The 115,343-nt window shown below is 54.4% G+C and carries 106 protein-coding genes, 1 tRNA gene and 4 pseudogenes (2 of these 111 only partly in view); 67 read left to right on the forward strand and 44 right to left on the reverse strand.

Features of this window, described 5'->3' with window-relative positions; translation table 11 throughout:
* The 3 genes in view from pcaF to pcaDC are tightly spaced (at most 3 nt apart) and all read left to right on the forward strand, a layout consistent with a single transcriptional unit that may run on beyond the window.
* A protein-coding gene (gene pcaF, locus AAIE03_RS00275) for a 3-oxoadipyl-CoA thiolase (protein WP_014594623.1) crosses the window boundary here: on the forward strand, positions 1-802 show its 3' portion. Its footprint begins 401 nt before the window's first position; only the last 802 of its 1,203 coding nucleotides appear in the window; the start codon falls outside the window, past its left edge; its stop codon occupies positions 800-802.
* A gap of 3 nt (positions 803-805) precedes the next feature.
* Positions 806-2,146 carry a 3-carboxy-cis,cis-muconate cycloisomerase gene (locus AAIE03_RS00280; protein ID WP_200286791.1) on the forward strand — a complete coding sequence of 447 codons (1,341 nt, stop codon included), beginning with the start codon at positions 806-808 and terminating at the stop codon, positions 2,144-2,146.
* A complete protein-coding gene (pcaDC, locus tag AAIE03_RS00285) occupies positions 2,146-3,285 on the forward strand; it encodes a bifunctional 3-oxoadipate enol-lactonase/4-carboxymuconolactone decarboxylase PcaDC (protein WP_444850749.1) in 1,140 nt (379 codons plus the stop codon). The genes AAIE03_RS00280 and pcaDC overlap by 1 nt, the downstream gene beginning before the upstream one ends.
* A 9-nt stretch (positions 3,286-3,294) precedes the next feature.
* On the opposite strand, the gene AAIE03_RS00290 is transcribed toward pcaDC, so the two are convergent.
* From AAIE03_RS00290 to pcaH, 3 genes are read right to left on the reverse strand one after another with little or no spacing between them, the layout of a single operon-like run.
* Positions 3,295-4,227 carry a LysR substrate-binding domain-containing protein gene (locus AAIE03_RS00290; RefSeq protein WP_013027215.1) on the reverse strand — a complete coding sequence of 311 codons (933 nt, stop codon included), beginning with the start codon at positions 4,225-4,227 and terminating at the stop codon, positions 3,295-3,297.
* Positions 4,228-4,287: 60 nt separating this feature from the next.
* Positions 4,288-4,908 (reverse strand): protocatechuate 3,4-dioxygenase subunit alpha, encoded by a 621-nt coding sequence (gene pcaG, locus AAIE03_RS00295; RefSeq protein ID WP_013027214.1) that lies wholly within the window; start codon positions 4,906-4,908, stop codon positions 4,288-4,290.
* Positions 4,905-5,645, reverse strand: a complete 741-nt coding sequence (gene pcaH, locus AAIE03_RS00300; RefSeq protein ID WP_024471045.1) for a protocatechuate 3,4-dioxygenase subunit beta — start codon at positions 5,643-5,645, stop codon at positions 4,905-4,907. The genes pcaG and pcaH overlap by 4 nt, the downstream gene beginning before the upstream one ends.
* 228 nt (positions 5,646-5,873) lie before the next feature.
* Between pcaH and AAIE03_RS00305 the strand changes: the two genes are divergently transcribed.
* Positions 5,874-7,766 (forward strand): bifunctional sugar phosphate isomerase/epimerase/4-hydroxyphenylpyruvate dioxygenase family protein, encoded by a 1,893-nt coding sequence (locus AAIE03_RS00305; RefSeq protein ID WP_072139051.1) that lies wholly within the window; start codon positions 5,874-5,876, stop codon positions 7,764-7,766.
* 284 nt (positions 7,767-8,050) lie between these two features.
* Entirely contained in the window at positions 8,051-9,427 is a 1,377-nt protein-coding gene (locus AAIE03_RS00310; protein WP_019104836.1) for an MFS transporter, read from the forward strand.
* Between the two features lie 41 nt (positions 9,428-9,468).
* On the opposite strand, the gene AAIE03_RS00315 is transcribed toward AAIE03_RS00310, so the two are convergent.
* The 3 genes from AAIE03_RS00315 to AAIE03_RS00325 form a co-directional block, all read right to left on the reverse strand.
* Positions 9,469-10,086: a hypothetical protein gene (locus AAIE03_RS00315; protein WP_234033840.1), complete on the reverse strand. Its 618-nt coding sequence runs from the start codon at positions 10,084-10,086 to the stop codon at positions 9,469-9,471.
* A 244-nt stretch (positions 10,087-10,330) separates the two neighbouring features.
* Positions 10,331-11,347, reverse strand: coding sequence for a Mal regulon transcriptional regulator MalI (gene malI, locus AAIE03_RS00320; protein ID WP_013027209.1), 1,017 nt, complete (start codon positions 11,345-11,347; stop codon positions 10,331-10,333).
* A 72-nt stretch (positions 11,348-11,419) separates the two neighbouring features.
* On the reverse strand, positions 11,420-12,916 hold the full coding sequence (locus tag AAIE03_RS00325; protein WP_498562684.1) for a PTS transporter subunit EIIC: 1,497 nt from the start codon (positions 12,914-12,916) through the stop codon (positions 11,420-11,422).
* 415 nt (positions 12,917-13,331) lie between these two features.
* On the opposite strand from AAIE03_RS00325, the gene exbB reads away from it, so the two are divergent.
* From exbB to AAIE03_RS00340, 3 genes are all read left to right on the forward strand, one after another.
* Positions 13,332-14,057: a tol-pal system-associated acyl-CoA thioesterase gene (gene exbB / locus AAIE03_RS00330; RefSeq protein WP_014594615.1), complete on the forward strand. Its 726-nt coding sequence runs from the start codon at positions 13,332-13,334 to the stop codon at positions 14,055-14,057.
* 5 nt (positions 14,058-14,062) lie between these two features.
* Positions 14,063-14,485 carry a TonB system transport protein ExbD gene (gene exbD / locus AAIE03_RS00335; protein ID WP_013027206.1) on the forward strand — a complete coding sequence of 141 codons (423 nt, stop codon included), beginning with the start codon at positions 14,063-14,065 and terminating at the stop codon, positions 14,483-14,485.
* Positions 14,486-14,804: 319 nt separating this feature from the next.
* Positions 14,805-16,127 carry an MFS transporter gene (locus AAIE03_RS00340; RefSeq protein WP_014594614.1) on the forward strand — a complete coding sequence of 441 codons (1,323 nt, stop codon included), beginning with the start codon at positions 14,805-14,807 and terminating at the stop codon, positions 16,125-16,127.
* Here AAIE03_RS00340 and AAIE03_RS00345 read toward each other — a convergent pair.
* Genes AAIE03_RS00345 through AAIE03_RS00365 form a run of 5 tightly spaced genes read right to left on the reverse strand, consistent with a single transcriptional unit; the run spans position 16,124 to position 21,377 of the window.
* Positions 16,124-17,095: a Csu type fimbrial protein gene (locus tag AAIE03_RS00345; protein WP_022623171.1), complete on the reverse strand. Its 972-nt coding sequence runs from the start codon at positions 17,093-17,095 to the stop codon at positions 16,124-16,126. The two genes, AAIE03_RS00340 and AAIE03_RS00345, sit on opposite strands and share 4 nt — an antisense overlap.
* Positions 17,092-19,536 (reverse strand): fimbria/pilus outer membrane usher protein, encoded by a 2,445-nt coding sequence (locus AAIE03_RS00350; RefSeq protein WP_483630171.1) that lies wholly within the window; start codon positions 19,534-19,536, stop codon positions 17,092-17,094. The genes AAIE03_RS00345 and AAIE03_RS00350 overlap by 4 nt, the downstream gene beginning before the upstream one ends.
* 6 nt (positions 19,537-19,542) lie before the next feature.
* Positions 19,543-20,241 carry a fimbrial biogenesis chaperone gene (locus AAIE03_RS00355; RefSeq protein WP_014594611.1) on the reverse strand — a complete coding sequence of 233 codons (699 nt, stop codon included), beginning with the start codon at positions 20,239-20,241 and terminating at the stop codon, positions 19,543-19,545.
* Positions 20,242-20,264: 23 nt separating this feature from the next.
* Complete coding sequence (locus tag AAIE03_RS00360; RefSeq protein ID WP_013027201.1) at positions 20,265-20,786, reverse strand: Csu type fimbrial protein; 522 nt, start codon at positions 20,784-20,786, stop codon at positions 20,265-20,267.
* A gap of 24 nt (positions 20,787-20,810) precedes the next feature.
* Complete coding sequence (locus AAIE03_RS00365) at positions 20,811-21,377, reverse strand: spore coat protein U domain-containing protein (protein ID WP_014594610.1); 567 nt, start codon at positions 21,375-21,377, stop codon at positions 20,811-20,813.
* A 695-nt stretch (positions 21,378-22,072) separates the two neighbouring features.
* Between AAIE03_RS00365 and AAIE03_RS00370 the strand changes: the two genes are divergently transcribed.
* Positions 22,073-24,169, forward strand: coding sequence for a putative bifunctional diguanylate cyclase/phosphodiesterase (locus tag AAIE03_RS00370; protein ID WP_022623167.1), 2,097 nt, complete (start codon positions 22,073-22,075; stop codon positions 24,167-24,169).
* Positions 24,170-24,239: 70 nt separating this feature from the next.
* Positions 24,240-25,643, forward strand: a complete 1,404-nt coding sequence (locus tag AAIE03_RS00375; RefSeq protein ID WP_014605049.1) for an aminotransferase-like domain-containing protein — start codon at positions 24,240-24,242, stop codon at positions 25,641-25,643.
* Here the strand turns inward: AAIE03_RS00375 and AAIE03_RS00380 are convergent.
* From AAIE03_RS00380 to AAIE03_RS00390, 3 genes are all read right to left on the reverse strand, one after another.
* Positions 25,640-26,122 (reverse strand): YlaC family protein, encoded by a 483-nt coding sequence (locus tag AAIE03_RS00380; RefSeq protein ID WP_064372760.1) that lies wholly within the window; start codon positions 26,120-26,122, stop codon positions 25,640-25,642. The genes AAIE03_RS00375 and AAIE03_RS00380 overlap by 4 nt on opposite strands.
* A gap of 76 nt (positions 26,123-26,198) precedes the next feature.
* Complete coding sequence (locus AAIE03_RS00385) at positions 26,199-27,365, reverse strand: amidohydrolase (RefSeq protein ID WP_013027197.1); 1,167 nt, start codon at positions 27,363-27,365, stop codon at positions 26,199-26,201.
* 53 nt (positions 27,366-27,418) lie between these two features.
* Positions 27,419-27,658, reverse strand: a complete 240-nt coding sequence (locus AAIE03_RS00390) for a hypothetical protein (protein ID WP_022623165.1) — start codon at positions 27,656-27,658, stop codon at positions 27,419-27,421.
* A gap of 295 nt (positions 27,659-27,953) precedes the next feature.
* On the opposite strand from AAIE03_RS00390, the gene AAIE03_RS00395 reads away from it, so the two are divergent.
* From AAIE03_RS00395 to AAIE03_RS00460, 14 genes and pseudogenes are all read left to right on the forward strand, one after another.
* Positions 27,954-28,955 carry an LLM class flavin-dependent oxidoreductase gene (locus AAIE03_RS00395; RefSeq protein ID WP_498562685.1) on the forward strand — a complete coding sequence of 334 codons (1,002 nt, stop codon included), beginning with the start codon at positions 27,954-27,956 and terminating at the stop codon, positions 28,953-28,955.
* Positions 28,956-28,981: 26 nt separating this feature from the next.
* Positions 28,982-30,136, forward strand: a complete 1,155-nt coding sequence (locus AAIE03_RS00400; protein ID WP_014605053.1) for an amidohydrolase — start codon at positions 28,982-28,984, stop codon at positions 30,134-30,136.
* 76 nt (positions 30,137-30,212) lie between these two features.
* Positions 30,213-31,526, forward strand: a complete 1,314-nt coding sequence (locus tag AAIE03_RS00405) for an LLM class flavin-dependent oxidoreductase (protein ID WP_498562686.1) — start codon at positions 30,213-30,215, stop codon at positions 31,524-31,526.
* Positions 31,527-31,537: 11 nt separating this feature from the next.
* Entirely contained in the window at positions 31,538-32,476 is a 939-nt protein-coding gene (locus AAIE03_RS00410) for an ABC transporter substrate-binding protein (RefSeq protein ID WP_014594604.1), read from the forward strand.
* 10 nt (positions 32,477-32,486) lie between these two features.
* Entirely contained in the window at positions 32,487-32,999 is a 513-nt protein-coding gene (locus tag AAIE03_RS00415) for a GNAT family N-acetyltransferase (protein ID WP_019104821.1), read from the forward strand.
* 9 nt (positions 33,000-33,008) lie between these two features.
* Positions 33,009-33,935 (forward strand): amino acid ABC transporter permease, encoded by a 927-nt coding sequence (locus AAIE03_RS00420; RefSeq protein WP_019104820.1) that lies wholly within the window; start codon positions 33,009-33,011, stop codon positions 33,933-33,935.
* Positions 33,919-34,713, forward strand: coding sequence for an amino acid ABC transporter ATP-binding protein (locus tag AAIE03_RS00425; protein ID WP_015699521.1), 795 nt, complete (start codon positions 33,919-33,921; stop codon positions 34,711-34,713). The genes AAIE03_RS00420 and AAIE03_RS00425 overlap by 17 nt, the downstream gene beginning before the upstream one ends.
* A 9-nt stretch (positions 34,714-34,722) precedes the next feature.
* A pseudogene (locus AAIE03_RS00430) lies at positions 34,723-35,618 on the forward strand (ABC transporter substrate-binding protein).
* Positions 35,619-36,002: 384 nt separating this feature from the next.
* On the forward strand, positions 36,003-36,605 hold the full coding sequence (locus AAIE03_RS00435; RefSeq protein WP_013027187.1) for a cupin domain-containing protein: 603 nt from the start codon (positions 36,003-36,005) through the stop codon (positions 36,603-36,605).
* 335 nt (positions 36,606-36,940) lie between these two features.
* Positions 36,941-38,647, forward strand: a complete 1,707-nt coding sequence (gene olsF, locus AAIE03_RS00440) for a bifunctional ornithine lipid synthase OlsF (protein WP_013027186.1) — start codon at positions 36,941-36,943, stop codon at positions 38,645-38,647.
* Positions 38,648-38,721: 74 nt separating this feature from the next.
* Positions 38,722-39,789 carry an ABC transporter ATP-binding protein gene (locus AAIE03_RS00445; protein WP_498562687.1) on the forward strand — a complete coding sequence of 356 codons (1,068 nt, stop codon included), beginning with the start codon at positions 38,722-38,724 and terminating at the stop codon, positions 39,787-39,789.
* Positions 39,790-39,804: 15 nt separating this feature from the next.
* On the forward strand, positions 39,805-40,806 hold the full coding sequence (locus tag AAIE03_RS00450; RefSeq protein ID WP_014594596.1) for an ABC transporter substrate-binding protein: 1,002 nt from the start codon (positions 39,805-39,807) through the stop codon (positions 40,804-40,806).
* Positions 40,807-40,808: 2 nt separating this feature from the next.
* Positions 40,809-42,551 (forward strand): ABC transporter permease, encoded by a 1,743-nt coding sequence (locus AAIE03_RS00455; protein WP_498562688.1) that lies wholly within the window; start codon positions 40,809-40,811, stop codon positions 42,549-42,551.
* The gene (locus AAIE03_RS00460; protein ID WP_498562689.1) at positions 42,539-43,627 is read left to right on the forward strand and encodes an MBL fold metallo-hydrolase; all 1,089 of its coding nucleotides are present in this window, start codon (positions 42,539-42,541) and stop codon (positions 43,625-43,627) included. Before AAIE03_RS00455 ends, AAIE03_RS00460 begins: the two co-directional genes overlap by 13 nt.
* Positions 43,628-43,632: 5 nt before the next feature.
* On the opposite strand, the gene AAIE03_RS00465 is transcribed toward AAIE03_RS00460, so the two are convergent.
* On the reverse strand, positions 43,633-44,697 hold the full coding sequence (locus AAIE03_RS00465) for a LacI family DNA-binding transcriptional regulator (protein WP_498562690.1): 1,065 nt from the start codon (positions 44,695-44,697) through the stop codon (positions 43,633-43,635).
* A 220-nt stretch (positions 44,698-44,917) separates the two neighbouring features.
* Here AAIE03_RS00465 and AAIE03_RS00470 point away from each other — a divergent pair, with 220 nt between their 5' ends.
* Positions 44,918-46,228, forward strand: coding sequence for an MFS transporter (locus AAIE03_RS00470; RefSeq protein WP_013027180.1), 1,311 nt, complete (start codon positions 44,918-44,920; stop codon positions 46,226-46,228).
* Positions 46,229-46,238: 10 nt separating this feature from the next.
* Complete coding sequence (locus AAIE03_RS00475) at positions 46,239-48,602, forward strand: glycoside hydrolase family 31 protein (RefSeq protein ID WP_498562691.1); 2,364 nt, start codon at positions 46,239-46,241, stop codon at positions 48,600-48,602.
* Positions 48,603-48,651: 49 nt separating this feature from the next.
* Here AAIE03_RS00475 and ftnA read toward each other — a convergent pair whose 3' ends face one another.
* On the reverse strand, positions 48,652-49,158 hold the full coding sequence (gene ftnA, locus AAIE03_RS00480) for a non-heme ferritin (protein ID WP_013027178.1): 507 nt from the start codon (positions 49,156-49,158) through the stop codon (positions 48,652-48,654).
* 414 nt (positions 49,159-49,572) lie between these two features.
* Here ftnA and AAIE03_RS00485 point away from each other — a divergent pair, with 414 nt between their 5' ends.
* The 11 genes from AAIE03_RS00485 (at position 49,573) to mrdA (ending at position 61,857) form a co-directional block, all read left to right on the forward strand.
* Entirely contained in the window at positions 49,573-50,172 is a 600-nt protein-coding gene (locus tag AAIE03_RS00485) for a pentapeptide repeat-containing protein (RefSeq protein WP_014605062.1), read from the forward strand.
* Positions 50,173-50,517: 345 nt separating this feature from the next.
* Positions 50,518-52,104 carry a peptide chain release factor 3 gene (prfC, locus tag AAIE03_RS00490; RefSeq protein ID WP_014594591.1) on the forward strand — a complete coding sequence of 529 codons (1,587 nt, stop codon included), beginning with the start codon at positions 50,518-50,520 and terminating at the stop codon, positions 52,102-52,104.
* Between the two features lie 255 nt (positions 52,105-52,359).
* Positions 52,360-52,974: a molecular chaperone OsmY gene (gene osmY / locus AAIE03_RS00495; protein ID WP_014605063.1), complete on the forward strand. Its 615-nt coding sequence runs from the start codon at positions 52,360-52,362 to the stop codon at positions 52,972-52,974.
* A gap of 99 nt (positions 52,975-53,073) precedes the next feature.
* Positions 53,074-53,235, forward strand: coding sequence for a DUF1328 domain-containing protein (locus tag AAIE03_RS00500; RefSeq protein WP_003848537.1), 162 nt, complete (start codon positions 53,074-53,076; stop codon positions 53,233-53,235).
* Between the two features lie 239 nt (positions 53,236-53,474).
* A complete protein-coding gene (locus AAIE03_RS00505; RefSeq protein WP_498562692.1) occupies positions 53,475-54,524 on the forward strand; it encodes a patatin-like phospholipase family protein in 1,050 nt (349 codons plus the stop codon).
* Positions 54,521-55,294 (forward strand): metal-dependent hydrolase, encoded by a 774-nt coding sequence (locus AAIE03_RS00510; protein WP_014594588.1) that lies wholly within the window; start codon positions 54,521-54,523, stop codon positions 55,292-55,294. Before AAIE03_RS00505 ends, AAIE03_RS00510 begins: the two co-directional genes overlap by 4 nt.
* A 229-nt stretch (positions 55,295-55,523) precedes the next feature.
* Positions 55,524-56,303 (forward strand): deoxyribose-phosphate aldolase, encoded by a 780-nt coding sequence (gene deoC, locus AAIE03_RS00515; RefSeq protein WP_014605066.1) that lies wholly within the window; start codon positions 55,524-55,526, stop codon positions 56,301-56,303.
* 59 nt (positions 56,304-56,362) lie between these two features.
* Positions 56,363-57,691, forward strand: coding sequence for a thymidine phosphorylase (deoA, locus tag AAIE03_RS00520; RefSeq protein WP_015699531.1), 1,329 nt, complete (start codon positions 56,363-56,365; stop codon positions 57,689-57,691).
* 94 nt (positions 57,692-57,785) lie between these two features.
* The gene (gene deoB, locus AAIE03_RS00525; protein ID WP_019104810.1) at positions 57,786-59,009 is read left to right on the forward strand and encodes a phosphopentomutase; all 1,224 of its coding nucleotides are present in this window, start codon (positions 57,786-57,788) and stop codon (positions 59,007-59,009) included.
* Positions 59,010-59,042: 33 nt separating this feature from the next.
* On the forward strand, positions 59,043-59,756 hold the full coding sequence (deoD, locus tag AAIE03_RS00530; RefSeq protein ID WP_014594584.1) for a purine-nucleoside phosphorylase: 714 nt from the start codon (positions 59,043-59,045) through the stop codon (positions 59,754-59,756).
* A gap of 217 nt (positions 59,757-59,973) precedes the next feature.
* On the forward strand, positions 59,974-61,857 hold the full coding sequence (gene mrdA, locus AAIE03_RS00535) for a penicillin-binding protein 2 (RefSeq protein ID WP_014605069.1): 1,884 nt from the start codon (positions 59,974-59,976) through the stop codon (positions 61,855-61,857).
* On the opposite strand, the gene AAIE03_RS00540 is transcribed toward mrdA, so the two are convergent.
* Genes AAIE03_RS00540 through AAIE03_RS00555 form a run of 4 tightly spaced genes read right to left on the reverse strand, consistent with a single transcriptional unit; the run spans position 61,854 to position 64,770 of the window.
* Positions 61,854-62,564: a GGDEF domain-containing protein gene (locus AAIE03_RS00540; protein ID WP_013027166.1), complete on the reverse strand. Its 711-nt coding sequence runs from the start codon at positions 62,562-62,564 to the stop codon at positions 61,854-61,856. The genes mrdA and AAIE03_RS00540 overlap by 4 nt on opposite strands.
* The gene (locus AAIE03_RS00545; protein ID WP_202631168.1) at positions 62,561-62,947 is read right to left on the reverse strand and encodes a DUF1987 domain-containing protein; all 387 of its coding nucleotides are present in this window, start codon (positions 62,945-62,947) and stop codon (positions 62,561-62,563) included. Before AAIE03_RS00545 ends, AAIE03_RS00540 begins: the two co-directional genes overlap by 4 nt.
* A gap of 10 nt (positions 62,948-62,957) precedes the next feature.
* Positions 62,958-63,524, reverse strand: coding sequence for a SiaB family protein kinase (locus tag AAIE03_RS00550; RefSeq protein ID WP_019106825.1), 567 nt, complete (start codon positions 63,522-63,524; stop codon positions 62,958-62,960).
* A gap of 16 nt (positions 63,525-63,540) precedes the next feature.
* Positions 63,541-64,770, reverse strand: coding sequence for a SpoIIE family protein phosphatase (locus tag AAIE03_RS00555; RefSeq protein ID WP_013027163.1), 1,230 nt, complete (start codon positions 64,768-64,770; stop codon positions 63,541-63,543).
* Between the two features lie 294 nt (positions 64,771-65,064).
* Here AAIE03_RS00555 and AAIE03_RS00560 point away from each other — a divergent pair.
* Both AAIE03_RS00560 and AAIE03_RS00565 read left to right on the forward strand, forming a co-directional pair.
* A tRNA-Phe gene (locus AAIE03_RS00560) sits at positions 65,065-65,140 on the forward strand.
* A gap of 567 nt (positions 65,141-65,707) precedes the next feature.
* A protein-coding gene (locus AAIE03_RS00565; protein WP_085980262.1) for an IS3 family transposase occupies positions 65,708-66,818 on the forward strand; the annotation gives its coding sequence in 2 pieces (ribosomal slippage) (positions 65,708-65,961 and positions 65,960-66,818; 1,113 coding nt in all).
* A 246-nt stretch (positions 66,819-67,064) separates the two neighbouring features.
* Here AAIE03_RS00565 and AAIE03_RS00570 read toward each other — a convergent pair.
* Genes AAIE03_RS00570 through thcB4 form a run of 3 tightly spaced genes read right to left on the reverse strand, consistent with a single transcriptional unit; the run spans position 67,065 to position 69,464 of the window.
* Positions 67,065-67,646: a TIR domain-containing protein gene (locus AAIE03_RS00570; protein ID WP_071988940.1), complete on the reverse strand. Its 582-nt coding sequence runs from the start codon at positions 67,644-67,646 to the stop codon at positions 67,065-67,067.
* Between the two features lie 30 nt (positions 67,647-67,676).
* A complete protein-coding gene (thcA, locus tag AAIE03_RS00575) occupies positions 67,677-68,267 on the reverse strand; it encodes a Thoeris type III anti-phage system protein ThcA (protein WP_498562693.1) in 591 nt (196 codons plus the stop codon).
* A complete protein-coding gene (gene thcB4 / locus AAIE03_RS00580) occupies positions 68,268-69,464 on the reverse strand; it encodes a Thoeris type III anti-phage system protein ThcB4 (RefSeq protein ID WP_498562694.1) in 1,197 nt (398 codons plus the stop codon).
* A 667-nt stretch (positions 69,465-70,131) separates the two neighbouring features.
* Here thcB4 and AAIE03_RS00585 point away from each other — a divergent pair.
* The 6 genes from AAIE03_RS00585 (at position 70,132) to AAIE03_RS00610 (ending at position 75,452) form a co-directional block, all read left to right on the forward strand.
* Positions 70,132-70,323, forward strand: coding sequence for an FRG domain-containing protein (locus AAIE03_RS00585; RefSeq protein WP_080588458.1), 192 nt, complete (start codon positions 70,132-70,134; stop codon positions 70,321-70,323).
* Between the two features lie 36 nt (positions 70,324-70,359).
* Positions 70,360-70,632 carry a hypothetical protein gene (locus AAIE03_RS00590; RefSeq protein WP_157179216.1) on the forward strand — a complete coding sequence of 91 codons (273 nt, stop codon included), beginning with the start codon at positions 70,360-70,362 and terminating at the stop codon, positions 70,630-70,632.
* A 505-nt stretch (positions 70,633-71,137) separates the two neighbouring features.
* Positions 71,138-72,361 (forward strand): ABC-three component system protein, encoded by a 1,224-nt coding sequence (locus tag AAIE03_RS00595; RefSeq protein WP_019104800.1) that lies wholly within the window; start codon positions 71,138-71,140, stop codon positions 72,359-72,361.
* Complete coding sequence (locus AAIE03_RS00600) at positions 72,358-72,846, forward strand: three component ABC system middle component (RefSeq protein ID WP_019104799.1); 489 nt, start codon at positions 72,358-72,360, stop codon at positions 72,844-72,846. Before AAIE03_RS00595 ends, AAIE03_RS00600 begins: the two co-directional genes overlap by 4 nt.
* Complete coding sequence (locus tag AAIE03_RS00605) at positions 72,843-74,804, forward strand: DUF3732 domain-containing protein (protein WP_019104798.1); 1,962 nt, start codon at positions 72,843-72,845, stop codon at positions 74,802-74,804. The genes AAIE03_RS00600 and AAIE03_RS00605 overlap by 4 nt, the downstream gene beginning before the upstream one ends.
* Positions 74,805-75,149: 345 nt before the next feature.
* Positions 75,150-75,452, forward strand: coding sequence for a hypothetical protein (locus tag AAIE03_RS00610; protein WP_014605073.1), 303 nt, complete (start codon positions 75,150-75,152; stop codon positions 75,450-75,452).
* Between the two features lie 88 nt (positions 75,453-75,540).
* Here AAIE03_RS00610 and AAIE03_RS00615 read toward each other — a convergent pair whose 3' ends face one another.
* Positions 75,541-75,690 carry a hypothetical protein gene (locus tag AAIE03_RS00615; RefSeq protein WP_019104797.1) on the reverse strand — a complete coding sequence of 50 codons (150 nt, stop codon included), beginning with the start codon at positions 75,688-75,690 and terminating at the stop codon, positions 75,541-75,543.
* Between the two features lie 149 nt (positions 75,691-75,839).
* On the opposite strand from AAIE03_RS00615, the gene AAIE03_RS00620 reads away from it, so the two are divergent.
* From AAIE03_RS00620 to AAIE03_RS00630, 3 genes are read left to right on the forward strand one after another with little or no spacing between them, the layout of a single operon-like run.
* Positions 75,840-76,283 (forward strand): STM2901 family protein, encoded by a 444-nt coding sequence (locus AAIE03_RS00620; RefSeq protein WP_491652915.1) that lies wholly within the window; start codon positions 75,840-75,842, stop codon positions 76,281-76,283.
* A gap of 4 nt (positions 76,284-76,287) precedes the next feature.
* Positions 76,288-76,602 (forward strand): DUF1493 family protein, encoded by a 315-nt coding sequence (locus AAIE03_RS00625; protein ID WP_019104795.1) that lies wholly within the window; start codon positions 76,288-76,290, stop codon positions 76,600-76,602.
* Between the two features lie 35 nt (positions 76,603-76,637).
* The gene (locus tag AAIE03_RS00630) at positions 76,638-77,150 is read left to right on the forward strand and encodes a GNAT family N-acetyltransferase (RefSeq protein WP_498562695.1); all 513 of its coding nucleotides are present in this window, start codon (positions 76,638-76,640) and stop codon (positions 77,148-77,150) included.
* Positions 77,151-77,223: 73 nt separating this feature from the next.
* Here the strand turns inward: AAIE03_RS00630 and AAIE03_RS00635 are convergent.
* From AAIE03_RS00635 to AAIE03_RS00645, 3 genes and pseudogenes are all read right to left on the reverse strand, one after another.
* Positions 77,224-77,955: pseudogene (locus tag AAIE03_RS00635) on the reverse strand (TIGR03747 family integrating conjugative element membrane protein); the annotation flags it as partial.
* A 128-nt stretch (positions 77,956-78,083) separates the two neighbouring features.
* Positions 78,084-79,358, reverse strand: a complete 1,275-nt coding sequence (locus AAIE03_RS00640; protein ID WP_019104792.1) for an MFS transporter — start codon at positions 79,356-79,358, stop codon at positions 78,084-78,086.
* Positions 79,355-80,776 carry a M20 family metallopeptidase gene (locus tag AAIE03_RS00645; protein WP_019104791.1) on the reverse strand — a complete coding sequence of 474 codons (1,422 nt, stop codon included), beginning with the start codon at positions 80,774-80,776 and terminating at the stop codon, positions 79,355-79,357. The genes AAIE03_RS00640 and AAIE03_RS00645 overlap by 4 nt, the downstream gene beginning before the upstream one ends.
* Before the next feature lie 147 nt (positions 80,777-80,923).
* Between AAIE03_RS00645 and AAIE03_RS00650 the strand changes: the two genes are divergently transcribed.
* Complete coding sequence (locus AAIE03_RS00650; protein ID WP_019104790.1) at positions 80,924-81,832, forward strand: LysR family transcriptional regulator; 909 nt, start codon at positions 80,924-80,926, stop codon at positions 81,830-81,832.
* Between the two features lie 465 nt (positions 81,833-82,297).
* Positions 82,298-82,660, forward strand: coding sequence for a hypothetical protein (locus tag AAIE03_RS00655; RefSeq protein ID WP_019104789.1), 363 nt, complete (start codon positions 82,298-82,300; stop codon positions 82,658-82,660).
* A gap of 303 nt (positions 82,661-82,963) precedes the next feature.
* Here AAIE03_RS00655 and AAIE03_RS00660 read toward each other — a convergent pair.
* Positions 82,964-83,626 (reverse strand): annotated as a pseudogene (locus tag AAIE03_RS00660) (MFS transporter); the annotation flags it as partial.
* 363 nt (positions 83,627-83,989) lie between these two features.
* Between AAIE03_RS00660 and AAIE03_RS00665 the strand changes: the two are divergent.
* Entirely contained in the window at positions 83,990-84,811 is an 822-nt protein-coding gene (locus tag AAIE03_RS00665) for a TIM barrel protein (RefSeq protein ID WP_498562696.1), read from the forward strand.
* 218 nt (positions 84,812-85,029) lie between these two features.
* On the opposite strand, the pseudogene AAIE03_RS00670 reads toward AAIE03_RS00665, so the two are convergent.
* The 6 genes and pseudogenes from AAIE03_RS00670 to AAIE03_RS00695 all read right to left on the reverse strand — a co-directional run bounded on the left by AAIE03_RS00670 (position 85,030) and on the right by AAIE03_RS00695 (position 91,931).
* Positions 85,030-86,237, reverse strand: a pseudogene (locus AAIE03_RS00670) (aldose 1-epimerase family protein).
* 296 nt (positions 86,238-86,533) lie between these two features.
* The gene (locus tag AAIE03_RS00675) at positions 86,534-87,307 is read right to left on the reverse strand and encodes a DUF1868 domain-containing protein (protein WP_498562697.1); all 774 of its coding nucleotides are present in this window, start codon (positions 87,305-87,307) and stop codon (positions 86,534-86,536) included.
* Between the two features lie 431 nt (positions 87,308-87,738).
* Positions 87,739-89,025 (reverse strand): methyl-accepting chemotaxis protein, encoded by a 1,287-nt coding sequence (locus AAIE03_RS00680; protein WP_014605089.1) that lies wholly within the window; start codon positions 89,023-89,025, stop codon positions 87,739-87,741.
* Positions 89,026-89,164: 139 nt separating this feature from the next.
* Complete coding sequence (locus AAIE03_RS00685; RefSeq protein ID WP_235193334.1) at positions 89,165-89,440, reverse strand: hypothetical protein; 276 nt, start codon at positions 89,438-89,440, stop codon at positions 89,165-89,167.
* 513 nt (positions 89,441-89,953) lie between these two features.
* A complete protein-coding gene (locus AAIE03_RS00690) occupies positions 89,954-91,240 on the reverse strand; it encodes a methyl-accepting chemotaxis protein (RefSeq protein WP_019104783.1) in 1,287 nt (428 codons plus the stop codon).
* Positions 91,241-91,535: 295 nt separating this feature from the next.
* Entirely contained in the window at positions 91,536-91,931 is a 396-nt protein-coding gene (locus AAIE03_RS00695) for an acyl-CoA thioesterase (protein ID WP_019104782.1), read from the reverse strand.
* Position 91,932: 1 nt separating this feature from the next.
* On the opposite strand from AAIE03_RS00695, the gene AAIE03_RS00700 reads away from it, so the two are divergent.
* On the forward strand, positions 91,933-91,989 hold the full coding sequence (locus AAIE03_RS00700) for a hypothetical protein (RefSeq protein WP_353938860.1): 57 nt from the start codon (positions 91,933-91,935) through the stop codon (positions 91,987-91,989).
* Between the two features lie 128 nt (positions 91,990-92,117).
* Here the strand turns inward: AAIE03_RS00700 and AAIE03_RS00705 are convergent, their stop codons facing one another.
* From AAIE03_RS00705 to AAIE03_RS00715, 3 genes are all read right to left on the reverse strand, one after another.
* A complete protein-coding gene (locus tag AAIE03_RS00705) occupies positions 92,118-93,701 on the reverse strand; it encodes a methyl-accepting chemotaxis protein (RefSeq protein WP_072138288.1) in 1,584 nt (527 codons plus the stop codon).
* Between the two features lie 417 nt (positions 93,702-94,118).
* Positions 94,119-94,781 (reverse strand): YfdX family protein, encoded by a 663-nt coding sequence (locus AAIE03_RS00710; RefSeq protein WP_013027130.1) that lies wholly within the window; start codon positions 94,779-94,781, stop codon positions 94,119-94,121.
* Between the two features lie 112 nt (positions 94,782-94,893).
* Complete coding sequence (locus AAIE03_RS00715) at positions 94,894-95,136, reverse strand: hypothetical protein (protein ID WP_014605094.1); 243 nt, start codon at positions 95,134-95,136, stop codon at positions 94,894-94,896.
* Positions 95,137-95,576: 440 nt separating this feature from the next.
* On the opposite strand from AAIE03_RS00715, the gene AAIE03_RS00720 reads away from it, so the two are divergent.
* The 5 genes from AAIE03_RS00720 to AAIE03_RS00740 all read left to right on the forward strand — a co-directional run bounded on the left by AAIE03_RS00720 (position 95,577) and on the right by AAIE03_RS00740 (position 99,773).
* Positions 95,577-96,536 (forward strand): sensor domain-containing diguanylate cyclase, encoded by a 960-nt coding sequence (locus tag AAIE03_RS00720; RefSeq protein WP_019104780.1) that lies wholly within the window; start codon positions 95,577-95,579, stop codon positions 96,534-96,536.
* A 135-nt stretch (positions 96,537-96,671) separates the two neighbouring features.
* Complete coding sequence (locus AAIE03_RS00725) at positions 96,672-97,490, forward strand: alpha/beta fold hydrolase (protein WP_014605095.1); 819 nt, start codon at positions 96,672-96,674, stop codon at positions 97,488-97,490.
* A 612-nt stretch (positions 97,491-98,102) separates the two neighbouring features.
* Positions 98,103-98,267 carry a con-10 family general stress protein gene (locus AAIE03_RS00730; RefSeq protein WP_006118264.1) on the forward strand — a complete coding sequence of 55 codons (165 nt, stop codon included), beginning with the start codon at positions 98,103-98,105 and terminating at the stop codon, positions 98,265-98,267.
* A 502-nt stretch (positions 98,268-98,769) separates the two neighbouring features.
* Positions 98,770-99,267, forward strand: a complete 498-nt coding sequence (locus AAIE03_RS00735) for a YciE/YciF ferroxidase family protein (protein WP_019104778.1) — start codon at positions 98,770-98,772, stop codon at positions 99,265-99,267.
* Positions 99,264-99,773, forward strand: a complete 510-nt coding sequence (locus AAIE03_RS00740) for a ferritin-like domain-containing protein (RefSeq protein ID WP_210453348.1) — start codon at positions 99,264-99,266, stop codon at positions 99,771-99,773. The genes AAIE03_RS00735 and AAIE03_RS00740 overlap by 4 nt, the downstream gene beginning before the upstream one ends.
* 71 nt (positions 99,774-99,844) lie before the next feature.
* Here AAIE03_RS00740 and AAIE03_RS00745 read toward each other — a convergent pair whose 3' ends face one another.
* Entirely contained in the window at positions 99,845-101,503 is a 1,659-nt protein-coding gene (locus AAIE03_RS00745) for an alpha,alpha-trehalase (protein WP_071785178.1), read from the reverse strand.
* A gap of 316 nt (positions 101,504-101,819) precedes the next feature.
* Between AAIE03_RS00745 and AAIE03_RS00750 the strand changes: the two genes are divergently transcribed.
* The gene (locus tag AAIE03_RS00750; protein WP_498562698.1) at positions 101,820-102,326 is read left to right on the forward strand and encodes a GNAT family N-acetyltransferase; all 507 of its coding nucleotides are present in this window, start codon (positions 101,820-101,822) and stop codon (positions 102,324-102,326) included.
* Between the two features lie 58 nt (positions 102,327-102,384).
* On the opposite strand, the gene AAIE03_RS00755 is transcribed toward AAIE03_RS00750, so the two are convergent.
* The 4 genes from AAIE03_RS00755 to AAIE03_RS00770 all read right to left on the reverse strand — a co-directional run bounded on the left by AAIE03_RS00755 (position 102,385) and on the right by AAIE03_RS00770 (position 104,892).
* Positions 102,385-103,113, reverse strand: a complete 729-nt coding sequence (locus AAIE03_RS00755; RefSeq protein ID WP_019104776.1) for an ArsR/SmtB family transcription factor — start codon at positions 103,111-103,113, stop codon at positions 102,385-102,387.
* Positions 103,092-103,484 (reverse strand): amino acid-binding protein, encoded by a 393-nt coding sequence (locus AAIE03_RS00760; RefSeq protein ID WP_014605098.1) that lies wholly within the window; start codon positions 103,482-103,484, stop codon positions 103,092-103,094. Before AAIE03_RS00760 ends, AAIE03_RS00755 begins: the two co-directional genes overlap by 22 nt.
* Positions 103,477-103,797 (reverse strand): antibiotic biosynthesis monooxygenase family protein, encoded by a 321-nt coding sequence (locus tag AAIE03_RS00765; protein ID WP_015699568.1) that lies wholly within the window; start codon positions 103,795-103,797, stop codon positions 103,477-103,479. The genes AAIE03_RS00760 and AAIE03_RS00765 overlap by 8 nt, the downstream gene beginning before the upstream one ends.
* 237 nt (positions 103,798-104,034) lie before the next feature.
* The gene (locus tag AAIE03_RS00770; protein ID WP_014594532.1) at positions 104,035-104,892 is read right to left on the reverse strand and encodes an SDR family oxidoreductase; all 858 of its coding nucleotides are present in this window, start codon (positions 104,890-104,892) and stop codon (positions 104,035-104,037) included.
* A gap of 102 nt (positions 104,893-104,994) precedes the next feature.
* Here AAIE03_RS00770 and AAIE03_RS00775 point away from each other — a divergent pair, with 102 nt between their 5' ends.
* The 8 genes from AAIE03_RS00775 (at position 104,995) to AAIE03_RS00810 (ending at position 111,849) form a co-directional block, all read left to right on the forward strand.
* Complete coding sequence (locus tag AAIE03_RS00775) at positions 104,995-105,378, forward strand: winged helix-turn-helix transcriptional regulator (RefSeq protein WP_014594531.1); 384 nt, start codon at positions 104,995-104,997, stop codon at positions 105,376-105,378.
* A gap of 784 nt (positions 105,379-106,162) precedes the next feature.
* Positions 106,163-107,575, forward strand: a complete 1,413-nt coding sequence (locus AAIE03_RS00780; RefSeq protein ID WP_014594530.1) for a cytochrome ubiquinol oxidase subunit I — start codon at positions 106,163-106,165, stop codon at positions 107,573-107,575.
* A 1-nt stretch (position 107,576) separates the two neighbouring features.
* Positions 107,577-108,581, forward strand: coding sequence for a cytochrome d ubiquinol oxidase subunit II (gene cydB / locus AAIE03_RS00785; protein WP_014605101.1), 1,005 nt, complete (start codon positions 107,577-107,579; stop codon positions 108,579-108,581).
* A gap of 1 nt (position 108,582) precedes the next feature.
* Complete coding sequence (locus tag AAIE03_RS00790) at positions 108,583-108,750, forward strand: DUF2474 domain-containing protein (protein WP_013027115.1); 168 nt, start codon at positions 108,583-108,585, stop codon at positions 108,748-108,750.
* 231 nt (positions 108,751-108,981) lie between these two features.
* Complete coding sequence (locus tag AAIE03_RS00795; protein ID WP_014594528.1) at positions 108,982-109,848, forward strand: helix-turn-helix domain-containing protein; 867 nt, start codon at positions 108,982-108,984, stop codon at positions 109,846-109,848.
* A gap of 168 nt (positions 109,849-110,016) precedes the next feature.
* Positions 110,017-110,211, forward strand: a complete 195-nt coding sequence (locus AAIE03_RS00800) for a hypothetical protein (protein ID WP_015699569.1) — start codon at positions 110,017-110,019, stop codon at positions 110,209-110,211.
* A gap of 199 nt (positions 110,212-110,410) precedes the next feature.
* On the forward strand, positions 110,411-111,235 hold the full coding sequence (locus AAIE03_RS00805; RefSeq protein ID WP_013027113.1) for a siderophore-interacting protein: 825 nt from the start codon (positions 110,411-110,413) through the stop codon (positions 111,233-111,235).
* Positions 111,236-111,318: 83 nt separating this feature from the next.
* Entirely contained in the window at positions 111,319-111,849 is a 531-nt protein-coding gene (locus tag AAIE03_RS00810; RefSeq protein ID WP_014594527.1) for a PadR family transcriptional regulator, read from the forward strand.
* Positions 111,850-111,863: 14 nt separating this feature from the next.
* Here the strand turns inward: AAIE03_RS00810 and AAIE03_RS00815 are convergent, their stop codons facing one another.
* Positions 111,864-112,157: an Rdx family protein gene (locus AAIE03_RS00815; protein WP_013027111.1), complete on the reverse strand. Its 294-nt coding sequence runs from the start codon at positions 112,155-112,157 to the stop codon at positions 111,864-111,866.
* Between the two features lie 704 nt (positions 112,158-112,861).
* Positions 112,862-113,845 carry an acrylyl-CoA reductase (NADPH) gene (gene acuI, locus AAIE03_RS00820; RefSeq protein ID WP_019104774.1) on the reverse strand — a complete coding sequence of 328 codons (984 nt, stop codon included), beginning with the start codon at positions 113,843-113,845 and terminating at the stop codon, positions 112,862-112,864.
* A 612-nt stretch (positions 113,846-114,457) separates the two neighbouring features.
* Here acuI and AAIE03_RS00825 point away from each other — a divergent pair.
* On the forward strand, positions 114,458-115,343 hold the 5' end (the start) of the coding sequence (locus AAIE03_RS00825) for an ornithine decarboxylase (RefSeq protein ID WP_498562699.1). Its footprint extends 1,265 nt past the window's final position; the window shows 886 of its 2,151 coding nt (coding positions 1-886); its start codon is at positions 114,458-114,460; the stop codon falls past the right edge of the window.

The raw sequence follows: 115,343 nt of genomic DNA on the forward strand, positions 1-115,343 counted from the left end.
TAGCCGTTCCCTGAAAATGGAAGACACGACGATGGGATGGCGCTTCATCAACCCGCAGATGCGCGCTCGCTTTGGTGTCGAAACCATGCCGGAAACGGCAGAAAACGTAGCGCGTGATTTCGCTATCAGCCGCGCCGATCAGGATGCTTTTGCCCTACGTAGTCAGTTGCGTACCGCCCGGGCGCAGGAAATGGGGCTGTTTAGTGACGAACTGATGGCGGTGAGCATCCCGCAGCGCAAAGGCGAAGCCCTGAACGTCACCTGTGACGAGCATCCGCGCAGCACCTCGCTCGCGGCGCTGGCAGGCCTGAAAGGCGTGGTAAGCCCGGACGGCAGCGTGACGGCGGGTAACGCATCGGGCATTAACGATGGGGCCTGCGCCTTGCTGCTGGCAAGCGAGCGCGCGGCGGCAGAACATGGACTGACACCGCTGGTGCGGATTGTGGCGATGGCGGCCTGTGGCGTGGAGCCGCGTATTATGGGCTATGGTCCGGTGCCTGCCGTGCGTAAAGTGCTGGCTCAGAGTGGCCTGACGCTGGCGCAAATGGACGTGATCGAATTAAATGAGGCTTTCGCTGCCCAGGCGCTGGCGGTGACGCGCGCACTGGGACTGGCCGATGATGCTGCCCATGTGAATCCCAACGGCGGCGCGATTGCGCTGGGACATCCGCTGGGCGCGTCAGGCGGCAGGCTGGCCATGACCGCAGCGTATCAGCTGCGGCGCACGGGCGGCCGTTACGCGCTGTGCACCATGTGCGTGGGCGTGGGGCAAGGCATCGCACTCATTCTGGAACGGGTATAACCAATGTCTCTTTACCGCGCCATGTTTATGGCCTCTCCCCTTGACGACTGCTTTAGCGATACGGCGTTGTTACAGGGAATGCTGGATTTCGAAGCCGGGCTGGCACAGGCGCTGGCCACGGCAGGCGTGATCGATCACGCCGCCGCTCACTGTATTCAGGCCTGTTGCCAGGCGCAGGCGATCGATACGGCGGCGCTGACGCAGGCGGCGGGCCTGGCGGGCAACCTGGCGATTCCGCTGGTTAAACAGCTCACTGCCGTGGTTGCGGCGACGTCGCCCGAGGCCGCGCGCTATGTGCACTGGGGCGCAACCAGTCAGGATGCCATCGACAGCGGACTGATGCTGCAACTGCGCACTGCGCTTAACGACACGGCTTCGCTGCTGGATCGGCTGATTGCCGCCCTGACGATTCAGTGCGAGCGGCACAGCACGACGCTGATGGTCGGCCGGACCTGGCTGCAGCACGCGCTGCCGGTGACGTTAGGCCTGAAGCTGGCGGGCACGCTGGATGCGCTGGTGCGTTTTCGTGCGCGACTGACGGCCATGCGACCGCGGGTGCTGGCGCTGCAGTTTGGCGGGGCGGCGGGCACGCTGGCGTCCCTGGGGGAAAAGGGCGAACGCGTCGAGCAGGCGTTGTCTGATGTGCTGGCGCTGCCGCGAAGCGCTACGCCCTGGCATGCACAGCGCGACAGAATCACCGAGCTGGCGGGCTGGTATGCCGGTCTTACCGGTACGCTGGGCAAGCTGGCCCGGGACATGTCGCTTCTGATGCAGAGCGAAGTCGGCGAAGTCAGTGAACCCCTGGCGCCGGGGCGCGGGGGATCTTCTACCATGCCGCACAAACGGAATCCGGTACTCTGCGCGGCGATTCTCAGCGCGGCCAACCGGGTGCCGGCCCTGATGTCAGGTCTGTATGCCGGTCAGGTTCAGGAGCACGAGCGTGCGCTGGGCGGCTGGCAGGCCGAGTGGCAGAGCCTGCCGCAGCTGATTATGCTCAGCGGCGCGGCGCTGGTGCACAGCACAGAACTGATCGACGGACTGGAAGTCCATGAAGAAGCCATGCAACGCAATCTCGGCCTGACACAGGGGCTCATCATGGCGGAAGCGGTCACGCTGGCGCTGGCAGACGCGCTGGGACGGCAGCAGGCCCATCATCATATTGAACAGTGCTGCCGTCGGGCGCTGGCGACGCAGCAGCGTTTGCTGACCGTCCTGTGCGCGGATGAAACCGTTGCCGCGCACCTGGGTCGGCCCGAACTGGAGAGGCTGCTCGATCCGGCGAACGCCACGGGCAGCGCGTCACGCTTTATTCACCAGGTTTTAGCGGCTGCGAGGGCCACATGATGCTGCATTACGTACTTGAGGGGCCAGACGATGCCCCGGTGATTTTATTCAGTAACTCCTTAGGCACAACGTCCGAGATGTGGCAGCCGCAGCGTGATGCGCTGATAGGGACGTATCGCCTTTTGCGTTACGACGTTCCCGGCCACGGTGCTTCGGCACCGAACGGACAAACCCGCTCGCTGGAACAGCTGGGGATGGCGGTCCTGTCGCTGCTGGACCAACTGGGCATCGACAGGGTGCACTTCTGCGGCATTTCAATGGGCGGGCTGACCGGACTCTGGCTGGCGCGTTTTCATCCGCAACGCCTGATCACGCTCACGATCGCCAACAGCGCGGCAAAGATCGGCGAGTCGGCCGCCTGGCGAGAGCGGGCCGCGCAGGCTCGTCAGTTCGGCATGGCCGCCATTGCAGAGGGCGCGGCGGCACGCTGGTTTACCCCGGCCTTCTGTGAACGTGCGCCTGCGACGGTAAACCATCTGGTATCCCAGCTCAGCGCCTGTGACGCCGACAGCTACGCTGACTGTTGTGAAGCCCTGGCGACAGCCGATTTGCGCCACGAACTGGCGGCGATTTCATTACCCGTGCTGGTGATTGCCGGGCGTGACGACAGGGTTACGACCCTGGCCGATGCAGACAGCATGGCTGAACAGATCCCAGGCGCGCAGCGTGTCGTGCTGCCCGCCTCGCACTTGTCCAGCGTCGAGGTCTGGCTGGCGTTTAACCGCGCGCTGCAGCCTTTTATTGACGCACAGCTGACCCAGCAGCAGCGCTACCAGCAGGGCATGACCGTACGCCGGGCGGTGCTCGGCGACGCCCACGTTGAGCGTACGCTCGAAAACCTGTCGCCGCTGAATGACGAATTCCAGAACTTTATCAGCCGCTACGCCTGGGGCGAGATCTGGACCCGTCCCGGCCTGACTCGCCACACGCGCAGCCTGATCACCATCGGCATGCTGATTGCGCTCAACCGCGAAGCGGAGCTGAAGATGCACCTGCGGGCCGCGTTCAATAACGGCGTCAGCCGGGATGAAATCAAAGAGTTGCTGATGCACGCTGCGCTCTACTGCGGCCTGCCAGCATCCAACGCCGCGTTCCATCTGGCGCAGAGCGTTTTCGATGAGCAGGACAGCGCCCAGTAAACTGCGCTGTCAGACAGGCACGTCCAGCACCCGTTGCCGCAAGGCCGCCACCAGCTGCAGCTGCTCGGGTGGTGGCGCGTGCTGCTGGCGGGTCAGGATGCCGACCGCCTCAGCCATCCCCTGGCTGGGAAGCGGCAACGTGCGTAGCTGGTTGCTGGTCAGGTCGTCGCGCACCGCGCCGTAGGGCACCAGCCAGACGTAGCCGTGACTCAGCGTCAGACGGCGCGCCAGCGTGGTTGACAGGGTTTCCACTGCGCCATCCGGTAATCTCAGGCCATGGCTTGTCATCAGCGATTCGGCATTCTGGCGCGGCACCGTGCCGCGTGGAGACAGGATCAGCGGCCAGCTCAGGGCTTCAGCCAGCGTTACGCCAGCATGCAGCAGAGGATGATGTGGGGCCACAACCAGACGCAGGGTTTCCAGATACAGCAGCTCGAAGTTCAGGCCATCCATCAATACGGGTTCGGCCATGCGCCCAATCCCCAGCGCCATCTGCCCTGATTTTATCCCCATCAGCAACGCATCATTCGCCAGCGTGCTGACCTGAATGCGCCAGCCCGGATAGTGCTGCTGCAGGCCAGCTAGTACCGGCGCCACCACGCTGACAATGGCGGTAGGCAGTGCGCCAATGTGCATCGGTCCGGGCTGCGGCGCACTGCCGGGACGCATCACCTGGTCCACAATATTCAGCGCATCAAGAATACGGATGGCATCGTGCAGGAATCGCGTGCCGCTGGCGGTGAGTTCCGTCCCCTGGCGGCTGCGCAGCAACAGCGGCTCACCGGCAAGGTATTCGAGTTCGTTGAGGGTCTTGGACAGGGCGGGCTGGGTAATCCCCAGATGGAGCGCGGCGCGCCCCAGCGTCCCCTGCTGTGCAGTGGCCACAAAAGCGTGAAGATGGCGCACGCGCACGCGCTGACTAAACCGGGAAACCCTATCCATGACTCATGTTATGAATTTGCCGCCGAAGCGGCAAGGACATTGTCGTGGGCAGATTAAGGTTCAGACATCAAAGAACACGGTTTCGTTTTCACCCTGCAGCCAGATATCGAACCGGTAGACCGTCTCGTCGCCGCGCTGTTCACGCCGCGCCAGCAAGGTGCGACGTCGCTTCTCCCATTCGATCACATTCAGCACCGGATCGGCGTCATTTGCCGCCTGTTCATCGGCGAAGTAGAGCCGGGTGTTCAGTCCGATGTTAATGCCGCGCGCCACAATCCACAGGTTAAGATGCGGCGCCATGGGGCGACCGTCGCGCCCGGTCACGCTACCGGGTTTGATCGTTTTGATACGCCAGATCCCGCTGTCGAAGTCGGAGCAGGTCCGTCCCCAGCCACGAAACGCCGGGTCCAGCGGCTTATCGTGCTGCCGATCGGCGGGATGGTTGTAACGCCCTTCGGCATTCGCCTGCCACACTTCAATCAGCACGTCGCGCACCGGCGTGCCGGAACCGTCGTAAACGCAGCCTTCTACCACAATGCGCTCGCCGCGCGTTTCCGGCTGGGTCAGCACCTCACTGAAGTTGTTTTCAAAAATGTCGAAGCCCGCCGCATGGGGCGCCAGACCAATGTGCACATAAGGTCCGGCGGTTTGTGACGCCGTTTCGGCAAGATAGCGTTTCATGATGCCGCCCCCTGAGTGCGGTTTTCGAACCAGGTTGCGCGGTGCCCGCGCAGGACCAGGTCAAAGCGGTAGGCCAGGCAGTCCAGTGGCACGGCAGAGTGGGTATCCAGCTCGGCAATCAGCGTGCGCACGGCCGCTTCGCTGCCGACTGACTGAACAATGGGACAGCGGCCGATCAGCGGATCGCCCTCGAAATACATCTGGGTAATCAGGCGCTGGGCAAAGGCTTCGCCAGAGAGTGAGAAATGAATATGCGCCGGACGCCAGTCACTCACCTGATTCCGCCACGGGTAGGGACCGGGCTTAATGGTGCGGAAGCAGTAGTAGCCGTTATCGTCGGTCAGCATGCGACCGCACCCGCCAAAATTTGGATCGATGGGCGCAAGATACTGATCTTTTTTGTGACGATAGCGCCCCCCGGCATTGGCCTGCCATACCTCAACCAGCGCGTTGCGCACCGGCTGACCAAATGCATCCCGCACGTAGCCATGCACAATAATCCGTTCGCCGATGGGTAAACCCTCTTTGGCGTAATTGAGGATAAGGTCACTGTCTCGTGGTCCGAGCTCCTGCTGGGTGAACACCGGTGCCGTGATTTCGGATAGCGAATTCTGCAAAGAAATCAGCGCGTTGCGTGGCGAGCGCAGCAGACTTGTTTTATACAAAGGCGCAAGCGCCGGTGGGTGATCACGATAGTCACGATGAACCAGTTCGCGGGCGGGCCAGTCATTTTTCATCCAGGCATCCTTATTATTTTCGGTACAGAGCGGGAAGTGTAGGAAGTGCAACTTGTAAAAGAAAAGTGAAAAATCGTCGGCTTTGTCATAACCAAAAATCATGACCAGTTACACATTGACGAAATGTTCCAACTGGTTCATAACAATTGCCAATCTCCGTTAGCAGAATGCCTCGCTGCTGACCGGCTGCTTTAAGGTCACCCCGTGACCGCTTATCAGGAGGCAACAATGAAACGTTCTGTCGCTACGGTCTCGGTATCGGGCACGCTGCCGGAAAAACTGCGAGCAATTGCCGCCGCAGGCTTCGATGGCGTTGAAATTTTCGATAACGATCTGGTCTATTATCCCGGCTCACCCGTGGAAATCCGCCAGCTGTGTGAAGCGCTCGGGCTGGAAATCTTGCTGTTTCAACCTTTCCGCGACTTCGAAGGCGGCCCCCGTGACAGGCTGGCGCAAAACCTGGCGCGCGCGGCGCGCAAGTTTGAGGTCATGCAACAGTTGGGCTGTCAGCGGATGCTGGTCTGCAGCAATGTCTCACCCGACTGCAGTGACGACTTCGCCACACAGGTCAGCGATCTCACCGCTCTGGCAGAGCTGGCGGCTGAGCACGGTATTACTCTCGGTTATGAGGCGCTGGCCTGGGGACGACACGTCAGCCTGTGGCGCGACGCCTGGGCCCGCGTCAAGGCCGTCAACCATCCCGCGCTGGGGATCGTGCTCGACAGTTTTCATATTCTGTCGCGCGGCGACAGCCTGGACGGGCTGGAAGCGGTCCCGACGGAGAAAATTGTGTTCGTACAGCTGGCGGATGCACCGCTGCTAAAAATGGATGTGCTGTCGTGGAGTCGCCACTTCCGCTGTTTTCCCGGCCAGGGCGAATTTAATCTGACTCAGTTTATGACGCAACTGTCGGCGCATGGCTACCGGGATGCCTGGTCGCTGGAAATTTTCAACGATGGATTCCGCGCCTCGCCGGTGGTGCCTACCGCGCAGGATGGTTACCGATCGCTGCTGTGGCTGGAGGAGCAAACCCGTGACTGGCTGGTCGGACAGCCGCTGCTGCCGAGCGCGCTGGCCTCCCTGGCCGGGGAAGGGCTGTTCCACTCTGCGCCCCAGCCGCCGCTGTTGTCGCTGGAGTTCATTGAGTTTGCCGTCAGCCACAACGACGCTTTGGCACTCGGACAGTGGCTGACGCAGCTTGGCCTGGTTCATGCGGGCGATCATCGCTCCAAGCAGGTGTCGCTGTATCGTAACGGCAAGGTGCATGTGATTCTGAATGCGCAGCCGGAGAGCCAGGCCAGCGGGTATTATCATCAGCACGGTATTTCGCTGTGTGCGGTGGCCTGGCGGGTTCGCGGGGTCGATAAGCTGATCGCGCGCGCGCAGGATTACGGTTACGCCATCTGGCAGGGGGAAACCGGCCCCAATGAACGCCAGATCCCGGCGTTATGTGCGCCTGACGGCAGCCTGATTTATCTGGTGGAAGATGAGCCTGCCGGTCAGGACGGCTACCACAGCGACTTCCACTTAACGCACCGCGCCGCGCCCCAGCCTGCGATGCAGACCATCGACCATCTGGCGATTGCCCTGCCGGATGATACGCGCGATAACTGGATTATGTTCCTGCGTAGCGTGCCGGGTTTTGTGCAGGATACCGAGTGGGAACTGCCCGATCCGCTGGGGCTGGTACGTAGCCGCGTGTTGCGAAGCCCCAACGATGCGATTCGCCTGCCGCTAAACATGTCTGTCAGTCGGGAAACCCAGATAGCCCGCGCTTTAACGACCTATCAGGGCGCAGGTTTGCAGCACGTCGCCTTTGGCTGTGACGATCTGTTCAGTGCGGTAAAGGCCGCGCGCGAACGTGGGCTGAAAACCTTGCACATTCCCGATAACTATTATCAGGACCTGATGGCGCGTTTCGATCTCGACGCCGATTTTCTGGCGCAGCTGCAGCGTTACGATGTGCTGTACGATCGGGACGAACAGGGCGGGGAGCTGCTGCACGTCTATACGCTTCCCTATGAAAAGGGCCGCTTCTTCTTTGAGCTGCTGGAACGACGTGGCGGCTATCGTGGCTTTGGCGCGGCCAATGCTCCCGTGCGGCTGACCGCCATGCGGTAAGACGTTAATGGGCCAGTTTCGCTGGCCCGCTATCCTGCTCAGACCGCTTTTCTGCCTGTTCTCGCCCGCTCAAATCCGCCCGATCCCGCTCACAATCCTTTGCCGATAACGGAACCCATGCTGCCAGAAAAATTGTCTTTTTTAACAATCTATTAACGCAGGGTTGGCGTTTAATTCGCGCATAATCGTGCGATAAACGCACAAAATTTCGATTATCGCCGTTTAACGCATTACAGCGCCTGCATATAGTAACCCCACATTACCTATTTCACCGGAGAGTCACCGTGGCGGAAAGCAAAGCAATTGATGTTCGGGCGTTAATCGACAGCCGCCCGCTGGGGATGTGGCAAAAAATGGTGGTGCTGTTTGGCTTCTGCATCATCGCTCTCGATGGGTTTGATATTGCCATCATGGGGTTCATTGCACCTGAACTGAAAGCGGACTGGGGCATCACCAATCGCGAACTGGGGCTGATCATCAGCGCTGCCCTGGTGGGGCTGGCGCTGGGCGCAATGCTCTCCGGCCCGCTGTCAGACAGGCTGGGTCGCAAAGTCGTGATTATTAACAGCGTGTTCTTTTTTGGCGCCTGGACGCTGATAACCGCCTTTTCGCAAAATATGGAACAGATGATCCTGTTCCGTTTTCTGACCGGTCTGGGGTTAGGCGCGGCGATGCCCAACGTGGGCACGCTGGTGGCCGAGTTTGCTCCTGCCAGACGACGGGCATTCCTTATCACCGTGGTGTTTTGTGGCTTCACGTTTGGCGCAGCGCTGGGTGGCTTTGCCGCCTCCTGGCTGATGCCGCACTTCGGCTGGCATTCTGTCCTGATGCTGGGCGGGATCCTGCCAATGCTGTTCGTGCCGTTACTGCTCTGGGCGCTGCCGGAATCGGTGTGCTTTTTAGTGGTAAGGCGTGCCGCCAGCAAAAAAATTCACCGTATTCTGGCTAAGCTGGCACCGGATCTGGATCTGCAGCAGTGCAGCGTCGAACTGCCGCCGGTCAGCAAGGCCAGGGCGCAGCCGGTAAAAGTCGTACTTAACGACCAGTACCGGTTTGGCAGCCTGATGCTGTGGGGCGCCTATTTTACCGCACTGTTTTTATTCTATACCCTGGGCAGCTGGCTCCCCATGCTGATCAAGGATAACGGTTTTGACGTGGTGCAGGCCGCCATTATCACGGCTCTGTTCCAGGCGGGCGGAACCTGCGGTTCGCTGTTTTCGGGCTGGCTGATGGACAGGATTGAATCGCACCGGGCGCTGTCGATGATTTACGGCGCGGGCGCGCTGTTCACGGTGGGGATGGGATTTTCGCTGGCGCACCCGGTGCTGCTGGGCGGTTGCGCCATGATGATCGGCTTCTGCATCGGTGGCGCTAACACGGGAATGAATGCGCTTTCGGCCAGCTTTTATCCCACCGAGGCGCGTGCAACGGGCTCCAGCTGGATGCACGGCGTAGGGCGCATTGGGGCCATTCTCAGCGCGCTGGTGGGGGCAGAGATGCTGGCGCTGGGCTGGGGGTTCGCCACTATTTTCGCCGTGCTGGCCATCCCGGCCCTGTTAACGGTGGCGATGATAACGGCCAAGGGGCGCAGTCAGCAGCGCCAGGCGGGCGAAAGAAGCACGCCTTCCCGCTGGGGGATAAGCCCTGGCGATATCCGCTAATCACCCGCCACTGGGCCAGGCTTTGTGGACGTGTCGCCTGCTCAGGGCTGACAGCCCGGGGATGCCGCCAGCGGGTTCTGCGGCGGCGTGATCAACGCAGGAGCGGCGTTGTAGCGCGGAGTGGTACAGGGCGGTAACGATTGCGCCTGCGGCGACCTGAGCAAGGCATCCGGTGAAAACAGAGAGGGCTCTGCCGGGCTGACATGGATGGCTGAGTCCGATTCGGGAGCCGCACGGAACGGCGGGCGCACGTTGCGCCTTCGCGTTTTATCCGACTGATGACCGTAGTGAAAACGCTTTAGTCTGCCCGGCGGTGCCGCATTGCGTGAGGCGTGGATAAAACGAATCAGGGCCACGCTGCGCAACTGGCGACTGAAACACTTCACGATGCCGGATGAGGGTTTATCTGACTCATAACAGCGCCTGAAAAAGTGCAGGGTGATCAGCGTGTTGGTCGCCGCATAACAGGCACCAGAGCAGGATGAAATCATGTTTGAACCCGGCAGCAGTAGCGACACAAATAACAGGCAGCGGGATAGCCACAGCAGCATCGTCCGGTCTGGCGTCGTGATGGGAAGCGGTGACGAGCCGTCTGCAGAACGGGCGGGCGCAGTAAGCGGCCCTGTGGCGTCAGCGCGATGGCCGTCAGGACCAGGCAATATCGAAGCGTGCGCTGCGCGTGATGCGTGATCTTGCGCGCGTGCACGGTTAAAGCCTATACGGCGATCCCGTAATAAGCGCTGCTGTCGTTTCCGACGTAAAAGTGACGTTAGGCTGGTTATGATTGTGTTGCTCATAGGCTGTTTATCGTTATGTTTGCGCACCCACCGTTCGCAGAGGCTAACCGCTGCGCCCGAAAGCGATTTTTCACATACTCGCTTCTCTGACAATCAAAATGCCGATTTATGCCGACTCTCGTGTAATTAATTGGCCCGATAATAAAATACGCTGCCTTGGGCGCTCAGGGTCTTGTAGCTGACGCAGGATAAGCTCAGCCGCCTGGCGGCCGGTTTCTTCACTGGCGGAGGAAACATAGGTAAAAGAGGGCGAGGTGAGGTTCACGTGCAGCATGTCCTCAAAGCCCATCAGAGCGACCTGTTGGGTCAGAAACACGTCTTTACCCACGGTGCGACCGGTGTGATGAATACCGGACATCGCCCCGATTATCGCATCCGGAGAGTGACAGAGCAGCGCGGTAATGGTGTTGTTTTGCTCCAGTAACTGACGCGTGGCAAAGGCGGCTGAGTGGGTATCGTCACGGCAGGATGGCGTAAATCCTTCCCTTACGGCCAGCCCGTGTTGAGTCAGGGCGCTGCGAAACCCCAGTAAGCGCTGCTGACGGATCAGGTCCCCTTCAATTCCCCCAATATAGGCAATATTGCGGTGACCGCGTTCAATCAGATAGCGGGTCGCCAGGTGGGCGGCCTGGTGGTTGTCACGCATGACCAGATTACACTTCTCCGCCAGCAGCGACTGGGACACCACCACCAGGGGTAAAGGGCAGTGGAGAAGCTGCGACGGCAGGCTGGCATTTCGCCTGTCTGACGCCAGACAGACAACGCCAGCGACGCCCTGCTGTTTAAAGGAGAGCAGGCAGCGCGTCAGCGATTCGCCGTCGTCAGTGGGCTGCCCCAAAAACACCATATAGCCCTGCTTTTCCAGCTGCTGCACAAGGCTTGCCATAACCTTCACGGAGAAACTGTCGCTGAAATCACGCAGAATCAGACCGATAAGGTTAGAGGTGCTGGCGCGCAGGTTGGCGGCTGCCACATTCTGAACGTAGTCGAGCGCATCAATGGCGGCGTGAACTTTCCTGATGGTGGCATCGGATATTTTTCCTTTTTGACGCAGCACCAACGAGACGGTCGAAACCGACACGCCGGCGTGTTTAGCCACATCAGTAATGCTGACTCTCTTCAAACCTGCTCCCTGAAATTCACCTGCTCAGCCTGCTATCGCCTTGCCCGCCATCGTCAGAAAGCCAGGCCTGCATCAGCCTGTCATCCCGGACAGCGTCTGGGCAATAAATTGCGCTCTGGCGCCAAAAATAATTTGTATACCGTTATCGCCGACAAAAACCACGCCGCGTGCGCCAAGATTATTCAGCCCTTCACGGTCAACGTCATGGCTGTTGACGACTTCAAGCCGTAAGCGCGTGATACAGGCGCCCACCGAGCGGATGTTTTTCTCACCTCCCAGCAGGACGATGATTTCGCTAGCCAGCTCTGCATCGGTTTTGTCATCGGTCGTCGCCGTGACGTCCGTTCGTCCCGGTGTTTTTACATTAAACCGACGAATAACGAAGCGGAAGGTGAAATAGTAAATCAATGCCATCGGTACGCCCACGATAACCGCGCTGAGATAGTGAGTCTGGTAACCGTTGAGCGAGGGCACAATGCCAAAGCTAATGTAGTCAATCAATCCGGCGGAAAAAGATTTAGCGATATGGGCATGCAGTAAATACATGGTCATATAGGCCAGGCCCGCCATGATGGCATTAAAGATATAAAGCAGGGGTGCGACAAAGATAAAGGTAAACTCCACTGGCTCGGTGATGCCGGTCAAAAAGCAGGTCAACGCCGCTGAAAACAGGATACCGAACGCGATCTTTTTATTCCTGGTATGGGCTTCGTGGTACATCGCCAGACAGGCGGCAGGCAGGGCGAAAAGCATAAGCGGATACTCACCTTGCATAAACTTGCCCGCATTTTGGTAGCCGTTGCTGCTAAAGGATTTCACGCCTTCCTCCAGCATTTTGAACCAGATGGTTTGATCGCCATGAATCACCTGGCCGGTTTTGGTGACGTAATCACCGAAGGAGTACCAGAACGAGGGATACCAGATGTGGTGCAGGCCAAGCGGGATCAGGGCGCGCTCCACCAGCCCAAAAATAAAGGTGGAGGCCGCCTGATTATCGCCGTTGACGATCACCGAAAGCGCATCGATGCCCGCCTGAATATGTTGCCAGACATAGGGCATCAGCAGGCCGAGCAGAAAGGATAAAAATGCCGTCGCAATGGCAACAAAACGCTTACCCGAGAAGAAACCCAGGAACTCAGGGAGCTGCAGGGTATGGAAGCGGTTGTAGCACCAGGCGGCGAGAATGCCGCAGATAAGGCCGCCGAATACGCCCATCTGTAGAGTCGGAATGCCGACGACCATGGCATATTTTCCTCCCTGGGCCGCCATTTCCGGAGTGATATGCAGCATGGTGCCAATGGTGATGTTGGTGACAAAGACGGAAACCGCGGCGGAAAGTGCGGCTATCCCGGATTCGGCGGCCAGTCCCACAGCCGAGCCAATCGCAAACAGCATCGGCAGGTTATCAAAAATCACCCCTCCGGCGTTCATCATCAGCGGTAACTCGAACTTATTACCAAATGCCAGGAGTAAGCCAGCGGCAGGCAGCAACGAAATAGGCAGCATGAGCGCCCGACCAATCATTGATAACTTCGATAACGATTTAACCAAACCTGATAGCAGTGTCATACCGAGTTTTCCCGATGTTGCGCCCCTATTGGCGTTTTTATTGTAAGTAGAACGTTTTAGTAGAACGTTCTACTTATCCTGCTGTAGGCGGTTTTTAGCTGCAACATAATTTTCACATTCATCGAAACGAAAAAGTTATTTTATGAGAGCGATCGCTAATTAACCGTTTTGGGGCAGGATGCCGCCAACAGGGGCGAAACGATCAACGCCAGGCATCCCGACAGGATTGGACTAAAGAAACGGCAGGGCAGACGCGGCGTATTCAGGTGCTGGCTCACCGTCATCAGTGGCTGCAAGATTGTAAATACTAATGAGAACCACTATCAATTCGATTGTTTTTTGCTATCATCGGCACTTCATTCCGCACCCATGTAGTAGATGAAGTTGGAGAAGCAGCGTGGTAGCCAGTGACTTAATGCAAGCAGACCTTTCCGTATGGGGCATGTACCAGCATGCCGATATCGTGGTAAAGGTGGTCATGATTGGTCTGTTATTGGCCTCGGTCGTGACCTGGGCAATTTTCTTCGGTAAATATGCTGAGCTGAGCGCGGCCAAACGTCGCCTCAAGCGCGAGCAGCTGGCGTTAGGTGAAGCCCGCAACCTGAATGATGCCGCGCGCGCTGCCCAGCAGTTCAAAACCGCCAGCCACAGCGCGGTACTTCTTAACGATGCGCAAAATGAGCTGGAACTTTCTGCTGGCGTTGAAGATACCGCCGGGATCAAAGAGCGTACCGCTTTCCGTCTTGAACGTCGGGTGGCTGCCTTCTGCCGTCACGCAGGCCGCGGTAACGGTTTCCTGGCCACGATTGGTTCGGTCGCGCCGTTTGTCGGCCTGTTCGGAACCGTCTGGGGCATCATGAACAGCTTCATTGGTATCGCCAAAACGCAAACCACGAATCTTGCCGTGGTTGCCCCCGGCATTGCCGAAGCCTTGCTGGCTACCGCTATTGGCCTGGTCGCCGCCATTCCGGCCGTGGTGATCTACAACGTGTTTGCCCGCATGATCGCCAACTACAAAGCCTCGCTGGGCGATGTGGCCGCGCAAATCATGCTGCTGCAAAGCCGCGATATCGACCTGGGAAACCTGGCCCAGCCTGACGTTAACCGCCCGGCAGCCGCACAAAAACTGCGTCTGGGGTAAGCGTTATGGCGATGCGATTAAACGACCAGGCCGAAACAGATGGCGAAATGCACGAAATCAACGTCACGCCGTTTATCGACGTGATGCTGGTGTTGTTGATCATCTTTATGGTTGCAGCGCCGCTGGCGACCGTTGATGTCCGTGTTAACCTTCCGGCTTCCACCAGTGCGCCCCAACCGCGTCCGGAAAAACCGGTTTACCTTTCGATCAAAGCCGACAAGCAGTTGTACGTGGGTAACGAGGTGGTGAATAAAGCGTCGTTGATCAACGTGCTGACCCAGCAGACGGAAGGCAACAAGGACACTACGATCTTCTTCCAGGCGGACAAGTCTGTCGATTATGAAACCCTGATGAGCGTGATGGACGAACTGCGCACGGCCGGGTATTTAAAAATTGGCTTGATGGGAATGGAAACGGTCAAGAAATAGCGATTGGAGCCGGTCGGGCTTTCCCGCTCAACGCTCAACGCATTCAGCCAACATTCGGGGCCTTCAGGCGTGGTAAACGCGCCTCGTCAATACGCTATCACGGCTAAAAAGCGCGCATTCCGCCGCGCTTTTTTTATGTCTGTTTTCACAGAATCTTCTTCTGCTCATTCCGCCTGATAACAGGCAAAGATGCTGCCGTAACTCTCCTGTTAATTTCTTGTTACGGAAACTTATAGACTTGTAAACTGCAATGGTGATCGGTGTCACATTAATCTGGCTTGTCGCAGGCTAAAACGGATAAAAAACCAAGGAAGCCGTGATGAACCCGAGTGAAACTTTACAAAAGCCGCCTGCCAGCGCGGCCAGAACCATTTTCAACGTTACCAGTGGTAACTTCCTTGAGATGTACGATTTCATGGTGTTTGGCTACTACGCCACGGCCATCGCCAAAACCTTCTTTCCCGGTGACGATCCGTTCTCTTCCCTGATGCTGACGTTGATGACCTTCGGTGCGGGCTTCCTGATGCGTCCGCTGGGGGCCATTATTCTGGGGGCTTACATCGACCACCATGGTCGTCGCAAAGGGCTGCTGTTAACGCTTGGCCTGATGGCGCTGGGCACGCTCACGATTGCACTGGTACCGGGTTATGCCACGCTGGGCGCGGCGGCACCGGTTCTGATTCTGCTGGGGCGTTTGCTGCAGGGCTTTTCAGCCGGTGTGGAACTGGGTGGCGTGTCGGTCTATCTGGCCGAAGTCGCACCGAAAGGTCGCAAAGGCTTCTTTGTCAGCTGGCAATCCGGAAGTCAGCAGATTGCGGTGATATTCGCTGCGCTGCTGGGACTGGGCCTGAACCATCTGCTTTCTCATGATGACGTCACCGAGTGGGGCTGGCGCATTCCCTTCGTGGTGGGCTGCCTGATCGTGCCCTTCCTGTTTTATATCCGCCGTATGCTGGAAGAAACCGAAGCCTTCAGTCAGCGTAAACACCACCCGGCCATGACCGAAATTATGCGTTCGGTGGCCAGCAACTGGGCGCTGGTGCTGGCAGGTATGCTGATGGTCGTCACTACCACCGTGATGTTCTATATGATTACCGCCTTTACGCCCACCTTCGGCAAAACGGTGTTGATGATGAGCGACACCCAGGCGTTTATGGTGACGCTGTTTGTCGGGATTTCGAACCTGTTCTGGCTACCGGTGATGGGCGCGCTCTCCGATCGCATTGGTCGTCGCCCGCTGCTGCTGACGTTTACCGTGCTGATGATTGCCACCGCCTGGCCGGTGCTGCACTGGATGGTGGGCTCGCCCAGCTTCGCGCATCTGGTCGAGGCGGAATTATGGCTCTCCTTTCTCTACGCAAGCTATAACGGCGCCATGGTGGTTTATCTGGCGGAAATTATGCCAGCGGAAGTGCGCGCCGCGGGCTTCTCTATGGCCTACAGCCTGGCAACGGCGCTGTTTGGCGGCTTTACGCCAGCAGTATCCAGCTATCTGATTCACGCCACAGGTGACAAGGCGATGCCGGGCGTGTGGCTGACCTTTGCGGCCGTCTGTGGCCTGTTTGGTACGCTGCTCATTGGTCGCATGGTTAAGCAGTATCGCGCTCGTCACGGCAGCACGCCGGTCAGCACATCCCTTTAAAACGCAATATCCACCACCACGCTGTCGCTGTAGTTTCCCGCAGGCGGCGTGTTTTGTGTGGTGAGGACGCGCGCAGTGTAGTTATAGCTGCGCGACAGTCCATCGGTGCTGACGGTATTGGCCGCCGCACTGCCTACCCGTTCTGTGCCACTCGGCCCCCAGCGATCGCTACTGGTTCCTTTGTAGATTTCGTAACTCAAACGGTTGGTTCCGCTCGCCATATTCCGCACGCTGCCTGATGCGTTGTTGCCATTGCTTAAGCCCACGGTATAGGTACTGCCTTTACTGCATAACACACTGATTGTTTGCGAAATTGCCCCAAAGCTGGCGACCAGCGGCGCGCTGCCAAAGCTAATGTTGGGGGCGGTAATCGCTGTACAGTCATTGCTCAGAACGACGGTCACGGTAATGGGGATCACGCCGCTGCCGGTCTGCGGGGTCAGACAAGCGCCCAGGGCGGAAACAGAGGTGCAGATGTTATAGGTGACGGTCATGTTCAGGGTGAGCGTATAGCTGCCCGCCGCCACGGTTTGCCCGGCGACGGTGCGTAAATACACCGGAATCGCGAAGTTCAGGCTGCCGAGTAATCCCGCCAGGTTGATCAATGTGGCCGAGTTATACACAAAAGCCGATCCGCCAATGGTCAGCTCATTTGCGCAGGCGCTGTCGGTACACAGCCGCACCGGAATATTGTCGCTACCGGTATCGCCGCTTCGCTTGAGCGTGCCGCGCGTGCCGTTGGTGTTGCTGGCGCTGGTCAGCTGAAACGTAATCTGATTATTACTCAGCAGAGTCAGGGCCGTGCCTGATCCGCAGTTAACGTTAGCGTTGGTGGAGGTCGTGCTGACGCTGTTATTAGCAACAAACGTGGTTTGTGTGCCAAAGCTGGCGCTGGACGCGGGAAGGGTACAGGCGGCATAGCCCAGCGAGGGTAGCAGCAGCAGGCAAAGCAGCATCAGGTTTTTCATGGTGTTATTCCGGCTGTCGCGTTTTCGGGGTTGGGTACCGGTGCGCCGTCGGGCAGCGGCGGCAGGGGACAGGTCAGCGGACCGTAGGTTTTCAATGCCTGCGGCTGGCCACCCGCCAGGGTCAGTTCGGTTTTACAGGTTCGGCCGTCAGGCGCGATGACCTTAATTGGGTTGTGTTCGCTGAGATCGTCCAGCCAGGCGATACCGTCCCAGCCAACGTAGCCCGTTGCCTGGCCGGGACGGATCACCTGGCTGGATACCGGCAACGGCTGGTTATGGCTGTCATACAGAATCACGCTGGCGGCGCGTAAACGCTCAACCGGAAAATTCAGCAAAAATCCACTCTGGCGCTTCACGGCAAAACGCTGCTCGACTTTGGGCGTGGTCATGTCGGCGGGCAGGTCGAGCGTATCGATATCGTATTTGGCCGCGTAATAGCTGCTGATGGAGGGCACCAGCAGATAGCCCTTGCTGTCGGTACGTCCCATCGACTGGTTTTCATAGCGGACATTGACGTCCGGGTAGTTGGTTTTCACCACCACAAAGGCATCATTGATCGTGTTTGCGGCAAAGACCTGGTTATCCATTAACACCAGCGCGCCAGATAAATCTGCCCACTGCGTAGTGTTGTCATCATCCCCGTAGAATCCGCCAGACGTATCGATTTTATTGTTACGGTAGCGCAGGCTGCCCTGCCGGTAATCACCGCTATTCCCGCCCTGGTTCGCCCAGGAGGCGTCCCAGGCAAAACCGCCGTCGCTGGGCATGGCGCGGGACAGATAAGCCCGTTGATTGTGTCGACCTTGCTGATCGCGCTCAACGCTCAGTGAGGCATTGCTGTTTTCACCAAACGGAATCACCAGCGAGACGGCGCCGCTCCATTCGCCCTGTTGCCTGTCACGGCTGGCGGAAACGTACAGGCTGGCATTGCCCCACAGGTTTTTACTCCAGGAGAGGTTCCACAGGCTGGTGCGCTGGTTATCGCCGCCGGAAATATCAATATAGGCTGCACCCAGGCTGCCATAACGGTTGAGCGATATGCTGGCGCTGTACTGCGCCGTTCGCCGCGCCAGGCTGTAACGGTAATCCGAACCGCCGTTGCGCTGGTTGCTCAGCAGGGCCAGATTACCAAAGCCGGCATTGCGCACCTGGTGCTGCGTACCCAGGCTAAAGCGACTGTTGTTGTACTGATAGCCCCAGCTGTACTGCGCGCCAGACTGCCCGTCCATTTGACTCTGCGCGGCTGCGCCGTTGATCACGCCCCAACTGCCCACTTTAAACTGCGCGCCTGCTCCGCCCATGCCCAGGTGGTTACTGCCCTCCCCATGGGTTTCCAGGGTGAGCCAGTCTGTCATGCCATAGCGCCATGAGCCGCTCATCGCCGCCGCACCGTAATCCGCGTTTTTAATGCCGTAGTTTTGTCGCATCGCACCGGCGGAAAAGGCGTAATCGGACAGGCCAGGCTTAAGCAGATTACTGGAAACATAAAACGGCAGCGTGGTGACCACCTGACGCCCGACGGCATCCGTGGTGGTAATCACCGCGTTGCCCGCGCCGTTTACAAAGGGCACGTTCGTGAGCGACCAGGGACCGGGCTGAACGTTGGCCTGAGTGGAGCGGTAGCCGTTAACAAACAGATCGACCGTTGAGGGCACCGCCGCCTGACCGGAAAACGCGGGCAGGGGATAGGTCACCAGATCCGGACGTACGCTGAAGTCCCGCGCAACCTGAATGCCGCCAAGCCGGACGCTGCTGGTCCATGCCAGCGCATCGGTCGTGAGGTCGCCGACCCGCCAGCTCAGGATGGCGTTTTCGTTTTCATTGCTCCACCAGGTGTCGTAGCGGATATAGCCATCATCCTGGTAGCGATTTTGTCCTTCCAGCTGCTGTTGCCAGACGCCGTTGCTGGAGATGTGTCCGGCATCACCAAACAGGCGCAGTTCGTTCCAGGCCGCCAGACGTGTACCCGCAACGTCGGTGCGCGTGGCGTAGAGATCGTAATTTATCAGCGCCCCAGGGCTGACGCGTCCGGGAAAGCGCGGTCCGGTGTTGCTCTCACCAATCGTCTGTTCGGGCAGCCAGCCGGGCGGTACCGTCAGCAGCAGACGCTGGCGACGATCGTCATAGTCCACTTTCACCTCTGCGAGCTGATTGACATCAACCTGTTGTTGTCCCTGATACTTTTCCGGCGGGATCCCCGCACGCTGCAGATCGCCAGCCCGCACCAGAAAGTGACCGTTTTGTTGCTCTACCGGCACGATATCGCCCCGTGCCTGCTGATTCACCACCAGCTCTAACATGTAGCGCTGACCGGCGGCGCTGTTGTCCACGGCGGGCGGCGGCGGGAGCGACGTAAAGGTTTCAGCCCAGACAGAACCGGGTGTCAGGCAGCACAGCCCCGCGATAGCCAGCGCAGCGGGATGCGGCGAAAACGACATCATTACACTTTACTGAGCCGCAGCGCTGCGCCACTGCCCGTGGTTGGTTTCTGCGCGCAGTTCACCGCTGACCGCGGCTCTCAGAGGAAAACGCTGGGTGCTGTTAGCCAGCACATAACCGTAAAGTCCGTTTCCGAGTCGCTGACCGCCCACGGTGACATTACTGAGACGTGCGTGGCCGTTACCGCGATTAGTCAGCTCCAGATAACGCTGACCGCCAGTGTTGACCTGGCGCCAGCTCAGTACAGACCTGGCGTCATCGCGAACCAGTCCGTTGCCGTAGACAAACAGGGGAACCGAATAGCGCATCTGAAAATTCAGTCCGGCCTGATTATCGCCGACCGACCGTGGGGTGGGGATCTCATCCAGCACGACGCGGTAGGCCATCTCTTTACCTGCCACGGGCGGGACTTGTTTAATCAGGCGAACGAGCTGCTTTTGCCCGGGTTCGATGCGTATCAGCGGCGGGCTGGCGACAACCTGCTGCTGGGTCTGATACTGCTCCTGATTGTGCGTCTGCTGCCAGGCGAAGATGCGCACCTGCATCAGGGTGGTGCTGCTGCCACGGTTTTCCAGCCACAGCTCGCTGGCTTTTTCCTCCGGGTTAATCGCCGGATCGATAGGCCAAATCATGACGGAGTTAGCGCCCTGAGCCTGAGGCAACAGCAGGAATGTGAACAGAAAAAACAGGGCGCGCAGGGATGGCATGGTAAAGCTCCTTTGTCCTTTTATCACCAGGTCAGCGTGACGCTGAGGGTGTCCGAATAAACCCCGGCGCGCGTCGGGCCGGGTAACTGCAGCGAGCCATATATCGGTAACGTGATGTTATTCGCATTGCTGTAGCTCAACGGCACTGCCGTGTTCACCGGAATCGGCGTGGTACGTGCAGCATTGCTGTAGAGGTAATAGGGAACCGTGTTGGTGTTGTTAGCCAGCTTCAAATTACGGGTCGAGGTATAGTTACTGCCGCCATTGATGGTCATGCTCAGCGTGGTGCCCGGTGTGCAGGCAAGGTTAATCGTGGAACTTTGTACATAGCTGGCGCTAACGCTGTTCGTGGCCAGCCCCGACTGGGTACCAAAATTAAGCGTGCCAAAGATCCCCGTATTCGTGCCTGAGACCACGCAACCCGCAACGATTGACGCTGACACCTGGAATGTGGTGGAGCTGGTCGTGATGCCCCACCCATTACCACTCACCCACAGCAGCAGCCCGCCAACGGTGACCGAAACAGGTGACCACTTTGCCGTCATCTGTCGCTACTCAAACACGAGCACTCAATAGTTCACGGCGACGTTAATCGTATCGGTGTAAGTCCCGGCCGGTATCACAGGGTTAAAGCCGCCGCCCACGACGCGCCCGTAGATGGCGTAATTGGTACCAAGCGTCGGATCGGTGGTGCCGCTGGGCGCAATATTGGTGTTATTTGCGATGGCGGTGCTAAAGGAGGCGTCGCTATAGAGGGTATAAGCGATGCCCTGGGTATTATCCGCCCCCAGCACCAGGTAGCGTGGAGCGGATGACACGGTGCCGTAGACGGTTCCCGGTGCCGCATTGCTGCTGGTCACCTGGACGTTAAAGGTTTGACCGGTTGTGCAGCGCACGTAGATACCGTTACCCGCCGCGCCCACTAAGGTGGCATTCAGGGTATCGAAGGTCGCGGCACTGCTGCCAAAGTTTAACGAACCGAAATTTACGCCAGTGGTGGCGGACTGCCCGTTCACCAGACAACCCGTGGTTAATGTTAGCGTCGCGTTAATCGCACCCGTGGTGGTGGCAGCAAACGTCGCGGAAGGCAGCGCCGTAGTCAACCCGACAACGAACAGAAAAAGCTTGAATTTCATAACCATTCCTTACCGATTATTGAGGATCAGTGCTTTTTCACCTGATGGCGTAATACAAAAAAACCAGAAAAATTAGAATCTTGCTGTAAGTTATTAGCATCCTGCCAGCGTTTTTGACGATGACCGCGTCATCGGATTGAACGTTTTATATTAGTTTTTTTTACTATACATCAGCTTATGCGCTGTGGCGAAACTCCGCGTAAAAATTTTTATTATTTTGTTACATTAGCCCCCTTCATCTGCCTCGCCCGTTAATGCATGAAAATAAAAAAGGCGAAACTGCCGGCCCTCTATCCCACTTTCGGTTTCGATGATATGTTTTCGCACCGGTCTGAAACGCTCACCGAAACGCTTCGGTTACGGGCGAACGTCAAGGAAAGTATTGGGGTGTTTTCGCCTGTTAAGTTCTTGAAAAAGTCTCGTTTTTAGGTGGCTCTATGTCACTGAGACGCATGGGCGGATAGCGGAGAAGGGAAAGCGGCACCCCAGCCGTCCGGGCAAAATCGCGCTGCATGACTATCATGTATTTTGCCTGTAATGAGGATTGATTGATCCTGACGCTCGGAAGCATCGATATCTTCTATTAAAAAAGCCTAAGTTAGTATTTTTCTGCGCCGATAAACGGTAAACAAGGCAAAAGATCTTTTTCAACTCCATTATTACAGCTGCGTATTCGGCGCTGTTCGGAAAACCCTATGTTAGTGGCCTCTTATAACGCATTTATTGTCGTCATTTCGGTATTGGTGGCGATGCTGGCTTCATTTACTGCGCTGGATATGGCGGGACGCGTGGCGACCTCAACCGGTAAAGTGGCGCTCGTATGGCTGCTTGGCGGCGGCTTTGCCATGGGCATCGGCATTTGGGCAATGCACTTCATCGGCATGCTGTCTATGGATCTGGACATGATGATGAGTTACGACGCCCGGCTGACGGCGCTGTCTGCCGGTATTGCGGTGTGCGCCTCAATATTCGCGCTGTGGCTGGTCTGTCATGGGGAGTTGCCCCTGCCGCGCTTAGCCGGCGGAGCCATCGTGCTGGGCTCGGGCATTGTAGCCATGCACTATACCGGCATGGCCGCGCTGATGCTGTCGCAGGGGATCGTCTGGAACTGGGGCTGGGTGCTGATATCGGTGATCATTGCGCTGGCTGCCTCCGTTGCCGCACTGTGGCTGGCATTTAAACTACGGGAAGGGCATGAGGGACGCGTCGCGACTCTGCGAGTGTGCGCCTCGGTGGTGATGGGCGCCGCGATTGCCGGCATGCACTACACCGGCATGATGGCGGCTGAATTCCCTGCGGGCAGCCATAGCATGGACGCTGGCGTTAACAGCAACTGGTTAGCCATGGTTGTGACCGTGGTGACCCTTGCCATTCTCGGCATTACGCTACTGGTTTCCATGCTGGATGCGCGTATGCAGGCCCGAACGTCGATCCTGGCCAGTTCGCTGGCGGAAGCCAATCGTGAGCTGGCACAGCTGGCGCTGCACGATAACCTGACCCGACTGCCCAACCGTATCCTGTTGGAAGATCGTCTTGAACAGGCCATTAACAAAGCCAACCGGGAGTGCAGTCAGTTTGCCCTGATGTTCATGGATCTTGATGGGTTTAAAGCGGTAAACGATGCTTTTGGTCACCATATTGGCGACAGTCTGCTGATCAGCGTGACGGAAAGGATGAGTGAGCAGATGAAAGGCTACTACACCCTGGCGCGGCTGGGTGGCGATGAGTTTGTTCTGCTGATTGAAATTACCGAACCGAACGATGCGGCAGCGGTGGCCGATCAACTGGTGAAAGCCATCGATCGCCCGTTCTCCATTTCCCGTTACGATCTGGTGGTGTCGTTAAGCATTGGTATCGTGGTGTATCCCGGCGATGGCGAGGATGAACGCGAGCTAATGTTTAATGCCGATGCTGCGATGTATCACACTAAAAACAACGGTCGAAACGGTTACACCTTCTTCCAGCCGTCCATGAATATCCTGGCGCAGAGCCAGCTACAGCTTAATAACGACCTGTGGCATGCGCTGGATAACGATGAGCTGCGCCTGTATTACCAGCCAAAATTCTGTGCCCCGCATGGCCCGATTCTGGGCTTCGAGGCGCTGCTGCGCTGGCAGCATCCAAGGCACGGCTTACTGTCGCCGGACTGCTTTCTGCCGATGGCGGAAAAAACCGGCATGATAGTCAATATTGGTAACTGGGTAATTAATGAGGCCTGCCGCCAACTGCACCAGTGGCACCTGCAGGGCCATCCTGAGTGGTCGGTGGCGGTAAACCTGTCGGCGATGCAGTTTGAGCAGAGTAACCTGGTCGATACCGTTAAGCAGGCGCTGGCGCTGCACCATATTCCGGCCGCGCAGTTAACGCTGGAGGTGACCGAAACCACGGCCATGCGCAATCCTGACGATAGTGTGCGCATTCTGACCGAACTCACCGAACTGGGCGTCAAAGCGTCTATCGATGACTTTGGTACTGGCTATTCCAGCCTGCTGTATCTCAAACGTCTGCCGGCCAGCGAGCTGAAAATCGATCGGGCCTTCGTGAACGAACTTCAGCATCAGTCAGAAGATGCCACCATTGTGTCGGCGATCGTTGCGCTGGCGCAGTCACTGCATTTAAAAGTGGTAGCCGAAGGCGTCGAAACGCCTGAACAGCAGGCGTTTCTTACCGATCTTGGCTGCAACACTCTGCAGGGATATCTGCTCGGTCGCCCCCTTCCACCGGAGCGGATTGAAGAGATGGACGTGTTTGCCCGCGCAGAAACAGACAAACCCGCTGAACTGGAGTGTTAGCGCCACGGCTTTTTTTGTTACAGATGTTCAACATGCTAAAGTGACGCCTCAGCATCAGGAGCAACATGCCGTGGCGAAATATCAGCGATTAATGGACGACATTCAGCAGCAAATAGAAGCCGGTATCTGGCCCCCAGGCACCCGACTGCCTTCGCTGCGCCAGCAGGTCGCCCGGCAGGGGGTGAGCCTGATGACCGTGCTGCATGCCTATGAATTGCTGGAAAGTCAGGGATGGATCGTCTCGCGTCCGCAGTCCGGCTATTACGTGGCGCCGCGGGCGCTGGCGGCCGCGCCGCTCAGCGTGGCCATTAGCGAGCGGGTAGATATCAACGACTTTGTCTTCGACATCCTGCAGGCCACGCGCGATCCGGCCATCGTGCCCTTTGGTTCAGCGTTTCCCGATCCGGCTTTGTTTCCCCAGCGCCAGCTTATGCGCTCGCTGGCGAACGTTTCCCATCAGCTGACGCCTACCGATGCGTTACATAACCTGCCGCCTGGCAATGCGACGCTGCGCCAGCTGCTGGCCCAGCGCTACGCCCGCCAGGGCATGACCTTATCGCCCGATGAAATCGTCATCACCAGCGGTGCGCTGGAGGCGCTGAACCTCAGTCTGCAGTCCCTGACCGAACCCGGCGACTATGTCGTGATTGAGCAGCCCAGCTTTTATGGCGCACTCCAGGCGATTGAACGGCTTAAGCTCAAGGCGCTGGCTATTCCGAGCGATGCCCAGAACGGCATTGATTTACAGCAGCTTGAGGATGCGCTTCAGCGCTGGCCGGTGAAGGCCTGCTGGCTGATGACGACCTTGCAAAATCCGTTAGGCGTTACCTTGACGCCCGCGCGTAAACAGCAGCTGGTGGCGTTACTGGCCCGTCATCAGGTGCCGCTTATTGAAGACGATGTGTACGCAGAGCTGTGGGACGAACGCGCACCGCCCCTGCCGGCCAAAGCCTGGGACCGCGAGGGCAACGTGCTGCACTGTGGATCATTTTCAAAATCACTGGTGGCGGGATTTCGGGTGGGTTGGGTGGCGGCAGGTCAGCATGCACAGCGCATCCAACGTCTTCAGCTGATGAGCACGCTTTCTACCAGCGCACCGATGCAGCTGGCGCTGGCCGATTTTCTGGCAACCCGCCGCTACGATAACCATCTGAAACGGCTGCGGCAAAGCCTGGTCAAACGCCAGCAGCTGGCCCGCCAGGCACTGATAAAGGTTCTGCCTGCGCAGTCAACGGTAAGTGAGGCGGCGGGGGGATATTTTTTGTGGGTCACGCTGCCGGACAGCATCAACACCACGCAGCTTTACCAGCGGGCGCTGGCGAAAGGCATCAGTATTGCGCCGGGGCAGATGTTTGCTGCAGGTGAACAGTTCAGCCACTGTTTCCGGCTCAACACCGCCTGGCCCTGGGATTCACGGGCCGAGGCGGCAGTCGTTACGCTGGGTGAAATCATGGCGGAAATGGCCGGCGATTAAACCTGCGCGGCCTGGCGATGTCCCCATGTCAGGTAGTAAACGTCGTAAAAGTCCACTTCGCCTTTCTGTTTCAGCAAACGATCAATCCCTGTTTTCACGCGCTCTGGCGCATCTGGTAAAGACATAATGCGCGAGATCGCCTGTTCAGGCACCGGCTGCACGTAATACCATTCGCCGTTGTAGCAAACCCGCAGGTCCAGCGCATCGATATCTTCGAAGCGGTATTTGGGATTGATGTCCAGCAACATCAGAAAGCTCATCACCAGCACAAAAGCGGTGGCAAACCAAAACGCCGGCCAGCCCAGCATCTCAGTGGAAAAAATCAAAGCCACGCACAGGCCGTAGCACAGGTACATCACCGCCCACAGCCCGGGATGCTTTTTCAAAAAAGAGAAGCTGAAACGCGGCAGGTTATCGCGGCGTTCTTCACGGTTGAGCGTATTAATTTCATCGATCAAGATCTGTTTAATGGCGTCCATCGTTCCCCTCACTTTCAACTGATAGCAATTAGAACAGATAACAGTCAAGCCGTTCAGACACAGATGACGCCATTTTTTATATAACAGTTTCGCTTTCACGCACGGACTGTGCCGCCACGATGTTCAGGGCGCGCGGTGCCAACTGGGTGAAATAGTCGACAGCAGGCCGCAACAGTGCCTCATCGGGATTAAAGGCTGGATGATGCAGGCCAAACGCGCTGGCACTGCCGATATTCACAAAGGCGCCCGGTACCTGCTGCAGATAAAAAGCAAAATCTTCCCCGCCCATCAGTGGCGTTGCAGCCTCTTCCGCGCAATAGCCGCTTTGGGCGGCCTGGTCCAGCGCAACCTCTGCCCATTCTGGCGTATTGATCAGGGCAGGCGGCCCTGCTATCCACTCCAGTTCTGCCCGCGCGCCGAAGCCTGCTGCGAGGCCCTGAATCAGCGTGGTCATACGCTCAGGTATCTGCTGACGTAGCGCTGCATTATGGGTGCGGACCGTGCCTTCCAGCTCTACCTGCTGCGGGAGGACATTCCAGGTGTTCCCCGCCGTAAAACGCGTGACGCTCAAAACGACTGTGTCCAGAGCGCTAAACACCCGCGCAGGCAGCGTCTGTAGGGCGGTGACGATGTGGCTTGCAATGACGATAGCGTCAATCCCCTCCTGAGGCCGTGCGGCATGGGCGCCCTTGCCGTGCACCCGAATCGTAAAGCGGTCAACGTTGGCGTAAAACGCGCCTGGCCGGGTTCGCAGCGTGCCCAGCGGCAAATCGGGCGCGTTATGCATGCCGAAGATGGCCTTTACGCCGTTCAGCGCGCCTGCGGCAAGCAGCTGGCTGGCCCCTTCAAACGTCTCTTCTGCGGGCTGAAAAAGAAGCCGCACGCGGCCCGGCAGCGTGGCTTCGCGTTGCTTAAGCTGATGTGCCACGCCGAGCATCACCGCGGTATGAATATCGTGCCCGCAGGCGTGCATTACGCCTGACCGCTGGGATTGCCAGGGTACGTTCACCCCTTCATCGATGGGAAGGGCATCAATGTCGGCGCGAAAGGCGATCAACGGTTCTCCCTGGCCGATTTCCGCCACCACGCCGGTCTTCAACGGCAGGGGCAGCAAACGAATGTCACCCTGCTTTAACCAGCGTGTAATACGTTCCGTGGTGGCAAACTCCTGATGAGAGAGTTCGGGATGCTGGTGCAATTCCCGACGCCACTGCACCAGCTGTTCCGTTAATAATGACGTCATGAGTCTCCTTATTTAAACAGGCCAACGCCTTATCTGAGGCTGCTGACGGGTGATTAAAGATGATTCGGTTGCCAGGGGTAATCGCGTAATAACGTCGGGGCGTTTTCATGGGTAAATAAAACCGGCACACCGGCAGGTTGATTATTATCTCGCGACACATGATGGCGGGGGGATAACGCGCTGTCAGAGGCTGAGCCCGCCCGCGCCGTCTGCGCTTTTACTGCGCTGTGCTGGCAGTCTGAACCCTGTTTACCTGAAAAGAGACGGTGTAATAACATGCTGAATTTTGCCATGCTTTTTTTGCCCTGAGATCGTGAGTTTGATGAATCATCATCAGGCGAGATCTTTCGCGGATAAAATAAGGAATTAATCAAAGCTTAGTTAAAATACGCAAATGGTGATTGAGCGATTTTTTACTCTTCTCCGCGATCATGTTTTACGCGCGGAAATAATAATCTCCTCGGTTGATTACTTTATTATTTAAATTCTATTGCCGTTTTTTAACTTCATATTCTCATATTTATTGTTTTACGAAATATATCCTCATCGCCACACTGGCCCATAACGGAAATGAGTGAGGACAGGTGAATGGCATATCAGTTAAGTCTGTTAGACAAAGCCCCCGTAGCGGAAGGTGAAACACCGGCGGCGTCGCTCCAGCGCACGTTGCAGCTGGCGAAACAGGCTGAAAAATGGGGCTATCACCGCTTTTGGCTGGCTGAACACCACAATATTGAGCAGCTGGCGAGCCCGTCACCTGAGGTGTTGATCGCCTGGCTGGTGGCGCAAACTCAACATATTCGTATCGGCTCTGGCGGGGTGATGCTGCAGCACTACAGCCCCTACAAAGTGGCAGAAAACTTTAATTTACTGGCGTCGCTGGCGCCGGGAAGGATCGATCTGGGCATCGGTAAAGCACCGGGAGGCCTGCCGCTTTCAACTCGGGCACTGCAGCTTGGGGTCCATCAGGACGAAAAGGGCAGTTTTGACGAACAGCTTACGCAACTGGACAGCTGGCTGAAGCCTGAGACAGGACCGCGGGACGAGGACGAAGCCGTGCGCGCGACGCCGTTACCGGCCCTTCCGGCACAGCGTTTTCTGTTAGGCGGGAGCGAAGAGAGTGCACGGCTGGCGGCCCGGCTGGGCTGGCAGTTCGTGTTTGCCGCGCATATCAACGGCGATCGTCAGCTTCTGGCGCGATCTCTGCGGGCCTATTCACAACAGGCTCAGGGCAAACGGGCGCTGGTGGCGGTGCAGGTGGTCGTAGCTGACTCGCCCGCCGAGGCCGAGCTGCTGGTGGCCGATCTCAGGCATTTTCACGTGCAGGTCAAAAACGGGCCAGGCGTGAACGTCGCCAGCCTGGAACAGGCGGAGCGTTATGTTCGTCAGGGCGGCTTTACGGACTACCTGATTGAGCCTCGTACGCCGTCCCTGTTGAAAGGCACCGCTTCACAGGTCCACGCCCAACTGGAGGCCCTGCAGCGCAACTTCAGCATTGACGAGTTTGTTATCGACACGCCGATTGCCGATCCCCGCGCGCGTTACCGATCGCTGGAGCTACTGGCCACCCATCAGTGGGTCGCCGCCTGAGCACGATGTGTTAGCCGAGGTAAACCATGAGTCTGAACGAAGCACAGTTAATTGAATGGCGACGTGAATTACATACCTGGCCTGAACTCTCCGGCCAGGAGTTTGCGACGACCGCGCGGTTACGCCAGTGGCTTCAGAATGCCGGCATTCGCTTGCTGGATTATCCACTGGAAACCGGCGTGGTCGCGGAAATCGGCAGCGGTGAAAACCTGATTGCACTGCGTGCCGATATTGATGCGCTGCCTATCCACGAGGCCAGCGGCGTCAGTTTTCACTCTCGCCAGCCGGGAGTCATGCACGCCTGCGGCCACGATTTACACAGTGCCGTGATGCTTGGGGCGGCGCTCGAACTGCAGGCTCAGCAACATCAGCTTCGTGGACGGGTGCGTATTTTATTTCAGCCAGCCGAAGAGATTGCGTGCGGTGCCAGGCAGTTTATTCAGGCTGGCGTGCTGGATCAGGTACAGGCCATTTTTGGCATGCATAACGAGCCAGGCTTGCCGAGCGGGACCTTCGCCACGCGTGGCGGGGCGTTTTATGCCAATGCCGACAAGTTTGTTATCCACGTGACAGGTAAGGGCGCGCACGCTGCGCATCCCGAGCAGGGCGTTGATGCCATCGTGGTCGCCAGCCAGATCATTCAGGCACTGCAGGCGCTGACCAGTCGCAGCTTTAATGCGCTCGATAGCCTGGTACTCAGTATCACCCGCGTTGACGGCGGCAAGACCTGGAACGTGCTGCCGGAAACGGTGGAGTTTGGCGGTACGGCCCGCACCCACGATCTGCAACTACGGGCGGAACTGGAAAAACGTGTTCGCACGCTGGTGGAGAACATCGCCCTGGCGAATGGCGCTCAGGCCAGTCTGCACTGGCATGCCGGACCGCCCGTACTGGTTAACGACGCGAACTGGGCGCAGTTCAGCAGTGAGGTGGCTCGCCAGGTAGGCTATCAGGTTCAGACTGCCGATCTACACCTGGGTGGGGAAGATTTCGCCTTCTACCTCCAGCAGGTGCCGGGCGCGTTTGTCAGCATTGGCAGCGCCAGCGACTTTGGCCTGCATCATGCCGGTTTCACCCCCGACGAATCTTCGATAGCGCCTGCCGCTCACTATTTTGCGCAACTCGCCCGGCAGGCATTGCACCATCTTCACGACCGATGTCGTGAACCCGCCCTGAATTGATTTCAACCGCCTGAAGTGCCTGTGTGGCTGTCCCGGACAGCTGCCTGGCATCCTGATGCACAAAAGAGAGCACATCATGACCACAAGACAGCTTCGACTGGGTACCATTCTGCATGGCGCCTCTGGAAACATGTCGGCCTGGCGCCACCCGGCAGCCCAGGCAGATGCCAGCATTAACCTTGACTACGCGAAAAAAATCGCGCGTAAAGCGGAGCAGGGCAAACTGGATTTTCTGTTTGTCGCCGACGGCTTATTTATCAACGAAAAATCGATTCCCCACTTTCTGAACCGGTTCGAACCCTTAACGCTGCTGTCGGCTCTGGCTGGCGTCACCGAACATCTGGGGCTGGTAGGCACCGTCTCCACCTCATATAGCGAGCCCTTTACCGTGGCGCGCCAGTTCGCCAGCCTGGATCACCTGAGCGGCGGACGTGCGGGCTGGAACGTGGTCACTTCTCCGCTGGAAGGGTCGGCGAAGAACTTTTCTCGCCAGCAGCACCTTGAACATGCCTTGCGTTACCGTATTGCCGACGAATATCTGCAGGTGGTGAAAGGGCTGTGGGATTCATGGGAACAGGATGCCTTTGTTCGCAATAAAGAGAGTGGTCAGTTTTTCGATCCCGCGAAGCTGCACACGCTTAACCATCACGGCGACTTCTTTCAGGTGCAGGGACCGCTCAATATTTCCCGCACGCCGCAGGGCCGACCGGTCATTTTTCAGGCAGGTGCCTCGGAGGACGGCAAAAAGCTGGCGGCGCGTCATGCCGATGCCATTTTTACGCATCAGCCAACGCGAGAAGAAGCCCAGGCTTTTTACCGGGATGTTAAAGCGCAATTGGTGAAAAACGGCCGTCAGCCACAGGATCTGCATATTTTTCAGGGCGTAAGCGTGATTGTCGGCAGAGATGCAGAGGAGGTGGAGCAGCAATATCAAACCACCGCCGCGCTGGTTTCCATCCAGGATGCGCTCAACTATCTCGGTCGCTTCTTCGACCATCACGATTTTTCACAGTATCCACTCGATGCGCCTTTTCCCGATCTCGGTGATATTGGCCAGAACAGTTTCCGCAGTACCACCGACGAGATTAAACGCAAAGCCCGCGAGCAGGGGCACACGCTGCGTCAGGCGGCGCTGGAAGCGGCCACGCCACGTCCGCTGTTTCATGGCACGCCGGAGCAGGTCGCCGACGGCCTGCAACTGTGGTTTGAAAGCCAGGCGGCAGACGGTTTCATCATCAACGGCGGTACGCCTGATACCTTTGAGCGTTTTGTTGACCAGGTGGTGCCCGTCTTGCAGGCGCGCGGGTTAGCGCGACGTGACTACCCGGGCCGAACGCTGCGTGACAGCTTTGCGTTGCCACAGCCGGTTAATCAATTCACCTCACAATAAGAGCCTTTGCTATGCATAAAACGAGTTTTATCGCCTTGCTGATGCTTAGCGTCAGCGGTGGCAGCCTGGCGGAAAGCACCAGCGTCGCCGTAAATGGCCAGCGCGTCAGTCTTGAGGCCAACAAAGCCCCGATCCACACGCCGAAAAATGCCAGCGCGGTGGCGCAGCTGCCCGCCAACTATCATTTTGCCGTACCGGGCGCGTTGACCGTGGCGGTAGCGGCGCTGAATTCCCCGCCGCTCACTGTTTTTTCGGATGACAATAAAACGCTGCTGGGTAGCGAAGTCGATATCGCCAGGCTGGTGGCCGACAGCCTGGGGCTGAGGCTCAACGTGGTGCCGGCCTCCTGGGAAGACTGGCCGCTCGGCGTGGCCTCGGGAAAATATGATGCCGCCATTACCAACATCACCGTGACGAAGGCGCGCAAAGAGAAGTTTGATTTTGCGACCTACCGTAAAGACTCGCTGGGGTTTTACGTCAAAACCAGCAGCCCAATCCAGTCGCTGACTAAAGCCGAGGATATTGCCGGACTGCGCATCATTGTGGGTTCTGGAACCAATCAGGAGGCGATTTTACTCGCCTGGGATAAAGAAAATCAGGCCAGGGGCCTTAAGCCTTTCACGCCGATTTACACCAAAGATGACGCCGCCCAGACGCTGGCGCTGCAGGCCGGACGAGCGGATGCGTACTTTGGCCCTAACGTGATCGGTGCCTGGAAAGCCGCGCTCAACGGCAAAACCCGCCTGGTCGGCAGCGTTGATGGGGGCTGGCCGAAAGCCGCGCACATTGCCGTCACGGTAAAAAAAGGCAGTGGGTTAGCTGAACCGATCAGCACCGCCCTGAACGGCGTCATTCAAAATGGTGACTATCAGAAGGTGCTGGATCGCTGGGGCGAGGGCGTTGAACGCATCGACCATTCCGAGATTAATCCACCGGGTCTGGGTGACTAAGGAGCGCATGATGAGTGAACTGCAATTCCGCGAGCTGTCACCGGATGCGCCCGAGCTGGTGCCCATCCTGACCGGTTTATTCGGTGAATATGCGGCCCGCTATGGCGATTATTTCAGCCGCCATCAGGAACAGGAGCAGGCCGAATGGTATCTGCCGCCGCACGGCTTATTTATTGTGCTGGAGCGCGACGGCGAGATTATCGCCATGGGCGCGTACAAACCTTACGACGCGCACACGGCAGAGCTGAAGCGCATCTGGACGCGTGGCGACCTGCGTCGTCAGGGGCTGGCGCTGGTGGTGCTAAAAGAGCTGGAGCGACGGGCGCTGCGCGCCGGTTATCAGCGCCTGTTTCTGACCACCGGTTTCCGCCAGCCCGAGGCGGTGCGCTTATATACCGGCCACGGCTATGAGCCGCAGTTCGATCTGAGTGGCGATCTGGAGCGTTTCGGACAGCCACCGCACGATGGACGCTTGCGCTTCATCAAAGTCATCGACGTGCCCAGCGTTGCGCAGGCAAGTTAAGGAGCGAGCATGCGTCATCAACAACAACTTCATGTGGTGCCTGCCCGCTATCCCGCCCGCACCCTGGGCGCTGTGGTAGCGCTGTTTATCCTGGCGGGCGTGGTGCAGTCGGTAGCGTTTAATCCACGCTGGGAATGGGGCGTGTTTGCCCGCTGGTTCTTTGATCCGGTAATTTTACATGGCCTGGGGCAAACGCTGCTGTTGACCCTGCTGGGCACGGTGTTCAGCCTGCTGTTCGGTGGCGTACTGGCGCTGGCGCGGCTCTCGTCGTCCTGGCTGTTAAGCAGCCTGGCATGGGGATACATCTGGCTGTTTCGATCGCTGCCGCTGATCGTGGTGCTGATCATTCTCTACAACTTCTCCTATCTCTATGACACGCTCTCTCTTGGCGTGCCTTTTACCTCGCTGTCATGGGGCCATTTTCAGACCATCAACGTGCTGGGCCAGTTTCCCGCGGCGGTGATTGGTCTGACGCTGGTACAGGCAGCCTACAGTGCAGAGATCATTCGCGGCGGCTTTCTGGGTGTCGATCATGGTCAGGTGGAAGCGGCTTCCGCCCTCGGGCTGTCCGCGTCGCGTCGCACCTTTCGCATCATTCTGCCTCAGGCGTTACGCGCCATTATTCCGACTGCATTTAACGAGATTATCAGCCTCGCGAAGGGCACGGCGATGGTCTATGTACTGGCGATGCCGGAACTGTTTTACACCATCCAGATGATCTACAACCGCAACCAGGAAGTGATCCCGTTACTGATGGTCGGCGCGGCCTGGTATCTGATTATCACCACCGTCCTGTCAGTGATTCAGCACAGCGTTGAGCGCTGGCTGGCTCGCAGCGTCAGCCGTGAACCCAAACCGTCGCGCTGGCGACAATGGCGCACTCGCGTCGCACCGCTTAATCCTGTTGAGGAGATCGGCCATGTCCGAAGCCATTGATTACCGCTTATCCCCTACCACCGGAGCCATCAGCATTACCGGCGTCAGCAAACGTTTCGGCAGGCTCAAGGCGCTGGACAACGTCTCGCTGGATCTGGCACCCGGTTCCGTTACGGTGATTCTGGGGCCATCAGGATCGGGAAAATCGACGCTGCTGCGCACCATTAACCACCTGGAACGCGTGGATGAAGGGTTTATCCAGATTGACGGCGATTACATTGGTTATCAGCGTCGGGGTGACAGGCTATATGAGCTGAAGGAGCGGGCGATTCTGCGTCAGCGCATTAACGTGGGCTATGTCTTTCAGAACTTCAATCTGTTTCCCCATCTTACGGTACTGCAAAATTTAATCGAAGCGCCCATCGCGCACCGTCAGCTCTCGAAGCGTGAAGCGATAATCCGTGCCGGTGAGCTACTGGATATCGTCGGCCTGCGTCATAAGGCCGATGCGTGGCCCCGGCATCTCTCTGGCGGGCAGCAGCAGCGCATTGCCATTGCCCGGGCTTTGATGCTGCAACCCCGGGTGATGCTGTTTGATGAGCCAACCTCGGCGCTGGATCCGGAACTGGTCGGCGAAGTGCTGGACGTGATTAAAAAGCTGGCCCGATCGGGCACCACGCTGGTCATCGTGACACACGAAGTGGGATTTGCCCGCGAGGTAGCTGACAACGTGGTGTTTATGGTGGACGGAAAAATTGTCGAGCAGGGCAGCAGTAGCCAGGTGTTAAACCACCCACGACATGAGAGAACGCGCCGCTTTCTGGCGCGCGTACTCTAAGGGGCCAGAATGAGATATGCCTGTGTGACGCTGTGCGCGCTGCTGGTGAGCGGCGCGGTTTTTGCCGAGGAAAAACCGGATGTCGCCCGAAATGAACAGCCGATTCACGCGTCGGTGAACCCTGAGGCGGTTAAAAAAATTCCGGCGGATTTTCATTTTGTTGAGCCTGGCACCTTAACGGTAGCGACTTCAGCCACTCACTCACCGCCGCTGGCGCTGCTGGCGGCGGATAACGTGACCCGCATTGGCAGCGATCCGGATATTGCCCGCCTGCTGGCGGACAGCCTCGGGCTGAAACTTAAACTGGTACCGGCTTCCTGGGAGGACTGGCCGCTGGGGATCAGTGCCGGGCGCTATGACGTGGCCATGTTTAATATCGCGGTGACCGAAGAGCGGAAAAAGAAGTTTGATTTTGCGACCTATCGGGCCGATAACCACGCCTTTGCCGTCAAGGCGGACAGTCCGATCAGCGCGATAACTTCTCCGCCAGACGTGGCGGGCAAACGCATCATCGTGGCCTCCGGCACCAATCAGGAACGTATTTTACTCAGTTGGGACGCACAGAACCGGGCGAAAGGATTGCCACCGGTCACGCCTACCTGACCGACGATGCCTCGGCCACGCTGTATCTGCTTTCAGGGCGGGCAGATGCGATGTTTGGTCCGCACGCCGTGGCGGCCTGGAAGGTGGCGTCACGCGGCCAGACGAAATTAGTCGGCGAGGGGCCCTACCGCGCCTGGGTAGCGGTGACCACGAAAAAAGGCAATGGCCTGGCCGCGGCGCTGCAAACCGCGCTGGATGGCACTATTGCCGGCGGGCAGTATCGCCAGGTGTTACAACGCTGGGGCGAGCAGGATGAGGCGATTACCCATTCGATGGTTAATCCACCCGGGATTATTTACTGAGTAAAACGAGCCAGCCAGGCGCTTCCGTTAAGGCCCATGAACGTGCACCGACCCGTCAGCTCTGGCGGGTTTTTTTATTTCCTTGCAACAGCCCGCGCAGCAGATCGGGGCGGTGTCATCGGCCCGTCATTTTCTGGCGGTATTGGTCTTCATCTTCGCGCTGACGGCGGCAAAAAAGCGGGCGGTTCAGCGGGCAACGGTGGCCGCCGCACCGTTTACAGATTAATCCTACCAGATAAAAAAGACTTAGCGGGTTAAGGAGATATTGTTAACAACTAATTTGGCTTTGGTTAGCGAGTTAGAGTGATTATGTAAATTGTGATGTATAGCGCACATTCCAACCCTGCGACCTTTGTCACACTAAAGAAAAAAAGGAGACATTGTATGACTGCCCAAACTTCCAGTCTGATGTTGCTGATGTCTTTCGCAGCAGGCACATTTTCAGCTGGGGCATCAAATAACCCACAACATTTAATGTTCGCCAGCCCGTCTGCCGGTGTACCAAACAATCCGCTGCCGCTCATTATCTGGCCACGCGTGGTGCCGGAGGACGAAGAGAATATCGCCACCTGGTTCGAGGAAACCTTTGAAAAAAATGGCTGGCCGCCTGACTGGCGCGATCAGTTGTTTCCCTATATGCACTACCATCCCAATACGCATGAGCTTCTTGGCGTCGCTGAAGGCTGGGCGGAAGTGCTGTTTGGGGGCGACAGTGGCCGCATGATTACCCTGCGGGCAGGGGATGCCGTGCTGATCCCTGCGGGTGTCGGGCATCGACAGGTTTCCGCCAGCGAAGATTTCCTGGCGGTAGGTGCCTATCCTGAAGGGCTGAAGCCTGAAATTCTGCGCGATGAAATCGGCCAGCTCAAACTGTCCCAGGAAAAAGTGAAAAAAGTCCCGTTGCCAAAACGGGATCCCTTTACGGGTAAAGCGGGCGCGATGACCGAGATCTGGACCCCGGTTGCCGCCATGATGCACAACCCGTAGCGCGCACAGGGACCGGCTGCCCAAAAGGGATGAAGACGTGGCTGCAGAGGTTTGGCAGCGGCAACCGGCCCCGCTGCCTCCTACTGAGAGGCGGCCAGGAGACGTTAGCGCCTTTATAGCAACCAGTATTAAGATTTTTCATATCCCGGCGCCGCGCCGAGCCGGCGAAATATCCTGTCTTATCTTGCTGTTTTTCCTGATGAAAACCTGTTTAGGCGCTCATGTGCCGCTGACCGCGCCAACAAATTTGCCTGCCGACCTGCCGTAATTCATAAAAGTGCAAACAATGCGACTTACTTTCGCTGTATCTCCGGGACAGGCACGAAAGGTTAACTATGTTTTCAGTCGATCAGGTCATTGAACGTTTCTGGCCGAACCAGCGTCCTGCCAACTGGCAGAAACGGATATTGAAGTGGATTCTACGTGAAGATGAATTCCAGCGCTTTGCCGCGCGCTATCCCCACCTGAAAGGGCTGGATATGGTCGAGCAGGTACTGGAACATCTTGACGTCCGTTGCGAACTTAGCGAGCGCGATCTGGAGCAGATCCCATCGCACGGACCGGTGGTGATCGTGGCGAACCATCCACTGGGTACCATCGACGGCATGGCGTTACTGCATGCGATATCTCAGGTTCGCCGCGACGTGAAAATCGTGGCGAACCGGCTAATTATGCTGCTGGAACCGCTCAACAGCCTGATGTTACCCGTCGACAATATCGGTAACCGCACCAACCGCCAGCAGCTGCAGCACATGCAACAGCACCTGAGCAATCAGGGCGTCCTGATTATCTTCCCGGCGGGCGAAGTGTCCCGCCTGACCAGCGCCGGCGTGCGCGATCGCGAATGGCATCACAGCTTTCTGCGCCTGGCCGCGAAAGCGCGCGCGCCGCTGGTACCGGTGCATGTCGAAGGTCGAAACAGCTCACTGTTCTATGCCACCGCGAAAGTCGCACCGTCCGTGGCGATGCTGATGCTGGTGCGTGAAATGTTTAAACAACGCGGGATGCGCATCAAACTGCGTATCGGCGCGCAGATCCCCTTCGCGCACTGGCACGATGGCCATACGCCCGGCAAAGAGCTGGCAAAGCGCGTGCGAAAACATGTTTACCGCCTGGGGCAGGGCAAAAAAGGGCTCTTCCAGACAGAATCCGCCATCGCGCTGGCGGAAGATCGTGCCGAACTGAAAAAGGCTCTGCTGCAAAGCGAGTTGCTGGGCAATACGCCTGACGGCAAGAAGATCTATCTGTGGCGGCGTAACGGGGCGACCTGGGTGCCGATACTGCGTGAACTGGGACGGCTGCGTGAGATTGCCTTTCGTGCCGTCGGTGAGGGCAGCGGTCGCCGACGGGATCTCGACAGCTACGATGATGACTACTATCACCTGATTCTGTGGGACGACGCAGAGCTGGAAATCGTCGGGGCTTACCGGTTTATCCCCGGTGGCGAACAGCTGGAACGACGCGGCATGGAAGGCCTCTATAGTCACAGCCTGTTCCATTACGACGAACGCATGATCCCTATTCTTCGTCAGGGCATTGAACTGGGCCGCAGCTTTATTCAGCCCGCCTACTGGGGTAAACGCGGGCTGGACTATCTCTGGCTTGGCATCGGGGCTTACGTGGCCAGATATCCCGAGGTGCGCTATCTGTTCGGACCGGTTTCCATCTCTGGCACTATGCCGCTGGCGGCGCGCGATTTGCTGGTCGCGTTCTATCGGATCTATTTCCCAACGGACTTTCCGCTGGCGACCTCGCGCTGTCCTTATCCGGCCTCTCTGCCTGCCGTACTGGCCCAGTTTAGCGGCAATGATTACAAAGAGGATCTTCAGCGGCTGAAGCAGCTGCTCAGTAACCTCGGCGTCGCCATCCCCACGCTCTACAAACAGTATTGCGAAGTCTATGAGCCAGGCGGGGTGCAGTTTATTGATTTCGGCAGCGACCCGGACTTTAACAACTGTATTGATGGGCTGGTTCTGGCGGATTTAACCAAAATCAAGCCATCGCGCTACGAGCGCTACGTGGCGGTCCATCTGCCGAAGTAGCCCGGTGTCACGGTCCTGTCATCAAACTGTCGTAACGTCTTGCACAAAACGTACACGGCAAAGGCGACATCAACATGGCCGCAATTTCACTCTCCGGGCTGAATAAAGCCTTCGCGGCGCAGCCGGTCCTTGAGGCGGTATCGCTGGAGATCCAGCAGGGTGAGTTTATCGCCGTGCTGGGCCCCTCCGGCTGCGGCAAAACGACCTTACTCAGGTTAATCGCCGGATTTGAAACGCTGGATCGCGGCGAGATCTGGGTGGACGACACGTTGTTTGCCTCCCCGGATTTTCATCTGCCTCCCGAAAACCGCGATCTTGGCGTGGTGTTTCAAAACTACGCGCTGTGGCCGCATATGACGGTGGCTGAAAACGTAGGCTATAGCCTGAAAGTCAGCGGCGTAAACCGTGCCGATCGGGAAGAACGTATCCCGCAGGCCCTGGCGCTGGTCGACCTGCTGGCCTTTGCCGATCGCCGCCCGGCCGATCTGTCCGGCGGTCAGCGTCAACGCGTAGCCCTGGCCCGCTGCCTGGTGGCAAAGCCCCGGCTGGTCCTGCTTGACGAACCTCTGGCTAACCTTGACGTGCATTTGCGTGCCGCCATGGAAGAGGAGTTTCGCCGTTTTCACCGTCACAGCGGGGCCACCTTAATTTATATCACCCACGATCAGCGCGAAGCGATGGCGCTGGCCGATCGCGTTGTGGTGCTGAATGCGGGGCAGGTCATGCAGTTTGCTTCACCACAAACCCTGTGGCGTGAGCCCGCCAATGAGATGGTCGCCACCTTTATTGATGAGGGGCGCGTGCTGCCGGTAAAAGAGATTGAACCGACAGGCCAGGGGCAGGCATCGGTGATGCTGTTTGGTACACGGATGCGGTTGCGCTGTGCCGCGCATCAGACAGCCTTGCCGCAGGGTAAAGCCAGCTTTCATCGGGCCAGTTTCCGCCTGGCGGCTGACGAAACCGGCCATTTCACCGCCAGGGTTGAACGCCTGATTTACCGCGGCGGCCATTACGACATCCATCTGTCTCCACAGGCAGAGCCTGAGGTTTCCATCACGCTGGCCCTTGACGATGTCTCTGCTCTCAGGGTTAACGACACCGTAAATATTGCCGTGACTGACGGCTGGATTCTTCCCGCATAAAGGACTTCAGACAGTATGAAAAAACTCATGCTTACCTCGGTTACATCTCTGCTCTTCACGGCTGCGCTGGCAGGCCCCACGCTGGCGCTGGCGGCAGACAAGCCTGCCGGCAAGCTGGTGGTCTACACCTCGCAGGCACCGGAAATTGCGCAGCAAACCATGGACGCGTTCAAAGCGGCCTATCCCGGTATTCAGGTGGAATGGACGCGCAACGGCACCACGCAGTTAATGAACGTGCTGCACACGGAAATGATGAGCGGCAAGGTGAAGCCCGACGTGCTGTTGGTTGCCGACGCCATCAACCTTGGCGCACTGAAGAAAGAGAAGCAGCTCTATGCGTATCAGGATGCGCCCGTCGATCACTTGAAACCCGCCTTTTATGACCGGGATAAAACCTTTTTTGGCACCAAAATTATCGCCACCGTGATTGCCTACAACACGCAGCGCGCTAAACCCGTTAACAGCTGGAAAGCCCTGCTAAACGCGGACAACAAAGGGCAAATTGCCATGCCCAGTCCGCTTTACTCCGGGGCTGCCTTGTATAAGCTGCACACGGATATCACGACGCCTGACATCGGCTGGAACTTCTATAAACAGCTGGCGGCGCTGGGCATCGCGCCGCAGGGCGGTAACGGACCTGCGTTAAAAGCCGTAGCGAGTGGACTGGATAAATATGGTGTGATTACCGATGCCGACATTATCCGGGCCAAAAAGCAGGGATCGCCCATCGACCTGGTCTATCCCGAAGAGGGCGTGTCTTACGTCACGGAACCCGTCGCCATTATGAAATCGGTGCATAACCTGCCTGCCGCGAAAGCCTTTGTGGATTTCCTGCTGTCAGAGCCGGGACAGAAACTGGTGGTTCAGCAGGGTAACCGGCCGGTCGATGACCGCATTGCCGCGCCTGAAGGCTTTGTTCCGGTAGACCAGATCAAACTGCTGACCCCGGACGTGGAGAAGGCGGTGGCCGATGATGCGCAGGTGCGGGAACAGTTTACCGCGCTGTTCGGTGGCTGAGAATGAGCGTGCTGAGTAACGACTGTCAGCCTCGCCGGGTGCATCGCACGCGCTGGCGTTTTCGCGCTGAACCCTGGGTGCTAGGGCTGCTGGTGCTGACGATCGGGCTGCTGTCCGTGGCGCCTTTTACCCGGCTGATCTGGACAGCGATAGCCCCGCAGGGCGTACCGGATTTGACACGGCTGACGCAGCTGTTGATCAGCCGCCGGGTACTCAGCGCCACGTTAACGACCTTAAGCATCGGGCTGAGCGCCACCCTGTTGTCGCTGTTGCTTGGCACGCTCGCCGCCTGGCTGGTTGCGCTGAGCGATATGCGCGCTAAAGCAGCCTGGGTCTTCGCCTTTATCTTACCCTTGATGATTCCGCCACAGGTGACGGCACTTGCCTGGCTGCAGGCGCTGGCGCCAGGCAGCCTGCTGGCATCGCTGTTTCAGCTGCTGGGTTTACCCTGGTTCGCGCCGGGTGAACAACCGCTCTATTCATGGGGCGGAATCGTGCTGCTGCTGGGCCTGCACAATGCGCCGCTGGTGTTCCTGACGGTGCGTGCCGGGCTTCGCCGTTTACCGGCAGAACTGGTGGAAGCCGCGCAGATTAGCGGCGCTTCGCACGGGCAAATCCTGCGCACCATTATTTTACCGCTGGCGCGTCCCGCCATCTTCGCGGGCGCAGCGCTGGCATTTGTGGCAAGCGTGGGTAATTTTGGTATTCAGGCGATGCTGGGCATTCCGGCACGCCTGTCGACCTTAATTACGCTTGTCTATCAGCAACTTAACGCCATTGGCCCCGGTGCGCTGCCGGATACGGCCGTCTATTCTTTGCTGATTGCGCTGATCACCTTAACCGGCATGATGTTGAGCGGCTGGCTGGGCGGACGGCGTGATGTTCGCGTGAGTGGCTCGCCGCGCCCGTTTCAGCAACCGCTTAACCGCGGGCGGCTGCCCACGGAGGTGATGGCCTGGCTGTGGATGGCGGCTACGCTCATCATGCCGGTCAGCGCGCTGCTGACCAGTGCGCTGACGCGCGGCTTTGGTCAGGCCTTGACGTGGCAGACCCTGACGCTGGAAAACTTTTACCAGGCGCTGTGGGGCTATCCCGCAATACGCCATGCTTTCGCGACCAGCCTGTGGCTCACCTCGCTGGCGACGCTGATGCTCACGGTCATGGCGCTGTTTCTGGCTTTCTTCCTGAGCTGGCGACGCACGCGACTGGTGCGCGGCCTGTGGTTTGCCAGCGAGCTGACTTATGCGCTGCCCGGTATCGTGACAGGCGTGGCGGCAATCCTGTTTTTTCTGCCGCCGCTTCCTGTGCTGGCGGTCTCGATTTACGGCACGGTCTGGATCATTCTCGCCGCCTATCTGTCCAACTTCCTGGCCTTAGTCTTGCGCCCCACGCTGGCGGGCTTCGCACAAATTGACCCCTCGCTGGATGAGGCCGCGCGTCTGTGTGGGGCGGGGTTTCTGCGCCGCATGGGCGATATTTTACTGCCGCTGGCGGCGCCGTCTGCGCTGGCGGGAAGCCTGTTGGTCTTTCTGACCGCGCTGAACGAAATTCAGGTCTCGGTGCTGCTGGTGACCTCCGATACGCAAACCCTTGGGCCAACCATTATCTTTCTTGATGAGGGCGGCTCTGCACCGCTGGCTGTCGCCGTAGGATGCCTGATGATTCTGGTTGTTCTGACCTTGATGTTGCTGGCGACGCGCCTGACGCGCGCGCTGCCGCAGGGAGTATTGCCATGGCAAGCCTGACCGTGGTGAGCGGCGTGGGGGGAAAGTTGCCCGCCGCTTTCCTGCTTGAGATTCAGGGATACCGCCTGTTGTGGGATCTGGGCGCGGGGCCGGAGCCCGGCGTAAGGCCGGATTTAGCGGTCACGGGGCACGTCGATGCCATCTGTCTGACCCATTCTCATGGCGACCATACAGGTGCACTCGACAGCTGGCAGGCGTTGGGATCGCCGCCGGTTTACGCCACGGAACTGACCTGGCAGCAGTTGGGAGAGTGCCCAGTACCTGCGCGATCGCGGCACGCATTGCCCTTACGCGGGCAGTGCGCGGTTGGCCCGCTTAATCTGTTTACCGGCCGGAGCGGCCACTCACCGGGATCCGTCTGGTTTCACCTGCCGGTCGCGGGCGGCATCACCTATATGGGCGACTGGAGTCGCGAATCACTGCTGCTGCCTTTTGACCGCCCACCACGGGCGCGCTGGTTGATTACCGATGCCTCTTACGGCGACCGTCATCAGCGGCTTAATCAGCAGGTTGACGCGCTGGTACAGGCTGCCCGCCACGGGGCGGTGGTCACGGCGCCGTTGCACGGCAGAGGCCCGGAGATGGCACTGCGGCTACGAGCAAAAGGGTTGCCGGTGGTGCTGTGCCCGCAGGTGCGGGAAGACGTGTCACAGCTGCTGGCGCAAAATGCGCTGCCGGCCGCCACGGCGCTGGCGTTGCTGCCGTTGCTGCGTGAGCCGACGCCTGCGCAATGGCGACCTGACAGCGTTATCGTCGCGGCCGATGCGGTGGCGAACAGCGGCCTGGCCGCCTTGCTGAGCCAGCGGCCCGAGTTCAACCTGATTTTTAGCAGTCATGTCGCTCGCGGCACGCGGGCCTTCGCGATGCTACAAAACGGCTCAGCGCAGTGGTTGCCCTGGAATGTCCATCCCCCGCTGGACGATCAACTGGCGTTGATCAAACACAGCGGAGCGGAACAGGTCATTCCCGCTTTTGTCGAGCCGGCATTGTGCCAGCAGTTAATCGCCCGCGCGTCTGCCACGCTCAGCTGGCAGCGTCACTTTACGCTGTCATCCCGCTGGGAAAGCTTTGCCTGATCGCATTAGCTGTAAAGCCCGTGCTGCTGCACCGGCGCACGACCCGGATTATCCCGGATGCGGCGTACCGAGTCGCGTACCACCAGCTTGCCGTTCAGCAGCAGATTACCGGGCGGCAGGTTTGGATCTAAACGCAGCGCCTGAAGCATTTTGACGGCGGCCTCGCCCAGCTCGTCTCGCGGAACCTGAACCGAGGTTAACGGGATCTCCTGCACGGTGGCCAGGTTGAAACCATCCATGCTCATCACGGACACATCTTCCGGCACCCGCAGGCCCGCTTGCTGTAACGCCTGCACCGTTCCGGCGGCAATATAATCGCCACTCGCCAGAATCGCCGTAGGGCGCTGCGCCTGCGGGCAGCGACGCAAATAGTCGCCCAGACAGGCGCTGGCTTCGCTGCTGCTAAAACTGTTGAGCGTAATCAGGTGCTGGCGGCTGTCGAAGCGCAGATTCATGGCATGCCAGGCATCGCGTACACCCTGAAGCCGCTGCTCCATGGTGTAACGCCGAAGGCAGTGCAGCGACAGAATTTGCCGATGGCCTTGTTCAAACAGATAGCGCGCGGAAAACTCGCCAATAAGCTGATGATCCGGCGACACCGAGGGCAGGCGCATTCGGCGGTCGCGGGCGTTGATCAGCACGCAGGGTTTGTTCATTTCGGCCGCCAACTGATGAATGTGTTCATCGTCGATACCGATCAACAGCGCGGCTTCCGTCTGCTGCATCTTGTCGATAAACAGCGCGGCATCGCTTTCCACTTCTTCCAGCGGGCAGTAGCGCAACCGCACATCGTGCGGTTTAACGGCTTCGCTGATCCCCTGGATCACCTTGTAATAAAAGATATCCGTGCGGATATCGAATGCCCGCGGTGGCGCAAATACCATCAGGTCATTAAGCAACAGCCGACCATGCTGAAGATTATCCAGCACGCCTTGCTGTTGGGCGATGCGTAACACTTTGTCGCGCGTGGCGGCGCGAATATTGGCTTTCCCGGCAAGGACGCGCGAAACCGTGCTGATCGACACGCCGCTCAGGGCAGCAATTTCGCTCACTTTTAAGCTTTGCTTCATTCTGTGATCGCCCTCAAATCTGCAAATGAAAAAATTTTCATAAGGTGCTGAATCGTGTCCCTGCTGGTCTGCAAGGGCATTTTTGTTATTTCCCGATAGTGCCATGAAAAGGGTTGCAAAAAATGGGCTGTACCCACGTTTTCGGCTTTTTTAAGGTCGGATCAGATAAACAGGCTCGCTGCGCGGCAACGCGTCAATCACTGGCTACAGGAGTTTCATCATGAGTCTCGACTCGACCACCCGCACTCACGCGTCGTCGCGCCCGCTGCGGATGATTAAAAATTTGCGCTGGTGGATGCTGGGCATGTTCCTGCTGGGCGTCACGGTGAATTACATCACCCGTAACTCCCTGGGGATTCTGGCACCGGAACTGAAAAGCACCCTGAATATGACCACGGAGCAGTATTCCTGGGTCGTGGCGGCTTTCCAACTGGCCTATACGCTGTTTCAGCCTGTGTGCGGCTGGTTAATCGATGTTATCGGTCTGAAAGTGGGCTTTTTGATCTGCGCCGTTATCTGGTCTGTCACCTGTCTGCTGCACGCCGGGGCAGGAAGCTGGCTGCATCTGGCGCTGTTACGTTTTGTGATGGGTGCATCAGAGGCGGCAGCCACGCCCGCGAATGCCAAGGCCATCGGGGAGTGGTTTCCAAAAAAGGAGCGGCCGGTAGCGGCAGGCTGGGCGGGCGTTGGCTTTTCCGTCGGCGCGATGCTGGCTCCGCCCATTATTTATATTGCGCATATCTCGTTTGGCTGGCAGGGCGCATTCCTGCTCACCGGCGGGCTGGGTTTGATCTGGGTGGCGCTCTGGTGGTGGGGTTATCACTCGCCTGAGCGCCATCCGCGCCTCTCGGATGAGGAGCGGGCATTTATTACCCAGGACAACGAAGTCATCGGCGAAAAGCTGCCGTTTTTCACTGCGATGAAAGTGATTGGGAAAGAGAAGAAGTTTTACGGAATCGCTATTCCGGCTTTTTTAGCCGAGCCCGCCTGGGCGGTCCTGAGCTTCTGGGTGCCGCTCTACCTGGCCAATGAACGCGGCATGGATCTGAAGCAGATCGTGATGTTCGCCTGGCTGCCGTTCCTGGCCGCTGACTTCGGCAGCGTCGCCAGCGGTTACCTGACAAAACTCTACGTGCGCTGGTTTGGCTGCTCCCGCGTGAACTCCATCGTCGCCAGTTCCGTCACCGGGGCCGCGCTGATGATCTCGCTGGCACTGATGACGCTGGTTAAAGATCCCTATCTTGCCATTGCCCTGATCTCCATCGGCGGTTTCGGCCACCAGGTGATTTCCTGCATGTTGAGCGCGCTGGTGGTTGAGCGTTTTGATCGCCGCCAGATGGCGACGGTCAACGGCATGCGCGGGTCCTGCGCCTGGATAGCCAGCTTTATTTTTTCACTGATTATCGGCGTTACCGCCGACACCATTGGCTTCAATCCCTTGTTTATTGCCATGGGCTTTTTTGATCTGATTGGCGCGGTTTTTCTGGTGATGTTTATTGCCGAACGCCGCCAACGTACTGCTAAACAGTGAGGGTAATCTCATGAAAACACTTAAGACATGGACGCTACATCAACAAACGCCGCATTTTGTCGAACTGAAAGTCGAGCAGCGTCACTTTTTACGGATTTACGTATTAGAAAACGGCCTGATGCGCGTGCTGCTGAAACGCGACGGGGAACTGGCGCTGAACCGCACCTGGAGCATTGCCCCGCAGGAGGATGTGCCCTGGGAGGGGCGCGACCGTGAATCGCTGGAAGGTTTTACGCTGCCCGCCTTTACCCTGCAACAGGAGGCGCAACAAATCCGTCTGGCCACGGACCGACTGCGGGTTACCGTGCATTATCCCCTTTGCCTCAGTTGGGAACATTTTGACGGCACCGACTGGCAGCCGCTGGCGGTCGATCGCCATACCGGGGCTTACCTGCTGAACATGCATGGCGATGGCGTGGAACATTATCAGCGTCGTCAGCCGCAGGATCGGGTTTACGGCCTGGGTGAAAAGAGCGGCGATCTCAACCGGGTCAATCGCCGTTTCGAAATGCGCAATCTGGATGCGATGGGCTATAACGCTGCCAGTACCGATCCGCTCTACAAACATATTCCTTTCACGCTGACCCAGCGTGACGGCGTCAGCTTCGGGCTGTTTTACGATAACCTCACCAGCAGCTGGCTGGACCTGGGGAATGAGTTAGATAATTATCATCTGCCTTATCGCCGTTACCGCGCAGAGGCGGGCGATCTGGATTACTACATGATGCTGGGCCCGACGCTGCTGGAGGTGACCAAAGCATTTGTTCGCCTCACCGGCCGGACGCTCTTTCAACCGAAGTGGAGCCTGGGCTACAGCGGTTCCACCATGCACTACACGGATGCGCCTGATGCGCAGCAACAGCTCCTGTCTTTTATTCAACTGTGCCGCGAGCATGAGATTCCCTGCGATTCGTTTCAACTGTCGTCGGGCTACACCTCCATCAATAACAAGCGCTACGTGTTCAACTGGAACTATGACAAGGTGCCGAATCCCAATGCCATGAGCGCCGCTTTCCATCAGGCCGGGATGAAGCTGGCGGCCAACATCAAGCCTTGCCTGTTACAGGATCATCCACGTTATAAAGAAGTGGCGGATCAGGGGCTGTTTATCCGCGATTCGGAACAGGATCGGCCTGAGCGTTCCGTATTCTGGGATGATGAAGGCTCGCATCTGGATTTCACCCATCCCCAAACGGTGGCGTGGTGGCAGCAAAACGTCACTGAGCAGTTGCTGAAAAAAGGGATCGATTCGACCTGGAACGATAATAACGAATATGAAGTCTGGGACGGCGAAGCACGCTGCTATGGCTTTGGCCAGCCCATTGCGATTAAGCACATCCGGCCGGTGATGCCGCTGCTGATGATGCGCGCCTCGATGGAGGCTCAGCAGCGCTTTGCCCCGGAAAAAAGGCCGTACCTGATTTCCCGTTCAGGCTGCGCAGGCATGCAGCGCTATGTGCAGACGTGGAGCGGGGATAACCGGACAAACTGGCAAACCCTGCGCTACAACATCCGTATGGGGTTGGGAATGAGTCTGTCAGGCCTGTTTAACGTCGGGCACGATGTGGGCGGGTTTGCCGGCGATAAACCGGATGCGGAGCTGTTTGTGCGCTGGGTACAGAATGGCGTGATGCACCCCCGTTTTACCATTCACTCATGGAATGACGATCACACTGTCAACGAGCCCTGGATGTATCCGGAAGCCACATCAATGATTCGTGAGGCTATTCGCCTGCGTTATCGCCTGATGCCGTATCTGTATACGCTGGCCTGGCAGGCCAGCGAGCAGGATGAGCCAATGCTGCGGCCAACCTTCCTCGATCACGAGCACGATCCGCGCACCTATGACGAGTGCGATGATTTCATGCTGGGGCGAGATTTGCTGGTGGCAAGCGTGGTTGAGCAGGGCGCCCGTCAGCGGCAGGTCTATCTGCCAGATAACGCCCACGGCTGGTATGACTGGCACAGCGGTAGCTGGCTGGCGGGTGGCCAGTCGGTAATGCTGGATGCGCCGCTGGATCGTCTGCCGTTACTGGTCCGTGCCGGTGCTGCCATTCCACTGGGAGAGTGTGAAAGTACCACCGATGCGCAGCGTGATAACGTACGGGAACTGCAGCTGTGGCCTGCGCCGGGCAATGCGACCACCTCCGGCGAACTGTTTGACGACGACGGAGAAACGCATGGCTGGCAGAAGGGCAATGCGCTTTGGCTGAGCTGGACGTTAACCAGCAGCGCGTCACGGTTGGAGCTGATCATTGAAAAGCGGGGAGATTATCAGCCAGCGTGGCGTGATATGGCGATTAGCTTACCGCCGGGCGAGAAGCGTCCGCTGTGGGTCAACGGGGAAATGACAACCTGTTACCGACTGGCGTAACCCAGAGCGCAAATCACACTACCGGCCCACCTGCGTGGGCCGGTTTATTTTAGGCGGAGTGGGTTTCGGTGCTCATGCGTCCAAGGTCTTTATCGACCAGGAACAGACCGTTACCGCTATCGCCAACCATCGCCAGTTTATCCAGCACGGTTTTAAACAGCTTCTCTTCTTCATGCTGTTCTGCAACATACCACTGCAGGAAGTTGAAGGTTGAATAGTCCTGCGTTGTCATCGCTGAGTGCGCCAGTTCATTGATTTTACTGGTAATCAGCTTCTCGTGATCCAGCGCCTGAATCAGCACTTCGTTCAGTGAATTGTAGGCAACGGGCGGTGCAGCAATGCTGCCCAGCACCGGCATAGCACCGGTATCGCTCAGATAGTCGAACAGGCGCTGCATGTGTTCCATCTCTTCACGCGAATGCATTTTCAGGAAGGACGCTGCGCCCTCATAGCCTTTATCGCTGCACCACGCACTCATTTGTAAATAGAGATTGGCGGAGAAAAATTCGAGGTTCAGCTGGTCGTTTAAACGTCCAGTCATTTCAGCAGTCAGCATGGCCGCGTCCTTTGAGTGTTAATAAATTAGTGGTGAATTATGCAACAGGCTGGTAACGAATGGGAAGCCTTTTATTGAAAAATTTTCAATTTATCTGGTTGATTTAAAAAGAATTATTTCAACTGTTGAATGCGAGCGATTATCATTGTGGTCAGCTTTTCGGGTCGCCAGTTGTCACTCCCTAAGCCGGTGCGCCTGGCTTCCGTGCGGCTTCCTTTACCGGCAGGTCAGGCTGGATGCGGCCTGGCAGGAAGGCAAGGGTGACCCGGCGATGAACTGGCTGCAGCGCATGCGCAAGAAATGCCTGACCAGAGATTTGTGAGGCAAGGCGTGAAGGTGAATCTTATGCGGGTTCATCGCGAAGAAATCGCATAAACTTTTCGTGAAATGCCACCGTTAACCCTCAGGGTGAATATGCAATCTGTCAAAAGCCATGCTGAATTTTACGACGTCCAGTTTTCAAAAGAAGATTTCACCGGTCTGACGATCGCTGAAACGCATTTTGAAGACTGCGAATTCAATAACGCCAACTTTACCTCTGCGGTGTTTTCGGCCTGCAAGTTCATCAACTGTGTGTTTAATCACTGCAATATGAGCCTGCTGAACCCATCCAATAGCCGCTTCTTTGGCGTTCACTTCAATGAGTGCAAGCTGACCGGCATTGACTGGACGACAGCCTACTGGCCCGATTTTTATCTGGATCACGAACTGCATTTTCAGAAATGTATTCTGGCCAGCGGCTCTTTTTTTGGGCTGCGGTTGCAGGGCTTAAAAATGGAGGCATGCAAACTGACAGAGGTGGATTTCAGGGAGTGCGATTTAACCGGCGCAACGCTCACCGAATCGGACCTGACGGGCAGTTTATTCAATCACACCGTGCTACGTGGCGCAGATCTCACAGAATCCTGGAATTACGCCATCAATATCTTCCATAACACGGTCGATAAAGCCAAATTTTCTCGCCTGGAAGCGGTTTGTTTGCTGGAAAGTCTGGGCATCGAACTCGTCGATTAGTCGAGGCCTGAGGAGTAGCCGCCCCCGCGAATACGCTTTATGGGGCAGGTTTCGTTCGGGGTAACGCCTGGCCACCCTGACGCGCTACCGGTGCGGCGGCCTGCCGTTTCTGACTGACGCCACTTTCTCTTCCGTACGCTGTAGGCCAATAGCACAAAATATTGTATGCTATGCCGCCTTAAAGTTGACCAGGTAACCGGAAGCACGCCAATGTAACTTTGCGCTCACCCCGCGACGACATAAAGTCGCATTTGGCACCGTTTATCCGCCGGTAAGGTTCTGCCGGCCACCGTGATTTATCTGCCGCGCCTGTTAGCGCGTGGCTACGTTGAGAAGAATTCACTCATGTCTAATCCCTTTTTAGAAGAGGTGGCACGCCGCCGCACCTTCGCGATTATCTCGCACCCGGATGCCGGTAAAACCACAATTACCGAAAAAGTCCTGCTGTTCGGACAGGCGATCCAGACCGCCGGTACGGTAAAAGGCCGCGGCTCCAACCAGCATGCGAAGTCTGACTGGATGGAGATGGAAAAGCAGCGTGGTATTTCAATCACGACGTCAGTTATGCAGTTTCCCTATCGTGACAGCCTGGTAAACCTGCTGGATACGCCGGGGCACGAAGACTTCTCTGAAGATACCTATCGTACGCTGACCGCCGTTGACTGCTGCCTGATGGTGATCGACGCAGCGAAAGGCGTTGAAGATCGTACCCGTAAGCTGATGGAAGTGACGCGCCTGCGCGATACGCCGATCCTGACCTTTATGAACAAACTCGACCGTGACATCCGCGATCCGATGGAACTGCTGGATGAAGTGGAAAGCGAGTTAAAAATCGCCTGTGCGCCCATCACATGGCCAATAGGCTGCGGTAAGTTGTTTAAAGGGGTTTATCACCTTTATAACGATGAAACTTATCTCTATCAGACCGGTAAAGGGCACACCATCCAGGAAGTGCGCATCGTTAAAGGCCTGAACAACCCAGACCTCGACGCGGCCGTCGGCGAAGAGCTGGCCGCACAGCTGCGTGAAGAGCTGGAGCTGGTGCAGGGCGCCTCGCACGAATTCGAAAAAGAGGCTTTCCTTAGCGGTCAGCTCTCTCCGGTGTTCTTTGGTACTGCGCTGGGTAACTTTGGCGTTGATCATATGCTGGATGGCCTGGTGGAGTGGGCGCCGCGCCCCATGCCGCGCCAGACCGATACCCGCCAGGTTGAGGCAAAAGAAGAGAAATTTACCGGTTTCGTGTTCAAGATTCAGGCTAACATGGATCCCAAGCACCGTGACCGCGTGGCGTTTATGCGCGTGGTATCAGGCCGTTATGAAAAAGGCATGAAGCTGCGCCAGGTGCGCACTGGCAAAGACGTCGTGATTTCTGATGCGTTAACCTTTATGGCGGGCGACCGTTCGCACGTAGAAGAAGCCTATCCGGGCGATATCATCGGCTTGCACAACCACGGCACGATTCAGATCGGCGACACCTTTACCCAGGGTGAGAACATGAAGTTCACCGGTATTCCGAACTTCGCGCCAGAACTGTTCCGCCGTATTCGCCTGCGCGATCCGCTGAAGCAAAAGCAACTGCTGAAAGGGCTGGTCCAGCTGTCGGAAGAGGGCGCGGTTCAGGTGTTCCGTCCGGTTCACAATAACGACCTGATTGTAGGAGCTGTTGGTGTCCTGCAGTTTGACGTGGTCGTCGCGCGTCTGAAAAGCGAATACAACGTTGAAGCCATCTATGAGGCGATTAACGTTTCTACGGCACGTTGGGTCGAGTGCAGCGATGCCAAAAAGTTCGAAGATTTCCAGCGTAAAAATGAGGTGAACCTCGCGCTGGATGGCGGTGATAACCTGACCTATATCGCTCCCACCATGGTGAATCTGAATATTACTCAGGAACGCTATCCTGATGTGACATTCCGTAAAACCCGCGAGCACTAATTCGTGCTTTCAGGGCCATTCCAGCACGGAATGGCCCTGTTTCAACGGATACAGAACCCTCCTAAAACGCGCCTTTTCCTCTCTTTTGACGCACGATCAACCAGTTACCCGAGCAAAACTCTAAATCCCGACTATGATTACTTCATCGGACGGTTTAAGAGACTTATTCTCCCCGCGTCCAGTGCCGCAGCAGCACTGTTTGCTGCTCTTGCGCCCACAGTTTTGGGCGAGTTAACAGATAGAAGGATGATATCGATGCACACAACTAAGATTACTAAAACATTGATGGCTGCGATGATCGGTACTGCTCTGCTGAGCGGAAGCGCATTTGCAGAGGAATCCGCGTCTCAGAAAGCCTCACAAACGGCTGACAGCGCCGGTGCAAAAATTGACAGCTCAATGAAGAAAGTGGGCGGCTTTATGGATGACAGCGCCGTGACGGCTAAAGCAAAAGCGGCCCTGGTTGATGACGACTCCATCAAAAGCACCGACATTTCTGTCAAAACCCATCAGGGCGTTGTTACCCTGAGCGGCTTTGTGACCTCACAAGATCAGGCTGAGAAAGCCGTGGCCGTGGTGAAAAAAGTTGAAGGCGTTAAATCAGTCAGCGACAAGCTGCACGTGAAAGACGCGAAAAAACAGTCAATGAAAGGTTATGCCGGTGACGCTGCTACAACCAGCGAAATTAAAGCTAAGCTATTAGCAGATGACATGGTTCCTTCACGTAACGTGAAAGTGGAAACCACCGACGGTGTGGTTCAGCTTTCAGGTGAAGTGGCGAATCAGGCACAGTCTGACCGTGCCGAAAGCATCGCTAAAGCTATCGAAGGCGTAAAAAGTGTTAAAAATGACCTGAAGGTCAAGTCTTAACACGACCCGGTGCGGCTTCTTCCGGAAGCCGCACTGATAAAAATACCCATCGTGGGATGAAACAAGCAGTTCAATATTAAAATGGTTAAGGAGAGGCTTATGTTTCGTTGGGGCATTATTTTTCTGGTGATCGCACTGATCGCTGCTGCATTAGGTTTTGGTGGCCTTGCCGGTACCGCAGCCTGGGCAGCTAAAGTCGTATTCGTGGTGGGTATTATTCTGTTCCTCATCAGCTTGTTCACTGGCCGTAAAAAGCTATAGCGATGACCCAGACTGTTTGATGCTGGCGTAGTCAGCATCAAACGGAGACCAGTTATTTGTGCGAATGTTATTGTGAGGCAAAGGATGCTTCATATTCGCAACGATGTGTTAAACGGCGCAACGCCAATAGCACAATTTATGGACAACGTAGCTGGTTCTCCGTGCTAGTATCCTTTCACAATTCTAATCCCTGCATTCCCTACATTTGCCTATCGGGAACCCAATCTGAGGTCGGTACATTGGGTATACGTATTCCCGTGACGCTCGGGGCGATTGAACCCCTTGCTCTCACACCTTTTAAAGCCAGGAAAATCGCCTTAGTGTGCGAGGGTGGCGGTCAACGCGGCATCTTCACCGCTGGCGTATTAGATGAGTTTCAGCGGGCTAAATTCAACCCTTTCCAGCTTTTGATTGGCACGTCTGCCGGGGCACAGAATCTGTCTGCCTTTGTCTGCGCGCAGCCGGGCTACGCGCGCCGGGTGATCACCCGCTATACGACCAGCAAGCAGTTTTTCGATCCGCTGCGTTTCTTACGCGGCGGCAATCTTATCGATCTCGACTGGTTAATCGACATCACCCGAAGCGAATTCCCCCTGGCGATGAGCAGTGCCGAAACCCTGTTTTCCAGCGGGCGCGAATTCTATATGTGTGCCTGCCGCAGTGATGACTATGCGCCCAGTTATTTTGCGCCCACCAGTGATAACTGGCTGGAAATTATTAAAGCTTCCAGTGCGATTCCGGGCTTTTATCGCCTGGGAGTGGATCTGGAAGGCATCAGCTATCTGGACGGTGGCGTCAGTGATGCCATTCCCGTGCGTGAGGCGGCCAAACGTGGCGCAGATACGATCGTGGTGATCCGTACCGTGCCCTCTCAGATGTTCGATACGCCACGCTGGATAACGCGTATGGAACGCTGGTTCAGCGGCGGTGCGCTGCAGCCGATGCTCACTATCCTGCATCATCATGAGCAGACTTATCGGGAAACGCAGCAGTTTATCGAGTCACCGCCAGGGGATTTACGCATCATTGAAATTTTCCCACCGCGCGTGCTGGCCAGTAACGCGTTAGGCAGCCGGATCGCCTCGCTTAACCAGGATTACCACCTGGGACGCCGCTGTGGCCGCTATTTTATGGCGACGCTGGGCCAGTGGCTGAGCGATGCCGAGCCGCAAACGGGGCTGGATATCGTTACGCCTGCCGCGCCGGTGGCGAATGAACCCAACAGTGGGGCGATCGTTACGCCGCTGGCGGGCAATGACGACGCCTGGAATGAAGGCTCGCTGGCATGAGGTTTGTGGATACCCATTGCCACTTTGATTTTCCGCCCTTCGTCGGACAGGCGGAGGAAAGTCTTGCCCGGGCCGCCCAGTCCGGCGTTGAAAAAATTATCGTGCCCTCGGTAGACGCGGGACGCTTTGCAACGGTCTGCCAGCTGGCTCACGCGCATCCCGCCCTTTATGCTGCGCTGGGGCTGCACCCGATTGTTATTGAACATCATCAGGAATCGCATCTTAGCGAGCTGGAAGCCCGGTTGATAAAGTCGCCCGCTAAGCTGGTAGCGTTAGGTGAGATCGGCCTGGATCTTTATCGGGACGATCCGCAGTTCGGCAAGCAGAAACATTTTCTGGATGCGCAGCTGAAGCTGGCTAAACGTTACGATCTGCCAGTGATCCTGCACTCGCGTCGAACGCACGATCAGCTGGCGCTGCATCTGCGCCGTCACGATCTCTCGCGCCGTGGCGTGGTTCATGGTTTTGCCGGTAGCCTGCAGCAGGCCCAGGCTTTTATCAAACTTGGTTATGCGATTGGCGTGGGCGGCACCATTACCTATCCGCGCGCCAGTAAAACCCGACAGACCATCGCACAGTTACCGCTTTCATCCTTGTTGCTGGAAACGGATGCCCCCGATATGCCGCTGAACGGTTTTCAGGGCCAGCCCAACCGACCAGAGCGCGCTTTTCAGGTGTGGCAGGTGCTGTGTGAGCTGCGTGAAGAAGCGCCAGAGGTCATTGCCGATGCGCTATGGCACAACAGCCACAGACTTTTTCGCCTTTCCTGATGTCGCCCGTTTACCCTTCTTCTCACAAAATGTTATAATAATAACATTCCCGTCGCGGGCTTATACGGGCTCCACTTTGCCTGATTTCTTGACTGAATCAACTTTTATCTGAAATATTGCAGTTGTTTCATATTTCGATGTGACGAATGGCACATATTCACCGGCTCCGAATTGTTATTATTATCACATACGGGTGGATAAAAACTCACCCCTTGTCCTGGAGATTGTTATGACTGATATCAAACAGCAGGCCCTGCGCGCGCTGAAACTGATGGATTTAACCACCCTGAATGAAGATGACACCGATGAGAAAGTGATCGCACTGTGTCACCAGGCGAAATCCCCGGTGGGCAATACCGCCGCCATCTGCATTTATCCGCGTTTTATTCCCATTGCTCGCAAAACGCTGCGTGAGCAGGGCACGCCGGACGTGCGTATCGCCACCGTCACCAACTTCCCCCACGGCAATGACGACATCGAGATCGCACTGGCTGAAACCCGTGCCGCTATCGCCTACGGTGCTGACGAAGTGGACGTGGTTTTCCCTTATCGCGCGCTGATGGCTGGCAATACTCAGGTGGGCTTTGATCTGGTTAAAGCCTGTAAAACAGCCTGTGCGGAAGCGGATGTACTGCTGAAAGTGATTATTGAAACCGGTGAGCTGAAGCAGGAAGCGCTGATCCGTCAGGCCTCTGAAATTGCCATTGATGCCGGAGCGGACTTTATCAAAACCTCAACCGGTAAAGTGCCCGTGAATGCAACGCCCGAAGTGGCACAGATCATGATGAGCGTGATCCGCGATAAAGGTGTGAAAGCGCAGGTTGGCTTTAAACCGGCTGGCGGCGTGCGTACCGCTGAAGATGCCGCCATCTATCTGCAACTGGCTGAAGATACGCTGGGTGCCGACTGGGCTGACGCACGGCACTTCCGTTTTGGCGCTTCCAGCCTGCTGGCAAACCTGCTGAACACCCTTGGACACAGCAGCGATACCCGTCAGTCAGGCTACTGATATCTCCGGGCGGCATCTTGCCGCCTTTTCTCCTCTTTCCCTGACGTAAGGGGGCGACTTTGTACCTTGCACAAGAAATCATTCGAAAAAAACGTGACGGCCACGCGCTGAGTGAAGACGAGATTCGTTTCTTCATTAACGGCGTGCGTGATAACAGCGTTTCGGAAGGACAAATTGCCGCGCTGGCAATGACCATTTATTTTCACGATATGTCGCTGCCGGAGCGGGTTGCCCTGACGATGGCGATGCGTGACTCAGGCACCGTGCTGAACTGGAAATCCCTGAATCTGAACGGGCCGGTGGTCGATAAGCACTCCACCGGCGGCGTCGGCGATGTCACCTCGTTGATGCTGGGGCCGATGGTGGCCGCCTGTGGCGGCTATATCCCGATGATCTCAGGTCGCGGGCTGGGGCACACCGGCGGCACCCTGGACAAGCTGGAAGCGATTCCCGGGTTTGACATTTTCCCCAGTGATGACCACTTTCGCCAGACCATAAAGCAGGTTGGCGTGGCAATTATTGGCCAAACCAACTCCCTGGCTCCGGCGGACAAACGCTTTTACGCCACGCGCGACATCACGGCCACCGTGGATTCGATTCCGCTGATCACCGCCTCGATTCTGGCGAAAAAGCTGGCCGAAGGGCTGGATGCGCTGGTGATGGATGTCAAAGTCGGCTCCGGGGCATTTATGCCCACGTATGAAGCCTCTGAAAATCTGGCGCAGGCCATTGTTGGCGTCGCCAACGGCGCGGGCTGTCGCACCACGGCGCTGTTAACGGATATGAACCAGGTGCTGGCCTCCACGGCCGGTAACGCGCTGGAAGTGCGCGAAGCAGTGCGCTTCCTGACCGGTGCGCAGCGTAACCCGCGCCTGCTGGAAGTGACGCTGGCGCTGTGCAGCGAAATGCTGATCTCCGGCAAACTGGCGGAAAATGAGGCTGAGGCACGCGAAAAACTCATGACGGTGCTGGATAACGGCAAGGCCGCAGAGGTGTTTGCCCGCATGGTGGCGGCGCAGAAGGGCCCGACCGATTTTGTTGAGCGCTACGACAGCTATTTACCTGCGCCAACGATGAGCAAAGCGGTTTATGCCGACCGGGCAGGCTGTGTTACGCATATGGATACCCGCGCGCTGGGCATGGCGGTGGTGGCGATGGGCGGTGGACGCCAGCGCGCCAGTGATGCCATCGATTACAGCGTGGGCCTGAGCGACATGATCACCCTGGGCGAGCAGGTGGATGCTTCACGTCCGCTGGCGGTCATCCATGCCAGCAGCGAAGCGCACTGGCAACAGGCCGCTGCCGCCGTAAAAGCCGCGATTACCCTGGGTGAACGCGCCCCGGCAGCCACGCCTGTCGTGTATCGCCGCGTCACTGAGGCAGGCTGACGCAGGGAACCCCTTTATACCGTCCCGGATTCAGGTATACTGATCTGATCGCTTTTTTTTGACTTGTCGCGCGCTTTTGGCGCAGGAGACTGGCATGAAACGTGCTTTTATTATGGTGCTGGATTCGTTTGGAATCGGCGCCAGCAAAGATGCCGATAAATTCGGTGATGCAGGTTCAGATACGTTAGGTCATATCGCAGAAGCCTGCTTTAACGGTCAGGCGGATAAGGGCCGTAAAGGGCCGCTACACTTACCCAATCTGACCGCGCTGGGCCTGGGCAAAGCGGCTGAGCTGTCTACTGGTCGTTTTCCTGCCGGGCTGGATCCTGAGGCGAAGATCACGGGTGCCTATGCTTACGCCAGTGAGCTTTCATCGGGCAAAGATACGCCGTCTGGCCACTGGGAAATCGCCGGCGTGCCCGTTCTGTTTGACTGGGGATACTTCAGCGATAAGCAGAACAGCTTCCCGCAGGCGCTGCTGGACAAACTGGTGGAACGCGCCGGTTTACCCGGCTATCTCGGCAACTGCCACTCATCCGGTACGGTGATCCTCGACCAGTTGGGCGAAGAGCACATGCGCTCTGGCAAGCCGATTTTCTACACCTCGGCGGACTCCGTATTCCAGATCGCCTGCCACGAAGAAACCTTCGGGCTGGAGCGGCTGTATGAACTCTGTGAAATTGCGCGCGAAGAGCTGACCGAAGGCGGCTACAACATTGGTCGCGTGATTGCCCGGCCGTTTGTGGGCGACAAAGCAGGCAGCTTCGAGCGCACCGGCAACCGTCACGATCTGGCCGTTGAGCCGCCATCGCCGACCATGCTGAAGAAGCTGGTGGACGAGAAGGGCGGTCATGTGATTTCTGTTGGTAAAATTGCCGATATCTATGCCGAGCAGGGCATTACCAAAAAAGTGAAAGCCACCGGTCTGGACGCGCTGTTTGATGCGACCATTCAGGAAATGAAAACTGCGCCGGATCAGGCGATTGTGTTCACCAACTTTGTCGACTTCGATTCCACCTGGGGCCATCGCCGCGACGTTGCGGGTTATGCGGGCGGCCTGGAGCTGTTTGACCGCCGTTTGCCAGAGCTCATGGAACTGGTCAAAGAGGATGATATTTTGATCCTCACCGCCGACCACGGCTGTGACCCGAGCTGGGAAGGCACGGAACACACACGCGAGCATATTCCGATCCTGATTTACGGACCGAAGGTTGAGCCGGGATCGCTGGGCTATCGCGACACCTTTGCCGATATCGGCCAGACGATCGCGCACTATTTTGACCTGTCCCCCATGGACTACGGCAAGAACATGCTGTAAAAACAGCGAAATTTTTAAAAAGGATAGAGAATTATGGCAACTCCTCACATTAATGCAGAAATGGGTGATTTCGCAGACGTCGTACTGATGCCGGGCGATCCGCTGCGTGCGAAGCACATTGCAGAAACCTTTCTGGAAGATGCCGTTGAGGTGAACAACGTGCGCGGCATGCTGGGCTATACCGGCACTTATAAAGGCCGCAAAATCTCCGTCATGGGCCACGGCATGGGCATTCCCTCCTGCTCCATTTACGCCAAAGAGCTGATCACCGAGTTCGGCGTGAAGAAAATCATCCGCGTGGGTTCCTGTGGTGCCGTGCGTCCCGACGTGAAACTGCGTGATATCGTGATCGGCATGGGCGCATCGACCGATTCCAAAGTGAATCGTATGCGTTTCAAGGATCACGATTTTGCCGCGATTGCGGATTTCGATATGGTGCGCAACGCTGTCGATGCGGCCAAAAATCTGGGTGTTGACGCGCGCGTAGGGAATATCTTCTCTGCCGACCTGTTCTACACGCCCGATCCGCAGATGTTTGACGTAATGGAGAAGTACGGCATTCTCGGTGTGGAAATGGAAGCCGCCGGCATTTACGGCGTGGCTGCTGAATTTGGGGCGAAAGCGCTGACGATCTGCACCGTGTCCGATCATATCCGTACCCATGAGCAGACGACTGCCGCAGAGCGCCAGACAACCTTTAATGACATGATTAAGATTGCGCTGGAATCTGTGCTGCTGGGCGATTAATCTCCACGCTTATTGATGCTCTTGCTCATCCGGCAGCGCGACGTTGCCGGGTGAGCGCGTCAGAAGCTTTACGCTTCCCGCTCATTTCGCAACATTCTCATCAAATGACACACTTTTCATCAGGCTTGTGCATCTTGCTACTGGCAAGGACCGCTTATGCCACTATCATGAAGCCGAACAATAAATAACAACATGCCAGACTGAAAATACCTGCCTGATGAATTTTCGAAATTTCGACGCTGAAGAGAAGTTGTTTGTACGCCGTGCCGCTATGGCATTTGTGCTGGTCTGCATCTGCTTCACCATCCTGGGTTTAAACCTGTATCGCCTGCAGGTACGCGATCACAGCTATTACCAGACGCGCTCAAACCAAAACGATATCAAAATGATCCCTATCGCGCCCACGCGCGGGCTGATTTTCGACCGTAACGGGATTCCGCTGGTGCGCAATGTGACCTGGTACGACATCACTATCACTCCGTATAAAGTGGACGATATGAAGGACGTGCTGCGCCAGCTCACGCCGCTTATCGATTTGACACCGGACGACATTGCGCGTTTTCAGCACGATCTCCGGCAGAACAGCCGCTACAAACCGGTTATCCTCAAAGAGGAACTTACCGACGAAGAGGTGGCGCGCTTTTCAGTCAACCAGTTCCGGTTTACCGGCGTCAGCATTGATACCTATCAGGACAGGGAATATCCCTATGGGGCCGATCTGGCGCATGTTGTCGGCTACGTCTCTAAAATCAATGATAACGACTATAAGCGGCTGAATGCCGAAGGCATTGCTGAAAACTACGCGGCTGACCACAACATCGGTAAGCAGGGGATTGAAGGCTATTACGAATCCCTGCTGCACGGTAAGCCGGGCTATCAGGAAGTGGAAGTGGATAACCATGGCCGCATTGTCCGGGTGCTGAAAGAAGTGCCGCCGGTAGCAGGCAAGAACATCACCCTGACGCTGGACCTGCATCTGCAACAGTATGCGGAAAGCCTGCTGGCCGGACAGCGTGCCGCATTGCTGGTGGAAGATCCCCATGACGGATCCGTGCTGGCGATGGTTTCCAGCCCCAGCTACGATCCCAACCCTTTTGTGAAGGGCATTAGCTATAAAGCCTACAAGACGCTGCTGCAGGATAAAAACCTGCCGCTGATTAACCGTGTCACCCAGGGCCTGTATCCCCCGGCCTCCACCGTCAAACCCTATATGGCGATGTCTGCCCTGTTAACCCATGTGATTACGCCGCAAACCACCTTTTTTGGCGGCCCAACATGGACGCTGCCGGGCACCGACCGTCGCTACCGTGACTGGAAAAAAAGCGGCCACGGCACGCTCGATGTCACCAAAGCGATCGAAGAGTCTGCAGATACCTTCTTCTATCAGGTGGCCTTTATGATGGGCATCGATCGCATTCACACCATGCTCAGCAAATTTGGTTACGGCCGCTCCACAGGCATCGACCTGAACGAAGAGTACAGCGGCCTGCTACCCAGCCGCGACTGGAAAATGAAAGTCCATAAAAAGCCCTGGTATCAGGGGGACACGGTGTCGGTGGGGATCGGTCAGGGCTACTGGATTGCGACCCCGATTCAGATGGTGAAGGCGCTGGTAACCTTGATTAATAATGGCCGGGTGATTACGCCGCACTTACTGGAAAAATCCCAGCTCGGCACCCGGGTTCAGCTCTATCAGCCTAAGCTGCCACAGGCGCAGATTGGCGATCCGAATTCTCCCTACTGGTCATTAGTGCGCCACGCTATGTTTGGCATGGCCAACGCACCGAACGGGACGGGCTATAAATATTTCCATACCGCGCCTTACGGCATTGCAGCGAAAAGTGGGACATCTCAGGTGTTCAGCCTGAAAGAAAACCAGACCTACAACGCCAAAATGATTCCGGTACGGCTGCGCGATCATACGTTTTATACCGCCTTCGCGCCCTTCAGCGCCCCCAAAGTTGCGGTGGCGTTGATTCTGGAAAACGGCGGAAGTGAAGGCGTGGTTGCCGCGCCGGTGATGCGCAAGCTGCTTGACCATATCTTCCTGCCGCCGACCACCCCGCCGCCCGTTGAGGTGGCACAGCATCAGGCAGGCTAGCGGAAGAATACCCGGTTACGCCCGTGCTTTTTGGCATCGTACAGCGCGGCATCTGCCTGGGTGTAAAGCGTTTCGAACCGGGTGCCTGCTGCGCCCCAGCTGACGCCGAGGCTGGCCGTGACCAGCCGCTCCGGCAGCGCATTTAACGGCGAAGCGTTCAGCGAGGCGAGAATGGCTCCGGCGACGATAACCGCATCGCCCAGCCAGGTATTGGGCAGCATGATGGTGAACTCTTCACCGCCGATTCGACCGATGCTGGCGATGGCAGGCGTATTACGCTGAATACGTTGTACCAATTCGCAAATCACCTTATCCCCGACGGGATGACCGTATTCATCATTGATGCGTTTAAAGAAGTCGATATCAAGAATGATTAAGGCCGCCGGCGCCTGGTCCAGCGTATCGCTGATGCGTTGAATAATGGCGCTGCGGTTCCAGACATCCGTCAGGGGATCGTGCGTGGCTTTGTACTCCAGTTCCGTTGCCAGCTCGTTCAGTTGCTCATTTACCCGGTTCAGCTCACGCTCTGCCCGATCGCTGCGTGAGATTAACCGATAGGTTTCACGCATCAGCCGCTGGTAGTGCCCGTTGAGCTGTAGCAGCGCCTGCCGATACTCTTCAGCCTGCAGGCTATGCTGCGCCGCGACATGGCTGGCCTGATTGAGTGCCTGGGTTTCTTCCAGAAACAGCTCATTGAGGTGCGTCATTGGCGCTGTTCCGCATGCAGCTTCACGGTTAACGCGGTGAAATCCAGAGACAGCTCTTCGCCAAACTCTTCTGACACGTCATCTTCGGCATCGTAAAACCAGTTCAGTACGATCGTGCAGCCGCTCTGCGCGAGCCTGTTGAACTGATCAAACAGCCCAAACAGCATCTTGGTGCTTGAGCTGTTGAAATAGCTCAGGTCGATATTCACCTCTGCCGCTTGGCTGGCCTGAGGCTGCCAGCTTTCCAGCGCGCTTTGCAGCGGACGGTAAAAGGCGGCGGCATTCTCTGGCCAGGATTCTCCCCGCAGGGAGAATCGGTGGGCCACAAAGTCAAACTCTACGGCGGGCGTACATTCAGTGGCGGTAAGTTGAATGATTTGCATAGGGGCTTCTTCAGTCATGGCAGATAGTGGCCTTAAGCCAAAAGGCAGAGAGCTCGCTGGCCTCCAGTGGCTGGAAACAATACTCCAGCGGTTCACTGACGTCGCGCGCCAGGGTAAGCAAGCCGATATTGGCGCCTTTGCTCCAGACCGGACTCTCAGCGCGTAACCGGTTTCGGTAAGCTTGTTTAATTTCATCCGCATTCATCACCCGCAGCGAATCCAGATCCCCGCGCAGTTGATGAGTGGCGTCGCTGCCGACCAGGTTTGCGCTTTCCAGATAGTAGCGACCGTCATCGTAACGCAGGCTCAATGAACCAAAGCGATACAGCTGATCGTTGTGGCTCAGCGCCCGGCTGTCCTGCGAGTAACGCAGAATGTTTTGCGCAATCTCGACAAAGCTGGAGAACAGCCGCCGCCTGACTTTTTGCGACTGCTCGTGATTCTCCAGAAACAGCTTGACCACTTCGCCCATCGCCGTGATGTTCTGCGGTGAAAAAAAGCCGGTATACTGCAATGCAATAAGGCCGGACTGCGATTCGGTATTAAAGGGCAGACCCCGTAGTGACTCGTTTTTCATTTTCTTCCCGGTGCAGTCAATAGCGAAAGCCAAACCAGGTGACGTCATCGCGTCGCGCCTGATTACCTTGCCAGCTTAAATAGTCTTGCTGAAACGCCAGCGATAACTCCGCCATAGGCAAATGCTGATAGCGCATCAGCAGAGACTGAATACGCTTATTGCCAAACATGATATTCCGTTCGCCACCCGGTTGATCGGTGACGCCATCCGTGAGGACAAACAGCATGTCGCCCGGATTAAACGCCAGGCTCTGTTCAGGCCAGTGATAGTCTTCCGGCGTATCGGTATAGCCGACGCCGACGCGATCCTGACTGAGCGAGATAATTTCATTACTGATGTTGCTGAGCATAAATGCCTGGGTTCGGGCGCTGGCCCAGCGTAGCTGATGCAGCCCGGTATCAACTGACATCACGATGGCATCGCAGCCGTCGTTAGAGAGTGAGGTTTGCTGGGAGGCGTTCAGCTGGCCCAGGGTTTGTTTAATATGGTGATTAAGGGCATGCAGGATGCTGGCAGGTGCCTGCAGATCGGCCTCGCGCAGCGCGTTTTCCAGCGCAGACTGCAAAATCACCGTCATAAAAGCGCCTGGAATTCCGTGGCCCGTGCAGTCGGCGATGACCGCCAGCCAGCCATTGTCATGGCGGTGAAAAGCGTAGTAATCGCCGCCCACGCCGTCTCGGGGCTGCCAGTACAAACACCAGTCGTCGAGCAGGGAGGCAATCAGCTGGTTGGAACGATCCAGCATCGCGTCCTGAATGACTCGCGCGTAATCAATGCTTTGTAAAATTTGCTGATGCTGGCGCGCCTGTAAATCGGAGACGCGGCGAATCAGATCGATCCCCAAGCCAATGCCGATATAGTGCCCGTTCTCCGTCAGGATAAACCCGTCGGCGACGGACTTATCCCCGTTGGCCACGACCTGCTGCGCAACGCTTTCCAGCGTATTTTCCACGTCAATCACCAGCGGGAACTTATCCATAAAGGCAATGCAGCTCTTGCGGTCATAGAGTTCGGGAAAGAAAGGGCGCGCCATCTGCGACAAAAAGATGTGGCGGTTGATCATGCCGAACGGCTTGCCGTTTTCCACCACGGGCAACCCGATCAGATCTTTGTGTTCGGCAAAGAGTGCCATGACGGCACGGTTATCTGTCTCCGGACTGACAAAAGGGACCTCAATGCATAACACCCGCGCGTCATAGCGGCTTGAGGCGGAAACCACAGTATTCACAGAGGCGGGTAACTGCATGATGCGGCTCTTGATTGTCCAGGAATAATCTTAGAGTAATGAGCGCAGATGACGGATTTATGGCAAAAAAACGGTTGGTAAAAAGAGGGCCGATAAATCGCAGTTAAAGCAAAATAGCAGCGAAAAATAGCCTGCCAGAGGGCGTTCTGCAGCGCGAAAATCCGGCGGTTGATTGGGCGGATTGCTAAATTTTCGCCCGTTCCCCTTCCGGTTGATGGAAAACCCGTCAGTTGATTTCATTTTTGTGAAAAGCGTTTGACGCTGGGGCCTGCTTAAGGTTTAATGCGCCCCGTTGCCCGAATAGCTCAGTCGGTAGAGCAGGGGATTGAAAATCCCCGTGTCCCTGGTTCGATTCCGGGTTCGGGCACCACTATTTAAAGAAACCAGCTTAACGGCTGGTTTTTTGCTTTCTGGGGTTCCGGTAGATTTCTGGTCATGCTGGCCACAGGAGGCACTGCTTTACACCTTGGGCCCCACCTGAGCATTTTCCTTTAGCGATGCCCTTCCGGTCATTGTGCCAACGTCTGCTGGTCTTCACTCTGCCAATAAATACTATTTCCACCAGATATACCTAATGGTGAATTGATGACAGCAAGGCAGCATCCGGTCTTTGTCCGGTCAGGAGAAGACAAGCAGCCTCGCTTCACTTCGGATGTGTGCAAAACACTACCGCGCCGGTAGGCTTGCTCAACCCCTCACAATCTCGGAAAGGATTCCCGGCCTTGCTCACGGTACTCAATAAAATCGGTTATCAGCCCTCCGTCAACCAACTTTTACCAGCCACTGTTAAGCCTCCAGTAAGTGAAGTTAATGGCAGCTTTAAAATCCCTGCTGAGCAGCAATTTAGGTCTGGCATAGTGTAAGTATCCCGCATAATCGTGCCATTCATGTTTAGAGATCATCCGGCATAATCAATCTGCCAACGAAGGAGATCGCTATGCGTAAAGCCCGTTATACTGAGCATCAGATCATCGCTGTGATTAAGTCGGTTGAAGCCGGACGAACCGTTAAAGATGTCTGCCGGGAGGCCGGTATCTCTGAAGCCACCTACTACAACTGGAAGTCCAGATACAGCGGTATGGAAGCTTCTGATATTAAAAAAATCAAGGATCTTGAGGACGAGAACCGACGTCTCAAACAGATGTTTGCCGACCTGAGCCTGGAGAACTGGGCACTGAAAGACGTTATCGAAAAAAACTTTAAAACCAGCCTTTAAGCGTGAGCTGGTCACTCATCTCATAATGACATTTGGACTTAGTATCCGTCAGGCCTGCCGGAGTCTGAACCTGAGCAGAACGGTTTACCATTACCGCCCGGATACCACGCGTGACGACCCCGTTATTGTCGCGTTGCAGGCAGTGGCAGAGCGATACCCACGATACGGTTTTCCTAAACTCTTCCAGGTTATGCGGCGGCAGGGATACCCGTGGAATCACAAAAGGATCCACCGTATTTACTGTCTGCTGAAGCTGAATTTTCGCCGTCAGGGCAAACAACGGCTGCCGGTGCGTAATCCCTCGCCACTGGCCACGCCGGAAGCGCTGAACCAGAGCTGGTCTGTCGATTTTATGCATGATGCCCTGGTCTGTGGCCGTCGTTTTCGCACGTTCAATGTCGTTGATGACTTTAACCGTGAGGCGTTGTCGATTGAAATCGATCTAAATCTGCCAGCTCTGCGAATGGTCCGTGTACTCGAGAGGATCGCGGCAAATCGTGGCTATCCGGTCATGCAACGCATGGATAATGGTCCGGAATTTATCTCACTGGCACTGGCTGAATGGGCAGAGAAACATGTAGTAAAACTGGAGTTTATTCAGCCGGGTAAGCCGACGCAGAACGCTTTCATTGAGCGCTTTAACCGGACATACCGTACGGAAATACTCGATTTTTATCTGTTCAGAACGCTGAATGAAGTGCGGGAAATCACGGAAAAATGGTTGTCAGAATATAACTGTGAACGCCCGCATGAATCACTGAACAATATGACGCCGGAGGAGTATCGACAACACCATTATTTGGCCGGGATCTCAAAAAATGCATGGAACTAAAACGGGTCTATTTACAGTTCCTCCCCTTCAATTACCCCCATGTTACGAATTTGCTGCACTCTCATCACATCATTATCGAAATGAAAGCTGTAAAAAACCTGACGTTTCATATCTAACCTCCAATTTTTTTGGAAAAGGAAACTATTTATTTTATATTTATCAACCAGTCTGCTGATTGGCCAAGAAGGTGAAACTACTTGGCATCAAACTAAGAATGTTAGAAAAAAATTTCAACTTAGGCTAAATCTATTTAAGCCATGAAGAAAAATTATTATAACCATCATCCTTTATCCAATCATACACACTAAAGAAATTAGAAAGATTATAGCCATTTCCTCTATAAGTAGAGTCAACTGAAGTACTGAAGTTTGCAGAACCATCAATTTTATTATATTGTACCCACTCCCCCCCAACTTTTTCCCAAAGTGTTCCTGTTTTCCCATCGGCAGAATAAGTAACTCCAACATAAGCAAGAGGGTTTGGTCCAAGTGCTTTTGTTTTCTGATGCTTATCTTTGATTCCATTTATGTGCACGGCTAGAATGTGATTGCCACGTACAAAACTTTTTAAAATTTCATAGCGAACCCATGGACGTTCGTATGTATTACTGCCAACTAGAATGCACGTATTCGAAGTATTGACTAGCGCTCCATTAATCAATTTTTTAATAGCAACATCCCCTTGCTTTTTCGACTCTTCCCAAACTGACGCATCAAAGTATCCCGCACTTTCGCGATCAGATTTAGTTAACCAGTGATTGCGTACAGCGTTTGCTCGAAAATCGCTTACATCCTGGTAATGAAAACTAAAAAAAACTCTTTTTGCCATAACATTTATCTCGTGATTTTGTAGTCAAAATTAGATATTACGTGCTTCGACTGGGGAAATATTAAGTTCTCGATATAGTAATCCGATGAAGTCTAATGGCCCCAAATCTTTTGGTATAGCGTATCGAAGCCTTTTTGCTAGTTCCCTTGTTGCTCCCCCAGTCACAGCAATAGGAATACATTTAGCATGAGGGTGCATTTGACGAAATATTTCATATTCCTCATTGATCCCTTCCATTCCTCTTATGAAGACAGCTGCATCAAATGATTCTGAAGTAAGCATTGCTTCTCGCATAATATGTAAACTCTGTACACGGCTATTATCTATAGCGTCAACAAATGTCACGTTTGCGAATCGTTTATTATCTTCCGGGAAATAGTCCTCGAAAAATTTAGTCTGAAAGAGTTTGACTGCTGTTGCATACTGAACACCTAAATCCTCAGCTGCCGCCCAAAGCATTGGGGTTATAGCAGGATGCCCACCCCAGACAATGGTGCGTCTTCCGAAGGCAACCGTCGCTAAGGCTATAACAGCAGACTGGATCATTTGTGGCTCGCAGTCTTCATCAAATGGTTTTCTGCCAGATACAGGCACGCTTGCTGAAAGAAAAATCGCCCCCATTTATAGCCCCTCCAGTTCGGATAATTCCCATCCTGCCTGACGACTCTTGATCCACTGAACGCCTTTGACATTTGTTCCCAACCAATTCAGATGAGTCATCCATTCCTCAGAAAGTCCGACATGGTCATAAACTAAAATAGCAGGTCGGCTATCGTTATCCCGCATAGCATCATGCAGCGTAACTGCAGTTGGTACACCAACACTAGGATGAGCCACAAGAGGATTGCCTGAAGGTAACCTAAGAACAAGTGAGCGCCGGATACCGATCGCCTTTACAGCTCCCCCCATGCTCTCAATAGAACTACGGAGATGGCCGGCAATATTTGCGTGACGCAACGCAACACTTTTACTTCGTAAGCCCTCAACCTGAAGTGAGAGAGAATCAATGACTTCATCTGTTAACTTCCCATCAACAAAGTCATCTACCGACAAAACTCTCGGTGTAGCTAATGCACTAGTTCGAGATGCGGTATGGCCCGGCCAAAGAACTTGCAAGATTGAAATGTGCTTATCTGTCGCACGCCCCCATTCCGCTCGAGCCCAACGACTGTCAAAAAATCCGGGGGTGTCCAGCATTACGACGACATCACAATCACACAATCGATGCCACAAAACACTCTGAAAATCCACCGCCGCACCGACAGAATGAGTATCAAGAAATACTTCAAATTGCCGGGCTGATAGAGCTTCAAATAATTGAACGGCAACATCTCTAGACTCGGTCCGGCGGTAGCTCACAAAAACGCGGCGCTGTGTAGGAAGCAAGCCTAGACACTGTAAAGCAACACCTGCCGGTTTAATTAGCTCAATATCTTCAGGTGCAAGCGCTAAGGCATTTAGAGATCTCAAACATTCGGGAAGTTCATTTGCGACATTAGCGACATCACTCACTAAAGGTATTATAGGAATACTTAGCCGCATTAACTCAGCGTGTTCTGACAAAGAAGGGGCCACACCACCAAAAAACAAAGCCACAGAAGGAGCCATCTCTATAAAGCTGCCTTCGAACCCTACCGTTATTGTAAAATGCTCATCGGGTTGAAGACCAAACCCTTTCATTGCGTTAGAAATAGTTTTCTTGATATTAGTAACTTGCTCTGGTGTCGATTGACCAAAAATCAAACACTGATAAAGTGACTTCGGCATCCTTGAGCTCATAAAGGTTTGCCCCGTAGACTGAAATTGGTCATGCTGCATAACTCCTTGGTTACTAGACCTAAAGCAGTTGGTTGTTCTTTATCGTATACCAGTTCCCCACTGCATTTTCATTGCGTTTCTTCAAAAAAAGAGCCCATTATCAAACTAAATTCACTGTGCCCATCGAATCTGATTCGATTCCGAAACCATGATCCATTCAGAAACAGAATTCCAGCATGATTTACACTTCCCTGAACGATGTTGTGCCAATGGAACACCACAGTTCGCGTAAGGACTTATGACCTTTACCCTGAAAAAGTATGAGTAGACATAAGTCTATGCGGATAGAAAATGATTGCTTACACTCAAGTGGCTATCATACTGCTTGTGGTGCTCTGTCGACTAAAACATACTGACTACGCTAGAAGTAGGGTAATGTAAAAATCTCGTTCAATTGTGATTCTCATTACCATGAATAGGTAAAATTGAAATGCATCAATAGGAAGATGCGTATGACTAGTTCAGCGGTAATAGTAGAAAGTCTCAGGGAATACCAAGAGTGGTCAAAGGACAATGTTCGTAGAACCGAGAATGTCTTTTTCCGTGGTCAACGTATGCCATGGACACTTTTACCCAGCATCTGTCGTCATTCAAGCTCTGACACACTATTAGAATGTGAAACAGAGCTGCTCACCTGCTTTAAAATGAAGCTGCGAGATGTCTCCATATAGTACCTACGAATGACTGGGATTGGCTGGTAGTTGCGCAACACCATGGCCTCCCCACTCGTTTGCTAGATTGGACAAGAGATCCTAGTGTTGCACTATGGTTTGCAGTTGAACAAATCAGACGTTATCCCGACTCAAATCCAGTCGTCTGGCAAATGTGCCCAGAAGCTAAAGACTTTGTTAATAACTAGGAGACTGAATTACCATTCGCCGGAACGAGAACAAAATTGTTTTCCACAACCTTCAACATACCTCGAGTTAGAGCTCAACATGGTTATTTTTCTCTTTTCAAACATAGCCAGGACTGGGGTAATGGTTTCGTTCCGTTAGAAAAAAACAAATATTTAAAAGAATCTATGAAAATGGTGAGCATTACTCCTAGATATGCTGAAGAAATACTGCTTGAAATAGAGGCTAAAGGCATTAATAGACACATGATTTATCCCCCAAGAGTTGATGTCATTGCGAAACAAGTTAAAAATAAAATATTTAAAAAATAGAAGGACGTGCGATAATGAAAACAATAGAAAACTCTGCTATGCCTCAAGGTTAGATATAACCTTCAGTTAGTAATGCGGGTTGGTGCCCCTGACCACGAATATGCTCCAGCCATAATCAGGAATATCCGGCTTCATGTTGGTTGCATGTTCTGGCAACCGGCAGTTCTCTCGGCGAATTCAGTTGGCGTTATCCAGTCCAGTGAACCTCCCAGTAAAACTAAGCTCTTACTTTTCCAACGAAAGCCTTCACATGACCGAACCCCGCTTTCCATTCAGGTTACAAAGTGCCTCATCAGCACAATAAACCTCGGCACGGAAAGTTATTCACTTCACATTTAGCATCCCCAAGTACTTACTTTTTCTATTCACGCAGGAAACACAGTGGTATTGTTTTAAGCTAATATCGATGATGTGATACGTAGCACCAAACATTGGATGGTAGCTTGTTGCTTTCATGAGTCATTTTTCCGTACAGCTGAAAGCGCAATCGACGTAGGGACTAAAAATGACCGGAGTATCTAGCGATCAATACGCTGCTGGTGAACAGGGCTTAGGGTATATCTATCAGCCTCGTTTCGCGCTACTTAAGCTTCTACAGTGGCCAGAAGATACATCTGTTTTGATCGAAAAGGATGATGACCTAGACTTCGTTAAGTCTGATGGTGTCAAAACACTGGCATCGCTCAAACACAAAGGGGATGGGGATACTCTAACCGACCTGTCTACCGATTTCTGGAAGTCAGTCCGCATCTGGCTTGACCGCTATAATCGTGATGGTAAAACCGAAGCAAATCTTCGTTTCTTTCTGTTTACGACCGGAACTATCTCAAACTCCTCGTTCCTGCAACACTTCTTAGTCGAATCGCCAACAAAAGACGATAATTCAGTATCAATAACTCACCTCGCTAACACAGCTCTGGCTAGAAGCAAGTCAAAACTGATCACGGCAATAGCCGATGAGTTCAATAAACTGACTGACGAGCAAAAAGATGACTTCTTATCACGGATAATCATATTTGATGGCGGGCCTCGCATTGAAGACCTTCCTTCAATCATCAAAAATCAGCACATGCGTATCATTAGACGCGATAACCGAGACGCTATTTTTGAACGACTTGAAGGATGGTGGAATAACACCATAGTCGATCTGCTAACAGGGAAACGTAAAGAGGCGATTTTTGGTTATGAGATCTCCGACAAACTTGCAGCATTTTCAGAAGAGTACAAATCGGACAATCTGCCGATTACGTTCAGAGGAAAAATGCCCGTTGGAGAAATCGACGCGATGAATGATCCCAGGCTCTTTGTTGTGCAGCTCCGTGAAATAGGGGTTTCCTCTAATCGTATACGAAACGCTATTCTCGACTATTACCGAGCATTTGAGCAGCGTTCTTCATGGGCGCGTGAAAACCTTTTGGTAACAGGAGAGATGGAAGATTATGAAGACCGCCTTGTTGATGAATGGAGTCGCTATAAAGACGTCGTTTTTGAAGAATTAGATGAAAACTCAGCTGATGAAGTACTTATTACTGCGGGAAAAGCATTGTATCAATGGGCCGATCTTGAAAGTGGTAATATTCAGTCATTGCGTATCCGAGAACGAGTGACTGAGCCTTATGTAGTTCGAGGAGGATTTCACATCCTTGCGAACAGTAGACCACTACCTAAAATTTTCTGGCATCCCCACTTCCTAAATAGAGTTGGTCAATTGTTGGGAGCCCAAGAATGAAGCAATGGGATCAACGTCCATTCGAGATAAGGAATCTTTTCAATCCTGCATTTTGTGGTGTTGTACTATTCAGAGCAATGCAGAGCTACGAAGAGGAAAACTCACAGGGCATGCCATTCTCTCTGGCTCTTTTAGTGCTAGCATTATGTCTGCAAAAAGATTCTCGCCAAGTGTTTGCTGATAATCCTCGCCGCTACCTTTTGAAAAATATAGAAAACAACCCCAAATTACTCGTTAATTTTGCTAATCGCGTCAATAATATGCTGCCATTTACGCTTGAAGCTTTTGGAGTGCTCATGGAACGAGGATGTTTTGTTGTAACGCAAGATGGCCGATTGAAAACAGTACCTAAAAAAGTTCGCAAATCGGTCATAGGGACTGAAGAATCGATCTCATGCCAGCGTGTCGCGCGCTATATAGGAAAAGAATTTGCCCGTATTGCAGATCGCGTTACGGTATACACGACCTTTGGAATACGCCCATGAAAATTAAGTCGATTCATGTCTACAGCCATGATGGCCAACGTCGGGACCTGCAATTTAAGGTTAATGGTTTAAATGTCATTACTGGCCGTTCCTCAACCGGTAAATCAGCTCTTTCTGAGATCATTGAATACTGTATGGGTCGATCTACCTTTAACGTACCAGAAGGCATTATTCGCGATAAAGTGTCATGGTTCGCAGTCATTTATCAATTTTCACAGGAGCAGGTACTGATCGCGAAACCAACACCAAATGCAGGAGCCACAAGCTGTGGCACCGTTATGCTGCGACGAGGAAATGAACTGACCGCACCAAATTTCAAAGACCTCTCGGTTAACACCGATGATGATTCTGTAGTCGCACTGCTGTCACGATTACTTGGCATCCGCGAGAACCATACAGACGTGGCAATTGGGCACAGCAGAGAAAGCTTTGATGCAAACATCAAGCATACTTTTTATTACCTTTTCCAAAAGCAGGGCCTTGTAGCAAATAAAGATCAACTTTTTTATCGACAAAATGAGGCATTTCAGCCACAAGCTATTCGCGACACATTACCGATTCTTTTAGGCATTTCATCAAATGATCGCTATGAACTTGAGGCCAAACTCCGAACTGCGCAGCGAGATCTGAAAATCAACGTCAAACGTCTTGAACAAGCTCGCGATACAATCGATACATCACTGCTAAAAGGTTCTGGGCTTTTATCTGAAGCCAGAGCCGTAGGTATCATCACACAAGACAAAGACAAAATTGGAACTGACGAAGTAATTAATGTTTTGCGTTCTGCAATGCAATGGAGTCCGTCACCCCTACCTGAAGACGATGGACATAGAATATCCATTCTTGAAAATGAAATTGCTGGTTTAAGACAAGACAGACGTCAGATCCAGTTCCGAATTGATTCTGCTCGGATGTATGCCAAGCAATCAGGTAATTTTGAAAAAGAAGTTTTAGAACAACAAGACAGATTATCTTCTATCAAGGCTCTACCGAAAAATCCGGAAACTGGCGAATGGCAATGGCCTTTCTGTGAAGCAAATTTAGCACTGGAATCTCCAATTGCTAAAGCACTCCTGAGCGAACTAACAACTCTCGACGCTGAAATGAGCATTGTGGCTGGCCAACGCCCTAAAATGGATGCTTATCTTACTGAACTAGAAGATGAGGTTCAGACCATTGTAAGTTCGATAAGAGCCAAAGAAGTGGAGCTTGCTGCGGCAATCGCGGCAAACGAAGTTATTGAGCAATTAGGCACACGCAATAATGCTGCGGCAAGAGTAATTGGTCGTATAAGTTTGTTCCTGGAAGACCTTGTACCTAACTCAGAGCTGGCAACATATGAATCAGAAAATCGTCGTCTAAAGCTCAAAGTCGAAGACCTACAAAGGAAAGTTGGAGCTGATAGCAGCCATGAAAGACTCATATCTATTCTGAATAACATTTCGTCACAGATTACACGCTACATCCTGGCTTTTGATGCAGAATTTCAGGGGCTCCCTGCACGGTTTGATCTAAGCCAAATGACTATTATCTTTGATCGTACAGATCGTCCGGTACCTATGAGTCGAACTGGCGGTGGCGAAAATCATCTCGCTTATCACCTGTCTGCATTGTTAGCCCTTCATCTCTTTGCCTCAAAGAACAATTGCCCCATCCCTCAGTTTCTTTTAATTGATCAGCCTACCCAAGTTTATTTCCCTTCTGAAAAAATTTACCAGGAAGCTGATGGTACTGTTCAGAAAACGGAAGCTGATGCTGACTTAGCAGCAGTACGTAGACTGTTTGCGTTACTGCTGAAGTTTACACAAGAAGAAGTTCCTGGCTTCCAGCTTATCGTGACAGAGCACGCAAATCTTCGCGACCAGTGGTTCCAAGATGCTTTAACCGAGCTTCCCTGGACCAAGCCCCCTGCCCTGGTACCAGAAGACTGGCCTTTACCGTCAGAATTACTAAATTAGGCACGAGTTTTGAAAATCCCCGTGTCCCTGGTTCGATTCCGGGTTCGGGCACCACAAATTTGAAACCCTCGCTTCGGCGGGGGTTTTTGCGTTTGGGGGCTTTAACGCTGTGATGTTGTTGGGGTAAGGTTGATTTACGCGATCGTAATGTTCTGGTTTACGGTTTCGATGGTCGGCATTTTCACTATGTGATGCTGAAAGCCTATGGGCGGGGATGGCACAGAGGCGCATTTTCGTCATTGCCTTGCACAACATGCAGCTTCGCCGTGTGCGAGCTGATGAGATACCGCAGAAGCGAATTATTCCCTAGATAACCAAACAGGTCAAACAGCAACAGGAAGCTGTATGATGAAACGTACATTATTTTTAGGCATCTTATATCCTGCGTTGGCATTCTCATACACTCCCGGTTTTATGACACCCGAAGTGGAATGCCTCAATGACAATACGATTCCTTTCATAAGCACAAAAATTCCACCAAAAAAAAACGTCGACGACGCATACATAAAATGCAAGCCAGAACTGGATGCCTGGTCAAAATCTCGTGAAATGCTTCCTAAAGAAATCAGAGAAAGGCAATATAAAGAGTTTCATGATTTCTATATAAGAATGATCGAGAAAAGACGGGCATACGACGCTAAGAAATAGTGTAAATTGCTCAAAAAGAATCGCCGCGGATAATCTAGATACTTTCGAGTCGTTGATAATATTGGTTTTCATATTCTTTCGGTGGCATCTAATAGCTCGAACCATGCCGATACTTACTGTTATAAAACATGTTGATGTAATCAAAAATATCGCTGCAGCTAATGAAGTCGGTAAACATCTGAATACGCCGGGTGCACCGGGCGATGGATTCTTTCTCATTGTCGATGCGGACGCTCATGCATGTTTCCATAGAAAAAAGGGTAACACGCCTCGTAAGGGAAATGATCTTCCCTCTCGGATGAGAAAAGCAGATTATTTCTGGCGAAAACCGCTTCAGTTGGGCGATGATTAATTAAACAATGCATTCACATTTGGATCTGAGGATACATGGACACGACCGAACAGTTGGGCGGAAAGTATTACTTTGACGGCATGAGTGTGGATAAAGAAGAGTTGCTGATGTGGCTGATTCTTGACGAATTCACTAAAACCTTCAGCGGCATAACGGATATTCTGGCCGTTGCCTCAATGCTGGCCAGCCTGCCATTTATTCCTGTCTCAAGAAAACTGGATGCGAACACGGCCACGACCGGCACCAGTCCTCTCTCGATGGTAATGCGCAAACTCATCAAAAAACGATTCGCTAAACGCCGCCGAACGCTGACGCTCAGTAGTATGATGCGGGGCAAATGGGCCTACACGACAAGTGTGGGCGCCTACATTGGACGCTGGGTGCCGTGGGTAGGTGCCGTTATTACTGCCCGTGACATCTACATCATTACGAATAACGTCATACATCGCTATCGACTGATAACGGGTGAAAAGGACTAAGCTCATGGAAACTTCAGTTCAGGTCAGAAACCTGCTTAAAAAATACTTCTGGGAAATGGCAGATGATGTCTCACTGAGCACAGGGAATCAGATGGTACTCCCTGAAGAGGTCGCTGATTTCATCGAAGAATATGCAGAGAAGTTTGGCGTCGACATGACCCATTTTGAGTTCAGGGAATACTTTCCTAACGAGGGCATACGCTTTCTGCCTAATGCAATCCTGCCTAAATTCATGCGTACCGACCATCATGAACCTGCGCCTCTGACCGTCAGAATGCTGATTGAGTCTGCTGAAGCCGGACGCTGGCTTTTCCCCTGAACGACACGATGACATTTATAGTCCGGGATAAATGAATGACATTAATTCTGCGCGAAGCAAAACAGTGTGATGTTTCGCTCCTGAGTGAGCTGGGTGTCAGTACATACACCCATCATTTTAAGCAGTACTGGATCCACAGCGAGGAACTGGAGGAGTTCCTTAATCAGGAGTATTCGCCACAGGTCATCGAAAGCAGCCTTGCTGACCCTTCAGCAGACTGGTATGTGGTCGAGACTTCGGCTCCGATCGGATTTGTGAAAGTCATATGGCAATGCAATATTCCGGGAACATCTTTACAGGGTACTCTTCTGAAAAAACTCTATCTTTTAGAAGGCACAACCGGGAAAAACTACGGTCAACTCATATTTGGTGAAGTGGCTAAGATGGCGAAAGAAAGAGGGAGTAACTTTCTGTGGCTTGAGGTTCTTAAAGAAAATACCCGTGCGCGTAGATTTTATGAAAGACAGGGTATGACATTTATCAGGGATAATATCTATAACACCGCTACTCAGTATGTAACGGTGCATATTCTGGGCATGAACCTCTGAATCCTCTTTTTAGCCAAAAAACAGGCCTGCAGCAGCGCAGGCCCTCCGGGCACATCCCCCGCAAGCACACACATCACAGATACTTTTTGAACGACGCCGTCACAACAGCCAGTACGCCACCAACCAGCAGCGCAGAGGGCAGCAAAAAAAGATTTGGCCAGACTGCTGTCGGCCATGCCAGATACAGCATGCAGGGCCCGTAAAGCGCAGGCTTAACGAAGCGTTTGGCATGGTGATAGACAAAACTTGATTCGTAGCCTGCTCCGTAGCGACGCAGGCCACGCCTGACCAGTCCTTCAACGATGCCTGTGATGATGATCAGCCCGAACAGCGGGATGCTGAGAAACAGGATCATCACGCGAATAAAGAAAATCAGCGTCACCCAGAGCGTGGCCTGCAGGTACTCTCCCAGCCTGCTGATGAGGGATGCGCCGAAGCCGTCCAGGGACGGAATGAGGCCGCTCCCTTTCCTGCTCGTTTCCCTGAAAGAGGCAAGCCAGTGACTGAATCCGCTGTCCACAAACAGCCAGTGCCAGGCGGCCTGAACCCAGCGGGTGATTGTGTCCACCGGCGTGGCCATCAGCAGGCTTAGGGTATACCCCGAAGACAGCCAGTGGCTTTCCGTCAGCATCACCTGATAGCTGTGTGCAGCGCCCTCATCGGGCCACAGGAATCTGATGCAGGCGTACTCCACGCCCAGGCTGACGAACAGCGAACCAATCAGGATACCAATGAGCCTTAGCGGCAGATTCCATAACAGCAACTTAAAAGGGCCTGGAGGTCTGCGCTTAGCGGGGGATGCTCTGCCGGGTGTTCCCTCGTCATTCTGGGGCTTTAATGCCTACCGGGACACCAATGTTGCCATCCTCAATCTCTTGAACGTTAACGCGGTAATAAAATCCGTCAGGTGCACAACCCTGTGCACCTGTGCTCTCACGTCACCCGCTTCTGGCTTCGCAGCAGCGCCAGGCCGCTCAGCACCGACATCGCCATCAGGTAATAGCCGGGAGCCAGGCTGGTGCCGGTGGCGGTGATCAACAGCGTGCAGAACAGCGGCGCAAATCCGCCAAATACCGTCACCGCCACGTTATAGCTGATCGCCATGCCGCTGGCACGCGTGGCCATCGGAAACAGATCGGCCATGACCGAGGGTACCGTGGAGAAGTAAATCGACTTGAGCAACGCCATCCAGCAGACCAGCACGATCAGCGTGGTGGGCGTGGTGTGATTCACCACCAGCTTAAAGGCAGGGTAGATGGTGACAATCAGTAAAATCAGCGATCCCCACATCAGCGGAACCCGGCCCACGCGCTCTGCCCACAGGCCCATAATCGGCGTCACCACGGTCAGAATAACCCCCGCCAGCAAGGTGGCGGTAAAGGCCACAGAGCCGGGCAGGTGGAGATTGCGGGTGGCGTAGGTCGGCACATAGTTGAGCATGTAGTTAACCGCCGTAGAGATAACCATCAGGCCAATCGCCAGCAGCATCAGCTCTTTCTGGCGGCCAAACAGGCGCTTAAGCGGGGCGACCTCGGGCTGCCGGGTGGCGAAGCTGGCAGGTTCATGTACGTGGCGACGAATATAGATCCCCAGCGGGCCGATCAGCAGACCAAAGGCAAAAGGAATGCGCCAGCCCCAGTCCTGGATCTCGCTTTCCGTCAGGATTTTCGTTAATCCCAGACCAAAGGCCGATGCCATCAGGGTACTTGCCCCTTGCGTGGCGAACTGCCAGCTGGCGATAAAGGCTTTGCGCTCGGGAAAATGCTCGACCAGAAACGCCGTCGAGCTACCAAATTCGCCACCGGCAGAGAAGCCTTGTATCAGACGTGCCAGCAGAATCAACAAGGGCGCAGCCAGACCAATGTGTTCGTAGCCCGGCATAAACGTAATGATGGCACCGCCCAGCATCATCAGATTGATGGAGAGCAGTAGCGCTTTTTTACGCCCGTGGCGATCGGCATAGTTACCCAACACAATCGCGCCCAGCGGACGGATCAGGAAGGAGACACCGAAACTGCCGAAGGTCAGCAGCATAGAAACGGACGGATCGCTGGTCGGGAAAAACGCATGGGCAATATAGCTGGCAAAAAAGCCGTAAACCGCAATATCAAACCACTCCAGCGCGTTACCGATGCAGGTGGCGAAAAGGGTTTTATGCAGGCTGGGTTTATTCGCGTGCAGCGGTGCAGCGGTGTTGAGCGTGCTCATGCGGCACCTCCGGCATGTTGACGATGCTTCGCCACCAGTTCGCGGCCTTGCTCGCCTAAGTCCCATAACAGTCGGGTCATGATTTGCAGACCTTCACGCGCAATCGACTTCAGCATATGTTCGTTCACGCCGTGTTGGCCGCAGGCGGGATAGGAGTGCGGCACCCACAATGTGGGCAGGCCGAGGATGTCGGAAAACACCTCGTTGGGCAGTGAACCGCCCAGGTTGGGCAGCAGAGCCGGTTTCTTGCCGCTGGTTTCGGCGATGCTGGCCAGCACCCAGTCGACCAGCGGATCGGTGGGATCAAGGCGGGTTGCCGGCGATCCGCGCAGGAACTCGACCTTCACATAGCCAAAGCCGTGCTGCGACAGATGTTCGCTGACGTGCTGCGCCAGCTTTTCCCAGTCGGTGCCCACCACAAAGCGCAGCTGACAGACCGCCGTTGCCTCACCTGGAATGGCGTTCATCGGGCGCGCAGGATTGCCGGTCAGGAAGGCCAGCACTTCCAGAGTGTTCCAGCCGTACAGGCGTTCCGTTGGCGTTAATGCCGGTTCGCCCCAGTTCGGATCGATCTCGGGATCGCCCGGCATCCCGCCAACGTTGATCTGGCTGAGAATGTCACGTACCTGCGGCGTCAGTGAGTCAGGCTTCAGTGCTTCCACCTGAAGTACGCCCTCTGCGTTAACCAGCGCGGCAATGGCGTTGGCCAGCTGCGTGCCGGGATTGCTCAGCAAACCGCCCCAGTTGCCAGAGTGATAGGCGTTGTCACGGGCCGTCACCGTCAGGCGGAAATTCACGGCACCGCGCGATCCCAGAAACAGGGTAGGTTGCACCGCATTCAGGCGCGGGCCATCCGAGGCGATAAACAGATCGGCTTTCAGCAGATCGCCGTGCTGCCGGCACAGCTGCGCCAGGCCGGGTGAGCTGATCTCTTCGCCCATCTCAAACAGCAGCTTACAGTTGAAGCCCAGACGTCCGCCGCGTGCGAGAAACACCTGTTCCAGCGCGGCCAGATTTACGCAGTGCTGACCTTTGTTATCTGCGCTGCCACGGGCGTACCAGCGATCGCCCTCTTCAACAAGCTGCCAGGGCATTAATCCTTCACGCCAGTTTTCATCATCGCCGAACACCACATCGCCATGGCCGTAACTCAGCAGCGTAGGGAGCGCAGGATCTTCGATGCGCACCGCCACCAGAAAAGGACGATGGGCCGCTTCGGCGTTTTCGATGAAGTGGAGGGTGAAACCCAACACACTTAGCTGTGGGCCGATTTCGTCGTGTAAATAGTGGTGTAATTCACTGTCGCGATCCTGGCGCTGGCTCTCGGTTCGCTGCGAAACGCGGCGCGCCAGAACCCGCTGAAATTCCCCACTGTCGAACCAGGCGGTGGCCTGGTCTACCGCTTGTTGGGCTGTCATGTTTGCTCGTCTTTTATTCGTATTATGGTTTTCCCATCATTTCCGAAACGCTGCTTTGCCACAATTATCAATTTATCGAGTAAGATTTGCTTTTAAAGCAAAGCTGCCTGCCCGTTTTCGAGGCATGCACCAGCAAAAGGCGTTCGCATGATCAGTAATGAAATCCGCTATTTTCTTGCCGTCGCCAATGCCGGATCGCTCAGTGCGGCAAGCGAGCAGCTGTTTATTGCGGTATCGGCGATCAGTCGTCAAATTCAGCGGCTGGAGGCGCAGGTGGGCGTGCCGCTGTTTGATCGCCACGCGCGCGGCATGGTGCTGAATGAAGCCGGGGAAATTTTTGCCCATCACGTGCGCAAAAATATGCTGGATATGGAATACGCGCTGGCGGAAATCAAAGGGCTGAAAGCAGTACGCCGCACCCTGATTCGGCTGGTCTGTACCGATGGCCTGGCCTTCACGTTGCTGCCCCGCATGATCGCCGCATTTCGGGAGAATAATCCCGGCATCCTTTTTGAGATCAAGGTCGCCAGCCCACAGGGCGTATCAGAACTGATACGTAATGGCGACTGCGACCTGGCGCTGCAGTTCAGCCTGCACGCTGAGCACGGGGTTGAGATCCTCGGTTCCTGGCCTGCGCCGGTGCTGTTAGTCATGCATCAGGGTCATCCACTGGCCAGCGCGCCGCAGGTAACGCTCAGCGATATCAGCCACTATCCACTGGCACTGCCGCAGCAAAACACCACGGTACGACAGCTGTTCGAGCTGGCAAGCCATATGAGCGGCAATCTGATTGAACCGGTCGTGACCTGCGACAATTTCTCAACCCTGTTCCAGTTCCTGCTGCATACGCCATTAGCCGTCACCATTTGCAGTGCGTTCAGCGTGATACAGGAAGCCGAAGCGCACGGACTGGTTTTGCGATCCGTCGGCATCGATCAATTAAGCCAGCGCAATCTGCAGTTGCAGGTGCCCTCCGGCCGGCCCCGTAGCGCCGCGCTGGAGGTATTTTTAGCGTTTGCGCGGCAGCAACTCACCGAACTGGATGCGGTGATATAGCCTTGATATGGCTGATTCTGAGACGTTGCGTTCAGTCGTCATCTTCCCAACGACAGCGCAGGGTTACTTTTAACGTCCTGCTTTCGGCGTTTCTGCACACCGACAGCCACGATCCTGAGCACCTGACCGTGACAGGGCGCATGGATGATCGAAGATCGCGGCGCAAATCCGTTTAGATTTCTTCCTTCATCAGCCTTTGATCTCGCCAACGGGCTTAGTGTTCCGGATAAAGTCTGCTTTTTTTCGGACTCCACCTTATCGCTTTTCCTCTTTGTCTTATCCCCAGCAATACAGCGTTGTGGAGTAGTGTAAAGGACGTAAAAGGCTGTAAACAGGCGCGTTTTTTACCTGTGACACGCTTATCATTCCTGCTATGCGTTACTGTCACTCTGACGGTCATATGCCGATATAACAGAGAGCGGTGCACATATTGACCTGAACATTCATCTGCAAAGGAGAACCACCATGGATTCTTTCTTTCCTGAGGATGTCATTGATACCCTCAGTAAAACGTTCTGGCAGCGCGTCAGTGCGATGAAAGGGCTTATCGAACGTCACCAGAGTTTTCGCCTGCTGTGGTTTGGCGAGGCGCTGAAGCGTAACCGTAACTGGAAGGGCATCACTGCCGAACAGGCCGTTAATCGGGCGATTAGCGAAAGTCATGGGCTGCCGCTGTCCGACGTTAAAAAAATGACGATTGCCCAGAAGTGGGTGGCGCTGGTGCCGGTGAGAAAAGCGCTTTATTCCCGCCCGGATGGCAAAGCGTTTCAGTGGCAGGTGGAAAAGAAACTGGACGAGCTTGATCGTCCTTGTCGCTTTTCGGCCTAACGGCTTTCCCCTCAATGAGTCCGTAGGGGGAACACCGATGCTTAGCTCAGCGCCTGACTGTAATTAATAACGCCCCGGATATCAGCCTGTCTCTGTATCCGGGGCGGTTATACTGCATGACGGCTCAGATGGTGGCGCAAAAGGTGATCAATCTTCGTCATGCCCCGCGCAGCGTTGAGATGACGGTTTAGTGAATGGAACGCGATCATCCACGGGGCATCGTCAGATAATATTGAGCACTATCATCCCTTAAACGTCCTCATTACGGCACAGGCGATTACCAACTCTTAAGCGCCTGTGCCGTTAGCGGCTTTTTGAAACGAAAACGGCATGGTTGGCCGTATGGCGATTTTCATCATCAAGCCAGCCCTTAAGATCATGCTCGATCTGCTCCAGGCTTCTGTTACGGGTTTCCGGCACGCATTTGATGCCAAAAATGGCACCAAAGAGTCCAATGGCGGCGAAAATAAAGAACGTACTTGCCAGACCAACCCAGGCAAGAAGAAGAGGGAAGAAAAGAGAGATCAGGAAGTTCCCTATCCACATGGCGAATACGGCACCGCCCATAAAGATGCCACGCAGTCGCGTCGGAAATATCTCTGACAATAACAACCATGTCACGGTTGATAAGGCACCCTGCTGGAAACTGAGAAACATCAGCATGCCCGCCAGTACCCTATAAGCCCGTAGCGCATCTGGCTGACCATTAACCGTTTCAGGCAGCAGATAGCTCACCATACCGATAAAGATTAGGCAGGCGGTGCAACCAAACTGTCCCGTCATCACCATGGTTCGGCGACCCACTTTACCCAGCATCCAGATCCCAGCGAACGTCATCAAGACGGACACCACGCCATTGGCGATGGTGGCAAAAAGCGCGGCGTTATCCGACATACCGACTGACTTCAACACGGTGGGGGCATAATACATAATGGTGTTAACGCCGGTTAGCTGCTGGATGGCTGCTCTCCACTAATAACCTAACCCGCGATAATCAGGTACTGGCCTGACACTGGTAAAAGATTCACACCTGACTGTCGCAGTCCTCGCAGGGTGCTTAAGGGCATTTAAATGAAATTTCCATTTCATCAGGGATGCATTTTTTCACGTGAACCTGCCGATTCTTGTCAGGAAAAGAATAATGAACAGTTAATTGTTAATTAAGAGAAATGGTGGGTTTTATTCTTTATTTTCTGGGTTATTTAACCGGGCGTTAACGTATTTGCGAGTGTCATCAAAGAACTTTATTTTCCCTTTAACATAAAATGAAATAAATATTTTCATTATCCCATTGGGTTCGCTTGATGTTACCGGGTTCAGGAGAGTCGCATGACCATCGCCGCAGAACGTTTTTGTATTAACAGAAAGATCGCCCCCTCGCTGAGCATTGAAGCCTTCTTCAGGCTGGTGAACGGTTTAGGGTTGAATAAGGTGGAACTTCGTAACGACTTGCCCAGCGGTAACGTGATGGACAACCTGAGTGCTGCCCAGGTTTGCGCACTGGCTGAACGCTATGGCATTGACATTATTACCATAAATGCCGTTTATCCCTTCAATCAGAGTACGGAACAGGTTCGCCAACTGACCGAATCCTTGCTGGCCGATGCGAAAGCGGTGGGGGCGCGTTCGCTGGTGCTTTGTCCCCTGAACGACGGCTCGTCGGTTGCGCCAGAGGTGACATTAAACGCACTGCGCGATTTGGCACCGCTGTTCGCGACCTATGGAATAACCGGACTGGTTGAGCCACTCGGCTTCCCACAAAGCTCGCTGCGTTCGGCAGCGCAGGCGCAGAAGCTTATTCGCGATGCCCATGTTCCCTTTAAATTATTAATCGACACCTTCCATCATCATCTCTATCCCGATGCTGACGCCGAATTCAGTCAGGTGGATATCGCCCAAATTGGTCTGGTTCACCTGTCGGGCGTGGAGGACAAACGTCCGCGTGAAAGCCTGACAGATGCCGAGCGCATAATGTTAACGCCGGAAGATCGCCTGTTCACCTGTCGCCAGGTTAAACAGCTTGAAGAACGAGGCTATAAAGGCATTTATGCCTTTGAACCTTTTGCGCCAGAACTGGCGGACTGGGATGAGAACAAGATTCAGCATGAAATTAAAAACAGCATCCAACTAATTCAACATTCCTTGAAGTAAAGCACCTCGCCTGTGAGATTTAACCCGCTGATTTATCGATGATATCTCATGCATCTTCGGTTCGCAGAAACAGCATTATGAGGAACAGCCAACAGGGCGTAGAAGTAAACGCGCCCAGGCTTCGTTGATGCACTTACGGGCAATTATGCCCGTAAGTGTGATTCATCATCTGTCCACTCTGAGAGACGACAAAACTCCCGGCAGAGAGGCAGGATGTTTTACTCTGTCGCTATCGGCGTAGCATTTTCGTCAATCTTCGTATCGCCCTGAATCGCCTGGATGCGTTTTCCACCGCATTCACCTGCTCGCTGTTATGCAGCAAGGTATAGGTCAGATCGAAGGTTGCACTCGCGCCCGGTGCCAGCTGTTTCACGCGCTTCTGTTCACGTTCAATGGTCACCGGATAGGCATAGTTGGTGCCGGGCTCAATCCCGGTGACATAGCCTTGTTTCAGCGTATCGGTATTTTTCCACAGGGTCAGCAGCGGCAGCTGTTGAGTATCAAACTGGATAGAGGCACCTTTGTTTCCGGCTTTATTCACTACGGCGGCGAGGGTCTGATGATCCTTGTCAGACAGCGGCTTGATGTTAAACACCATTTCATCGAAGTCTTTTGTCGGGCCTTGATAAGTTTGCCAGTTTTTCAAACCGGCTTTGGCATAGTCATTAAACGGACTGATTTGCGACATCGGGGCGAGAAACCGTGCGCCTTCTTCCAGAATTGGCGTGCTGAAGTTGCTGTGATAGATAATCTCGTAATCGTGTGGGTAATCGGAATGGTTGGTCAGCACGTCATGCAGGCTGAACTGATTGCTGCCCGGCACATAGCGCAATTCCGTCCACGTCTGGAGATCGGCTTTCTTGAAGGTGCTCTCTTTGATCAAACCGCGGATGCGGATTTCGTGCGGGGCCGCATCCGCCACCTCGACTTCAAGCTGTGAGACCGGCGTGTTACCAGCTTTGCCGTGCAGCGTATAGATGCGGCCTTTGTCGTTAACAGGATGGCCTGTCCATTCATAGCCGCAGCGCACCATCATCTCGTTGAACCCTTCCAGCCAGCCCAGGCCATTGCGACTTTCAAGGTTGATAAAAGCGGGATTCACCACCTCTTTAACCGGTGAATCCCAGCCCAGTCGGGTGCCAAAGCCTTCCACGCGGAGCAGGTTCATTCCCCGGGTGGGAACGAGCGTGATGGTCAGGCCATCCTGACTACGAATCTCCAGGATCTTACTGCCTTCCTGCTTACCGCCGTGCAACACTTTCTGCTTAATGCTGAACGGCTTGCCCTGGAATTTCAGCTCGCTGCTGTTAACCTGCCAGTTTCCTTTGTCTGTGCCTTGTTCAGCACTCGTCAGCACCCAGGTTTTGGCAGACGCAGAACCAGAAATCATCACGGCTAATACCGTCAGTGCGAGTTTTGTCTTCATCATTTACCCCTTTAGCTGAATCGTTTTTTCAATCATCAGAGGAATTTACTGATTCGGACGTAACGGAAACGTGATTTTACTCACCTGCTGGAAAATGAGGAAGGATTAAGCGTGTTAGTGGGATGTTGCTCACATTTAAAATGCTTTTTAATGGTGTTAAGTCATCTTTTTATCGGCAGTATTCAAAAATCTGTAAACGATTCAGCGACGATGGATAGGTAAGGCTTTTTTCGTAAAACCAGGATGTATAAGGGAAGCGCGAAGAAAGGGCCTCGCGCATTTCCCGCAGGGCAGATTCACGACAGGTAAAACTGGCGCTTAAAAGCAAACATATCATTCAGCAGGCAGTACTCGGGATTGCCGAGCGTGATAACCGGCGCGCGTTGGGCAATCATGGTCTTCCAGTTTGCCAGTGAATGTCGCCAGGCGGCATCTTCGTCGTCGGTTAACGGCGCAACCTGATATCCCAGCGTAATATGAAACTGGTAACGATCGTGGCCCGGCTCGTGAATGCCGGTGACTTCAGACAGGCGATCGCGCAACTGGCGCAAGCGCTTCTCCGTATCTGCATCAGCCGTTAACAGGCGCAGTGTTAACGGGGTTTCATGCGCAGAGGGCGCCTCCGGATTAACGCGCATGCGGTATGGCGCGGCATCTTCAACCAGCTTAAACGACCGCAGGCGCTCAGCCAGGATCCGATCGCACTCTTTCATAGGCATATCAAGAGCCAACCCAGCAGGCCACAGGGGATAGCGTCTTTCCTTGTCGTTGGCACCGCCGAAAACGGTCATATGATAACTGGAGGGAGGCAGCGCGGTGACCTTTCGTGACCAGCTTTCACCGGGTAACTCACGATAGACATCAAGCAGGGCATCGAAGGGTTCCGAGCCTTCACCTTGCTGCGGCAGATGGCAAATAATCGTGTTTCCCCTAAACGGCACAACCCGGCCGTCCGCGGCAAACTTACGGCCCACGTCGTTAGGGCGGTGTTCCACACCGATAGCGCGGGCGGCGGCCATACCGCCCAGAGTGGCAATCGTACCTTTCAACAGCATTCTACGTGTTGTCATCGTCCTACCTCAGTATTGAGCAGATTCCGGCAAAATCATTAATGGGTTCCTCGCCTGTGCGATCTTGCACGGGCATGTAGAGAGGACGTCTTCTCTGTCTGGCCGGGATGTCACAGGCCAGCAGAAGCCTGATGCAATGATGAGGAGGCGATAACACACCTACGCGGGAGCACAGATCCCGGCATCATCGTGCTGATTAATCGAGGGGACGCGCATCTCAATCGGCCATCCTGGCGAATGTCTGTGACTAAAAGATGAAGGGAGAGTGTAAAGTCCAGAAGAGGAACCGCGCGCCGGCGTTCTCGGCCGGGTTGGGTGCATTCAGCCTGCGGGGCGCAACCTAATCGGCGGTGCGCAGCGGATCGCATTTGTCCTGTTAGCCAGGGCAAGAAGAAGCCAGCGTATTCAGCGCTGGCATGACTTTTCCACGCCTATACATTGAGCCGATGAATAACCGTCACGAATTCATTCACCCCGCGATTAATCTCCTGAAAACTGCGCGAGAGGTTGCTGATTTTGTCATTCTCGGCGGTAAGAAAGCGTTTAATTTCTTCAAGTTGCTGGGTCATGTTTTCAATAAGGGTGGTATTTTCTTCCACCACTCTGGTGATTTTAAGCGTCGCCTGCGATGTTGAGGCCGCCAGTCGCCGGACCTCCTCGGCCACCACGGCAAATCCACGCCCCGCTTCGCCTGCACGTGCCGCCTCAATCGCGGCGTTTAACGCCAGAATATTGGTTTGCCCGGCGATGGCGTTGATCGTCGAGACGATTTCTTTAATATCCATCGAAGAATGATTGAGCTTATCGCCAATTTCTGCTGCCGCACTGACCTGTGACGACATCGATTCCGCATTACGGATGGTTTCACCCAGTACATCATTCGCATTAAAGGTGATCTGAGACGTCTCTTCCGACGTTGTGACAGCAATGTCAGCAACCCGTTTAGCATTCTCAACACGTTCGGTAATATCAGATGCCAGTTTGATGACCTTATAAACGTGCTCAGCATCATCTTTTATAGGGTTGTAGCTGGCTTCCAGCCAGACGCGTTTGCCTGAGGCGGTGACCCGCTCAAAACGTCCAGTAAAAGCCCGGCCTTGCTGGATCTTTTGCCAAAAATCAGGGTGCTCTTTATAAAATTCATCATAGCAAAACATACGATGATGTTTGCCCTTGAGGCCATCAAGCGGGTAGCCCATTAATTTCAGAAAATTGTTATTGGCATCAACAACCTCACCCTGCGGGGTGAACTCGATCATGGCCATAGAGTTATTTAGGGCGGTGATAATGGCTTCTTTATGCTTCAACGCTTCATGTTTGTTAGTAATGTCGTTGGCGATTTTGATGACTTTTTTTACCGCGCCGTGACGATCCTTCACAGGAAAATACGTCGCGCTTAAATACAGCCGGCTGTGATTTTTGCGAAAGCGCTCAAAAATGCCGCTAAAGGAGTGACCGGCGCCCAGGGTTTGCCAGAAATGCGCGTAGTCGCTGGAGCGCACGACGTTATCATCGCAGAACAGGCGATGGTGCTGACCCGCAATCTCGTTGAGCGTGTAACCCGTCAGTTCAAGAAAAGGCTCGTTTGCCGTAATGATGCTGCCGTCAGGCGTAAATTCAATCCAGCCAATGTTGGCTTTGATCGCCTGCGTGTTGGTCTGATCATCTGCGGACCCCCATGAAGCGCTACCGGGCATAAAACGTGTCAGGGCAAACATAACGCTCTCCATCTTTTTCAGATAAAAGGGACAAACGATTTGGGCCTGTGTCGGGGAATTTGCTGCCTGTGAAAAGTAAAGCGTCCGGCGCGGGTCGTCTTAGATTATCGGCACTGATGGATTCATATTTAGAAATAGATTAAAAAAAGTGATGTTTATCACAGTGGCAGGCAAAGCGATCCAGTGCGGTATAAGCACGCGGACTTTCTTGCCTGGCGTGCAGCCCGAAGATGAGAAGGTGGCGTAAAATACGCGAGCAGCAGTAACTTAGCGGGTTCTCTCGCCATGTTTGCTGTTCCGACTGAAAAAACGGCAGGGGCAGCGGACGGCCTGTCTCAGGACGGAAGCCATTAGAAATTGCCAGCCCACCGGCGGAATTGTTAATCATAACTTGTTGAATGATGACAAAAAACATTGGGGACATTTTTGTTATCCAAATGAATCGGGGGATGATTCGATTGACAGGCGTTCGTTCAGCTGGACTGATTTCACTTCGGGCAACCCAGCTGCGTTTTTATCATCGGCTTAAGCGAAGGCGCTCTGCGTAAGACAACGAAATACCTGAGGAGCGCAGCGCAAGGTAATGGCGTCCGCACCCCTTTCTCAGACCGACAGCAAAAGATACCGGCGATAGCGCAATCCCCAGTACCGGCCTCTGCCGTGCTGACGCGCAGGCGGTGAAATTAAAATACTGGCACGTAGAGGGCGGGTAGTGGCAGGGGCTGACGAGCCAAACAATCACGCGCCAGCGGGTGAGCCTCTGCCGGGCTGACGCGCAGGCGACGAGAATAAAATACAGGCGCGTAGAGGGCGGATAGTGGCAGGGACTGACGAGCCAAACAATCACGCGCCAGCGGGTGGGGCGCTGCCGTGGCGATGACATCTCAGGCGGTGTCGCCAATGTCAGCCTGCAACATCGCCTGTGCCGTCACACATTCAGTCGATGGATCACCGTAACGCATTCGTTCACACCGCTGAAAATTTCCTGAATACTGTCTGAGAGATGAATCATCTTGTCGTTTTCCGTCGTGAGAAAACTGTTGATGCCATCAAGTTGCTGATGCATGTCGCCGATAAGACTGGCATTTTCTTCAACCACCTTACTGATTTTCTGCGTTGCCTGAGAGGTGGAGGCGGCAAGACGTCTGACTTCTTCCGCGACTACCGCAAACCCACGCCCCGCTTCGCCCGCGCGTGCGGCCTCAATGGCGGCGTTCAGCGCCAGAATATTGGTTTGTCCGGCAATGTTGTGAATCGTGGAGACAATCTCTTTGATGTCTTTGGCCGAATAATTCAGTTTGTCACTGATCTCCGCAGCGGCTGTTACCTGAGAGGCCATGGATTCTGCATTTCGCACCGTTTGGCTCAGAACCTCATTGGTATTCGCGGTGAGATGCGACGTTTTTTCAGAGGTATTCATGGCGATATCCGCAACCTCCTGCGCCGTGACGACACGTTGGGTGATATCAGAAGCCAGCTTAATCACTTTATAAATGTGCCCCGCAGCATCTTTAACCGGGTTGTAGTTGGCCTCAAGCCAGACACGTTTTCCTGATGCCGTTACCCTTTCAAAACGCCCGGTGAACGCGCGTCCATGTTGAATTTTCTGCCAAAAATCAGGGTTTTCTTTGTAAAAGGTATCAAAACAGAATATACGGTGGTGTTTACCCTGAATCGCCGCAAGATCGTATTCCATCAGCGTCAGAAAGTTTTTATTGGCGTTGAGGATCTCGCCCTGCGGGGTAAATTCGATCATCGCCATGGAGTTGTTCAACGCAGTAATAATCGCTTCTTTATGCGTCAGCTCTTCGTGCCGGTCAGTGATGTCATTGGCGATTTTGATGATTTTCTTCACGGTGCCGTGTTTGTCTTTCACGGGGAAATAGTTGGCGCTTAAGTAGAGCAGACTTTTATTTTTTCTGTAGCGTTCAAAGATGCCGCTGAAAGACTGGCCTGATGCCAGGGTTGCCCAGAATTCGGCATATTCACGAGAGCGCACAAAGTCTGGCTTACAGAACATACGATGATGCTGGCCGGTAATTTCACTGAGCTGGTAGCCCGTGACCGCCAGAAAGACCGGGTTGGCCGTAAGAATGATGCCCTCGGGCGTAAATTCAATCCAGCCGCTACAGGCTTTGATCGCCTGTACGTTACTCCGATCGTCGGAGACATTCAGCGGGGTTTTGCCCGGTTTAAAACGCGTAAAGGAAAACATAGCACTCTCCATTTATAGCCGTAAAAAGGTCAAAGAGTTGACCACGTAGTGGAGAGACAGCGACCTGTTTACAGGGAGGTCGATCGGCTCGGGTCCACTAACGTTATCGGCATCGCGCGTGTCATATTTAGGTCACATTACGAACACAATTAAAGTCTGGTGAGGTGCATCACGCTATTCACAAAGGGCATGCGGGGGCGTCAACAATGCGCATGCCCTTCAGCGTAGGTTCCGCTCTCAACACTGTCAGTGTCGGGGAGCAGATGGTGCTGCAATGAAGCGGCCTGAAGCCGCGTTATGACGGGTTATCCGGTATTGCACTGCGCAAAAATTCAGGGATGGCAGGGCGACCGTTTTCCAGACAGGTGCCGGTGAAAACCGCCTCGGCATAAACGACATTATTCACCAGAATTTGTTGGATGAAGTTAACGCGGTTGCGTTTTTCATTGGCCGCCAGTGTACAGGTCACCTGCATCTCATCACCTTTCTTCAGGCTCTTTTTGAAGCGCAGGGTGTACTCCAGCAGCATATGAATACGACCCGCGGTAAACTCTTCTTCGAGATCGACACCAAGGTGCTCTTTCATAAAAGCGTGACGTGTCCATTCCATATAAAACGGATAGTAGAGTCCGTCCACCACGCCCTGAAAATCGATGTGCTTTTCGTCAACCTGATACGTTTTCGTAAACATAATAGCGCCAGTAGTGAGTGAGGTTATGCTCACTTTAGTGATCATTGGCGCTTTGTGAAATGCTTTTTATTGGGCATGCGCGGGGACCGCGTACGGTGATATATCATGCTGTAACATGGCCGGGCCAGCGAGGCGCTGGCCCGGGTGAGGCGATAAAACGCGGTTATCGGAAAAAAAGCGCGTCAGTTATCGGAAAGCCGGCGTCGCGAGAGTGCCGCTTCTTTCGGTGCGGAAAATAGACACTGCGTTGCGCAGCATCACGGTTTGTTCCAGCATGCCCTGCGCGGCGGAGGAAACCTGCTGAACGAGCGCGGCGTTCTGCTGGGTAACCTGATCCATCTGGCTAACGGCAATGCTGACCTGACCGATACCATTGCTCTGCTCATCCGATGCGATGGTGATTTCGCCCATAATGGTCGTTACGCCCTGCACCGATTTCACGATCTCCTCCATCGTATTACCGGCTTCTCTTGCCAGGCCTGAGCCTTTCGCCACATGCTCGACCGACTGTGTGATCAAATCTTTGATCTCTTTGGCCGCGGTTGAACTGCGTAAGGCCAACGAACGCACCTCACCGGCGACGACCGCAAATCCGCGTCCACCTTCGCCCGCTCTTGCGGCTTCAACGGCGGCGTTAAGTGCCAGGATATTGGTCTGGAATGCAATGCCTTCAATGACTGAAATGATTTCGGCAACTTTGCCCGAGCTTTCTGAAATAGAGCGCATGGTTTCCACCACCTGCTTCACGACATCCCCGCCCTGGATCGCCACATGTGATGTAGTGTCGGCCTGAGTATTCGCGTGACGTGCGTTGTCAGTATTCTGACGAACGGTGGCGGTAAGTTCTTCCATGCTGGCAGCCGTTTGTTCAAGCGCGGCAGCCTGCTCTTCTGTGCGCTGAGCCAGATCGATATTGCCCTGCGCGATTTCGTTGGCTGAATTGTTGATCAGCTCCGCAGACGACTGAATGCCGCTGACGATGGTGACCAACTGCTGACGCATAGCTTCAAGCGACGCCATCAGGCTGCCCTGGCCTTTAAGCGGAACAGCAATGTCCACGGTCAGGTTACCCTGCGCAATCATTCCGGCAATATCGGCCGCCGCTTTTGGCTCGCCGCCCAGTGCGCGGATAATGCTGCGCGTAATAATCGTACCCAGAATAATCGAAAGCAGAATCGTAATAATACCGGCCAGGCTCAGCGTCATTTTGGTGGCAAAGGCCAGGCTGTTCACCTCTTCAGAGCGTTTAGCTAACAGCGTGGCTTCCGCGTTGTTGAATTCAGCGGCAAGGGCGCGATAGCGATCCATAAATGCCTTATCGCGGCCCTCCTGAAAGAAATGCGTCAGCGTTTCCAGCGGTTGTTTGCCGCTGTTTACATCCCTGCGCAAGGCGATCAGTTGATCGTCCACAGCCTGAACACTGTTATGCAGTTCAAGCAGCGAGGTCAGCCTTTGCTGCTGCTCGGCATTATCCGCCGTCATGCTGCGAAGCTGATTGTATTTCTGATCGAAAGCGGTTTTACCAGCGTTAAACGGTGCCAGGAAATTGTCATTGCCTGAAACAACAAACCCACGCACGCCCGTCTCCATATTCACCATATCGGTCAGCATACTGTCGCTGACGCTCATGACCTGATAACTGTGGATGTTCCAGGTGTTGGCCTGACGCAGTTTAAGAAAATTGGCGATCGACAAGCTGCTGCCAATCAGCGAAACAATAACGATGATGCCGAACGCGAAGGCGATTTTACGGCCGGTTGTGATTTTCATGTTTTTCCCCGATAAGTGATCTTATTATTTTTGTGATAAAAGCCATTACATTTCGTTTATCGGCAAAGAAGAGTGGCAGTTTATAACCGCACCTCCTTTTTTTATAAAACCTGTCCTTAAGGTTAGCCGCAGATAATTACCTGGGTTATCTATAGAAAGGATACGATGCCGTGGGGATAACATAACCGTATGTTACGAGCAGTAACGTGACTTTTAGCCGTTCCATAAGCACGTGACAAAACAGCTTAATAAAGAGAAAGCAATTTCGCTTTGCGGAGGTGAAGGGATTCAAAACGCTGATGCAGAAAAAAACATGAAGAAAGTTGCTAATGGATATGTATAAAAAATGTCGCTTTCATTCGAAATAATGAAAGCGACAGAGCAGTTAAATAACGTCGTTTTTATTAACTGCGATGATTAGCCTTTACTCCCTGTCTGCGCATGAGCGCCCGTTTGGGTGTGGTGCATCGTTGGGCTCACAGGAAGCTCAGAATAGGTTTGAGTATCATAAATTACCCCTTCTTCAGCGGATTTAAGCAACATACCTGCCTGATAGTATTTGTCCTGTTTCATCATGGCGAGTGCGCTGGAAACATCGTTTTCAGTCTGCTGCAACGGCATCAGTTCCTGCGTTTCGGTAACGGCAACGCCTGCCAGTTTCAGCGCATCAAGCGCGCCCTGTTTATCACCCGCTTTGATATGCTGGTTGGCCTGATCGATAGCATCATTTTTCTGTTTCGAAAACTGATAATCTTCTGAAACGGAGACGTCGGAACCGATACGAATATAGTTATCGCCATTCATAGGAGCTTTCTTGTCGTAGCGAATATATTTGGTCCAGTCCACGCTATTATCTTTCAGGTAGGTTTCTGCCTGGGTGGCCAGCGCTTTTGCCTGTTGCGTCTGACCGTTAAATAACGCGTTGCGAGAAAGCTGAATATCATTCATCGCCTGGGCCGCCTGCGCGGATACGACTTCGTTATTTAACGTGTGGCTGTCTTTAAAAGATTCAGCGGCAGCGGCTCCGCCAGTAAACACTAATACGGCTACAATCATTGAGCTAACAATCATCTTTTTCATGATATTAATCCTCTGTATGTATGCATCCGAAAGGTGCTAACGTCTTTAATTACATAAAGCGTGCCTTATTACGGGTAATAAATCTTTCCGGAAAAATCATAGACAGTGATTGTCAGATGAATATCGCCGTCTGGGTTTTGCTACTGTGGAAATGATTATCCAGAACAGCATTACTGACACAGAAACGATCGGGAGCTGTGCTGTCTGAGGCGTAATCTTTTACAGGGCAGTTGCTGCCGCGCAGTTGGGTAAAAAACATATCGCCTGAAAAGCATGCTTCGGTAAGGTGTACATCCTGCTGTGACGGGTTTTCACACTGGCTGCCGTGAAAAGAAAGGGTCATTAACCGGGCCATAATTTATCTCCTTGATGTCGTGCTGACGTCTTTAATTAACACCCGAAAGATATTTAAGTGTGATTATGAGTTTGCAGAAAAATGTCATCGTTACATTTGTCATCTTTATTTTTCATTAAAAGTCATTGAGTTAGATTAATGAGTTTGTAACAGGTCCTCCGTTCTTTAAGAAACCTGAGTTTTCTATAGAAGAAAACGTACAGGCTGACATCAGGTTGAATTTTCATCATCCTCTTAACGGGAAAATAAGGCGGGTAACGACAGAGGAAACACACTGTCTTTTTCCCCTTAAGATTTTGTCGTGTGCTGGCCCGCTGGCCGTTAAGCGTGGGAAATCCTGTGTGTGCGGATTTTATCCGCGTCTCGTCTTCTTTTGAGTAGGCTGCTTTACACAACGTCTGGCACTGGCAAAATAGTCATTTCCCTTTCCAGTAATCGCTATGTCTGAAGAAGCTCTGCGGCAGCAAATCGCGAATTTAAAAAAGCACAATGCGCGATTAAAGCGTATTGCGCACGATGCCCGTAATAAATTAAGCGCCGCACTGGACGGAACAGGACTGTGCTTGTGGCAGCTGGATATTCCCAGCGGCAAACTGGTCATTTTTAACCGACGCTGGGGATCGATGCTGGGTTTTCAGCCCAAAGAAGTCGGTGCGCATTTCGACGTATGGAAATCCTGCCTGCATCCGGACGATGCCAGCGACGTATTGAAGGCTTTCTACGATCATATTAACGGAAAGGCACCTTTCTATGAGGCGTTGCACCGCATGGTGGGCAAAACGGGCAAGATCACCTGGGTACTGGATCGCGGTCGGGTCAGCGAATGGGACGAGCAGGGAAGGCCCTCCAAAGTAACGGGCACCCATATTGATATGACCAAAGAGAAACAGTACGAAGAGCAGCTGGCGACGCTGGCGATGCATGATCCTCTTACGCAGTTAACTAACCGCCATGCATTACTCACCCATTTTCGCGATATGAAAACGGAAGCCGTGTTTTGCATTGCCTTTATTGATTTAGATAATTTCAAACACGTCAACGATACGCTGGGGCATCGCAGCGGCGACGATGTTCTGATTCAGCTCAGCCAGCGCTTTATCGCCGCCTGTCCGTCTAATGTCATTATTGGCCGACTGGGCGGAGATGAATTTGTTTTGTTGATCCCTTTCGCCTTGTCCCATCCGCTCACAGATAAACTCACACAAGCCTGTCTTAACGCTGCCCTCCAGCCCTTCGAACTGGCTAACGGTACAGCGTCCATTGGCGCTTCGATTGGTGTGGTTCAGGTTAACAGCCCCGAGAACTTTGACAGCGCGCTCGCCCGGGCCGATGAGGCCATGTACAGCATCAAAAAAAATGGCAAATGTGGCGTCGCCCTGTCACACGGGGAAGGCTTATAAGGACGCTTCCCGCGACTGGAACATTTTTCGCCCTCTGCCAGGCTTATGTGGTATCACCATTCTGCCAGCGCTGTCGCGGCAACATGAGCGGCGGAGGCCTGAGGCGTAATGACTTCCACCTGGAGCGAGGCACGCATGAGTCTGTTTAAAAGCAAAGATGGATATAATCTCTATTACAAAGACTGGGGTAAAGGTCAGCCAGTATTGTTTAGTCATGGCTGGCCGTTGGATGCGGACATGTGGGACAGTCAGCTCAATTTTCTTGCAGAACGCGGCTACCGCGCCATCGCCTTTGACCGACGTGGCTTTGGGCGTTCCGATCAGCCCTGGGACGGTTACGATTACGACACCTTTGCTGACGACATTCATTGCCTGATTGAACATCTGCAACTCAGAGACGTGACCCTGATTGGCTTCTCAATGGGCGGCGGGGATGTGTCACGCTACATCGGCAAATACGGGACAGATAAGGTTAAAAAGCTGGTGCTGCTGGGGGCGGTAACGCCGATTTTTGGCCAGACTGACGATCATCCCGAAGGCGTCGAGAAATCGGTCTTTGACGGCATTAAACAGGGATTGTTGAAAGATCGCGCGCAGTTTATCAACGAGTTTGCTGCGCCGTTTTATGGCACCAATGCCGGTCAGCAGGTTTCAGAAGGCGTGCTCACGCAGACCTTAAACATCGCTTTACTGGCATCGCTTAAAGCAACGCTGGACTGTGTTACCGCGTTTGCCGAAACAGATTTCCGCGCAGATCTGGGGAAAGTGGATGTGCCAGCCTTAATTATTCACGGCAGTCATGACCAGATAGTGCCTTTTGAAGCCACGGGCAAGCTGGCACATGCGCTGATACCGGGTTCGGAACTTAAGATCTATGACAATGGCCCACATGGTTTTGCCGTCACGCATCAGGACCAACTCAATCAGGATTTACTGACGTTTTTACAACAGTAACGGAACAGAATAATCTGAAAGCAACGCCCGTCAGGGCGTTTTTTTTTATTCCTCAACGCTTCGCTTATTTAAAACACCTTTTTTACCTTCTTCTCTTTTATTTTTAATGACCATTTTACTAATTGATGCTTTTTTGATTATTTAATGATCTGCTTTTAACAGAAACATCGATAATTAACGAATTTACCGCTTCGCTTATTTTCAGATGATGGAAGTGTGATGTTGTTGAATTTGCTTTATCAGGTGTGGTTAAAAAGAACATTTATTGATCAGATTGACGACGTTCCGAGATGCTGATCCGATTTACCGCTTCGCTTATAAAGAAAAACGGGGTGGACTTTTTAATGAATCGATCGATTAATAGGGGCAGGAAGAGTGGCTGTCACAGGGCTGACATGATCGGCATTCTCGTTAAGTTTCTTGTTTAGATAGTTTCGTTACTAAAGAATTAAAGGGATGAGCCGCAAAATGGTTTTGTCTGGCAACCCACGCCAGCGCTCAGCGTTTATGCTTGATAAGGTGATTTTTATGGCTACATTTAATTCTGTAGCCTTTAAGTTAATGCAGCTTTAACTGTGCCAGTTGAATAATGAAATTTGAGGAGAATACAGAATGACGCAATATCGTGGTGGCGCGGGTAATTTCGCCGCAGATAAAGAGCGCGCGGCAGAGGCCGGGCGTAAAGGCGGGCAGAACAGCGGTGGGAACTTTAAGAATGACCCGCAGCGAGCGATCGAAGCAGGCCGCAAAGGAGGTAAAGTAAGCCGTCGTAGTTAATCATTTACTTACAATGACTTGCTATTATCTTTGGCGGTTTAAAAAAGGGAAATACGTTCAGTACGCTTCTGTCTTCCCGTCTGACCTGTTGTGAAAACACGCTCTGGTGTGAGGTCGCAAGAATCTTACCGGAAAGAACGCCCCCTTTCCGGTGTCTTTTTCAGCGCTCCGCTGACATCAAAAAATAAATATAAAAAAATGGAACCTCAATCCAATGGGCGGAATGGGCATTATTTTCCTTGGGTGCTAATTTGTACGCGAATGGGAATATTCGTACAGATTTTGCTGAATTTAAACAGATCCTCATTTTTAATAAATTTAAATTAAAAAAGATAAATCACTGGTAATGAAAGAAAAAATGCATTTTTAATGCCACTTATGTTGTCAGGTTTTGCAAAGTTAAACACTATTCCCGCCAACTCCACTAAGGTTATATAAAGTACGATTGACTGAAGCGGCGCTGAAACCTCGGTGCTGCTGTTTAATTAATGAGGCTCTTTTCATGACTGTTAAAACGTTAAATGATCTTTTCATCCACGACCTGTCAGATGTTTACAGTGCAGAAAAACAGATTGCCCGGGCTCTGCCAAAAATGGCGCGCGCTGCCAGTGATGAAAACCTGGTTGCTGCGTTTAATCAGCACCTTGAAGAGACACGCGGGCAAATTGAGCGTCTGGATGAATTAGTTGAGGCCACGCCCGAGGTAAAAATTAAACGTATGAAATGTCATGCGCTGGAAGGGCTGGCGGAAGAAGCACAGGAAATTATCGAGTCGGTAGAAAAGGGAGAGGTACGCGATCAGGGATTGATCGGAGCGGCGCAAAAAGTTGAGCATTATGAAATCGCGACCTACGGTACCCTGCAGGCGCTGGCACTCAAGCTAGGCTACACCAAAGCGGCGAAGCTGCTGGCACTGACGCTTGAGGAAGAAAAACAAACCGATGTAAAACTCACCACGCTTGCTCAGGCAATCAGCACGCTTGAAGGAGCAGCAAAATGACCACGGCGATTGAAAACTATCATGACTGGCTACGCGATGCGCATGCCATGGAGAAGCAGGCCGAGAGCATGCTGAGCAAAATGTCGGGCCGCCTTGAGCACTACCCGGAACTGGAACAACGCCTGGCACAGCATCTGGAAGAAACCAAACATCAGCTTCAGCTGCTTGAGCAGCTGCTGGATCGTCACGGTATTGACCACTCCATCATGAAAGACGTGATGGGAAAAATGGCGGCAATGGGGCAGGCGATCGGCGGTATGTTCACCTCTGATGAAGTCGTGAAAGGGGCGATGAGCGGTTATGTGTTCGAGAACGCAGAGATCGCCAGCTATACCAGCCTGATTGCAGCAGCAGAACAGGTCGGTGACAGTGAAGGTGTCAGAGTGCTGAGTGAAATTCGCAATCAGGAGATTGCGATGGCTGAATGGCTGTTCCAGCATCTGCCTGAGGTGACGCAACAGTTCCTGCAGCGCTCCGCGCAGCCGGGCGTTGAAGCGAAGAAATAATGCGTTTGCGGTGCCGCAGGCAGTAAAAAGCCGGGAAATGTTCCCGGCTTTTTTACGTGCTTCTGCGGCGGTTAGTCAGCCATTAAATGACCGTACATCGCCATCAGGCGACGCGTTACGCCGTTTGTCCAGCCGAAGCCGTCCTGTAACGGATATTCGCCACCGCCGCCCGGGCGGGCACGATCGCCGCTGATATCGTACTTTTCTACCAGCTTATGGTGCAGCTGGTAGAAATTGTTCACCGTGGTCAGCCAGTTAACGGCAATCTCGTTCGCCAGCGACTCTTCCCCGTAGTTGTTTAAGCCCACAACGGCCATCCACTGCATGGGCGCCCAACCGTTCGGTTTATCCCACTGTTCACCGCTTTCCACCATTGAGGTCAGCAGGCCGCCGTTGCTGAGCAGCAGGTGGCGCAGGGCGATAGCTTGCAGGTGGGCCTGATAGGGCGTTGCCAGCCCGACAAACAGCGGCACGACGGCGGCGGCGGTAAAGGCACCGAAGCGCGCACGGCGCCAGTCATAATCGCGAAAGACTCCTGCCGTGCTGTCCCACAGGTAACGGGTAATCGCCCGCTTACGCGCCTCGGCCTTTTTCTGCCAGGCCAGCGCAGTCAGCTCTTCACCTTTAGCATGCGAGAGCGTGGCTATCATCAACTCAAGCTTGTACAACAGCGCATTGAGATCGATAGGGATAAATTGTGTCGTGCGAATACTGGCCAGGCGTTTTGGGTTACGCAGCCAGCGTGACGAGTAATCCCATCCCGATGCCGCCCCTGCGCGCAGATCGCGGTAAACTTCGCTTGCCGGACGTTTTGAATGACGCGCCGTTTCCACATCTTCAATCCAGGATTCGTCGCGCGGCGTATCGCGGTCGTCCCAGTAGCGGTTCAGCAGCGAGCCGTCAGGCATTCTGACCACATGGCGGTAAGCCTGGTTTGGCATCAGCGAGCCCGCGCCATCCATCCAGAACTGATACTCTTTCATCAGTTGCTCCAGATAGCGCTGAGAGCCCTGCACACCATCTTCTTCGAACAGCTCAACCATCAGGGCGAACACCGGCGGCTGTGAGCGGCTGAGGTAATAGGTACGGTTGCCGTTTGGGACATGGCCGTAGTTATCGATCAGCCACGCGAAGTTGTCCGCCATGTGGCGCAGCAGGTCGTCGCGGCCCGACTCCGCCAAACCAAGCATGGTGAAGTAAGAGTCCCAGTAGTAGGTTTCACCGAAGCGACCGCCCGGTACGACATAGGGTTTGGGCAACGGCAGCAGCGATGAGTGCGGCATATGCTGCTGCGGCATTTTGGTCAGCACCGGCCACAGATCGTCAATATGCTCGTTGAGCGTCTTGTCGGGATTCGAGACGTAAAAGCTTTCATTAATGCCCGGCATATAAAAATGCTCAGCAACAAAACGCGACAGGTCGAACTCCTTGCTGCGCTTTTGACGACGATAGCGCATCAGCACATCCAGAGGATCGTACTTAGGCGAGCAGTCGGGGAAAGTTTTACTGTCCTCGAAAATGCCTGACATCTGGACGGCTTCGAACAGCTCAAGGTAGCGATCGGCAGGCGTCAGCGCATCCGGAGCCGGTAAGCCTTCAATCAGCTCCGGCTCGGGTTCAGAATCTTGCATGCGGTCCAGCTTTAGTTCATGGGGATCGTATTGATACTCAACTTCCGCCCCGGCACGATTCTCTTCGAATGCATTGAGTTGCTGGCGATAAGTATTAATAACGGCCTCCTGAGCGAACGGGGTTGCACAAAGAAGGAATTATAGACCTCTCGCAGGCAGGAACAACAATGCAGATTGTCTATGAACGTAATAAAAATTGTCTATTAATCGTATGCATTGAATAAAACACAGTCAATTCAACTAAATATGGCGGGTTTAGCCGTAAATGCATTTCAGATGAATCTCTTAGGTAACAACGAAATAAATTTTAATCTACCCGGAGGGTAATGTTTATGACGCAGGTGAAGGTGATAATACACAAAAATGTCACGATGGAGCACAATGGCGTGAACAAGACCGCGAAGGACAATTTAGCGTGAAACCTTATACCTTACAGCGTCTCACTGACTGGGATATGGCGGCATTTCGGACTATCAGGCTTGACGGGCTCAAGCGTCATCCCGCTGCCTTTGGCGCAGATTATGACACTGAGCGTCATCAGCCTGACGCGTTTTTTGCGGCAAGGCTACGTGAAAACTGCGTGCTGGCAGGAGCAGACGATCGGGGCCGGTTGGGTGGCATCGTCGGTGTGCGCTTTAATGCCGCGCAGAAACAGCGCCATTACGCCACCATCTGGGGAATGTATCTGTGCCCGGAATGGCGTGGAAGCGGGCTGGCAAAGGCGTTACTCACGGCCGCGATAGCCGAAGCCAGTGAATGCTGCTGCCTGAAGCTCGCCGTGAGCACCACCAATACGGCGGCCGTCCGGCTTTACCGCTCGGCAGGGTTTCAGACCTATGGCACGGATGTGGCCGCGCTTTATGTCAACGGCGTTTATCACGATACCTTGCTGATGCGGCTGGACAAAGAACCCGAACGCTGAGCAATAAGCCTTACGTGCTTCGTCACCCGTAGAACTAACGGGCGACGTAAAGTGTGCGTCAGCTCAGGCTGATGTTGAACAGACGCTGAAGGGCCAGTTTGCCGCTGTCTGTCACAACCAGTTCCCGGTATCCCGCCGCCTGAACCAGCCAGTGCTTTTGCAACAGAAAGCGTAACAAGGCGGCACCCACTTCGCCTCCCGCATGGAAGCGTCTTTCACTCCAGTCCAGGCAGGGACAGCAGGCTTTTCGCCGGGAGCGGGGCGCAAGCGCAATCCCTGCATTTGCGAAATTAGCTGTGCCACGTGGCGTCAGCCCAGTGCCGTCCTCACATATCCAGCCTTCCAGTTGCAGAAAATCATAGATGGCTACGGCAATTTCGCCGGCCAGATGATCGTAGCAGGTTCGGGCTCGCCTCAGACGGTTTGGCGTCGTGGTTTTAAGCGGGGCGTCGGGCCTTACCGAAACGCCCATCAGATTTTCCAGCAGGCTGGCAACCTCGCGACCGGCCAGGCTGTAATAACGATGCCTTCCCTGCACTACACAGACGAGCAGGCCCGTCTCAAGCAGCTTATTCAAATGGCCACTGGCGGTTGACGGGGCGATATCGGCCACCACGCTCAACTCGGTGGCGGTCCATGCCCGGCCATCCATCAATGCACAAAGCATGTGCATTCTGGAGGCATCTGCCATCGCCGAGGCGACCACAGACATGCTGATCTCCAGCGAGGGCTGATTATCCTGATGATGGCGGGAAGGGATCAGTTTCATTCTGTCGCGCATGTCCATTGACGGGTCAGGTTGCCAGCCCGCAAATCGTCATCTGTGAGCAGGATGAGGCGGTTACTGTGATCGCTGTACTGAACGCATATATTAATGTCGTTTTGCGCAATAATCCGCGCAATTTCGCCCAGCTCCCCCGGCCGCGCCTGTGCCAGCTTTCTGATTAGTGGCTTTTTAACGTCCCTGACGTCAAAACCGGCCTGCGACAATACCTGTTGGGCTTTGGGGCCATCTTCAACAAGGAAGTGGGCATGGCTCTCCTGGGGCGTAGAAAACACACCGCCCCCTTCCAGACCAATGCCATGCTGGCCGAGAAGCGTGCCAAAGGCGGCAAGCGCGCCTGGCGTGTTGCTGAATACGACATGAATATCAAACATGATGACGTCCCTCCGGCCCTGAATAGTCGCGCATCACCTGAGCAACGCGTATCCGGTAATGTGAAAAAATATGGCTTTTACCTTCTTCCTGCGCTGACTGATGTTCTCTGTTTTCTCGCCAGTTTTTTACCGCACTCTCATCTTCCCACCAGGAGAGCGATAAGATCTTTCCGGGCGTGCTCAGGCTCTGGAACCTTTCAATCTGGATAAACCCCGGTAATTCAGCCAGCCCGGGCGACAACTCAGCCGCCAGCGCAAGATAGCGTTGTTGCGCTGCGGGTAAGGCTTCTGCTTCAAAAAGAACAGCAATCATTTTAGATCTCCATGAGTAAGCATGCGGGCAGTTTACGCGCGGCAGAATGCGATGCTTCGGCGTGTACCGAACAATGGCGTGCTCCATGTGGAGAAGGGCAGGGCGAGAAGAGAGAAGGGACGTGCGCCTGGCAGAGTAAAAACCGACAGGGGAGAAATCCGCCGTTGCCTGCCGGCGACTCTGCTCCGGTAAACAACGGCGCGATCGCAGGGCAAAACGCCTGCGATTCGGCTGATCTTATCCTTGTACCAGCGTGGCGCGAATCACGTCCTGGTAAGGCGTGGTTGGACGACCAATAAGCTGGCTCAGCGCGCGGGAATCATCGAACAGACCGCCCTGAGACGCGCCGACATCAGAGTCCGCCAGTAAGTCCGCCAACGGCGCCGGTAAGCCTGCGCCTTTCAGCGCCGCCGCAAAGTCTGCCTGCGGCAGGTTAACGTAATCAACCTGCTCACCGCTTTGCGCGGCAATCTCAGCGGCAAATTCAGCCAGGGTGTAGCTGTGATCGCCTGCCAGTTCGTAGACCTTCCCTGCCTGATCGTCACGAACCATCACTTCAGCCGCCGCATCGGCATAGTCCTGACGCGCAGCAGACGAAATCCGTCCTTCGCCCGCCGCACCAATGAACGCATGATGTGCCAGAGCAGGTGCGATGCTCGCTGCATAGTTTTCCGTGTACCAGCCGTTGCGCAGCAAGGCATAAGGCACACCTGACGCCGCCAGCATGGCTTCGGTTGCGCGGTGCTCGATCCCGAGCGAAAGCGGAGAGGTATCCGCATGCAGCAGGCTGGTATAGGCAATAAATTTCACACCTGCGGACCTGGCGGCCTCAATAACGGCTCTGTGTTGAGGTTCACGCTGGCCGACTTCGCTTCCCGAAATGAGCAGCAATTTTTCGACTCCTGCAAAGGCGTCCGCTAACGTCTCAGGTTTATTGTAATCCGCCTCACGCACGTTAACGCCCAATGCGGCAATATCCGCCGCTTTAGCAGGCGTGCGCACGGTAGCAACAATCTTGTCTGCCGCAACTTTTTTGCTTAATGCATCAATGACTAAACGGCCCAGTTGGCCAGTGGCACCCGTAACAGCGATCATGAGGTTACTCCTTAAGATGACAGTTGGTAAAATGCAGCCTAAGCGATAAACTAACTTTTAGTAAGTACTTACAGAATTGTTAGCATGGGGTGAAAGCGTTAAATGTCTGAAAAACTGAGCGAAAAATTTAGCCGGGGCGAGTTGCTCAATGTTAACTGTCCGTCACGCGACCTGTTAAAGCGTATCACCAGTCGCTGGAGCGTGCTGATCCTGCTCGCGCTTAAAGATAAAACGCTGCGATTTAGCGAACTCCGTCGTGCGGTGGGGGGCGTCAGTGAACGTATGCTGGCCCAGAGCCTGCGCTATCTGGAAGAGGACGGCTTTGTGCAACGTATAGCCTATGATGTCGTGCCGCCACATGTGGAATACCGCCTGACGCCGCTGGGGCGTGAAGTCGGGGAGCAGGTCGTAGGGCTGGCAGACTGGTTAGAAGAGAATCTTGAGCGCATCCTGTCTCACCGCGAAAAGGACACTGCCGCTGAATAGCCTGTTGATCCTGACGGGCGAGCGCCTGCCGGGACGAAGCGACGTTCCCTGACCAGACGATGCCCGCTAACGAATGCGCAACGCTTAGTGGAGATAAACCGTCGGCCTTATCTGCAACCTGGCGATGATATCCCGTAGCTTTTAACATCATTTTTACTACGCGGTTATTTTGACAAGGCTGCACCCGTAAATAATGGCACTGCCAGTTAATGAACACCGGGTCATTTACATGTTCGATATTTTTTTAACATAAATAGCAAACTAATCCAGGCCGCCTGCGGCGGATAGACGCTTTTTTACAGTTCATTAAATATGTCCCAATCTGAAAAATAACCTCAGAAGGGGTAGATAAGATAAATACCCTGCTAACGATATAAAAAAACACATAATTTCAGTGTGGGATGTGCATTTTAGCCGGAGGCAGGTGCGCGGAGTTGTGCTGAATAACAGCTAAAAACAGCGGGTTGCGCGTTTTTTCGTGCTAAGCCTGTCTGGACAGGAACTCACTTTTTTATCCCCTAATTTAATAACAATAATGTCACAAAGCTACGCTGTAATTAACCTTTCCTCGTTGTTTTTTAAATAAAAGATCTTTCAACAAAAAAATGATCTAAATCAAAAAATACTGTTATAGTTTTTACTTATCCAATTGTCTCTGTTTCACCAAGGCGAAGCGTTTTACATTCGCCATGGAATTTTTCTGTGCAATGGAATGACGTTCTTTGTACATAAGTTGTTAATTATAAGTAACTATACGGTGTTCTATGTGGCAAAGAGGTAAGCAATGTTTGGATTAGATGCCTTTCATCTCGCCAGGATCCAGTTCGCATTTACTGTTTCCTTCCATATTATCTTTCCAGCCATCACGATCGGCCTGGCCAGTTTTCTGGCTGTGCTGGAGGGAATGTGGCTCAAAACGCGTAATCAAACCTATCGCGATCTCTATCATTTCTGGTCAAAAATATTTGCTGTCAACTTCGGCATGGGCGTGGTGTCCGGGCTGGTGATGGCGTATCAGTTTGGCACCAACTGGAGTGGCTTTTCCCAGTTCGCGGGCAGTATTACCGGCCCCTTGCTGACCTATGAAGTCTTAACGGCGTTCTTCCTGGAAGCCGGTTTTCTGGGCGTCATGTTATTTGGCTGGAACCGCGTCGGTCCGGGCCTGCACTACTTTGCGACCTGCATGGTGGCGCTCGGCACGTTGATTTCGACGTTCTGGATCCTCTCGTCAAACAGCTGGATGCAAACCCCGCAGGGCTACCTTATTCAGAACGGCGTTGTCGTGCCGGAAGACTGGTTTAAAATTGTCTTTAACCCCTCTTTCCCTTACCGCCTGCTGCATATGTCTGTAGCGGCCTTCCTGGCCAGCGCCTTCTTTGTCGGCTCCTCCGCCGCCTGGCATTTACTTAAAGGCAACGACAATCCCGCCATTCGTAAGATGTTTTCGATGGCGCTGTGGATGGCCCTGATTGTCGCACCCGTTCAGGCAATGATTGGGGATGCGCACGGGCTTAATACCCTTGAGCACCAGCCGGCAAAAATTGCGGCGATTGAAGGCCACTGGGAAAATCCGCCGGGTGAGGCAACACCGCTCATTCTGTTTGGGCTGCCGGATATGGAGGAGGAGCGCACCAAGTACGCGCTGGAGATTCCTTACCTGGGCAGCCTCATCCTGACGCACAGCCTGGATAAGCAGGTGCCGGCGCTGAAATCCTTCCCGAAGGAAGATCGTCCAAACTCAACCATCATCTTCTGGTCATTCCGCGTGATGGTGGCGCTGGGGCTGCTGATGATTACGCTGGGCGTGGTCAGCTTGTGGTTGCGCTATAAAGGTCGCCTGTATCAGTCACGTCCCTTCCTGTGGTTTGCCTTGCTGATGGGCCCCTCCGGCCTGATTGCCATTTTAGCGGGGTGGTTCACCACCGAGATTGGCCGTCAGCCCTGGGTGGTTTATGGCGTGCAGCGCACTATTGATGCGGTGTCACCGCATGGTGAAATGCACATGAGTATCAGTCTGCTCGCCTTTATCCTGGTTTACTCCTCCGTATTCGGTGTGGGTTATCACTATATGATGCGGTTGATTAAGCAAGGTCCGGTCACGGGCGAAGGCGATATTGTTGAAACGGGTGGTCCCGGCCAGATTAAAACGCCAGCACGTCCGCTCTCTGCTGCCACTCACAAGAATGAGGAGCGTTGAGATGGTTGATTACTCAGTTATCTGGTTCGCGATTATTGTCTTTGCTGTTCTGATGTATATCGTGATGGACGGTTTCGACCTGGGCATCGGCCTGCTGTTTCCCTTTAATAAGGATGCAGGGGAGCGCGACATGATGGTGAATACCGTTGCGCCGGTCTGGGATGGTAATGAAACCTGGCTGGTGCTCGGCGGTGCGGGCCTGTATGGCGCTTTCCCACTGGCCTATGCGGTGATTGCGGATGCGCTTTCCATTCCGCTTACCGCGATGCTGATTGGGCTGATATTTCGCGGCGTGGCATTTGAGTTCCGCTTCAAGGCCGTGGAGCATCACCGGGCGTTCTGGGACAAGTCGTTTATCGCCGGTTCGCTGCTGGCAACCTTCAGCCAGGGGGTTGCGGTGGGTGCCATGCTGGATGGCATTCCGGTATCAGGTCGTAGCTTCGCCGGATCCACACTGGACTGGCTGGCGCCGTTCCCGCTGTTCTGCGGCGTAGGACTGGTAGTGGCCTATGCACTTCTGGGCTGTACCTGGCTCATTATGAAAACCGAGCATGAGCTGCATCGCAAGATGTCCGCTCTGGCAACGCCGTTGCTTATCGCGCTGCTGGTGATTATCGGCGTGATCAGCATCTGGACGCCGTTTACGCATGAGAATATTTCGCACCGTTGGTTCAGCATGCCGAATCTGTTCTGGTTCCTGCCGGTACCAGTCCTGGTCGTGCTGAGTGCCTGGGGGCTGAGAAGGGCGATCAAGCGTGAGGCGCACTATTCGCCTTTCCTTCTCACCTTAGCGCTGATTTTCCTGGGCTTCTCAGGTCTGGGTATCAGTATCTGGCCGAATATTATTCCGCCATCGGTATCGATCTGGCAGGCGGCGTCACCGCCTCAGAGCCAGGCCTTTATGCTGGTGGGTAGCCTGCTGATTATCCCGATGATCCTGGGCTACACCTTCTGGAGCTACTACGTGTTCCGCGGAAAAATCAAAGCAGACGAAGGATACCATTGATATGCAAACCCAGGTCGACAGCAAAGAACGTCAGAATGAAACCCGGTCGCCGTGGTGGAAACGTGTGCTGTGGCTGGTGGTCATCTATGGGGCAAGTGTGCTGGCGCTCGGTGTGGTGGCCACGCTGTTCAGAATGATGATGACCGCTGCCGGTATGCGAAGCCACTGAGGATTTCTTCTCCGTACGTTTCTTAACCGCAGTACGCGCGCTTTACGCCAGGCTGCACTCTGCCTGTCTACTCAGCCAGCCTTCGGGCTGGCTTTTTAAATAGTAACCCAGGCAATTAATGCGCTTTTTGCCTTTCCACCCTCTCGTTTACCCGGTGCTTCATTACAATCCCTAAGGCTTTTTGTTACTCTTTTATGACGAATTTCCCTTCTGTTTTCTGTTCATACATCAATGCTAAGTCAAACCATAAAAAAACAGCATATTAATGATTTAGTCGACTGGATTGAGGCCAATCTCACCAACGACATCAATATCGACCAGATTACCCTCAAGTCTGGCTACTCCAAATGGCATATGCAGCGTCTGTTTAAAGAGATGACCGGGCAAACCCTGGCGGCCTATACCCGAAAACGACGCCTGACTCTCGCCGCCATGGCGCTGCGGCTGACCCGGATGCCGTTGATTGATGTTGCGGTGCGCTTCGGCTTCGAAAATCAGCAAAATTTCAACCGGGTCTTTAAAAACCACTTTATGATGACGCCAGGCGCCTTCCGTCGCCACAGAGTCTTACCTGTGCGCCATTTTCACGGCCGCATTGCGCAGCGCGCGCCAGTCAAGCAGGCGGTGCTGGTTATACGTGAAGAAGCCCTTCAGCTACAGGGTGAGACAGTGGAGTGGGAGTGCCGCTATGGCGACTATATAAGCGACCGCCATCATCGCGTTGCTGAGCAGGTGCGTCAGGTTGTTCGCGCCCGTCACGGGGCTGCGCAAGGCTGGCTGGGGTTCCAGTACGGGCCGGGAAACGGCTCTGTCGAGCAGCAGCATATTAGCCTGTTTCGTGGCCTGGAAGCACAGCAAACGGCTGATGCACATTCCGCCCTGCCGGTTCGCACCATTGCGCCAGGCCTCTACGCCAGCCTCGCGTGGAGCGGGTCGCCGGACCAGCTCACGCGCTTCATCGCAGACATTTATTATCTGCATTTGCCCAAGCTGGGCGTAGCCTGTCGGCCGGGGATGGATTTACTGTGTCTGGACTTGGCCCGAAGCACGCAGGACAGAATCGAAGGCGTATTTTTCATCCCGGTGACCCAGGGCTGAATGCACATAACGTGCGCCATAATGTGATAAAGCGCACGATTTTATAAGCGGATTAGCTGTGCAGGCGTAAAATTCTTCCTGAAGCTCACAGAGGCGCCATTACCACGGCTTTTATTTCTCAGGGCTGGAATATTCACCTGCTTTCTACGCCTTATCAGGCTAAAACACATGATTAAAATCTCTCAGATATCAGCGATGCTGCTGGCTATCGCGCTGTGTGCGGCCCCAACGTTGGCTGCCGCACAACTGACCGATCCTGCCAATGTGCCCACAGGGTTACATCCTGGATCGCAGGGGACGCATAGCGAGATACTCGGTGACAGCTCCCTGCCGCAAGGCAGTGGACAAAACCCGGCGCGGTAACCACGTTATTACCGCTATCCCCTTAAAAGGCGCCTGAGCGCCTTTTTCGTTTTCTGTGCTTCCTTCCTTTTTGTCCGTGTTTTTTCACAACGTATCGCATTTTTAGTCATTGTTCTTAAGATATATCATGGCTATTCTTAGCGGGTTTATATGAGAATGATTTCTATTTACTTAAGCGGCGCGAAAACAGCTTCTTTGCATGCAGCCGCGTTTACGGAGAGTCCTCGTGCCTACATCTTATTCCCGCCGCTTACCTGAACGCGTGCGTAACGAACTGCGCTTCCGCGCTATCCACGTCGCCGAGAAAACCCGAATTGCCGGGACGTTTTGGCGCATTGTCTTCACGGGCGACGATCTGAAGGGGTTTCATTCTCCCGGTTTTGACGATCACATTAAGGTCTTCTTTCCCCCTGCTGACGGCGCGCCGCTGGCACTGCCGACGATCAACGATGACGGTATTCAGTGGCAAGGCGGATTGCGCCCTGTCGCGCGCGACTATACGCCGCTGGCGTTTGATGGTGCGTCATCGCTGACGCTGGATTTTTATATCCACGACAGCGGTGTTGCCAGCGACTGGGCATCCCAGGCACAGCCGGGTGACAGATTGATCATTGGTGGGCCGCGTGGCTCTCTGCTGGTGCCAACGGATTATGCTTTTCAGCTTTACGTCTGTGACGAAACCGGGTTGCCTGCTTTCAGGCGGCGTAGCAGTAGTGTGGAGGCTCAGGCGCTGCATCTGTTTGCCTGTGCTGATGAGGTGACCGGACAAGCCTACCTGGGCGATACCGGCAATGCCTCTGTTAACTGGCTTGGCAGCGGCAAGATGACGCTGGCGGATTTACCACATTTGACGGCCGCGCTGGACAGGATCGCGATTCCGCAGCACGACGCTTTTATCTGGCTGACCGGAGAAGGGCAGTTCGTAAAACAGCTGTGTGACTATTTCACCACACAGCGCGGGGTTGACGCTGACCTGGTGCGCGCCGTGGCCTACTGGCATCAAAAACCCGCTGCCGTTCGTTAACTGAATTTAAGTGACCTGCCGTTGATTGAATTTCGCCTGATGGCCCACTACCATCAGGCTCTTTCCACTGACTCAGGCAGATAATGAAAATGGATTCGGCACGTTCAGGGCAAGATAACCGCGATGCGCCCTGCAGTGGACGGCGCAAGCGCCGTGAGAAAATGCTTGATGCCAGCGAGATCCGTCTGCTGATGCTGCATTTTATCTCGCAGCGCGCGACACATGGCTATGAGCTGATTAAATGCATTGAAGACCTGTCAAAGGGCGAGTATTCGCCCAGTCCAGGCATCATTTACCCGAATCTGACATGGCTGGAGGAGATGGGGGCTATTCACATCAGTGACCCTCAGGCTGCACGTAAGGCTTACGTGCTCACCGAAACGGGGCAGGCCATGCTAAAGCACGATGCACAGCCGCTGTCAGGTCTCATCGACCGGTTATCGTCTTTGGCAGTGCTGGTCAACAACCGCAGCATTCCTGAAATTGAGCAGGCGATCGATCATTTTAAAACTGCCCTGAACACGCGTCTGGCGCAGCAGGACATTACCGATGAAACCCGGCAAAAGATCGTCGCTGCTCTGATGACTGCGGCAGAGGATATCAGCCGCAGTTAATCTGACGTGGACGATCAGCTGTCGTCCGATCGGTTTTTATCGATATGCCCTAGCGAACGCTCCGGAAAACAAATATCCCTTACCCGCTGCTTGAGTGCCTGAGCATCCGGGAATCCGCCATCGCGCTTGCGCTCCCACAGCAGATGTTCATCCAGGGTGATTTCAAATACGCCGCCGGTGCCGGGACGCAACGTCACGCTGGCGAGATCCTGTGCGAAGGTCTGTAACAGTTCCTGTGCCATCCACGCGGAGCGCAGCAGCCAGTTACATTGGGTACAATAGTGAATGACGACCACGGGTTTTTGCATCTTTCCCTCTCTTTATCATTAATTAACGCTCAGGCCAGCAGGGGCCGCAAGCATGCCGGCCGGGCTTTTCGCATGGGTTTTCTGTTTTCTTTATACGTTGCTAACCCTGACGCGAATCCTCACCCGTGGCAGACAGCAGCGCAAACCTTACCGCATCGCTGGCCGAAACGGTACCGGTGTGCCCCTGCGTTTATTCTGATAAAACATCAAATTAGCGGCTCCGGAACCGACAGCGAAGGTGCCGGGGTAAGGCTGCCTGACGTGAGTGGGAAGCCCTGAAAAAACAGATGGCGGTAAGTCAGGAAGCCCTCTGTAAAATGCTTCAGGACGCTCAGGACGCTCAGGACGCTCAGGACGCTCAGGACGCTCAGGACGCTCAGGACGCTCAGGACGCTCAGGACGCTCAGGACGCTCGGGACGCTCGGGACGCTCGGGACGCTCGGGATGCTCGGGACGCTCGGGATGCTCAGGTAAGCCCGTGAGCCAGGCTTGTCAGCAGTAATGCGAGCCTGCGGGCGGGGAAGATAGCCCGCCCGTAGGCTCAGTCTGGATGAGCCGGGCATTGCCAGCAGGTGAAGTTATCGCCCGCTGGCAGCACTTTCCCGGCAGCCAGAAGTGGTAAGGGAAGGGGCGAGCGGGGCAATTCAGGAACTAAGCGAATGACTGATGCGCCCGCCTTCGTCGCCCCAGGCGGAAGGCGAACGTTAAGCGCAGTCAACCACCAGACGGCCCCGAACTTTGCCATCCAGCAGATCCTGTGCGCCCTGGTGCACGTCACGCAATGGAATGACCGTTGTTATCTGGTTCAGTAACGCGTCATCCAGAAGCTGCCCCAGCCGCTGCCAGGCCTGCTGGCGCAGCGGTTTAGGGCACATCACGCTGTCTACGCCAGCCAGTGTCACACCGCGCAGAATGAAGGGCGCGACGCTACCGGGCAGATCCAGGCCTTGTGCCATACCACAGGCCGCGACCACGCCGTCACGCTGGGTGCCGGCCAGCACGTTGCTCAGCGTATGGTTACCGACGCTGTCGATGGCGGCGGCCCAGCGCTCTTTCCCGAGGGGTTTACCCGGTTGAGCCAGCTCGTCGCGATCTATCACTTCGGCTGCGCCCAAGGTGGTTTTTAAATAGTCTTCATCGCTGGCTCGCCCGCTGGAGGCGATGACGTTATAGCCCAGTTTTGCCAGCAGAGAGACGCTGAAGCTGCCAACGCCTCCGCTGGCCCCGGTCACCAAAACCGGGCCGCTGGCAGGCGTAATGCCTTGTTTTTCGAGTGCCAGCACGCACAGCATGGCGGTAAAGCCCGCCGTTCCGATGGCCATGGTATTCAACGGGGTTAGCGTTTCAGGCACGGCTACCAGCCAGTCGCCAGACACGCTGGCTTTCTGAGCCAGCCCGCCCCAGTGTTTTTCCCCGACGCCCCAGCCGGTGAGCAGCGCCGCATCGCCTTGTTTCCAGTCGGGATGGCGACTTGCTGTGACCCGTCCCACGAAGTCAATGCCCGGCACCATTGGAAACTGGCGCACAATCGGCCCTTTATTGCAGATGGCCAGCGCGTCTTTATAGTTGAGGGTGGAATAGCTGACGTCGAGGGTGACGTCTTCATCGGGTAATTGTGTTTCGGAGAGTTCTTTTAGCTGAGAGCGGTAACCTTGTTCGTCCTTATCAATGACCATTGCCTTAAACATGTATCCTCCGTTAGGCGTAAGAATAATCAGGCAAGTTTACGCCCGATGCGCCGATTAGGGTAGGGCACTGGCCCGACAAGTGCGAGGCTTGGCGCAAACCTGAGGCATTTCCGTGGCGATTTCAGTGGCAATGAGGGAGCGACTGCCAGCGTGCTGAAAAATGCATAATTGCGCATAAATAACAGAAACTTAAGCGGTTATTCACTGGTGTATCATTATAAGTATTTGATATTTAATGTTTTTATATTTTGCATTTATTGACCTGATATTTAAAGTTGTCGGGTTGTTCCTGCGGATAAAAAATGACATTATGACGGCCACTTTTTTCTCGCCACCGCCCGATAACAGAGGACGCTGCCATGTCCGGTTCAATGTGCAACTGCACGTGTCCCCACTCGCCTGAATTCGCGCGCGATCTGTTCTTCGTCATGTCAGTTACACACACATCGTTCACTATGCGGTGAGGCCAACCGGGCCGCTGCTGTTGGACATGAGTAAGGACTACTCTTTACTGATGTCTATCGGTTTATCGCGTCAGACATTATTCGCCGGGGAAATTTCCCCATTGCCGTGCCTCAGGCACCCACTCCCTGACTGTTAGGGATTTGTGTTATGACACCACTGAAAATTGCTGCCAGCGCTGCTGTTGCGCCTAACCTGACCCTGAATACTGCGCGCGACGTGGTCACGCTGGATAATACTGATTTTACCGATGTGGCGGCTGTTGTCGTCTCGCTGGCTGATACGCGCAGTGGCGTGCTGGCGTTGTTACGCCACACGGGTTTTAATTTACCGGTGTTCGTTGCTAATGCCTTTGAAGAAGAGGTGATGCACCTGCCCGGCGTGACCGGCGAACTGAATGGCGAGCCGCAGGACTGGGTAGCGCTGGAAGCGGCGGCTCAGGCTTATGAAGCCGCGCTGCTGCCCCCGTTTTTTGAAACGCTGACCCGCTATGTTGATATGCAGAACAGCACCTTTGCCTGTCCGGGCCATCAGGGCGGCGCATTTTTCAAAAAGCACCCAGCGGGTAAGCAATTTTTTGATTTCTATGGCGAGAACGTTTTTCGTTCGGACATGTGTAACGCTGACGTCAAGCTGGGCGACCTGCTGATTCACGAGGGGTCGGCTAAGCATGCGCAAAAGTTTGCCGCCAAAGTGTTTAACGCGGATAAAACCTACTTTGTGTTAAATGGCACGTCAAGCGCGAACAAAGTGGTCACCAATGCGTTGCTGACGCGCGGTGATTTAGTGCTGTTTGACCGCAATAATCACAAGTCCAACCATCATGGTGCGCTGATTCAGGCGGGCGCGACGCCGGTTTACCTTGAAGCGGCCCGTAATCCGTTTGGCTTCATCGGCGGCATTGATGCGCACTGTTTCGATGATGGCTACCTGCGCGAACAGATCAAGAAAGTGGCGCCTGAAAGGGCTAACGAGGCGCGTCCCTTCCGGCTGGCGATTATCCAGTTGGGCACCTACGACGGCACGGTATACAACG

The sequence above is a fragment of the Pantoea sp. Ae19-2 genome (assembly GCF_059801205.1).

Coding starts and splice junctions, on each gene's coding strand:
- deoC (WP_014605066.1), top strand. CDS start 55,524: ATGACTGATATCAAACAGCAGGCCCTGCGCGCGCTGAAACTGATGGAT.
- mrdA (WP_014605069.1), top strand. CDS start 59,974: ATGAATTTTCGAAATTTCGACGCTGAAGAGAAGTTGTTTGTACGCCGT.
- AAIE03_RS00675 (WP_498562697.1), bottom strand. CDS start 87,307: ATGACAACACGTAGAATGCTGTTGAAAGGTACGATTGCCACTCTGGGC.
- cydB (WP_014605101.1), top strand. CDS start 107,577: ATGGTTGATTACTCAGTTATCTGGTTCGCGATTATTGTCTTTGCTGTT.
- AAIE03_RS00500 (WP_003848537.1), top strand. CDS start 53,074: ATGTTTCGTTGGGGCATTATTTTTCTGGTGATCGCACTGATCGCTGCT.
- AAIE03_RS00350 (WP_483630171.1), bottom strand. CDS start 19,536: ATGATGTCGTTTTCGCCGCATCCCGCTGCGCTGGCTATCGCGGGGCTG.
- AAIE03_RS00545 (WP_202631168.1), bottom strand. CDS start 62,947: ATGCAAATCATTCAACTTACCGCCACTGAATGTACGCCCGCCGTAGAG.
- AAIE03_RS00370 (WP_022623167.1), top strand. CDS start 22,073: ATGTTAGTGGCCTCTTATAACGCATTTATTGTCGTCATTTCGGTATTG.
- AAIE03_RS00765 (WP_015699568.1), bottom strand. CDS start 103,797: ATGATTGCTGTTCTTTTTGAAGCAGAAGCCTTACCCGCAGCGCAACAA.
- AAIE03_RS00655 (WP_019104789.1), top strand. CDS start 82,298: ATGGATTCTTTCTTTCCTGAGGATGTCATTGATACCCTCAGTAAAACG.
- AAIE03_RS00735 (WP_019104778.1), top strand. CDS start 98,770: ATGACTGTTAAAACGTTAAATGATCTTTTCATCCACGACCTGTCAGAT.
- AAIE03_RS00720 (WP_019104780.1), top strand. CDS start 95,577: ATGTCTGAAGAAGCTCTGCGGCAGCAAATCGCGAATTTAAAAAAGCAC.
- AAIE03_RS00795 (WP_014594528.1), top strand. CDS start 108,982: ATGCTAAGTCAAACCATAAAAAAACAGCATATTAATGATTTAGTCGAC.
- AAIE03_RS00475 (WP_498562691.1), top strand. CDS start 46,239: ATGAAAACACTTAAGACATGGACGCTACATCAACAAACGCCGCATTTT.
- AAIE03_RS00800 (WP_015699569.1), top strand. CDS start 110,017: ATGATTAAAATCTCTCAGATATCAGCGATGCTGCTGGCTATCGCGCTG.
- AAIE03_RS00705 (WP_072138288.1), bottom strand. CDS start 93,701: ATGAAAATCACAACCGGCCGTAAAATCGCCTTCGCGTTCGGCATCATC.
- olsF (WP_013027186.1), top strand. CDS start 36,941: ATGTTTTCAGTCGATCAGGTCATTGAACGTTTCTGGCCGAACCAGCGT.
- AAIE03_RS00280 (WP_200286791.1), top strand. CDS start 806: ATGTCTCTTTACCGCGCCATGTTTATGGCCTCTCCCCTTGACGACTGC.
- AAIE03_RS00810 (WP_014594527.1), top strand. CDS start 111,319: ATGAAAATGGATTCGGCACGTTCAGGGCAAGATAACCGCGATGCGCCC.
- AAIE03_RS00625 (WP_019104795.1), top strand. CDS start 76,288: ATGGAAACTTCAGTTCAGGTCAGAAACCTGCTTAAAAAATACTTCTGG.
- AAIE03_RS00645 (WP_019104791.1), bottom strand. CDS start 80,776: ATGACAGCCCAACAAGCGGTAGACCAGGCCACCGCCTGGTTCGACAGT.
- AAIE03_RS00445 (WP_498562687.1), top strand. CDS start 38,722: ATGGCCGCAATTTCACTCTCCGGGCTGAATAAAGCCTTCGCGGCGCAG.
- thcB4 (WP_498562694.1), bottom strand. CDS start 69,464: ATGCAGCATGACCAATTTCAGTCTACGGGGCAAACCTTTATGAGCTCA.
- AAIE03_RS00390 (WP_022623165.1), bottom strand. CDS start 27,658: ATGGCAAAATTCAGCATGTTATTACACCGTCTCTTTTCAGGTAAACAG.
- acuI (WP_019104774.1), bottom strand. CDS start 113,845: ATGTTTAAGGCAATGGTCATTGATAAGGACGAACAAGGTTACCGCTCT.
- AAIE03_RS00435 (WP_013027187.1), top strand. CDS start 36,003: ATGACTGCCCAAACTTCCAGTCTGATGTTGCTGATGTCTTTCGCAGCA.
- AAIE03_RS00415 (WP_019104821.1), top strand. CDS start 32,487: ATGAGTGAACTGCAATTCCGCGAGCTGTCACCGGATGCGCCCGAGCTG.
- AAIE03_RS00730 (WP_006118264.1), top strand. CDS start 98,103: ATGACGCAATATCGTGGTGGCGCGGGTAATTTCGCCGCAGATAAAGAG.
- AAIE03_RS00695 (WP_019104782.1), bottom strand. CDS start 91,931: ATGTTTACGAAAACGTATCAGGTTGACGAAAAGCACATCGATTTTCAG.
- deoD (WP_014594584.1), top strand. CDS start 59,043: ATGGCAACTCCTCACATTAATGCAGAAATGGGTGATTTCGCAGACGTC.
- AAIE03_RS00780 (WP_014594530.1), top strand. CDS start 106,163: ATGTTTGGATTAGATGCCTTTCATCTCGCCAGGATCCAGTTCGCATTT.
- AAIE03_RS00570 (WP_071988940.1), bottom strand. CDS start 67,646: ATGGCAAAAAGAGTTTTTTTTAGTTTTCATTACCAGGATGTAAGCGAT.
- AAIE03_RS00470 (WP_013027180.1), top strand. CDS start 44,918: ATGAGTCTCGACTCGACCACCCGCACTCACGCGTCGTCGCGCCCGCTG.
- AAIE03_RS00685 (WP_235193334.1), bottom strand. CDS start 89,440: ATGTTTTTTGTCATCATTCAACAAGTTATGATTAACAATTCCGCCGGT.
- AAIE03_RS00325 (WP_498562684.1), bottom strand. CDS start 12,916: ATGACACTGCTATCAGGTTTGGTTAAATCGTTATCGAAGTTATCAATG.
- AAIE03_RS00690 (WP_019104783.1), bottom strand. CDS start 91,240: ATGTTTTCCTTTACGCGTTTTAAACCGGGCAAAACCCCGCTGAATGTC.
- AAIE03_RS00650 (WP_019104790.1), top strand. CDS start 80,924: ATGATCAGTAATGAAATCCGCTATTTTCTTGCCGTCGCCAATGCCGGA.
- AAIE03_RS00640 (WP_019104792.1), bottom strand. CDS start 79,358: ATGAGCACGCTCAACACCGCTGCACCGCTGCACGCGAATAAACCCAGC.
- AAIE03_RS00790 (WP_013027115.1), top strand. CDS start 108,583: ATGCAAACCCAGGTCGACAGCAAAGAACGTCAGAATGAAACCCGGTCG.
- exbB (WP_014594615.1), top strand. CDS start 13,332: ATGCAAGCAGACCTTTCCGTATGGGGCATGTACCAGCATGCCGATATC.
- AAIE03_RS00550 (WP_019106825.1), bottom strand. CDS start 63,524: ATGAAAAACGAGTCACTACGGGGTCTGCCCTTTAATACCGAATCGCAG.
- AAIE03_RS00815 (WP_013027111.1), bottom strand. CDS start 112,157: ATGCAAAAACCCGTGGTCGTCATTCACTATTGTACCCAATGTAACTGG.
- AAIE03_RS00710 (WP_013027130.1), bottom strand. CDS start 94,781: ATGAAAAAGATGATTGTTAGCTCAATGATTGTAGCCGTATTAGTGTTT.
- AAIE03_RS00680 (WP_014605089.1), bottom strand. CDS start 89,025: ATGTTTGCCCTGACACGTTTTATGCCCGGTAGCGCTTCATGGGGGTCC.
- pcaDC (WP_444850749.1), top strand. CDS start 2,146: ATGCTGCATTACGTACTTGAGGGGCCAGACGATGCCCCGGTGATTTTA.
- pcaG (WP_013027214.1), bottom strand. CDS start 4,908: ATGAAACGCTATCTTGCCGAAACGGCGTCACAAACCGCCGGACCTTAT.
- thcA (WP_498562693.1), bottom strand. CDS start 68,267: ATGGGGGCGATTTTTCTTTCAGCAAGCGTGCCTGTATCTGGCAGAAAA.
- AAIE03_RS00345 (WP_022623171.1), bottom strand. CDS start 17,095: ATGAAAAACCTGATGCTGCTTTGCCTGCTGCTGCTACCCTCGCTGGGC.
- AAIE03_RS00340 (WP_014594614.1), top strand. CDS start 14,805: ATGAACCCGAGTGAAACTTTACAAAAGCCGCCTGCCAGCGCGGCCAGA.
- AAIE03_RS00510 (WP_014594588.1), top strand. CDS start 54,521: ATGAGGTTTGTGGATACCCATTGCCACTTTGATTTTCCGCCCTTCGTC.
- AAIE03_RS00740 (WP_210453348.1), top strand. CDS start 99,264: ATGACCACGGCGATTGAAAACTATCATGACTGGCTACGCGATGCGCAT.
- AAIE03_RS00620 (WP_491652915.1), top strand. CDS start 75,840: ATGGACACGACCGAACAGTTGGGCGGAAAGTATTACTTTGACGGCATG.
- AAIE03_RS00455 (WP_498562688.1), top strand. CDS start 40,809: ATGAGCGTGCTGAGTAACGACTGTCAGCCTCGCCGGGTGCATCGCACG.
- AAIE03_RS00630 (WP_498562695.1), top strand. CDS start 76,638: ATGACATTAATTCTGCGCGAAGCAAAACAGTGTGATGTTTCGCTCCTG.
- AAIE03_RS00380 (WP_064372760.1), bottom strand. CDS start 26,122: ATGGACGCCATTAAACAGATCTTGATCGATGAAATTAATACGCTCAAC.
- AAIE03_RS00385 (WP_013027197.1), bottom strand. CDS start 27,365: ATGACGTCATTATTAACGGAACAGCTGGTGCAGTGGCGTCGGGAATTG.
- AAIE03_RS00805 (WP_013027113.1), top strand. CDS start 110,411: ATGCAGCCGCGTTTACGGAGAGTCCTCGTGCCTACATCTTATTCCCGC.
- AAIE03_RS00410 (WP_014594604.1), top strand. CDS start 31,538: ATGCATAAAACGAGTTTTATCGCCTTGCTGATGCTTAGCGTCAGCGGT.
- AAIE03_RS00395 (WP_498562685.1), top strand. CDS start 27,954: ATGGCATATCAGTTAAGTCTGTTAGACAAAGCCCCCGTAGCGGAAGGT.
- AAIE03_RS00610 (WP_014605073.1), top strand. CDS start 75,150: ATGATGAAACGTACATTATTTTTAGGCATCTTATATCCTGCGTTGGCA.
- AAIE03_RS00405 (WP_498562686.1), top strand. CDS start 30,213: ATGACCACAAGACAGCTTCGACTGGGTACCATTCTGCATGGCGCCTCT.
- AAIE03_RS00600 (WP_019104799.1), top strand. CDS start 72,358: ATGAAGCAATGGGATCAACGTCCATTCGAGATAAGGAATCTTTTCAAT.
- AAIE03_RS00540 (WP_013027166.1), bottom strand. CDS start 62,564: ATGACGCACCTCAATGAGCTGTTTCTGGAAGAAACCCAGGCACTCAAT.
- AAIE03_RS00460 (WP_498562689.1), top strand. CDS start 42,539: ATGGCAAGCCTGACCGTGGTGAGCGGCGTGGGGGGAAAGTTGCCCGCC.
- AAIE03_RS00485 (WP_014605062.1), top strand. CDS start 49,573: ATGCAATCTGTCAAAAGCCATGCTGAATTTTACGACGTCCAGTTTTCA.
- osmY (WP_014605063.1), top strand. CDS start 52,360: ATGCACACAACTAAGATTACTAAAACATTGATGGCTGCGATGATCGGT.
- AAIE03_RS00595 (WP_019104800.1), top strand. CDS start 71,138: ATGACCGGAGTATCTAGCGATCAATACGCTGCTGGTGAACAGGGCTTA.
- AAIE03_RS00715 (WP_014605094.1), bottom strand. CDS start 95,136: ATGGCCCGGTTAATGACCCTTTCTTTTCACGGCAGCCAGTGTGAAAAC.
- exbD (WP_013027206.1), top strand. CDS start 14,063: ATGGCGATGCGATTAAACGACCAGGCCGAAACAGATGGCGAAATGCAC.
- AAIE03_RS00425 (WP_015699521.1), top strand. CDS start 33,919: ATGTCCGAAGCCATTGATTACCGCTTATCCCCTACCACCGGAGCCATC.
- AAIE03_RS00360 (WP_013027201.1), bottom strand. CDS start 20,786: ATGACGGCAAAGTGGTCACCTGTTTCGGTCACCGTTGGCGGGCTGCTG.
- AAIE03_RS00755 (WP_019104776.1), bottom strand. CDS start 103,113: ATGGACATGCGCGACAGAATGAAACTGATCCCTTCCCGCCATCATCAG.
- deoB (WP_019104810.1), top strand. CDS start 57,786: ATGAAACGTGCTTTTATTATGGTGCTGGATTCGTTTGGAATCGGCGCC.
- pcaH (WP_024471045.1), bottom strand. CDS start 5,645: ATGAAAAATGACTGGCCCGCCCGCGAACTGGTTCATCGTGACTATCGT.
- AAIE03_RS00420 (WP_019104820.1), top strand. CDS start 33,009: ATGCGTCATCAACAACAACTTCATGTGGTGCCTGCCCGCTATCCCGCC.
- AAIE03_RS00290 (WP_013027215.1), bottom strand. CDS start 4,227: ATGGATAGGGTTTCCCGGTTTAGTCAGCGCGTGCGCGTGCGCCATCTT.
- AAIE03_RS00305 (WP_072139051.1), top strand. CDS start 5,874: ATGAAACGTTCTGTCGCTACGGTCTCGGTATCGGGCACGCTGCCGGAA.
- AAIE03_RS00770 (WP_014594532.1), bottom strand. CDS start 104,892: ATGATCGCTGTTACGGGTGCCACTGGCCAACTGGGCCGTTTAGTCATT.
- AAIE03_RS00615 (WP_019104797.1), bottom strand. CDS start 75,690: ATGAGCGTCCGCATCGACAATGAGAAAGAATCCATCGCCCGGTGCACC.
- AAIE03_RS00760 (WP_014605098.1), bottom strand. CDS start 103,484: ATGTTTGATATTCATGTCGTATTCAGCAACACGCCAGGCGCGCTTGCC.
- AAIE03_RS00555 (WP_013027163.1), bottom strand. CDS start 64,770: ATGCAGTTACCCGCCTCTGTGAATACTGTGGTTTCCGCCTCAAGCCGC.
- AAIE03_RS00355 (WP_014594611.1), bottom strand. CDS start 20,241: ATGCCATCCCTGCGCGCCCTGTTTTTTCTGTTCACATTCCTGCTGTTG.
- prfC (WP_014594591.1), top strand. CDS start 50,518: ATGTCTAATCCCTTTTTAGAAGAGGTGGCACGCCGCCGCACCTTCGCG.
- AAIE03_RS00365 (WP_014594610.1), bottom strand. CDS start 21,377: ATGAAATTCAAGCTTTTTCTGTTCGTTGTCGGGTTGACTACGGCGCTG.
- AAIE03_RS00665 (WP_498562696.1), top strand. CDS start 83,990: ATGACCATCGCCGCAGAACGTTTTTGTATTAACAGAAAGATCGCCCCC.
- AAIE03_RS00725 (WP_014605095.1), top strand. CDS start 96,672: ATGAGTCTGTTTAAAAGCAAAGATGGATATAATCTCTATTACAAAGAC.
- AAIE03_RS00605 (WP_019104798.1), top strand. CDS start 72,843: ATGAAAATTAAGTCGATTCATGTCTACAGCCATGATGGCCAACGTCGG.
- AAIE03_RS00775 (WP_014594531.1), top strand. CDS start 104,995: ATGTCTGAAAAACTGAGCGAAAAATTTAGCCGGGGCGAGTTGCTCAAT.
- AAIE03_RS00465 (WP_498562690.1), bottom strand. CDS start 44,697: ATGAAGCAAAGCTTAAAAGTGAGCGAAATTGCTGCCCTGAGCGGCGTG.
- AAIE03_RS00400 (WP_014605053.1), top strand. CDS start 28,982: ATGAGTCTGAACGAAGCACAGTTAATTGAATGGCGACGTGAATTACAT.
- AAIE03_RS00450 (WP_014594596.1), top strand. CDS start 39,805: ATGAAAAAACTCATGCTTACCTCGGTTACATCTCTGCTCTTCACGGCT.
- ftnA (WP_013027178.1), bottom strand. CDS start 49,158: ATGCTGACTGCTGAAATGACTGGACGTTTAAACGACCAGCTGAACCTC.